Genomic DNA, 114,817 nt, shown 5'->3' with positions numbered 1-114,817 from the left:
GCGTCCGCATCGGCGAACACATAGAGGATCCCGCCACGGGCGCGCACCTCTTCCACGTTGGACTTGAGCTTCTCCAGCAGATCGTTGTTCGGCGCCACGACGATGATGGGCATCTCGGCATCGATCAGCGCCAGCGGGCCATGCTTCAACTCACCGGCGGCATAGGCCTCGGCGTGGATGTAGGAGATCTCCTTGAGTTTGAGCGCCCCTTCCATGGCGATGGGGTACTGGCTGCCACGACCGAGGAACAGGCTATGGTGCTTGTCGGCAAACTCTTCGGCCAGAGTCTCGATCTGCTTGGCCAGGGCCAGGCTCTCCTTGATGCGCACAGGCAGGGCTTGCAGCGCCTTGACCAGTTCGGCCTCGGCGGCGGCGCTCAGGTTGCCACGGCAGTGACCGACTGAGGCCACCAGCATCAGCAGACCAGCCAGCTGGGTGGTGAACGCCTTGGTGGACGCCACCCCGATTTCTGCCCCCGCACGTGTCATGAAGGCCAGGTCGGATTCGCGCACCAGGGAGGAGCCCGGTACGTTGCAGATGGCCAGCGAGCTCATGTAACCGGATTCCTTGGCCAGACGCAGGGCTGCCAGGGTATCGGCGGTTTCTCCGCTCTGGGAAAGAGTCACCAGCAGGCTGTTGGGGCGTACCACCGACTTGCGGTAGCGGAACTCGGAGGCGATCTCCACGTCGCAGGAGACGCCGGCGATCTCTTCAAACCAGTATCGGGCCACCATGCCGGAGTTGTAGGAGGTGCCGCAGGCGACGATCTGGACGTGCTCGACCTTGTCGAAAATGGCGCGGGCGCCGTTGCCGAAGGACTCGACCACCACGTGATCACTGCCCAAGCGGCCTTCCAGGGTGTTGGTGATGGCCTTGGGCTGCTCGTAGATCTCCTTGAGCATGTAGTGTCGGTATTCGCCCTTGTCACCGGCATCGTGGGACAGCTCGGACTCCAGCTCTTCGCGCACCACGGCATGGCCGTCGGTATCGAAGATGTGCACGTCGCGGCGGGTCACTTCGGCCACATCGCCCTCTTCCAGGAAGATGAAGCGGCGGGTCACCGGCAGCAGGGCCATCTGGTCGGAGGCGATGAAGTTCTCGCCGATGCCGCGGCCGATCACCAGAGGGGAGCCGGAACGGGCCACCACCACGCGGCTGTCGTCACGGCTGTCCATCACCACGGTGCCGTAGGCGCCGCGCAGTTGCTTCACCGCGACCTGCATGGCCGCCAGCAGGCTGGGGGCGGATTTCAGCTCGTGGTGCACCAGGTGGGCAATCACTTCGGTGTCGGTGTCGGAGCTGAACACATAGCCCAGCGCCTTGAGCTCTTCACGCAGCTCTTCGTGGTTCTCGATGATACCGTTGTGCACTACCACGATATGCTCGGAGACATGGGGGTGAGCATTGCGCTCGGACGGCTCGCCATGGGTAGCCCAGCGGGTGTGGGCAATGCCGGTACCACCGTGGACGGACTGCTCTTCCAGCGCCTTGGCCAGCTCGGCCACCTTGCCGAGGCGACGCACCCGCTGCAGCGGCTGGTTGGCGCTGAACACGGCGACACCGGCCGAATCGTAGCCACGGTATTCCAGACGGCGCAGGCCCTCTACCAGGATTTCAGCCACATCACGTTGGGCTACGGCCCCGACGATGCCACACATAGACTTCTCCTTGAAACGTAAGACGTTAATTCGGTTGGATAATGGTTTGTTCAGGTCACACGGCCACGGGGGCGCAAATCAGCTGGATCCCCCTGGCCTGGATCTGTTCTCTGGCCGCACTGGCCAGCCCTTCGTCGGTCACCAGGGTATGGATGCCGGACCAGGGCAGTTCGAGATTGGGGATCTTGCGGCCGATCTTCTCCGACTCCACCATGACGATGACCTCTCGCGACACTTCGGCCATGACCCGGGAGAGGCCCACCAGCTCATTGAAGGTGGTGGTACCGCGTTCCGGGTCAATGCCGTCGGCACCGATGAACAGCTGGTCGAAGTCATAGGAGCGCAGCACCTGCTCCGCCACCTGCCCCTGAAAGGATTCGGAGTGGGGATCCCAGGTCCCGCCAGTCATCAGCAGGGTGGGTTCGTTTTCCAGCTCACGCAGGGCACCGGCCACATTGAGGGAGTTGGTCATGACGATGAGGCCGCGCTTGTTGCCCAGCATGGGGATCATGGCGCTGGTGGTGCTGCCGCTGTCGATGATGACGCGGTTGTGATCGCGGATCCGCTCGGCGGCGGCGCGGGCAATGGCCAGCTTTCGATTCGAAACTTGTTCCGGGTTGCTGTCCACCACCATCTCGCTGGGGAGGGGAACGGCACCGCCGTAGCGACGCAGCAACAGGCCACCGGTCTCCAGCACCGCCAGATCTTTGCGGATGGTCACCTCGGAAGTGGCGAAGTGTTTGGCCAGGGCATCGACGCTGACTTCCCCCTGCTCCTGCACCAGACTCACTATGGTGTGACGGCGCTGCTGTGTGTTGCGTTTGGTCATTTATAAGTTTCGATTCGAAAGAATGACGAAATATTAATGCCTTTTCGGGAAAAATCAAACGGCAAATAGGATCCGATTTGGTTCGATGCCAGAATGAGGAGCCGATTTGCGACGAGGACGCCATGCAAAAACGACTCATCTGGCTGGTGGAAGATGAAGCCAGCATTGCCGATACCCTGATCTATGCCCTGCAGACCGATGGTTTCGAGGTGGAGTGGTTCCCCCTCGGTCAGCCGTTGCTGGCGCGACTGGAACAGACGCGACCGGATTTTTTGATCCTGGATGTGGGGCTGCCGGATATCAGCGGTTTCGAACTGTGCAAGCGGGTGCGGGCACTGACCGATATTCCCCTGATGTTTCTCACCGCCCGCAGCGAGGAGATAGACAGGCTGATCGGGCTGGAGATAGGGGCAGACGACTATGTGGCCAAACCCTTCTCGCCCCGTGAGGTGTGCGCCCGGGTGCGGGTCATCCTGCGCCGCAGCCAGCCCGCCCCCTCCCAGCCGATACAGCCACTCGCCCTGGACGAGGAGCGGGCACGAATCTGCTTCCTGGGCCAGCCCCTGACGCTCACCCGCTATGAGTACCTGCTGCTCAAGACCCTGATGCTGGCGCCGGGTCGGGTCTACTCCCGCCAGCAGCTGATGGATCTGGTGTGGCAGGATGCGGAAGAGAGTCTGGATCGCACCGTCGACACCCACATCAAGACCCTGAGAGCCAAGCTGCGGGAGCGGGACCCTGACGCCAACCTGATCCTGACACACCGCGGGCTGGGCTACAGTCTGGAGCTGGCATGAACTCAGGGTGGCCGGGCATCGGCAGGGGGATGAGATGAGAATCGGATTGCAACTGCTGTGCGGCCTGGTGCTGATCTTCGCCCTGGCCGCCTGGTTCGTGCTGGAGATCTTCGTCGAGGAGATCAAGCCCGGGGTACGCAGCGCCACCGAAGATACCCTGGTGGACATGGCGCAGATGCTGGCCCCCTGGCCCTGGACGACATGCAGGAAGGAAAGATGGCGAATGGCCGGCTGGCCAGCGCCTTCGCCCGCCTCAACCAGAGTCCCATCAATGCCCTCATCGATGGCCACCTCAAGCAGCAGGCGGAGTACCGCATCTATGTGACCGACGCAAAAGGCAGGGTGGTCTACGACTCGGACGGGGTGGATCTGGGCAAGGACTATTCCCGCTGGAACGACGTCTACCTGACCCTGCGCGGCGAATATGGCGCCCGCAGCACCCGCAGCGACCCCGACGATCCCGCCAGCTCGGTGATGCACGTGGCCGCCCCGCTGCGGGAAGGGGATGACATCCTCGGCTCCCTCACCGTCGCCAAGCCCAACAGCACCCTGCAGCCCATGATAGAGCGCAGCGAACACCAGTTACTAAGAGGGGCGGCCCTGCTGCTGTTCATCTCGCTGCTCATCGGCGCCTTGCTAGTGTGGTGGCTCAACCGCGCCATCGGCAAGCTGGTGCACTATGCAGATGCAATCAGTCAGGGTCAGCCCGCCAGCCTGCCGCGCCTCTACAGCCCCGAACTGGACAGGCTAGGCCACTCCCTGGAAACCATGCGCCGCCAACTGGACGGCAAGGCCTATATCGAGGCCTATGTCCACAGCCTGACCCACGAGCTCAAAAGCCCGCTGGCGGCCATTCGCGGGGCGGGGGAGATTCTGGCCGAGGCGCCGCCGCCGGACATCGCAAAGCGCTTTATCGGCAACATCAATCTGGAGACGGCCCGCATGCAGCAGCTGATCGAGCGCATGCTGCAACTCGCCCGCCTCGAATCAGGGCAGGGGCTGGACAGACAATCCGTCGAGCCGGCCCGGCTGGGCAGACGGGTGCTCGACGCCCGCCAGATCCAGGCCCAGCGCCGCCAGATCTCCCTGCACGCCGAGCTGGGGGAAGGTCAGAAGCAGAAGTGGGATCCCCTGCTGGTGGAGCAGGCCCTTGGCAACCTGCTGGACAACGCCCTCGATTTCGCCCCCGTCGGCAGTACCCTGGTGCTGAGCGGCGCCATGGAGGAGGGGGGTTATTGCTTCCGGGTGCGGGATCAGGGGCCAGGCATTCCCGACTTTGCGCTGCCCAGGATTTTCGAGCGTTTCTACTCCCTGCCAAGGCCAGACAAGGGAAAAAGCAGCGGCCTCGGGCTCAGTTTTGCCATGGAGGTGGCACGCCAGCATGGCGGCCATCTTGCTCTTGCCAATCAGCCGGACGGGGGGGTGCTGGCCACACTCTGGCTGCCCGGCAACTGAGGACACTTCACACCAAGCACACAGAGCCGGGCTAAGCTGCACCTCCTCGATGACGACCTTCCCCGTCGATGCGCATTCATATTAATCAAGGAGATAGATATGCCCCGTATGCTGTTGTCCGGTCTGCTTGCTGCTGGCCTCTTCTGTGCACTGCCTGCCAGCGCCGCTTCTGGCTGCATGCTGTTTGCGGATGGAACCGGCAAACCCGTCAGCACCCAGGGGGACTGTGCCGCCCAGTTGACCCCGGCCTCCACCTTCAAGATCCCGCTGGCACTGATGGGCTATGACAGCGGCTTCCTGGTGGATGAACAACTGCCGGCCCTGCCGTTCAAGGCCGGTGATCCTGATTTCCTGCCGGAGTGGAAACAGACCACCACCCCGAGCAGCTGGATGAAGAACTCCGTCATCTGGTATTCCCAGCGCCTCACCGAGTGGCTGGGAGAGGCTCGCTTCCAGCACTACGTGGACAGCTTCGACTACGGCAACCGGGATCTCGAAGGCAACCCGGGCAAGCACGACGGTCTGACCCAGGCCTGGCTCAGCGCCAGCCTCGCCATCAGCCCCCAGGAGCAAGCCCGCTTCCTTGGCAAGATGGTGAGCGGCAAGCTGCCGGTCTCCGCCCAGACCCTGCGCCATACCGCCAACCTGATGCGTCAGCCCGACATCGACGGTTGGCAGATCCACGGCAAGACCGGCATGGGTTACCCCAAGCTGCTGGATGGCAGCCTGGACAGGGAGCAGCAGATCGGCTGGTTCGTCGGCTGGGCCAGCAAACAGGGCAAGACGCTCATCTTCGTCCACACCGTCATCCAGAAGCCGGGCAAGCAGTTCGCTTCCCTCAGGGCCAGGGAGGAGGTGTTCGCCGCCCTGCCGGCCCGGTTGAAGACACTCTGATGCCAGCAACACCGGCGCCTGGCGCCGGTTTTTTTATCCCCCTTCACCACCACTTCACACTGCCCCATCCTCCCTTCACGCGACCCCAGCACACTCCCGTTCAACAACAAGGAGACGTGTCATGGTCAAACAGATTTTCACCCACAAGATCGCCCTGCTGCTGTTGCTCTGCCTGCTGATGATGATCCCGGTTCACGCCATCATGGAGCTGAATCGGGAGCGCCAGGCCTATCGCAGTCAGGCCATTCACAGCATCATGGCCAGCCACAGCGGGCCCCAGCGCCTGATGGGGCCCGTACTGGTACAGCCCTATACCCGGGCCGTCACCGTCGAGCAGGATGGCAAACATTTCGTGCGCAAGGAGCAGGTCTATCGCTACCTGCTGCCCCAGAGGCTGGACGTGCGGGCCAGCATGGAGGTGACCCCGCGCAAGCTCGGCATCTATCAGGCCCAGATTTATCACAGTCGCCTCTCACTCTCCGGCCTGATGCCCACCAGCCTGGCTGACAAGGGGCTGGTGGCCGGCAACCCGAACCTGAGCTTCGACCCGGCGGATCCCGCCCTGGTGCCGGGCAAACCCTATCTCAGCCTGATCCTCTCCGATGCCCGGGGCATCAGCCGCGTACCCGAACTGCAATGGGGGGAGCAACGCATCCCGTTTGCCCCTGGTGCCCAGCTGGGGGACGGGCGAGTGGGGATCCATGCCCCGCTCGACGCCTTGCCAGACGAAGATGGCCGCTTTCACATCGAGCTCGATCTGCAAGGCATGAATGCGCTGGAAGTGGTGCCGCTCGGACAGGACAGCCGGTTTCACCTAAGCGGCAACTGGCCCCATCCCAATTTTCTCGGCGACTTTCTGCCCGGTGAACGCACCCTTGCGGATCAAGGGTTCGAGGCAAGCTGGCAGACCAGCTGGTTCGCCACCGACATGGAGAGCCGCTTCAACCGCATGATGAAGGGAGCCGGTACCAAACTGCCGTCATTCAGCGTCAGCCTGGTGCAACCGGTGGATCACTATCAGCTGAACGAGCGGGCCGCCAAATATGCCCTGCTGTTCATCGGCCTCACCTTCATCAGCTTCTTCATGTTCGAGCTGCTCAAGGGGCTGCGGGTACACCCCATCCAGTACGCGCTGGTGGGCATGGGGCTGGCCATCTTCTATCTGGTGCTGCTGGCGCTGACCGAGCATCTCGGCTTTACCTTGGCCTATCTCATTGCCGCCCTGGCCAGTGTGGCCCTCAACGGCTTTTACCTGAGCCATGTGCTGGGCGGCCCAAAACAGGGCATGGGATTCGCCGCCCTGCTGGGGCTGGTCTACGCCATCCTGTTCGGGCTGCTGCAGGCCGAGGAGACAGCCCTGTTGCTCGGCGCCCTGCTGCTGTTCGCCACCCTGGCGCTGGTCATGGGGCTGACTCGCAAGCTCGACTGGTATCAGGTGATGGAGAACAGTCCCTCCGCCACCGCATGGGCGGCCCCCCAGCCATCGACCAGTGACACCAGCCATCAGCCATAAGCAAAAAAACCGGCGCCCTCGGGCGCCGGTTTGCATTTCATTGATCGGGCATCACTTCTTCTTGACCGGACGGGGCCAGTTCGGAATGTGGCGCTGGGGCACCCGGGTGATCACCAGCTCGTTTTCCGCCACATCCTTGGTGATGGTGGAACCCGCCCCCAGGGTCGCCCCCTTGCCGATCCGCACCGGCGCCACCAGCTGGGTATCGGAGCCGACGAAGACATCGTCCTCGATGATGGTCTGGAACTTGTTCACCCCGTCGTAATTGCAGGTGATGGTGCCAGCACCGATGTTCACCTTGGCGCCGACGTCCGCATCCCCCAGATAGGTCAGATGACCGCACTTCGAGCCCACCCCCAGCCGGGCCTTCTTCATCTCGACGAAGTTGCCGACATGGGCATCCTGCTCCAGCACGGCACCCGGGCGCAGGCGGGTAAAGGGCCCGACCGAGCACTGGTCGGCAATTTGCGCACCTTCGATGACAGAGTAGGGTTTCACCTCGGTGTGGTCGCCGATGACGCAATCCTTCAATACGCTGCCGGCACCGATGCGCACGTGATTACCCAGCACCACCTTGCCTTCGATGATGACGTTGACGTCGATCACCACCTCCTCCCCGATTTCCAGGGTGCCGCGCAGATCGAAACGGGCCGGATCGATCAGGGTGGCGCCGGCGATCATCAGCTTCTCGGCCTGCATCTGCTGGTAGCTGCGCTCAAGCGCAGCCAGCTGCACCCGGTTGTTGGCCCCTTCCACTTCCATGGCGCTGTCAGGGTGGACGGCGGCGATGGCACAACCATCCCCATGGGCCATGGCGATGACGTCAGTCAGATAGAACTCGCCCTGGGCATTCTTGTTGTCCAGGCGGGAGAGCCAGCTACGCAGCAGACCACCGTTGGCCACCAACACGCCGGTGTTCACTTCGCGGATGGCAAGTTGCTCGGCGTTGGCATCCTTCTGCTCGACAATGCCGACCACCTGACCATGTTCCCGCACGATGCGGCCATAGCCGGTCGGGTTGTCCAGTACCACGGTCAGCAGCGCCATGCCATCGTCGGCCTTGGCGGCCAGCAAGCGTTGCAGGGTCTCGGGCTGGATCAGCGGGGTATCGCCGTAGAGCACCAGCACGTCGTCTTCGTCATGCCAGAACGGAATGGCCTGGGCGACGGCATGGCCGGTCCCCAGTTGCTGGGCCTGCAGCACCCAGTTCACATCTTCCGCGACGATCCGCTCCTTGAGCAGCTCGGCACCGTGGCCATAGACCAGGTGCAACTGTTCGGCACCAATCTGGCGAGCGGTATCGATCACATGGGAGACCATGGGCTTGTTGGCCACGGGGTGCAGCACCTTGGGGAGAACAGAACGCATACGAGTACCTTTACCCGCAGCCAGGATCACGACATTGAGAGACATAGCTAGCCTTTGAAACAGGTGGAAATGCTGGGCGGAGTCTATCCAACGGGCAAAAAAAAAGCGACCCGAAGGTCGCTTTTTGCATCACCGTGATTAGCGGTAATTCTTTTTGACGATATCGATAACCCGCAGCTGGGCCATCGCTTTGGCCAGCTCGGCAGATGCCTGAGCATAGTCGATATCACCATGGGAGCTGTTGATCCGCTCTTCGGCACGACGCTTGGCTTCCTGGGCTTTCGCCTCATCCAGATCGTCTGCGCGAATGGCGGTATCGGCCAGCACGGTCACGGCTTCGGGTTGTACTTCCAGCATGCCGCCGGAGATGTACAGCACCTCTTCGCTACCATTTTGCTTGATCAAGCGGACCAGGCCCGGCTTGATGGCAGTCAGCAACGGAGCATGACCGTGGCGGAGACCCAGCTCACCTTCGGAGCCTGATACCTGGGCAGATTGCACGCGACCGGAAAACAGTTTTCCTTCGGCGCTCACCACATCCAGGTGAAAGGAGATCATCTCAGCCATGGGCCCTCCTATCGAGGCTTACAGTTTCTTGGACTTCTCGACGACTTCGTCGATGCCGCCAACCATGTAGAACGCCTGCTCCGGCAGATCGTCATACTCGCCCTTCAGGATGCCCTGGAAGCCACGGATGGTTTCCTTCAGCGGCACGTATTTGCCCGGAGAACCGGTAAATACTTCGGCCACGAAAAACGGCTGGGACAGGAAACGCTCGATCTTACGGGCACGGGCTACGGTCAGTTTGTCTTCTTCTGACAGTTCATCCATACCCAGGATGGCGATGATGTCCTTCAGCTCCTTGTAGCGCTGCAGTACGGTCTGAACGCCACGAGCGGTCTCGTAGTGCTCCTTGCCAACCACCAGCGGATCCAGCTGACGGGAGGTGGAGTCCAGCGGGTCAACGGCCGGGTAGATACCCAGTGCCGCGATCTGACGGGACAGTACGACGGTCGCATCCAGGTGGGCGAAGGTGGTCGCCGGAGACGGGTCGGTCAAGTCATCCGCAGGCACGTAAACGGCCTGTACGGAGGTGATGGAACCGGTCTTGGTGGAGGTGATGCGCTCTTGCAGAACACCCATCTCCTCGGCCAGGGTCGGCTGGTAACCTACTGCGGAGGGCATACGGCCCAGCAGTGCGGATACTTCGGTACCGGCCAGGGTGTAACGGTAGATGTTGTCCACGAAGAACAGCACGTCACGACCTTCGTCACGGAACTTCTCGGCCATGGTCAGGCCGGTCAGCGCCACGCGCAGACGGTTTCCGGGCGGCTCGTTCATCTGACCGTAAACCAGAGATACTTTGTCCAGTACGTTGGACTCCATCATCTCGTGGTAGAAGTCGTTACCCTCACGGGTACGCTCACCTACACCGGCGAACACGGAGTAACCGCTGTGCTCGATCGCGATGTTACGGATCAGCTCCATCATGTTGACGGTCTTGCCTACACCGGCGCCGCCGAACAGACCAACCTTACCACCCTTGGCGAACGGACATACCAGGTCGATAACCTTGATGCCGGTCTCCAGCAGCTCGGTGCTGTTGGACTGATCTTCGTAGCTGGGGGCTTCGCGGTGGATGGACCAACGCTCTTCTTCGCCGATCGGACCCTTCTCGTCGATGGGGTCGCCCAGTACGTTCATGATACGGCCCAGGGTCGAGGTACCGACCGGTACCTGGATGGCCTTGCCGCTGTTAACTACTTCCAACCCACGACGCAGACCGTCGGAGGAACCCATGGTGATGCAACGCACGACGCCGCCGCCGATCTGTTGCTGAACTTCCAGTACCAGACCCTGGCCTTGGCCTTCGCTGACAACCTTCAGTGCATCGTACACCTGGGGCACGGCATTCTGCGGGAACTCGATGTCCACCACAGCGCCGATGATTTGGACGATGAAACCGTTACTCATGTCAAATCCTCTAAACCTTTGATAACCCTTGCCTTACACCGCAGCAGCACCGGAAACGATCTCTGTGAGCTCCTGGGTAATACTGGCCTGACGGGCCTTGTTGTATACCAGTTGCAGATCGTTAATCAGGTTGCCGGCGTTGTCAGTCGCGGCTTGCATGGCAACCATTCGGGCTGCCTGTTCACTTGCCAAGTTTTCTACCACACCCTGGTAGACCTGGGATTCGACGTAGCGAATCAGCAGGGTATCCAGCAGTTGCTTGGGATCCGGCTCATAGAGGTAGTCCCAGTGGTGCTTCTTGGCGAGCTTGCTGTCTTCTGTTACGGGCAAAGGCAGCAGTTGATCGACTTTTGGTTGCTGAACCATGGTGTTGACGAACTTGTTGTACACCAGATACAGCCTGTCAATCTCACCGTTGTCGTAAGCCTTCAGCATGACCTTCACTGAACCGATCAGGTCATTGACGCTCGGGTTATCACCCAGTCCGGAGACGTGGGCTTTCACCTTGGCGCCGTGCCGTTCAAAGAAGTTGGAGGCCTTGTTACCGATCAATGCCAGGTCAACCTTGGCACCTTTCGCGCTCCATTGCTTCATATCATTGAGGGCAGCCTTGAACAGATTGATGTTCAGACCACCACACAGGCCACGGTCGGTGGAGACGACGATGTAACCCACTCGCTTCACCTCACGTTCGATGAGGTAGGGGTGCTTGTATTCCAAGTTCCCCTGAGCGATATGGCCGATCACCTTGCGCATGGTTTCAGCGTACGGACGGCTGGCAGACATGCGTTCCTGCGCACGGCGCATCTTGCTCGCTGCCACCATTTCCATAGCGCTGGTGATCTTCTGAGTGTTCTTCACACTCCCGATCTTGTTACGTATCTCTTTTGCGCCGGCCATCTCTTCTCTCCATCAGGTGGCAGCTTGCGCTGCCACACACGCTTACCAGGTCTGGGTTGCCTTGAAGTCATCCAGCAACGCAGTCAGCTTGCCAACGATCGCGTCGTTGTAGTCGGCCTTGGCATTGATTTCAGCCATCAGCTCGGCATGCTGGGTATTGGCGTAAGAGAGCAGAGCGGCTTCGAAGTCGACGATCTTGCTCAGTTCGACATCGGCGAGATAACCCTTCTCGGCGGCGAACAGCACCAGGGACTGCTGGGCCACGCTCATCGGAGAGTACTGCTTCTGCTTCATCAGCTCGGTGACTTTCTGACCGTGATCCAGCTGCTTGCGAGTGGCATCGTCCAGGTCGGAAGAGAACTGGGCAAATGCCGCCAGTTCGCGGTACTGGGCCAGCGCGGTACGGATACCACCTGACAGCTTCTTGACGATCTTGGTCTGAGCAGCACCGCCCACACGGGATACGGAGATACCCGGGTCAACCGCCGGACGAATACCGGAGTTGAACAGCTGGGAGGTCAGGAAGATCTGGCCATCGGTGATGGAGATCACGTTGGTCGGAACGAACGCAGAGACGTCACCGGCCTGGGTTTCGATGATCGGCAGGGCGGTCAGGGAACCGGTCTGGCCTTTCACGGCACCATTGGTGAACTTCTCTACGTACTCGGCGTTGACGCGAGCAGCACGCTCCAGCAGACGGGAGTGCAGATAGAAGACGTCACCCGGGTAAGCTTCACGTCCAGGCGGACGGCGCAGCAGCAGGGAGATCTGGCGATAGGCAACGGCCTGCTTGGACAGGTCATCATAGATGATCAGTGCGTCTTCGCCGCGGTCACGGAAGTACTCGCCCATGGAGCAACCGGCGTAGGGAGCCAGGTACTGCAGAGCAGCCGCTTCGGAGGCAGAAGCCACGACCACGATGGTGTTGGCCAGGGCGCCGTGCTCTTCCAGCTTGCGCACCACGTTGGCGATGGTGGAGGCCTTCTGGCCGATCGCAACGTAGACGCACTTAATGCCGGAATCTTTCTGGTTGATGATGGTGTCGATGGCGATGGCGGTCTTACCAACTTGGCGGTCACCGATGATCAGCTCACGCTGGCCACGACCGATAGGGATCATGGCATCGATGGCTTTCAGACCGGTCTGGACTGGCTGGTCAACAGACTTACGCTCGATAACGCCCGGGGCGATCACTTCGATCGGCGAGAAGCCGTCGTTGTCTACCGGACCCTTACCGTCGATCGGCTGACCCAGGGTGTTGACCACCCGGCCCAACAGACCACGACCGACCGGCACTTCCAGAATGCGGCCGGTACCCTTTACCTTCATCCCTTCGGCCAGATCGGCATAGGGACCCATTACTACGGCACCAACGGAGTCACGCTCCAGGTTCAATGCCAGAGCGAAGCGGTTGCCCGGCAGCTCGATCATCTCACCCTGCATGGCATCGGCCAGACCGTGGATACGAATGATACCGTCGCTTACAGAAACGATGGTACCTTCGTTACGCGCTTCGCTTTTGACATCAAACTGCGCAATGCGCTGCTTGATCAGCTCGGCGATTTCAGTGGAATTCAGTTGCATGCTCTAATACCCCAATCAAGATTGCAGCGCATCGGCCATGCGATCCAGCTTACCGCGGACCGTGCCGTCGATAACGAGATCACCGGCCTTGATGAGCACCCCGGCCATCAAGGACGCATCTGTGCTGCAATTCAGCTTCACTTTGCGCGCGAGACGTTGTTCCAGAGAAGCCTGAATATTGGCTTTCTGCTGGTCGGTCAGTTCGATCGCCGAAATCACGTCAGCCTGAACTTCTTTGTCCAGTTCAGCCTTGAGCGCGACGAATTCGGCAACGACCGCCGGCAGCACACCCAAGCGACCATTCTCGGCCATCACCCGGATCAGGTTCTGACCGTGCTCGTTGAGCTGCTCACCGCAGACACCGACAAACAGCTTTGCCAGTTCTTCGGCAGCAACGGAGCCGTTTACCAGGCTGTGCATGGTCTCGTTTTCTGCCACCTGAGCGGCGAAATCGAGCATCTCCAGCCATTGGTCAACCGCCTTGTGCTCAACGGCAAACTCGAAAGCAGCCTTGGCGTAGGGGCGAGCGATTGTAGTCAGTTCAGACATAGCCCCGTTCCCGTTACAGTTCTGCTACCAGTTTGTCGACGATGTCGCTGTTGGCAGCCTGGTCGATTTGGCGTGCCAGGATCTTCTCTGCACCCGCGATGGCAAGAGCAGCAACCTGCTTGCGCAGTTCTTCTTTGGCACGATGACGTTCAGCTTCGATCTCTGCACGGCCCTGAGCCAGGATTTTCTCCCGCTCAGCTTGGGCTCCGACAGCAGCCTCATCAATGATCTGGGCCTTGCGTTTGTTGGCCTGATCGATGATTTCAGCAGCCTGAAGCTTGGCTTCTTTCAGCTGATCGGTGGCGTTGGCCTTGGCCAGCTCCAGATCTTTCTTGGCACGCTCTGCAGAAGAGAGGCCGTCAGCGATTTCTTTCTGACGGGCTTCGATGGCAGCCATCAGCGGCGGCCATACGTACTTCATGCAAAACACTACGAAGATGAAAAAAGCAACTGCTTGGCCGAGGAGGGTGGCGTTGATATTCACAGCCGATGTCCTCTTTAGTTAGTTAATGGGTTCTGCGTGAGTCGTAATGACTTAGGCAACCGCAAACATCACGTACAGACCCAGACCAACGGCGATCATCGGGATCGCATCCACCAGACCCATCACGATGAAGAACTGGGTACGCAGAACAGGGATCAGGTCAGGTTGACGAGCTGCACCTTCCAGGAACTTGCCACCCAGGATACCGATACCGATGGAGGCGCCGATAGCCGCCAGACCCATCATCATTGCAGCAGCGATGTACAGCAGGTCCATGTTCAAGTTTTCCATGAGGATCTCCATTTATTTAGATGTAATTGATTGTATAAAAAGGATTATTTGAGTTGCATCAACCATGGTCTTCCTGCGCCATCGACAGATAGACGATGGTCAGAACCATGAAGATAAACGCCTGCAAAGTGATGATCAGGATGTGGAAGATTGCCCAAGGCACGGACAGGATCCACTGTGACCACCAGGGTAACAAACCCGCAATCAGGATGAAGATCAGTTCGCCAGCATACATGTTGCCGAACAGTCGCAGACCCAATGAAACAGGCTTGGAAATCAACGTGACGGTTTCAAGGATGAAGTTAACCGGGATGGCAGCAGGGTGATTGAAAGGCTGAAGCGTCAGCTCCTTCACGAACCCGCTGATACCCTTGACCTTGATGCTGTAGTACAGGATCAAGAAGAACACGCCCAAAGCCATGGACATGGTGATGTTAACGTCAGCAGAGGGAACCACACGCAGATAGGGAACACCCATCAACTGTGCAGCGTGAGGGATAAAGTCAACGGGGATCAGGTCCATGAAGTTCATCAGGAAGATCCACACGAACACCGTCAGGGCCAAAGGTGCGATGACCTTGTTGCGACCATGAAAGATGTCCTTGACGTTACCATTCACAAACTCGACCAGCATCTCCACAAAGCACTGCAGCTTACCGGGCACACCGCTGGTGGCCTTGACGGCAACCTTGCGGAACAACCAGATAAACAGGGCGCCTAGCACGACGGAAAATATCATGGAATCGATATTCACCGTCCAGAACCCGGACCCTACCTGCAGGTGGGTCAGGTGGTGGGAGATATATCCCTGAGGAGTCAGGACTTCTCCGGTTGCAGACATGAGTTTTCCTAATAGTGGTTGTTAAGCGTGAATGAAACTATCCACTGTACAACGAGGGCGAGGATATAAGTGGCGAAGAACGAGGCGGTGTCGACCTCAATCCCGGCGCCAAACAGCAGGGCGAAAAGTCCTGTTGTAGTAATGAGCTTAATCCCTGCCCCACCATAAAAGTCCCGCAAAACCAGGCCTACGCTCTCTTTCGTCACCTTGCGGCGCAGAACCCAGAGCGTGAACAGGGCTTGAGGAACCCAGTACATCCCCCCTCCGTAGAGAGAGGATTGTCCGGCGAACTCTCCCGCCTGATAAAACCAGACGGTGGCGATCGCCAGGATCAGGACCAGCTGACAAACGAGCATAGCCAAGGCCAGCGTCAAACCTTCCAAGGCTATTTTCTGCTTCACCAACCTACCCCTGAACATTACAGAACTGTAAAAAATCGGGATCCGAAGACCCCAGGTTCACAGCTCGAAAAGCCGGTCAAATTATACCCGTGAAGACGGCTATTGCAACATGGCAAAAATCCTTAATTTTTGCGGCTTTCCGCGCGAAATTAAGGTTATGTTCATATCGAAAGTAATGGATGTTTTATTACTACAAAAAGCGTAAAAATCACGATTCTGACAGGCCAAAATAGCCCAATACCCGGTCCAAATCTGCCAAGTTATCGTAACTTATTACTAACTTGCCGCTATCTTTCTTGCCCGGCTGAAGTTGCACCTGATTGCCAATTTTTTCAGAAATCTGGCGCTCGAGATAACCAAACTGCGGATCGCGGACGGGTTCAACCCTGGTTTTTGCCGGTTCCAGTGCTTTTTGCACCAGCTTCTCGGTATCTCGCACTGTCAGACCCTTCTGGGCCACCAGTTTGGCCAGCTCTGACTGGGCCTGACCGCTCAGGGCCAGCAGGGCACGGGCATGCCCCATGTCGAGGTCGCCGTGTTCCACAAAGCGCTTCACGTCCTCGTTGAGCTGGTTGAGACGCAGCAGGTTGGTGACCGTGGTGCGGGACTTGCCTACCGCCTCGGCAACCTGCTGGTGAGTCAGTTCGAACTCCGTCAGCAGGCGCTGGAGGGCGACGGCCTCCTCGATGGCGTTGAGATCTTCACGCTGGATGTTCTCGATGAGTGCGATGGCGACGGCCGCCTCGTCGGCGACATCCTTGACCAGGCAGGGCACCACTTCGAGACGGGCCAGCTGGGAGGCGCGCCAGCGGCGTTCACCAGCAATGATTTCGAAACGGTTTTCACCGATGGAGCGAACCACGATGGGCTGGATCACCCCTTGTGCACGGATGGAGTTGGCCAGCTCCTCCAGCGCATCCTGGGACATGTCCTTGCGCGGTTGGTATTTGCCGGACTGCAACCACTCCACCGGCAGCTTGCGCAATTCCCCCTGATTGGTCGGGGCCATGGCCTGTTCGGTGCGCTGGTCGCTCATCACCTGTTTCTGGCGGGCGGCCGTGCTGGTGCTGAGCAGGGCGTCCAGCCCCTTGCCCAGCCCACGTTTCTTCGGCGTCATATGCTCTCTCGATCTGCGGTGAGCGGCTGGGACTCCTGCTCCTGGCGGCGCAGGATCTCGCCAGCCAGGGCCAGATAGGCCTTGGCCCCCACCGATGATTTGTCATAGTGCATGGCTGGCGCGCCAAAGCTCGGCGCCTCCGCCAGTCTTACGTTGCGGGGAATGATGGTGCGATAGACCTTGTCCCCGAAATGCTGTTTCAGCTGATCGGACACATCATTGGCCAGCCGGTTGCGATGATCGAACATGGTGCGCAGCACCCCTTCAATCTTCAGCTCCGGATTGACCACGGCTGCCAGCTTGCTGATGGTGTCCACCAGGGCGGTCAGCCCTTCCAGCGCATAGTATTCGCACTGCATGGGCACCAGCACGGAGTCGGCGGCGGCCATGGCGTTCACCGTCAGCATGTTGAGAGAAGGCGGGCAATCGATGAAGACGTAGTCGTACTTGTCCCTGACCGAGGCCAGGGCGTTGCGCAGGCGGATCTCGCGGGCAAAAAACTCCATCAGGCGGATTTCTGCCGCGGTCACGTCGGCATTGGCGGCAATCAGGTGATAGCCTCCCGAGGTTTCGGGGATGATCACCTCGCCGATGGGGGCATCTTCGATCAGCAGTTCATAGGCGGTGCGCTCGACATCGTACTTGTCGACGCCACTGCCCATGGTGGCATTGCCCTGCGGATCCAGATCGATCACCAGCACCTTGCGCCGGGTAGCGGCCATGGAGGCGGCCAGATTCACACAGGTGGTGGTTTTACCCACTCCACCCTTCTGGTTGGCTATGGCAATGACTTTTCCCACACTGTCCCCTAAATGAATGCGGCGGCCCTATTCGGGCTGGATGGCTTTAAACTCCAGCAGATGGCGTTCGCCTTCCAGTTCCGGCACCACCAGCTTGTGGGTGGCAACCAGACGAATGCTGTCAGGCAACTGTGCCAGCTCCTGCTCGGGGTATTGTCCCTTGAGCGCCAGGAAGCTGCCCTCGGGTGACGGCAGATGATGACACCAGCTCAGCATGTCCTCCAGGGAGGCGAAAGCCCGGCTCAGTACACCATCAAATCCGGTCTCGGGTTGATACTCCTCCACCCGGGATTTGACGGGGGTCACATTGGTCAACCCCAGCTCCAGGATCACCTGGCGGATGAAGTTGATCCGCTTGCCCAGGCTGTCGAGCAGCACGAACTGTTTGTCCGGATTGATGATGGCCAGCGGCAGTCCGGGCAGACCCGGACCCGTTCCCACATCGATGAAGCGTTCACCGTGCAGGTGAGGACTCACCACCAGGCTGTCGAGGATATGCTTGACCAACATGGCGTCCGGATCTCGCACCGAGGTGAGATTGTAAGCCTTGTTCCACTTGTGCAGCAACTCGACCAACTGCACCAACTGGGTCTTCTGGGTTTCGGTGATAACAATTCCGGCCTGCATGAGCAGGCCGTTCAATCTTTGCAGCATGTTGTCCAACGGGGAATTCCTCAGGCGGTTTTACGCAGCAGGCCGTGTTTCTTCAGGTGCACCAGCAAGATGGAGATGGCGGCAGGGGTGATGCCGGAGATGCGGGACGCCTGACCTATGGTCTCTGGCTTGGCATCGTTGAGCTTGGCGATCACCTCGTTGGAGAGACCGTTCACGTCGCGGTAGTTCATGTCCAGCGGCAGCAGGGTGTTTTCGTTGCGCAGCTGTTTCTCCACCTCGTCGTGCTGACGCTCGATGTAACCGGCGTACTTGATCTGGATCTCCACCTGATCCGCGGCAGCCGCATCGGTCAATGCAGGCCCCACACCCTCGATGGCCATCAAGGCATCGTAGGTCACCTCGGGGCGACGCAGCAGCTCTTCCAGGCTCTGCTCCCGGGTCAGGGGAGTGTTGACCAGGGCGTTGACGGCCTCCAGAGACGGATGCTGCGGGTGGATCCAGGTCGAGCGCATGCGCTGACGTTCCTGCTCCACCTGTTCCACCTTGGCATTGAACAGGCTCCAGCGATGATCATCCACCAGACCCAGCTCGCGGCCGATGGCGGTCAGGCGCAGATCCGCATTGTCTTCCCGCAGCAGCAGGCGATATTCGGCACGACTGGTGAACATGCGATAGGGTTCGCGGGTCCCCAGTGTGGAGAGATCGTCCATCATCACGCCCATGTAGGCCTGATCCCGGCGTGGGTGCCAGGCTTCCTTGCCCTGGGCGCGCAAGCCCGCGTTCAGACCGGCCATCAGGCCCTGGGCAGCGGCCTCTTCATAGCCGGTGGTGCCGTTGATCTGGCCGGCGAAGAAGAGGTTCTCGATGCACTTGCTCTCCATGTTGGCCTTGAGATCCCGCGGATCGAAGAAATCGTACTCGATGGCGTAGCCAGGGCGAGTGATATGGGCATTCTCGAAGCCACGGATCGAGCGGACGATCTGCACCTGTACGTCGAACGGCAGGCTGGTGGAGATCCCGTTCGGGTAGAGTTCGTGGGTGGTCAGGCCTTCCGGTTCGACAAAGATCTGGTGCGCCGTCTTGTCGGCAAAGCGGGTGATCTTGTCCTCGATCGACGGGCAGTAGCGCGGGCCTATCCCCTCGATCACCCCGGCGTACATGGGGCTGCGATCCAGGTTGTTGCGGATCACCTCGTGGGTCTGCTCATTGGTATGGGTCACGTAGCAAGGCATCTGGCGGGGATGCTGGCTGGCGTTGCCGATAAAGGAGAAGACCGGGCGAGGATCATCACCATGTTGCTGCTGCATCACGGAAAAATCGACGGTGCGTGCATCGATCCGTGGTGGCGTGCCCGTCTTGAGGCGATCGATGCGCAGCGGCATTTCACGCAGGCGCTGGGCGAGGGCAATCGAGGGAGGATCCCCGGCGCGACCCCCTTTGTAGTTCTCCATGCCGATGTGGATCAGACCATTGAGGAAGGTGCCAACGGTCAGTACGACCGTCTTGCCGCTGATGCGGATCCCGCTCTGGGTAACGACCCCGGCGACGCGATCCCCGTCCATGACCAGATCGTCACAGGCCTGCTGGAAGATCTTCAGGTTCGGGTAGTTCTCCAGGGTCTGACGCACCACAGCCTTGTACAGCAGGCGATCAGCCTGGGCACGAGTAGCCCGCACCGCAGGGCCCTTGGAAGAGTTGAGCGTGCGGAACTGGATCCCGCCGAGATCGATGGCCTGCGCCATGATCCCGCCAAGGGCGTCGACTTCCTTGACCAGGTGTCCCTTGCCGATCCCGCCGATCGCCGGATTGCAGGACATATGCCCCAGCGTATCTATGTTGTGGGTGAGCAACAGGGTATTGAGACCCATACGGGCTGCCGCTGTTGCTGCTTCGGTTCCTGCATGACCGCCACCGACGACGATCACATCAAATTGTTCATGGTATTGCATTGGGGATCACCTTGATCTGCACGCCTGAAGATCTTTGTTTGCCTGGTCTGAAGGGCGGATCATTCTATCTGTTTAGCATCCGGAGGGGAACGTCTACTTCAGGATCAGTATGGATCAGGGATCGGTTAAATAGATCTTAAGGATCTTTAGATCGATCTTTTATTGGATCTTTTATTAGGATCCGCGACTTCTGTTGATAAGGCATTTTTGATCATAAAGATCATTCGGTTAAGGTCGATCGCTGCTTGTGGAAAAGCTTGGATCCAGAGGGGGCGAACGGGGGGATAACATGGGTTTTTATACACAGATACATGGTCGACAAGATCTAATACATGAATAACTATAGGTTTTGCAGAGCTTAGCACCTAAGTTATACACAATTATCCGAGCTCATGTGGGGAGCTCTCGGGAAAAACTTATCCGGATCCACCTGTTAATAACCTGGTGGATAGGGATCTGGGGATAACCAGGGAGATCGGGGGTCGTGACCGGATCTCCCTGGTCCTGATCAGCCGATCAAGGTCATCCAGTCGTGGATCCAGGTTTCTGCGGCATCTTCGGGGATCTCGTGCTGGGTCACGTCTATTTCCAGGAGATCCCCCAGTCGGCTGGCACCGCACCCGGCCAGCAGCCGATCCAGCGTCTTGCCGCCCTGGCAGAAGGTGTCATAGCTGCGATCCCCCAGGGCGATCACTCCGTACTTGAAGGCGGCGAGATCCGGCTGCTGTTCGGCAAGATCCCGGGCAAAGGGCTGCAGATTGTCGGGTACGTCCCCCGCTCCATGGGTGGAAGTGACCACCAGCACGATGGCTTCTGGCTCGGTCAGGATCCTGGCCAGGCTGGCGGGGTTGTGGATCTCCGCCTGGTGGCCCGCCTGTTCAAGCAGGCCGACCACATGATCTGCGACATATTCGGAGGCCCCCAGCATGGAGCCGACGACGAGGTTGAGTTTGGCCATGGAATGGATCCTGATGTCATCGAAAAAGTGAAGAGGGGGGATCTTACCGCCAAAGCATGTGGATAAATATGGATAAAGCTTGGGGATAAGGATCCTGTCCACTTTTTTGCAGCCAAAACCGGTCTCGTGGCCGTCGTGGCGCCTTCTTTCCGCCTGTTGCGACCTCATCGCACCTTTCGTTGTCAAACGACACTTCAAAACATTAATTAACAATGCAGATGCAAATGATTAGCAATTATTGAATCGATTCGATCACGGCACCTGTAGTAGCATGGCGCTGCTTTATTCGCCTGAGGCGCCGGGCTGACCGGTCCAATTGGGCACCCATAATAAGAAATCAAACATAACTTATTGATATTTGAGACACTTATATGATTGCGCAAAAAAATACCCCGAATGCCGTGATGCGAAAGAGAGGCGTACAGCTGCTGCCGCTCTCCTGTCTGCTGGCGTCCCTGCCCGTGTTGGCGGCGGAACAGGCGGATAAAGAGTTGCCCAAGGCGGGCGAAACCATGGTCGTTACCGGGACCGCCATGAAGGTCGAGGTCCCCATGGCAGAGACCCCCCGTGCCGTCTCCGTGGTCAATCGCGAAGAGCTGGACCAGCACGCCGTACTCAAGCTAGACGAGTCCCTGCGCTATCGCTCCGGCGTCCTGTCCCAGTCCTATGGTTCGGACACGGATGCTGACTGGTTCAAGGTGCGCGGCTTCGATGCGGCTTCTTACCTGGATGGCAACCGCCTGTTCAGCACCGGTTACTATGTCTGGACCCCGGAGCCCTTCGGCCTTGAGAGCGTGGAAGTGCTCAAAGGCCCGGCCTCCATTCTGTATGGCGAAGCCCCTCCCGGAGGCGTCATCAACGCCATCAGCAAGCGTCCGACCGCGACCCCGCAGGGACTGGTGAACCTGCAACTGGGCAACCGGGATCTGCGCCAGGTCGGGGTGGATGTCTCCGACACCCTTACCGACAACAGCCGTTATCGTCTGGTGGCCCTCTACAACGAGCGGGACGGCGTGCTGGATGGCACCTACAACGAGCGCGCCTATCTGGCGCCGAGCGTGACCCTGGATATTTCGGATCGCACCACGCTGACGCTGCTTTCCAGCTTCAAGCACGATGAAGGGGTGCCGACCAACGGCTTCTTCCCGGTTTACGGCACCCTGAATACCTCCGGCGGCCAGATCGATCCCTCCACCAACCTGAGCCAGCCGGATTACGATCGCAATCGCAATACCCAGATCTCCGCCGGGTACGAGCTGGCCCACCAGCTCAACCAGACCTGGGAGTTCAAGCAGAACGTTCGCTTCAACTACAACGATCTGCTGCTGCGCCAGACCTATATCTTCCCGACCTATGAAGGCACCACCGCCTACCGCGGCCTGGTCTACCGGGATGGGGATACCAAGAGCGCTACCATGGACAACCAGATGGTGGGCTACTGGAACACCGACAGCACGGAGCAGACCCTGCTGCTGGGGGTGGATCTGCAGCGCCATGTCAATGAAGGCCAGGAAGCCGACAACTATGGCATGGGCGCCATCAACACCATGAACCCGGATTACAGCGGTTTCCCCGGTTTTGATGAATCCACCGCGACCCACCAGAAGAGCACCAAGGGCCAGAGCGGCCTCTATGCCCAGCACCAGATCCGCTGGGATGATCGCTGGCTGCTGACCGCGGGCGGTCGTTTCGATTACGTGGAAACCCACAACATCAGCGAAGCCAAGAGCAAGAACGAGAAACAGTACGACGACAACCTCTCTCTCTCCGGCAGCCTGATGTACCTGGCCGACAACGGTCTCTCCCCTTACTTCGCCTATGCGGAATCCTTCGAAGTGCTGCCGGGGATAGACCCCAACACCGGCAATTCCTACAAGCCGCTGGAAGGCAAGCTCTACGAGACCGGGATCAAGTACGCACCCAGCTTCCTCGATGGCTACATCAACCTGGCGCTGTTCGATCTGGAGCAGACCAACTCCCTGGTCTCTACCGGCTCCGGCCAGCAGACCCAGGCCGGTGAAGTGACCTCCCAGGGGGTCGAGCTGGAAGGGAGCGTGCAGGCCACCGAGGCGTTGCGCCTGACCGCTGCCTATACCTATACCGATGCCAAGACCAACGACACCGGCAACGGCGATCGTCGTGCGAGCCTGATCCCGCGCCACCAGGCCTCCTTCTGGGGCAACTATAAGGTGCAGCAGGGCCCGGTATCCGGTCTTGAGCTGGGTTCCGGCGTGCGCTATGTGGGTTCCAGCGTCGGCATCGGCGCGGTGAATGCGGACTACACCCCCATCTATGGTTCCGCCAAGGTACCGGCACACACTGTATGGGATGCGATGATCGGGTATGACTTTGCCAAGAACTGGCGTGCCCAGATCAACGTCAACAACCTGCTGAACGACACCTATGTGGCGAGCTGCGACTACTACTGCTACTACGGCGAGCCGCGCAGCATAGTCGGCACCGTCAACTACCGCTGGTAAGCGACAGGCCGGGCGGGGGCGAAGGCTCCCGCCCTCCTTCCATTCATCTACAGGCCTGTCATGGAACTCTTGTCACTGGTTTATCGCCAATACCGTTGGCCCTTCATCGCCATTACCCTGCTCAGCCTGCTGAGTGCTGTCAGCGGGATAGGCGTCATTGCCTTCATCAATCAATCACTTATCGAATCAGTCGGGGATCCGCTGCCGATCCTGGGTCAGCTTGTCGGCCTGGTCTTGCTGCTGCTGGTGATCACGCTCGGATCCCAACTGGCCCTGACCACCCTGGGTCACCATTTCGTCTACCGGTTGCGTGGCCGCCTGCTCAAGCAACTGCTGGATACCGACGTCGCCCGTCTGCGTCAAATAGGGCAGGGGCCGCTCCTGGCCTCCCTTTCCAGCGACATCGGTCAGATCACCATCGCCTTCGTGCGCCTGCCGGAACTGGTACAGGGTCTGGTGCTCACCCTGGGCTCCATCATCTACCTTGGCCTGCTCTCTCCCGCCTTGCTCGGTGTTACCGCCCTCTGGGTCACCGTGACCATGGTGGTGGGCTGGCTGCTGGTGAACCGGGTCTATCGCCACCTGGCGCACATGCGCCAGGCCGAAGACAGGCTCTACCAGAACTACCAGTCCATCATCGCCGGGTGCAAGGAGCTGGCGCTCAACCGCGAGCGTGCCCACTTCGTCTACCACCAGCTCTATGAGCAGAATGCCCGGGACTACCGGGAGCAGATCATCCGCGCCGATACCTACCACCTGAGCGCGGTGAACTGGTCGAACATCATGATGCTGGGTGCCATCGGCCTGGTCTTCTTCCTGGCCAACGGGCTGGGCTGGGCCAACACCAATGTGGCCGCCACCTTCGCCCTGACCCTGCTGTTCCTGCGCACTCCCTTGCTACAAGGGATCGGAGCCTTGCCGACCCTGATCGCCGCCCAGGTGGCATTCGACAAGATAGCTGCCCTCAATCTGGCGGAGCCGGACGAGGCGTTCCCGTTGCCGCCTGCGCCTCGCCCCTGGCAGCGCATCGAGCTGGAGCAGGTGAGCTTTCACTACCAGGGGGAGGGCGGTTTCTCCGTGGGCCCCATCAATCTGGTGATCGAGCGGGGGGAGCAGATATTCCTCATCGGTGGCAATGGCTCCGGCAAGTCGACCCTGGCCATGCTGCTGACCGGGCTCTATCAACCGGTCTCTGGCCGGATCCTGCTGGATGGGGAGCCGGTCACCGATCGCAACGGCTATCTGGGGCTCTTCTCCGCCATCTTCACCGACTACCACCTGTTCCAGCATTTGCTGGGGCCCGAGCCGAAAGAGGCGCTGGTCGCCGAGTGGCTTGAGCGGTTGCAGATGGGCAGCAAGCTTACCATCAAGGATGGCTTCATCGCCGATATCGACCTCTCCCAGGGCCAGCGCAAGCGGGTCGCCCTGCTGCTGGCCCTTGCAGAGCAGCGGGAGGTGATGCTGTTCGACGAGTGGGCCGCGGATCAGGATCCCCAGTTCCGCCGCATCTTCTATCAGGTGCTGTTGCCGCGCCTCAAGGAGATGGGCAAGACGGTGATCGCCATCAGCCACGACGATCACTACTTCTCTCTGGCCGATCGCCTGCTGGAGATGCGCCAGGGCCGTCTCACCGAACTGACCGGCGAGCAGCGCGAGCAGGTGAGCCGGGATGCGGTCGCCCATCTGGATGGCAAGGTGCCGGCCTGATGCTGGCACCGATGAGACTGGCAGCAAGCCAGCACAGGAATTGCTTATGTTCGAGATGAAATCCGCCAGCTTCGCGGTCAATGACCGCACGCTGCTGCACCCCACCAGCCTTCGCTTCGAGCAAGGTCGGGTCTATGGCCTCATCGGCCACAACGGGTCGGGCAAATCGACCCTGATCAAGCTGCTGGCGCGCCAGCAACCCCACAGCGGCGGGGAGATCCTGTTCGATGACCAGCCGTTGTCTGCCTGGGGCCACCGGGAGTTTGCCCGTCAGGTGGCCTATCTGCCCCAGCACCTGCCGAGTGCCGAAAACCTGCTCGGCCGCGAACTGGTGGAGATGGGGCGCTACCCCTGGCGCGGACTGCTGGGCCGGATGGGAGCGGAAGATCACCGTCAGGTGGAGCGTGCCATCGCCCTGACCCACACCGAACGCTTTGCCGATCGGCTGGTGGATACCCTCTCCGGCGGTGAGCGGGGGCGAGTCTGGCTCGCCATGCTGCTGGCTCAGGAGAGCCGTTTCATCCTGCTGGACGAGCCGCTGGCCGCCCTGGACGTGGCCCATCAGGTGGAGGTGCTCACGCTCGTCAAGCAGCTCAGCCGCCAGCTCAACCTCGGGGTCATCATCGTCATTCACGACATCAACATGGCCTCCCGTTTCTGCGATCGGCTGGTGGCGCTGCACTCCGGCCGTCTGCTGACCCACGGCGAGCCCGAACAGATCATGACAGGGGAGACCCTGAACGCCATCTATGGCATCCCCATGGAGGTCATTCGCCATCCGGCCCATGACCACGCCATCGCCATCGTCTGACCGGGGACCGCTCTTGAACCGTTTATTGAAGATGGCGCCCTGTCTGCTCAGTCTGCTGCTGCCCCTGGCAGGGGAGGCCGGGCAGCTTGTCACCGCCACCGACGCCACCAGCGCCACGCCTCGCATCGCCACAGTGGACTGGACCATAGCCGAGACCCTGCTGGCTCTGGGGGTCACCCCGATGGCGGTGGGGGATGTGGCCCCCTATCGCGCCTGGGTCGGTGAACCCCAGCTTCCTGCCGGGGTGATCGATATCGGGCTGCGTGCCCAGCCCAACCGGGAACTGTTGGCGGAGCTCAAACCGGATCTTATTCTCATCTCGCCGCTGGCGGCCCCCCTGGCGCCGACTCTCTCCCGCATCGCGCCGGTGCACTCCATCGCCCTGTATGAACCGGGCACCGATCTGTGGCAGCGACTGCGGGAAGCGACCCTGACCATAGCTGCCCTGGTCAACAAAGAGGCGGAGGCCGAACGCCAGCTCGCCGCACTGGAGCAGGATCTGGCACAGATGCAGGCGGCGCAGCCCGCCGATCTGCCCCCCTTGCTGGTGGTGCAGTTCATCGATGAGCGCCATGTGCGGGTGTTTGGCCGTGGCAGCCTGTTCGAGGCAGTGATGCAGCGCCTCGGCCTTCGCAACGCCTGGCAGGGAGAGACCAATGCCTGGGGATTCTCGGTCGCGAGCCTGGAGCAGTTTCTCGGGATGCCGGATGCCAGGCTGGTGGTGGTGGACCCCGTGCCCGTAGGAGTTGGTGAAAAACTTCAGGAGCCTGGATTGTGGCAGCATCTCCCGCTGGTACAGAACAATCCAGTGATCCATCTGCCTGCGACATGGAGTTTTGGTGGCATATTGGCGGCCCGCCGCTTCGCCACCCTGCTGGACGGTGCCTTGCGGGAGCAGGCTGTCCACAGAGCAACCGGGGGATCAAATCAATGAGCTCTTCTCTTTCTTCGCCCCTGCTGCGCCCGGGTCTCTGCCTGTTGGTGCTGACACTGGGGCTGGCTTGCGCCGAGCTGTCGCGTCAACTGCCGGGGGCGCTCTGGTGGCAGGCCCTGTTCTCCCCCGAGCTGGACGATGCTCGCCAGGCGGTGGTCCATTTCAGCTGGCTGCCGCGCCTTGCCATCTGTCTGCTGGCCGGTGCCGCCCTCGGGCTCGCCGGTACCCTGATGCAGCAGGTGCTGCGCAATCCCCTGGCCTCGCCCACCACCCTGGGGGTGGCCTCCGGCGCCCAGCTGGCGCTGATGATGGTGACCCTGCTCGCCCCCTCCTGGCTGCTGATCGGGCGGGAGTGGATCGCCATGGCCGGGGGAAGCCTGGCCATGGGGCTGGTCTTCGCCCTGGCTTGGCGCCGTCAGCTCAATCCCGTGGTCATCGTCTTTGCAGGGCTGGTGATCAACCTCTATCTGGCCGCCATCAGCATGGGATTGCTGCTGTTCTTCCAGGAGGAGCTCAAAGGGTTGCTGGTGTGGGGGAGCGGATCTCTGGCCCAGAACAGCTGGAGCGGCGTCGGCTATCTGCTGCCACGGTTGCTGCTGGCCGCGATGCTGGCGGTGGTGCTGGTGCGCCCGCTGGCAGTGCTGGAGCTGGACGATGCCAGCGCTCGCAGCCTGGGGGTATCCCTCAAACATTTGCGCTTGGCTGGTTTGGGTCTCGCCGTGTTCGTCACCGCCTGCGTGGTGAGCGTGGTGGGGCTGATCGGTTTTATCGGGCTGGCGGCGCCCGCCATGGTGCGGCTGCTGGGGGTCAGAAAACTGGCCCAGCGGCTGCTGTGGGCACCCATCCTCGGCGCCCTGTTGCTGGCGGCCACCGATCTGCTGCTGCAGACCCTGAGCTGGTTCTGGCCTGTGCTGATCCCGACCGGCGCCATGACGGCCCTGTTGGGGGCGCCGCTGCTGCTCTGGCTGATCCCGCGTCTTGGTATCAAGCAGAGTGCGCCTAAGGCAAACTCCTCCCTGCAGTTGGCCCGCCATCCGGCGCCGACCCGCCTTGTCGGCCTGATGGTGTTGGGGCTGGCTGCGGCGGTGATCGCCTCCCTGTTGTTTGGGCAGGGGATGGGCGGCTGGGGTTGGCCGAGCTGGCTGCGGTGGCAGGCCCAACTGGAGTGGCGCTTGCCGCGTACGCTGGCAGCGGGTGCCGCAGGCGTGTTGCTGGCGCTGGCTGGCACCCTGTTGCAGCGAGTCAGCAACAACCCCATGGCGAGCCCCGAGCTGCTGGGGGTGAGCGGTGGCACCTTCATGGGGGTGATTGCGGCGGCCCTGTTGCTGCCCGCCTTGCCGCTGCCCATGATGCTGCTGGGGGGCTGGTGGGCGCCTTCGCCTGCCTGTTGTTGCTGGTACTTATCAACCGGCGCAACGGCTTCCAGCCGGAGCGGATACTGCTGTCTGGCATCGCCATCACGGCGCTGTTCGAGCCGTTGCAGGCCATCGCCCTGGCCAACGGCGACCTGCGGGTGCAGCAACTGCTCTCCTGGATGTCCGGCTCCACCTATTACGTCACCCAGCCGGTGGCCCTTGCCCTGGTGGTGTTGGCGCTGCTGATGCTGGCAGCTTGCCTGCTGGTGAGCCGCTGGCTCGATCTCATGCCCATGGGGCCTGCGGTAGCGACGGCTCTGGGGATCCATCTCGGCCGTGCCCAGCTCACCATCCTGCTGCTGGTGGCCGTGCTCACCGCCAGTGCCACCACATGTACAGGATCTTTAGCTACAACCAATTGAAATAGATAGAAAAAAGGCTTCGTTTGTGATCTGATTTAATCGCAAAAAAAAACCGACACGCCCGAAGCCATGACTATTATCAATGCAACCCAGTACCTCAAGCAACTTCTTAGCTCTTCTGAACTCAACCGGATCGGTAAATTTACCGGTTTTTGTCAGCGACTCCGGGATATCCAGCCTGCGAGACTACTCCCGGCTCTGCTCTCAGGGCTTGGTTGCGACAAGGTGGATGGTATTGCTGGTTTGCATCGCCATTTCAATGCGTTGCAGCTCCATGATACTGACCAAATAGCGTATAAACCCTTTCACAACCAGTTACGCAAGCAGGGTTTTCCCTTGTTCATGCGCGCACTGGTTGAACGAGCCATCGCCTTACGCCTCAAGGAGTGTCTACCGGACGCCCACGGACTGGCAGGCTTTGAGCAGGTACTGCTGCAGGACGGGTCGTCATTCGCGTTACATCCGCAATTGGCAGAACATTTCCCGGGCCGATTCAATAAGCACAGCCCCGCTGCGGTAGAGTGTCATATGACCATGTCCTTGCTGGACCAGTCGCCGATATCGATGAGTATCACGGCGGATACCGAATCGGAGCGCAAGCATCTTCCGGCCGCAAATTCGTTAAATAACAAACTGTTATTGGCGGATGCCGGTTACATCAGCCGCGAGTACTTTGCTGATGTGACCAAAGCCAAAGGAAGCTATCTGGTCAGAGGGAGTCAAAATCTCAATCCCAAAGTACAGGCAGCTTACCGACAGGACGGCAGGGAAATGCCCAAGTTACTCGGAAAAAAGCTCAAGGATATCGATCGGAGAAGCTGCAGAGCCGAGGTTCTGGATCTGGATGTGAGTTCGGGAAAGTATAAATATCGACTCATAAGACGTTGGTTTGCAGAGGAAAAACGGTTCTGTATATGGATGACCAATCTTCCGCGTGAGCGATGGCCAGCCGAGAAGGTGATGGCATTGTATCGTTGCCGTTGGCAGATCGAACTGTTGTTCAAAGAGCTGAAATCACATAACCGGTTGAAGGCGTTCGCGACACGACAAAAAGCGATAGCGGAAGGCTTGATCTGGGCTAGTTTGCTGGCCTTGCTGGTCAAACGTCGGCTGGCGCTGACGCTGATTGGCAGCGCGGAGTTATCGATGTTGAAGATTGCCAAAAACAGCGCGCTTTGGTTAATGCCGATATTGGCGAGCATCATCCATGGTGCGTGGCAGGAAATAACAGAGAAGTTGGAGTGGGCAATGGTGTATTTATCCAAAAACGGCAAAAAGAGTAGGCAGAGAAAATCCAAGCAAAACAACACGTTAGACGGTATTATTAATTCGCTTGCCGCTTAAGGTTCTGTACATGAGTGCCACCATGGTGATAGGCCCGCTCTCCTTTGCCGGTCTGCTGGCGCCGCACCTGGCCAGATTGATGGGGCTGGTGAGGGCGCGCTGGCACCTGCTCGGCGCCGCAGGCTGTGGTGCTTTGCTGATGGTGTCGGCGGACTGGATCGGCCAGCAGATCCTTTTTCCCCAGGAGGTGCCCGTCGGTCTGGTCTCCACCCTGTTAGGGGGCGCTTACTTCATGTGGTGCCTGCGCCGCCTCTAGGTTGGTGGATGAAAAGCGCACAAAAAAGCCCGGGATGAACCCGGGCTTTTCATTGCCTGCTCTGCGGATTTACTTGCCGATGCAGAATGTAAATAATTTATTATCTTCAATATGTTAGTGACTTTTCGGGGGCCACTTGGGGTAAAAGTAACTAAAACAGCATATTGAGAGGCCGCTCACGGGTTTCTGTCATCGTGCAGCGTTCCCACATAGTCCATTCTCGATCGTGCAGCCTTCCCATATGAATCAACGCGATGCCACCACACGCAGTCAAAGCCGCCTTTTAGGTGAGTTTTGAACATATTTTGAACCGACTATAGCATCGTCCGGTGCCTGGAAAGCCGCTTTACTCTTCGAACCGTGCAAGTTTCCCATAGGTAGTTTGGCTAACCGTGCAGTCATCCCACATACCGCCAATTTAATCCCAACCCTTTATCAGCCTGGCTGAGCGGGCTTTTAGGCCCTCTAGAATGGTGCTGCTGATGGTATCGGGGAAGTCTGCTGGCAATTGCTGGGTAACGCGCTCAATAACATCATCAACGGAGTTGGCCAGTTCTGTCAGGATCTCTTCCATAGCAGAACGCTCAAATCCCACAGTTTTTGCCGTTTGGAAGAAATGACGCGGGAATATCTGCTCAATGGAGTACTTCTTTCCCTTGCTGCTTGCTAGGCCCATAGCGAGCTTGGCGTCCCTTCGGTTGAGGCCTCGGCCGCCAAACACTGGATAGACAGATAGGATGTCGTAAAAAGGGGTCAGGCGAAAACGCCCTTCCGGTTCAATAAAGACCGAGAAGTTCTTTGCATGGCCATCGGTGGCTGCCAGCAGCCAGAACAGGACCTGAGATTTCATGAACAGGTAGCGATCCTGTTCTGGTGTCGCAGAGCCCAGCAAGGTTTCCATGATGTCAGTGATCCCTGGTCCTCCATGGCTCTCGTATTTCCGTGCTGACGGAACATTCAATACCTGACAGAAATCTTCTTGGGGAAGGCGCATTATCCAACTGCGATCGGCAGCGTAACGTCTGTCGAAGCGTTCAACAGCCAGTGCTTTGACCTGGCCAACCTGCATCATGAAGCAGTGAGGTACGGGTAGACCAAACTCCTTGGCAATCAGAGTGCAGAGATATTCGTTTTCTACGCTCTGGGAGAGGTCTATCGAGTAGGAGTGGCTTTCAATCTTGCCGATAGGGAGTTTGATAATGTGGGTTGTCGGCGTTGCGTTGAGTGGCAGGTACCAAAGGCCATCGAGATAGAGCAGCGCAGTCTTTTCTTGCACCCCGGCGATAGAGATCCGAAACTCCTCTTGTTCCCTGACCATCCCCAAAGGGATTCCTGATTTGTAGCTGGTCAGGATCTGCTTGAGCTCGTCATCGGAAAGGGCCTTGTAGTCGATTCGCCTGACATCTGGAACATCGTGTCCTTCGGTAACCAGCTGTAATGCCCCTACGCTATCCTGGCCAATGCAACTGAGCAGATCGAAGGGCTGAGTTGATGCCGCTTGATAGCGTGCTACAACCCTGTTCCTCACCTCCGTATTATCTGGCAGCAGGTTGTCGAAGAAGTTATAGGCTTCATCGCCCCGGTAGGCCTGATGGCGCAATGGCATGGAGAGTGAGATCGGACGGCTGCCCGGTTGTGCTAGCCATGACTCATGGTACTGAAACTGATGGGCACCGCTGGTAGTTTTGGTGAATGTGCCTACCCGATAGCCGTTCATGTAGACAGCCAGATTGGCCATTACCACTCCTCCTTCCAGCCCGATGCCGGACTCTCGGATGACTCATTGCGGGGTTTGATATCCACTGACAATTCGAGTGCTGCGAGGATCTTGAACAGGGTTTCCAGCTTGGTGGACTCAGGATTGAGCTCGAAGCTGGAGACTGTGTCTTGCCTAATCCCCACTTTCTCGGCCACTTTGCCTTGAGAGAGCTTTTGAGAAAGCCTGGCATCCTTGATACAGGCGCTCAGCTGCTTGGCGCTGGTTACTTTCATGATTCGACAACCTGGTAGCGTGCCTTCTTCCAATTTACACGCTATGGCAGGTATATCAATATTTACCTGTTATAGGAGGTAAATGTAACTTACACGCTGTAGGCGGTATCTAACATTTATCCCCTATAGCGGGTAAGAGAACAGCAAACGGGGGGAGATGATGTCGAAGTTTCAATCAATATGGGCAGCCAACCAGTCGAGACCTTGCTCTGCAAACATAAACAGTTGGTCGCTATAGCCAGGAGTAATCACACTGAGAATTATCTCGGGGGTCAATATTCAGATAGTCGTGCACCAGCGTATTGCGAAGGCCAATGAGCTTGCTCCAACAGATCAGAGTGTCGGGGCATAGCTCACCACGTAGGACAAGGAACTCGAATGCCTGATAGGCATCCTGTGGGGTATGGCCTGCCAGCGTTTTGGCCCAGTGTTTTGCCACGCCAATACTCGCTTCGATAGAAACCTGCAGGATTCGCTCGGCGGCGCGGTACTCCAGATTGGAAAGGGTGCGCAGCGCCAGAATTGCCCGGATTTCTGACAGCTCGGCCTGGTAGCGCGACAAGCTGGTGCGCAAAGCGCCGATTGAATCGCCCCCAGTTCCCTAGACACCTCACAGCCTTAAAATGAGGCAACTATTGGAGGTGTTATGACCCGTCAGCGTTATCCAGAAACATTCAAAATCGAAGCCGTTAAACAAATCACCGAGCGCGGGCGGCCGGTGGCTGACGTTGCACGTGCCATCGGGGTATCCAGCCACAGCCTGTATGCATGGCTCAAGCAGTACGGTAAGCCTGCTGACCAGCAGATAGAAGAGTCTGCCTTGCAAGCCGAGATCCGCCGCCTGAAAACTGAACTGCGCCAGGTCACCGAGGAGCGCAATATTCTAAAGGAGGCCGCCGCGTACTTTGCCAGCGAGTCAAGGAAAGGTACGCGTTCATAACCTCCCGACTCGACCGGTACAGTGTCGTTACCCTGTGCCAGACCCTGGGGGTTCACCGAAGTGGCTTCTACGCGTGGTTGAAACAGCCCACATCGCCACGACAGCAGGAGGACGAACGACTGACCGGATTGGTCAAGCAATCCTGGCTGGAAAGTGGTGCTGTCTACGGTTATCGCAAGATCCATCGCGACTTTCGTGGCGCAGGGGAAGCCTGCGGCAAGCACCGTGTGGCCAAATTAATGAAGCGGGAGGGACTGCGTTCGCAAACGGGCTATCAACGCCGCAAGGGGCATTATGGAGGCAAGAGCACGCAAGCTGCCCCAAACACGCTGGCACGTCAGTTTAAGGTGCCAGCCCCCAACATCACCTGGGTGACTGACATTACCTACATTCGCACTCAAGAAGGGTGGCTGTACCTGGCGGTGGTGCTCGACCTGTTCTCTCGCCAGATCGTCGGCTGGGCGATGAAGTCACGCATGACGGCAGACTTGGCGGTTGATGCGTTATTGATGGCCGTCTGGCGGCGCAAACCCAAGCAGCCGGTACTGGTGCATTCGGATCAGGGCAGCCAGTTTACCGGTGGTGAATGGCAAGACTTTCTGAAGGCCCACAACCTGAGTTGCAGCATGAGCCGACGGGGTAACTGTCACGACAACGCGGTCGCCGAGAGCTTCTTTCAGTTGCTCAAACGGGAGCGGATCAAGCGCAGGATTTACGCGACAAGAGACGAAGCCCGCAGCGATGTGTTTGATTATATCGAGATGTTTTACAACCCAATCAGGCGTCATGGTTCCAATGATGGGCTGTCGCCGGTAGAGTTTGAAAGGCAGTTTATTTTTCAGCAACAAAGTGTCTAGAAAACCAGGGGCGCTTCACTCGAAGAAGCTGGCCTTGTAGGCATTCGAGAAATCCAGATGGTGTTTACCAGTCTCGTACTCGAAGAGTCGCTTGGCGCGGATGGCTTCGGCTGCTCGCTGGGTTTCTTTGTTGTGGAGCCGCTGTGCTGGGGTACGCGGCTTGTCGTACAGGAAGAGATCCAGGGTCTCTCTGCTGCGTTTGTGCTTGCGGATGCCCGTGGTTGGGTCAAGGTAGGAGCCGGCGTAGTAGGTTAGGCGCAGAGCGCGCTTGCCTTCGGCGTCCGGTGCGCGGTATTCGATGCTGATCTTCATAAGTGTCCCCCAAAAGTACCCCAAGAGGTTACTTCGGGGTACTCTCGGGGTAAATTCTCACGAAACAAGATCAGGCAAGAATAGCCAGAAAAAAACAAAATCCAATATTTACAATTGCTTATGTTCTCACTGGCTGCTTTTTATTGCTGATTTTTCACCACATTACTTCCCGATGCAGAAGCTGGAGAAGATGCGGCCCAGCAGATCGTCGGAGCTGAACTCGCCCGTGATTTCGGACAGGGACTCCTGGGCCAGGCGCAGCTCCTCGGCCACCAGTTCGCCAGCCACATAGACCTCAAGCTGCTCCCTGGCCACCAGCAGCCGCTCGGCGGCGCGCTCCAGGGCGTCCAGGTGGCGGCGGCGGGCCATGAAGCCCCCTTCGGTGTTGCCCTGGAAGCCCATGCAGGCTTTCAGGTGCTCGCGCAGGGCGGGCAGCCCCAGTTCGGTCTTGGCGGAGATGCGATAGACGGCATGGCCCTGCTCCTGGCTCGGTGCCAGATCCTCGCCGGTCAGGTCCGCCTTGTTGCGCACCACGGTGAGGCCGATGTTTTTTGGCAACCGATCAACGAATTCCGGCCAGATGTCGTGGGGGTCGACGGCATCCGTGGTGGTGCCGTCCACCATGAACAGCACCCGGTCGGCCTGTTCGATCTCGGCCCAGGCGCGCTCGATGCCGATCTGTTCCACCTTGTCCTGGGTATCGCGCAGGCCCGCGGTGTCGATGATGTGCAGCGGCATGCCATCCAGATGGATGTGCTCGCGCAGCACGTCGCGGGTGGTACCGGCGATCTCGGTGACGATGGCGGACTCGCGGCCTGCGAGGGCGTTGAGCAGGCTCGATTTGCCGGCGTTTGGACGACCGGCGATCACCACCTTCATCCCCTCTCGCAGCAGGGCACCCTGCTTGGCCTCGCCGCGTACGTCATCCAGCTCGGACATGATGGCGTAGAGGTCACCCGCCACCTTGCCGTCGGAGAGAAAGTCGATCTCTTCATCCGGGAAGTCGATGGCCGCTTCCACATAGATGCGCAGCCGAGTGAGGCTCTCCACCAGCTGTTGAACCTTGCCGGAGAACTGCCCCTGGAGGGAGTGCATGGCGCTGCGGGCGGCCTGCTCGCTGGAGGCTTCGATGAGATCGGCGATGGCCTCGGCCTGGGCCAGATCCAGCTTGTCGTTGAGGAAGGCGCGCTCGCTGAACTCGCCCGGGCGGGCGGGGCGGATGCCGTCGATCTGCAGGATGCGGCGGATCAGCATGTCGAGAATGACGGGGCCACCATGGCCCTGCAGCTCCAGCACGTCTTCGCCAGTGAAGCTGTTGGGGGCCTTGAACAGCAGGGCGATGCCCTGATCCAGCGCCTGGCCCTGCTCGTCCCTGAACGGCAGATATTCGGCATAACGCACCCTGGGGAGCTTGCCGAGCACTATCTCGGCGACCCGCTCGGCGGCAGGGCCGGAGACGCGGACTATGCCGACGCCGCCACGGCCGGGGGCGGTGGCCTGGGCCACGATGGTATCTGTTGTCATCTTGCTTGACTCGCTGGTTGGCTGAATGAGTAAGAGGGTGGGGGACATTGTAATAAAAAAGGCGGCCCGAAGGCCGCCTCTTTTGTCATCAGGAAAGATGGGCTGCGCATCAGTTGCGTGAGTGCAGGCCTTTCTTCTCCAGCTGACGATAGATGATGGTCTGCTGGATGATGGAGATGACGTTGCTCACCAGCCAGTACAGAGTCAGACCTGCCGGGAACCAGAGGAACATGAAGGTGAAGATGATCGGCATGAACTGCATCACCTTCTGCTGCATCGGGTCCGTGATGGTGGTCGGGCTCATCTTCTGCAGATACCACATGGAGGCACCCATGAGGATTGGCAGCACGAAGAAGGGGTCCTTCACCGACAGGTCGGTGATCCACAGGGCGAACGGCGCGTGGCGCAGCTCGACAGACTCCATCAGTGCCCAGTAGAGAGCGATGAAGATGGGCATCTGTACCAGGATGGGCAGGCAGCCGCCCAGCGGGTTGACCTTCTCCTTCTTGTACAGCTCCATCATGCCCTGGGACATCTTCTGGCGATCGTCACCGAAGCGTTCCTTGAGCGCAGCCAGCTTGGGCTGGAGCATGCGCATCTTGGCCATGGAGGTGTACTGGGCCTTGGTCAGCGGGAACATGATGCCGCGCACCAGCAGGGTCAGCATGATGATGGCCAGACCCCAGTTCTGGACGAAACCGTGGAACACGGTCAGCAGCCAGTGCAGCGGTTGGGCGATGAACCAGAGCCAGCCATAGTCGACAGTCAGATCCAGGTGGTTTGCCACCTTGGCCATCTGATCCTGCAGCTTGGGACCGATCCACAGCTTGCCGCTCACTTCGGCCTGCTGGCCGGCAGCGACGTCAACCAGCGGCGCCTTGTAGCCGATGATGGCCTGGTCCTTGCCCGGGATCACGCGGCTGTAGAAGCTGTTGGTGTCGTTGGCATTCGGGGCCCAGGCAGAGACGAAGTAGTGCTGCAGCATGGCGACCCAACCACCCTGGGTGGTCTTGTTCAGGTCGGCATCCTTCATCTCGTCAAAGGTGTACTTCTTGTAGCGGGAGTCTTCGCTGGAGAAGGCACCACCACGGTAGGCACTGGCCACCATGGCATGACCTTCCTGATCCTTCGGCGTGGTCATGGTCTGCTTCAGCTGACCGTAGAACTGTACCTGGACCGGCTCGGCAGACTTGTTGTCGATCTTGTAGTCGACGCCCACGGCGTAATCACCGCGCTTGAGCACGAACTCCTTGGTGAAGACCACACCCTTGCTGTCGGTCCAGGTCATCGGAACGACGACTTGATCCTGACCATCGGCCAGCTGATAGCTGGTCTGGGCGGCTTCATAGGTGGGACGACCCTGGGCCTGGCTGTCCGGACCATCGCGACCGACCAGACCGCTCTGGGCCACATAGAGGTGGGCAGGCTGGCTGGTCAGCAGGGTGAACGGCTGTTCCTTGCCTTCTTCCAGCTTGTGGGCCAGCAGCTCGGCAGAGACGATGTCACCGCCCTGGGTGTCCAGGGTCAATTTGAGCACGTCGGAGGAGACGGTGATCAGCTTGCGCGCGGCGTTACCATTTGCTTGCTCGGAAACCTGAGGAATATCACCGGTCTGACCGGCTTCAGGTACGAAATGTTCGGTTTGGGCCACGGTAGTCGGGGCCGGCTTCGGAGCCTTGTCGGACTCCCACTGTTGCCAGAGCAAGAAGCTCACGAACAGCAAACCGATCAGGAGTAAATTGCGTTGTGATTCCATAGTCTTCAGTTTCTTCGCTTTGGTTGCGGAACCGGGTCATAACCACCCTCGGATAAGGGATGGCATTTTAATAGACGTTTGCTGGCTAACCAAACGCCTTTTATGAAACCGTGAAGTCGGATTGCTTCTATCGCAAATTGGGAACAAGTCGGGGTGAAACGGCAGCGCGGCCCGAGCAGGGGACTAATGATTAGCTGATACAGGCGTATCAGTTTGATTGCTACCCATTGCAACGGCGTGACAGAGTGCGCCATAGCTTTTCCAGTAACTTGAACAGCGCTTCGTTGTCCATCTCCTTCACGCCACCCTTGGCGATAACGACGATGTCGATAGCGGGCAGATTGGCTTGATTGAGGCGAAAACTTTCCCGAACCACTCGTTTTACACGGTTGCGCCAGACGGCACGCTTGAGCGCCTTTTTGGGCACGGCGAGGCCAAGACGGGGGTGTTCGAGGGAGTTGGGGCAAGCAAGAAGCGTAATTTGCGGAGAAGCGGCCCGGACAGGCTCGGCGAAAACGCGTTTGAAGTGTTCGGGAGTTAACAGACGTAACTCCCGAGAGAAGGTGTGCTGGGTAGGCATTAGACTACCAGGCGGGCACGACCCTTGGCACGACGAGCGGCCAGAACTTTGCGGCCGTTGGCAGTAGCCATGCGAGCGCGGAAACCGTGAGAGCGCTTGCGCTTCAGGTTGGACGGTTGAAAAGTACGTTTCATGATTCGATTCCGTATTTCTGTACAGTTTTGATTGTCACACTTAGCCGACGCGCCAGCTATAGCGTGTGACGACTAGCAAAAGAGGCCGAATTCTAAACAGAGTTCAGCTTCTCGTCAATCCGCCGTTCCTTTCCATCTAGCCCCGTTCGTCGACCGAGCGGGATAATCTGGCAGGATCCGAAGGATCAAGGGCCCCGAATTATACTGGCAACCCGGGGTTAAACAAGGATCCCTCAAGAAAAAAGGCGGCCAGGCCGCCAAAGAGAGAGCTATTTAAGTACTTTGCGCAGGAACTCCCGGGTACGGGGATCCTGCGGATCGACCAATATCTGATCCGGCGGGCCCTGCTCCACGATCCGGCCTCCTTCCATGAAGATCACCCGATCGGCGACATCACGGGCAAACTCGATCTCGTGGGTCACCACGACCATGGTCTGGTGCTGGCGGGCGAGCTGCTTCATCAGGCCCAGTACCTCGTCGACCCACTCGGGATCGAGGGCGGAGGTGGGCTCGTCAAACAGGATCACCTTGGAGTGGGCCGCCATGGCCCGGCCAATGCCGACGCGCTGTTGCTGGCCGCCGGAGAGGGAGGCCGGGTAGGCATCCTGTTTCTCGGCGAGGCCGATGTCCTTGAGGATGCCCAGGGCAGTGGCACGAGCCTCCGCCTTCGGCTGCTTCCAGACGGTGATCAGCCCCTCGGCGATGTTGTCCAGCGCCGTCTTGTTGGCGAACAGGGCGTAGTTCTGGAACACGAAAGAGGCACGTTTGCGCAGTTCGATGGCCTGCTGGTCGCTGGCCTTGGCCAGATCCACGGCGAGGTCATCGATGACGAGCCGCCCTGCATCCGGGGTTTCCAGCAGGTTGAGGCAGCGCAGCAGAGTCGACTTGCCGGTACCGGAGGGACCGATGATGACGACAATCTCCCCCTTCTTTACCTCAAGATCGATGCCGTTGAGCACCTGATTTCCGTCATAGGCCTTGGAGAGACCCGTTAGGTTGATCATGACAGGCCTCCTTTAATAAGCACGGTTCAGCCGCACTTCCAGCAGATGCTGCAAGCGGGTGAAGAAGATGACCACCACCCAGTAGATCAGCGCCACCGCCATGAAGCTCTCGAAGAACTTGAAGGAGGAGGCCGCTTCCATCTGGGCCTTGCCCATGATCTCCGCCACTCCCAGGGTAAACGCCAGGGAGGTGCTCTTGATCATGTCGATGAAGTAGTTCATCAGCGACGGTGTCGCGATGCGGGCCGCCTGGGGCAGGATGATCCGCTGCATCGCCTGCAGCCGGCTCATGCCGATGCTGAGGGCGGCTTCCATCTGGCTCTTGTGGATGCCGAGAATGGCTGCCCGGATCGACTCGGCCATGTAGGCGGCAAAGTGCAGGGTCAGGCCGATGATGGCGGCGGTAAAGGCATCCATCCCCACGAAGATGGGGAAGAGCTGCGGCAGCCCGTAATAGAGCAGAAACAGCTGGACGAGCAGCGGTGTACCCCGGAAGAACGAGATATACAGCATCGCCAGCCAGTGAAGTGCGGGAACGCGAAACACCCGTACTATCGCCAGGATCAGCGACAGTACGAGTGCCAATACGAATCCCCACAGGACCATTTCCATCGTGGTGCCCAGGTATTTGAGCAGGATGGGAAACAGCCCTAGCGTGTAATCGAGGTCAAATTCCATCATTTATTTGCTGGTGATGTCCGCTGCGAACCATTTTTCGGAGATTTTGGTCAGGGTGCCGTCTTTGCGCATGGCGGTGAGGGCATCGTCAACCTTCTTCAGCACGGCCTGCTTTTCCGGGGTCTTCAGGAAGGGCAGGGCGTTCTCGATGGTTTCGAACGGTGCACCAGCCTGTTGCAGCGGCAGCTTGGATTCCTTGATCAGCTGGGCGGTGGAGACACGGTCCATCACGAAGGCGTCGATGCGGCCCAGGGCGACATCCTGCTCGAAGGCGGAGTCATAGGTACGGATATCGATCTTCTTGTTGGGGTCGTTCTTGCGCAGCAGCTCTTCGAAGTTGGAGCCCAGGTTGACGGCGACTTTCTTGCCTTCCAGGTCCTTGATGCCGTGGATGGTGTTGTTGCCCTTGCGGACCACGATCTGGGCACCGTCATAGACATAAGGCTGGGAGAAGGCGTACTTGGCCTTGCGCTCGTCGGTGATGGTGATCTGGTTGGAGATGGTGTCGACGCGGCCGGTTTCCAGCATGCCGAACAGACCGGAGAAGCTGGCGGTCACGAACTCGACCTTGTAGCCGGTGCGCTCACCGATCTGGTTCCACATGTCCACCTCGAAGCCCTGCAGCTTGTCCTGCTTGACGAAGGTGAACGGGAAATATTTGCCGGACATGCCGACCTTGATGGTTTCCTGGGCGATGGCCTGGCCGGACAGGCTGGCCAGCAGAATGGCGGCGCCGGAAATCAGCTTGATGGTGGTTTTCATGGGGATTCCTCTCTCTGTAGTGCTGTATTTTTAGTTGTAATCACGGGTTGGCGCTGATGTTATTGGAATAAAATATAAAAAATAAATGATATTTGGTTATATAAAATAACTATGGTCGCAGCGCGCCATTCTGTCCACATTGACGATATCCGGCTGTGGGTAACTTTGGGGATGAAATGGGATCCTGGGGCGTTGGATCCTTGAAAGTCAAGGATCTTATTTGCTGGATCCGTGCGGCAGCAACTGGAGATCCGGCCACTAAAAACGTAGAATAGCCGGTCTTTACTTAATCAATTGACGGGAGTCTAGAGTGACTGCTTCGCTATGGCAGCAGTGCCTTAACCGGCTGCAAGATGAGTTGCCCTCGGCAGAATTCAGCATGTGGATCCGGCCGCTTCAAGCGGAGTTGAGTGACAATACTCTGACCCTGTATGCACCGAACCGCTTTGTTCTGGACTGGGTACGCGACAAGTACCTGCTCCGGGTCAACGGCATCATCAACGAGCTGTGCGGAGCCGACGCTCCCACCCTGCGTTTTGATATCGGCAATCGCCCTCATCCCGTCGCGGTCGCCAGGGCGCCGGCCCGTGGTGTCGATCCTGTGAATAACTCTCCCAAGAGCTGGGAAAACAAGGCCGAAAACAAGCCCGAGCCAAACCACAAGAGCAACACCAACGTGAACTATACCTTCGAGAATTTCGTCGAGGGTAAGTCCAACCAGCTGGCCCGTGCGGCCGCCCGTCAGGTGGCCGACAATCCGGGTGGTGCCTACAACCCGCTGTTCCTCTATGGCGGCACCGGCCTGGGCAAGACCCACCTGTTGCACGCCGTTGGCAATGCCATCAAGGATCGCAAGAAAGACGCCAAAGTCATCTACATGCACTCCGAACGGTTCGTGCAGGACATGGTGAAGGCGCTGCAGAATAACGCCATTGAAGAGTTCAAGCGTTATTACCGTAGCGTCGATGCCCTGCTCATCGATGACATCCAGTTCTTCGCCAACAAGGAGCGCTCCCAGGAGGAGTTCTTCCACACCTTCAATGCCCTGCTTGAAGGGAACCAGCAGATCATTCTGACCTCGGACCGCTATCCGAAAGAGATCAACGGGGTGGAAGATCGTCTCAAGTCCCGCTTCGGCTGGGGACTCACGGTGGCGATCGAGCCGCCCGAGCTGGAGACCCGGGTTGCCATCCTGATGCGCAAGGCGGACGAGAACCAGATCCATCTGCCGGACGAAGTGGCCTTCTTCATCGCCAAGCGGCTTCGCTCCAACGTCCGTGAACTGGAAGGCGCCCTCAACCGGGTGATCGCCAATGCCAACTTCACCGGCCGCGCCATCAACATCGACTTCGTGCGCGAGGCGCTGCGCGATCTCCTGGCCCTGCAGGAGAAGCTGGTCACCATCGACAACATCCAGAAGACGGTGGCGGAGTATTACAAGATCAAGCTGGCGGATCTGCTCTCCAAGCGTCGCTCCCGCTCCGTTGCCCGCCCGCGCCAGCTGGCGATGGCGCTGGCCAAGGAGCTGACCAACCACAGTTTGCCTGAGATAGGGGATGCCTTTGGTGGCCGTGACCACACCACGGTTCTTCATGCCTGCCGCAAGATCGAGCAGCTGAAGGAAGAGAGTCACGACATCAAGGAAGACTATTCCAACCTGATCCGTACCCTTTCTTCCTGATAACGGAACGGAGTGCACAGATGCAGATTGCATGTTCCAGCCTGATCCGAATCCTTTCCTCCCAATAACAACGGAGAGCACAGATGCAGCTCGAAATTAGCCGTGAGGCCCTGTTACGTCCCCTGCAACTGGTGTCCGGTGCCCTGGGTGGCCGGCCGACCCTGCCCATCCTCGGCAACGTCCTGCTCGATGTCAGCAATGGCCTGCTGTCGCTGACCGGGACCGATCTCGAGGTGGAGATGATCGGACAGGTCTATCTCAACAGCGACAGCCAGGATGGCCGCACCACTGTGCCGGCGCGCAAGCTGCTGGACATCTGTCGCGGTCTGCCGGAGGGGGCGGAGATCCGCCTCAGCACCGAGGGAGAGCGCCTCATCATCCGTTCCGGTCGCTCCCGCTTCAACCTGTCGACCCTGCCGGCGACCGAATACCCGAACATCGAGGATTGGGAATCCGTGCTCGAGTTCGACATCAGCCAGCTGGAGCTGAAAAAACTCATCGACGCGACCCAGTTCTCCATGGCGAGCCAGGACGTGCGCTACTACCTGAACGGCATGCTGTTCGAGAGCGAAGGACACGGCCTGCGTACCGTGGCGACGGACGGTCACCGGCTGGCCACCTGCCGCCGCGAGGTGGTGGGGGAATCGTTGCCCGATCATCAGGTCATCCTGCCGCGCAAAGGGGTGCTGGAGCTGGTGCGCCTGCTGGAAGCAGAAGACAAGCCGGTACGGCTGCAAGTGGGCCGTAGCAACCTGCGCGCCGCCCTGGATGGCTTCATCTTCACCTCCAAGCTGGTGGATGGCCGTTTCCCGGACTGGCGCCGCGTCATCCCGAGAGGGAGCGATAAGGCCCTGATCGCCGGTCGCGAGGATCTGCGCCAGGCCTTTGCTCGTGCCGCCATCCTCTCCAACGAGAAATTCCGTGGGGTGCGTCTCAATCTGCAGGAAAACCTGCTGCGCATCACCGCCAACAACCCGGAACAGGAAGAAGCCGAAGAGCTGCTTGACGTACAATACGCCGCTGGCGAGATGGAGATCGGCTTCAACGTCTCCTATGTGCTGGACGTGTTGAATACGTTAAAATGTGACCAAATCCGGATCAGCCTGAGCGATTCCATCAGCAGCGCCATTATTGAGGATTTTGAGAACCAAGATGCCCAGTACGTGGTGATGCCGATGCGGATCTAGTCGTGTCCCTGGTCAAACTCCAGCTCAGCGACTTTCGCAATATTCAGCACGCCAGTCTCGCGCTGTCTCCCGGCCTCAATATCCTGGTCGGGAGTAACGGCAGCGGCAAGACCAGCGTGCTGGAAGCCATTCATTACCTTGGTCTCGGCCGCTCGTTTCGTACCCATTTGACCGGGCGGGTCATCCGCCAGGGCGAGCGGGCCTTTACCCTGTTTGCCCAGTGCGAGCTGGAGGGGCGTCAGGTGCCCATCGGGCTTGCCAAGGACAAGGGGGGCGAAACCCAGCTCAAGATCGCCGGTGCCCAGGCCCAGCGCCTGGCCGATCTGGCGGAGCTGTTGCCGGTACAGTTGATCCACCCCGATGGTTTCAGCCTGCTGACCGGTGGGCCCCAGGCTCGCCGGGCCTGGCTCGACTGGGGTGTTTTCCATCAGGAGCCGACCTTCTTCTCCCTCTGGGGGCGGGTGCGTCGGCTGCTGAAGCAGCGCAATGCCTTGCTGCGCCAGAGCACCCAGTATCGTCAACTGGCGTTCTGGGATCAGGAGCTAGTGCGACTGGGTGGCGAGCTGGCGGGTTTTCGCGCCAGTTATTGTCAGGCCATTACACCCCTGATCAAGGAGATGACGGCAGATTTTCTGCCGGAGTTCGATATCAGTCTTGGATTCTATCGAGGCTGGGAAAAAGACACTCCCCTCGATGCATTGCTGGAGGCGGGGTTCGAACGGGATCGTTCGCTGGGGTACACTGGGGTCGGTCCGCAGAAGGCGGACGTGCGGCTCAAGGCGAACGGCGTCCCCGCGCAGGATATTTTGTCCAGGGGTCAGCTGAAGTTGCTGGTCTGTGCCATGCGACTGGCCCAAGGGCTCTATTTGAATCAACATAGCAGCCGCGGCTGTATTTTTTTAATTGATGATTTTGCCTCTGAACTGGATGTCGACAAACGTCGTCTGCTGGCCGCAAGGCTGAAGCAGTGCGCGTCCCAGGTGTTCATCACCGCCATCGATACCGGTCAGCTCGCAGACATGATGGATGCGAGTGACTGCAAGCTGTTCCACGTGGAACAAGGCAAGATCTCCGAAACGTTAGAGAAGGCAGAGAGTAAGCTATGAGTGAAAATACTTACGACTCCTCGAATATCAAGGTGCTCAAGGGCCTGGATGCGGTCCGCAAGCGCCCGGGGATGTATATCGGCGATACGGACGATGGATCGGGCCTGCATCACATGGTGTTCGAGGTCGTCGACAACTCCATCGACGAGGCTCTGGCTGGCTACTGCTCCGATATCCAGGTCAAGATCCATTCCGACGGCTCCGTCTCCGTGCGCGACAACGGTCGCGGCATTCCGGTGGACATCCACCCGGAAGAGGGCCGCTCCGCCGCCGAAGTCATCATGACCGTGCTGCACGCCGGTGGCAAATTCGATGACAACTCCTACAAGGTGTCCGGCGGTCTGCACGGTGTGGGCGTCTCCGTGGTGAACGCGCTTTCCGACAAGCTGCTGCTGACCATCCGCCGCAACGGTCATGTCTACGAGCAGACCTATCACCTGGGCGAGCCGCAGGCCCCCCTCAAGCAGATTGGTGACAGCACCGGCACCGGGACCGAAGTTCGCTTCTGGCCGAGCCCGACCATCTTCAGCGACACCCTGTTCCACTACGAGATCCTGGCCAAGCGTCTGCGCGAGCTCTCCTTCCTCAACTCCGGCGTCTCCATCCGTCTGATGGACGAGCGTGACGGCCGCGAGGCGCACTTCTGCTACGAAGGGGGCATCAAGGCCTTCGTCGAGTACCTGAACCAGAACAAGACCCCGATCCACCCCAAGGTGTTCCACTTCACCACCGAGCAGGACGGCATCGGTGTCGAAGTCGCCATGCAGTGGAACGACGCCTATCAGGAAGGGGTCTACTGCTTCACCAACAACATTCCGCAGCGGGATGGTGGCACCCACCTGGTGGGCTTCCGTACCGCGTTGACCCGGACGCTGAACAACTACATGGACAAGGAGGACTACAGCAAGAAGGCCAAGTCCGCCGCCAGTGGTGACGACGTCCGTGAAGGTCTGATTGCCGTTATCTCCGTCAAGGTGCCTGACCCTAAGTTCTCCTCCCAGACCAAGGACAAGCTGGTCTCGTCCGAGGTGAAGACCGCCGTGGAACAGGCGATGGGCGAGAAGCTGGCGGACTTCCTGCTGGAAAACCCGGGCGACGCCAAGATCGTGGTCAACAAGATCATCGATGCGGCCCGTGCCCGCGAAGCGGCCCGCAAGGCCCGCGAACTGACCCGCCGCAAGGGCGCGCTGGATATCGCCGGTCTGCCCGGCAAGCTGGCGGACTGTCAGGAGAAAGACCCGGCGCTCTCCGAACTCTACATCGTGGAAGGGGACTCTGCTGGCGGTTCCGCCAAGCAGGGTCGCAACCGGAAGAACCAGGCCATCCTGCCCCTCAAGGGCAAGATCCTGAACGTGGAGAAGGCCCGTTTCGACAAGATGATCTCCTCCCAGGAGGTGGGCACCCTGATCACCGCTCTGGGCTGTGGCATCGGTCGCGACGAGTACAACCCGGACAAGCTGCGCTATCACAACATCATCATCATGACGGATGCGGACGTCGATGGTGCGCACATCCGTACCCTGCTGCTGACCTTCTTCTATCGTCAGATGCCGGAAATCATCGAGCGTGGCTATGTCTTCATCGCCCAGCCGCCGCTCTACAAGGTGAAGAAGGGCAAGCAGGAGCAGTACCTGAAAGACGAAGACGCATTGTTGCAGTACCAGACCGCCATGGCGCTGGACGGTGCGACCCTGCACGTCAACGAATCTGCCCCGGCCATCGGTGGCGAGGCGCTGGAGCGTCTGGTCAACCAGCATCGCGCCGTGACTCACCTCATCACCCGCATGTCCCGTCGCGCCCCGGAAGCCGTGCTGACCCAGCTGATCTATCAGCCTGAGTTGAACGAAACCCTGCTGGCCAGCGAGAGCGATCTGCAGACCTGGTGCCAGAGCATGGAAGCCGTGCTCAACGAGAGCAACCATGGCATCCAGTACCAGATGCAGGTACGCCGCGACGAGGAGCGCAGCCTGTTCGTGCCCCACGCCGTGGTACGCCAGCACGGGGTTGATCGCGAATACCCGCTCAGCTACGACTTCCTGCAATCCTCCGAGTACCGTCAGCTGGTCTCCCTGGGCAAGGAGATCGCCAACCTGATCGAGGAAGGCGGTTACATCAAGCGTGGCGAGAAGGTGAAGCCGGTCGCCAGCTTCGTTGAAGCGGTCGAGTGGCTGATGGGCGAAGGCAAGCGTGGCATCTACATCCAGCGCTATAAAGGGCTGGGCGAGATGAACCCGGAGCAGCTGTGGGAAACCACCATGGATCCGGAAGCCCGTCGCATGCTGCGTGTCACCATCGACGATGCGGTCGGCGCCGACCAGCTCTTCTCCACCCTGATGGGTGACGCCGTAGAGCCCCGTCGCGACTTTATCGAGACCAACGCCCTGCGGGTTGCCAACCTCGACGTCTAATTAGACGGTCCGACAACCATCAAAAGCCGCTCCTCGTGAGCGGCTTTTTGTTTTCTGGATGGAAGGGAGAGGGCGCGTTCCACGTGAAACATGAGGGACCTAGACTCTGTCACCGCGAAAGGTGCGGCGCCACTCCCGCGGCGACACCCCGAAGCGGGCGCGAAAGTGCTTGCGCAATATGGTGGCAGACCCGAGCCCCACCAGTTCGGCGATGCGTTCCACGGTGTGGGCGCTGGACTCCAGCAGCGTCTGGCTGCGGCGCAGGCGCTCCGCCATCAGCCACTCCCCGAGGGAGAGACCGGTGGCGAGCTGGAAGCGGCGGCTAAAGGTGCGTCGGCTCATCATGCAATGTTCCGCCAGGCTGTCCAGGGTGTGGGGCGCGGCCAGGTGCAGGCGCAGGTGATCGAACAGCTGGTTGATCCTGGCATCCCGGGTGGAGGCGGGTACCGGCTGCTCGATGAACTGGGCCTGGCCACCCTCCCGGTGGGGAGGCACCACCAGCCGCCTGGCCAGCTTGTTGGCAATCTGGCTGCCGAGATGCTGGCGAACCAGATAGAGGCAGCAGTCCAGGCTGGCGGCGGTGCCAGCCGAGGTGATGAGCCCGTCGTCGTCGACGTAGAGGGCATTGGTATCGAGCCGCACCCGGGGGAAGCGCTGGACGAACTCCTGTTCAAATTCCCAGTGGGTGGCGGCACCGCGCCCGTCCAGCAGGCCGGCATAGGCCAGCACATAGGTGCCGAGACAGAGCCCCACGATCTGGGCTCCCCTGATCCGGGCGGCAACCAGGGCATCGAGCAGGGGTTGGGCGGGGCGCTCGGCCGGATCGCGCCAGAAGGGGATGATGATGATATCCGCCTCCAGCAGACCCTCCAGGCCATAGTCGGCCTCCATGCGAAAGCCCTGGGAGGAGGCGGGTTGCCGCGTGTCATCCCCGGCGCAGAGTCTCAGCTCGAACAACGACTGGCCCGGCATCATCTTGTCGCCAAAGATGAGGCAGGGCACCGAGCAGTGAAAGGGGCTGAAGCGATCGAAGGTGATGACGGCGACGATGAGAGGACGGGGCATGGTGGCAGACTCCTTTGCACTCGGATCCCCATCATACGGGGCAGCAACAGAAAGCCGAAGGGCCATGTGGTGCCTGGCCTCTCGCTCAGAGCAGCATGGTGTCGCCATCCTCGGGCACCCTTACCCGGGCGGCCATCCCCTGGCTGTCCAGGTAGTCGCGCAGCTCCCGCCGTGACAGCAGGGCATGATTGACCGCCTCCATGTGGCTGGCGATCAGGGTGGCCTGCGGGGCGGCCTGATAGACGGCGGCCACATCCTCCTTGCCCATGATGATGGCGCCCAGACCCGTCACCTGGGCATCACCGCAGTTGAGGACAACGACCTCGGGTTGGTGCCGGTGCAGCGCTTGTTCAACCTGGGCATTCCAGACGGTGTCGCCGGCCAGATAGAGGGTCTTTTCGGCGGGATGGGAGAAGACCACTCCGCTGACCTCGCCAAGGCGATCCCCCAGCAGGGCCATGATGGTATCGCTGCCGTGCCGGCCTTCCGTCTGTTGCAGGCGGATGCCGGCGAACTCGCCGACCTCGCCCAGCAGGCGCACATCCTCGAAGCCGCATCCCCTCATGGTGTCGGCATCTTTCTGATGCTGCACGAACAGGGGAAGGTGCCTGGGGATCTTCGCTTTCGCGACATCGTCCCAGTGATCCAGATGGTCATGGGTGACAATCACCGCATCCACCTCCAGCAGGGTCGCCATGGGCAGCGGCAGCTCGACCAAGGGGTTGCGAAGATGGCTGTTGGCCATGCCTTCGAAGCCGGGGTAGCTCCCCTTGGGGGCCAGCATGGGGTCGATGAGGAAGCGGGTTCCTGCGTAGTGGATGAGCAGGGTGGCGTTGCGAACCTGGGTAATCTTCATGACGTGCTCCGGTTTCTCGTTGGGGACACGGCCAGTATGGAGGGATGAGGGACGGATCATGAGTGGCCCGCAGGCCTATTATCGATCTAATCGGGCCATTTTTGATGGCCTGCATTTCTTTTGTTTTTACCCCTTGAAAGCCAAATGCTGGCCCCTATATAGATAACAAGGCCGGAACGCTCGACAGAGGTTTCGACCAGGCGCCCGTCCATCAGGAGGGCAAACAATCCGTTATCGCTCACAAGAGGGTAATACTATGCGTTCTATCGACTTTTCTCCGCTCTATCGTTCTGCCATCGGTTTCGATCGTCTGGCCACTCTCATCGAATCTGCCGCCAGCAATGGCAATGCCGGCTATCCCCCCTACAACATCGAGCAGCTGGGTGACAGCGACTACCGCATCAGCATGGCGGTGGCGGGCTTTACCCAGGAAGAGCTGGAGCTGAGCTTCCAGGAAAATCTGCTGACGGTGAAGGGCAGCAAGCAGGCCGACACCGAGCGCAACTACCTCTACCAAGGCATTGCTGAACGCGGCTTCGAGCGTCGCTTCCAGCTGGCCGACTACGTGCGGGTGAAGGGGGCCGACCTGAAGAACGGTCTGCTGCACATCGACCTGGTGCGCGAAGTGCCCGAGGCGATGAAGCCCCGCAAGATCGAGATCAACGGCTGACAGCCTGACCTCGTTGCATTGCTGATGTTTCCCGGGTGCCGATGGCGGGCCCGTGGAGAGTAAACCCTGTTGCTTTATAGAAGGATAGGATCATGCGTAACCTCGATTTTTCTCATCTCTATTCCAATGCCGTCGGCTTCGAGCGGATGGCCCGCGAGCTGGAAGGCCTGTTCGATCAGAAGACCTCGGCCTACCCCCCGTACAACATCGAAAAGCGGGATCACGACAGCTACCTCATCACGGTTGCCGTGGCCGGTTTCGATCGCAATGAGCTGGAGCTGGAGACCGAAAATGGCACCCTCAAGGTGAAGGGGCGCAAGGTCGCCACCATGGGCGAGCGCCAATTCCTCCATCAGGGGATCGCCGAGCGGGACTTCGAGCTCGCCTTCAAGCTGAGCCAGCACGTGGAAGTGCAGGGGGCCAGGTTGGAGCACGGTCTGCTGACCATAGAGCTGGCCCGGGAGCTGCCGGAAGCGCTCAAGCCCCGCGCCATCCCCATCGGCAAACCCGATCAGCTGGCACTGCCCGGTTAAACAACATCGCTGACCACCTGATAGAAAAGAGGCCTGCATCTGCAGGCCTCTTTTTTTCATGCCGAAGGGGAAATCAACCGGCGTAGAGGGCGTTGATCTCGTCGGCCAGGATGGCGATGCCACGACGCACCAGATCTTCGCTCTGGGCATAGTTGAGGCGGATGCACTCCTGGCTGTGGCGCCACTCGGGGTCGTCGATGCCGGGGAAGAAGTAGTGGCCGGGCACGATCAGCAGGTTCTTCGCCTTCAGTCGCTCATACAGCTCCTGGCAGTGGATCGGCAGGTCTTCGAACCAGAGCCAGAGGAAGAGGGCTCCCTCCGGCTTGTGGATGTGGAAGCGCGGATCCGGAATGGCCTCGCGCAGCAGCTGGACCGCGAAGGTGGCTTTCTGCTGGTAGAAGGGTTTCACCACCTGTTCGCTCAGGGTGATGATGTCACCGCTCTCGATCATCGAAATGGTGATGGCCGGACCCAGGCTGCCCGGCGCCAGATTGATGATGCCGCTCAGGTTGGTGATGGCCCGGATGATCTTCTCGTCGGCAATGACGATGCCGCAACGGGTGCCCGGCAGGCCGAGCTTGGAGAGGCTCATGCAGCGGATGGTATTGGCGTTCCAGAACGGCTTGGCGTCGCTGAAGATGATGCCGGGGAAGGGCACGCCGTAGGCATTGTCGATGAGCAGCGGGATCCCTTTGTCACGGGCGATCTGATCGAGGTGCTCGATCTCCTCGTCGGTGAGCACGTTGCCGGTGGGGTTGGTCGGCCGGGAGACACAGATCACCCCGATGTCGTCGCCCACCTGCAGGCTCTCGAAATCCACGTGGTATTTGAACTGGCCGTCGGGCAGCTTCTCGATGGTGGGTTTGTAGGCGACGAAATGATCGTCCGAGAGGGCCGAGTCGGCATAGCCGATGTATTCGGGGGCCAGGGGGAACAGCACCTTCTTCTTGCGACCGTCGGCGAACTCGCCGGCCAGCAGATTGAACAGATAGAAGAAGGCGTTCTGGCTGCCGTTGGTCAGGGCGATGTTGCGGGCGGAGATTTCCCAGCCCAGCTCCTTGCTGAGCAGGGCGGCCAGCGCCTTGGTGAACCTGTCTTTGCCCTGGGGGCCATCGTAGTTGGCCATGGCCTTGATCAGTTCGCCGTTGTCGAGCAGGGTGTTGGCCTCGGCCTGAAAGCGTTCCAGCATGGCGGGGATGGGGGCCGGATTGCCGCCTCCCAGCATGATGGCGTCGGGATTCAGCAGCCCTTGATTGAGGTCGTCCATGAGTTGGGTAATACCGGCGTGGCGAGTGAACTTCTCGCCGAACAAGGAGAATTCCATTCGGTGGCAAATCCAGAGTCAGTTAAGGGGGGAGCTAGCACCATAGCTCACTTCAAAAGCGGGTGTCGATCAAAAAAACGGGGCGTTTCACGTGGAACAGGGTTGCCATGATGGAGGTGGTAAAAAAAACCATTTATAGGTTTTAAAATAACCAACATTCGATTCAGGAAGAGGGGTGGTAGCATCAAAAAATTATTTATGTCAATAAAATCATGCTGTTATAAATCTGGCACAACTATTGGAATAGTTATGTGGTCATCTCAACCACACCGGAGCACGCCAGATGAAGATCCTGATCGCTACCCTGATTGCCAGCAGCCTGAGCCTGAATGCCATGGCCGCCGAGAACCCCAGACCCGAGCTGGACAGCGCCGCCCTGCAGCAGGAGATGCTGGCCTTGCAGCAGCAGGCCTCCCATGACGTGGTGGCAGAGGCCATCCACAACCTCAAGCCGCTGGCCCTGGAGACCCTGGTGGTGGAGGCGAGCTCGGCCGATGCGACTCATCCCGAGAGTTGAGGTAGCGCAAGGGGGTCTGCCCCGTGTGCTGCCTGAAGAAGGCGATGAAGGCGCTGTCGCTGGCGAACTCCAGGGCAGCGGCCACCCGGCTGATGGGCTCGGCTTCGGCCAGCAGTTCCATGGCCCGCAGCAGTCGCCACTGCTGGCGCCAGGCCTGGTAGCTCATGCCGGTCTCCCGCATGAAGATGCGGCCTATGGTCTTGTCACTGGCACCCACCCGCTCGGCCAGCCGGTTGAGCCGATCGGGCAGGGTGTCACCCCGCTTTATCTCCTGCAGCCAGCCGGTCAGACGCCCGTCTGACGGCAGCGGCAACTGCCAGGATTCTCGCGGCGCTTGCGCCAGCTCTTCTTTCAATAATGCCAGTGTGCAGGTTTGCTCTGCTTCCGGCTTGTCCCAGGGCCAGAGCGCCATCCGCTCGATGATCTCCCGCAGCAGCGGGTTGACCGCCAGCACCGCCATCTCGTTTGGCAACTCGGGCTCCGGCTGGAAGTAGAGGGAGCGATAGGCCACAACTCCGCGCATCAACACCCGGTGGGGCAGACCCGCTGGCAACCAGGCCGCTCGCGTCGGCGGCAGCAGGCAGACCTGATCGTCCAGCTCTATGGTCATGCAGCCTGCCTGGGCGAACAGCAGCTGGTGGCGCTGGTGCTGATGGCGGCCGGAGTCGTGCCAGCCGAGGGCGGTGGCAATACCGATGGCGCTGCCGTCGTGCTGGTCCGGATCAAAGGGGTGATCGGGAAGAATAAAGGCCATGTGTCCGATTCTTGCTGTTTATAGTCCGCCTTATTGTAATCGGACAAGTTATCCCTCTCTAGAATGGCGACCTCTTGTGAAGGAGGTGTGTCATGAACAACAGGTTGCCACCGCGCTGGCTGGTGGTCGGATTGATGATGTTTCCCCAGATAGTGGAGACCATCTACAGCCCGGTGCTGACCCATATCGCCACTGAGTTTCGGGTGAGCGAGGGGCAGGCGTCCCAGACCCTGTCGGTCTATTTTCTGGCGTTTGCGGCGGGCGTGGTCTGCTGGGGCAGGTTGTGCGATCTCATCGGGCGGCGTCCCGCCATGCTGGCGGGGCTGCTGACCTATGGCGCCGGCACCCTGCTGGCGTTGCTGGCCACTCAATTTGAAACCCTGCTGCTGGCCCGGGTCATCGCGGCCTTCGGCGCCGCCGTGGGTTCCGTGGTGACCCAGACCATGCTGCGCGACAGCTATCAGGGCAGCGATCTGGCGCGGGTCTTTTCGGTGATGGGCATCGCGCTCTCCCTGAGCCCGGTGCTGGGGCTGGTGAGCGGTGGCCTGCTGGCTGATGGCTTGGGTTATCTCGGGGTATTCGGCGCCCTGCTGGTATTGGCAGTTGGATTGCTGCTGGTCACTTGCTGGCAACTGCCGGAAACCCGCCCGGCCATCACCCAGAGGGTCGCACTCTGGCCGCTGGCCTGCCGGATGGTGCGTGATACCGTCTTGTGGCGCAGCGCCGCCCTGGTCGCCTTGTTCAACACCATGCTGTTCGGCTACTACAGCCTGGCGCCGTTTCTGTTTGCCGGTCTGGGGCTGAGCGCGGGCGAGTTTGGTTACTCCGGCATCGTGCTGGCGCTGGCAACCCTGGTGGGCAGCCTGCTCAACAAGCGTCTGTTGGGGCGTGGCTGGACGCCTGCCTCGCTGATCCGGCTCGCCGCCGTGCTGGCGTCGGGTTCGAGTTGGCTGGTGTGGGCCAGTCAGGCATCGCTCTGGTTTCTGCTGCCCATGACGGGAGTGGTGATCGCGTTCGGGCTGGCTATCCCCAATGTGCTGAGCCAGGCACTGCTGGCCTATCGGGAGGTGGCGGGCAGTGCCGGGGCCCTGTTCGGGCTCGGTTACTACCTGCTGCTCAGCCTGGGGTTGGCGGTTGCAGCCAGCTTGCAGGATCTCGGACTGCTGCTCGGGGGATGCGGTCTGCTGGCACTGTGCTGCGGTTGGCGTCGTTCCACGTGAAACATCAGCTGCCGATAAAACGGTAGCCGATGCCGGCTTCAGTTTCGATCAGGGTGGGTTGCTGGGGGTTATCTCCCAGCTTCTTGCGCAGGCTGGCGATGACGATGCGCAGGTAGTGGGTATCTTCCTTGTGGCTAGGTCCCCAGATGTCGATGAGCAGCTGGGTCTGTTGCACCAGCTTGCCGGGGTGGCACACCAGCGCCTGCAACAGGGCGAACTCCTTGCGGGAGAGGGGGATCTCCTCGCCCTGCAGGGTCACCTTGTGGCTGCTGCTGTCCAGGGTCAGGCCACACTGGGGGAAGTGTCGACACTCGCCGCTGGTGGCACCGACTCGCTGGCGCAGCAGCACCCGGATACGGGCCATCATCTCCCCGACGCCGAACGGCTTGCTCATGTAGTCGTTGGCCCCCGCATCCAGCAGCCGCACCTTCTCCTGCTCCGAGTCCCGCGCCGAGAGCACCAGCACGGGATTGGCGTGATGCTCGCGGATGGCGTGCAGGATTTGGATGCCATCACCGTCCGGCAGGCCCAGATCCAGGATCACCAGGTCGGGGTTGAGGTGGCGATACTGCGCCATCCCCTCGGTGACGCCGACCGCCTCGCTCACCTGATGTCCTTCGGCGATCAGGCTGATCCGCAAAAAACGGCGGATGGCCGCCTCGTCGTCGATGACCAGTATGTGAGCCATTCAGCCTCCCGTTTGCTGATTGAAAAGGGCGGCGACCATCAGGCCGCCGGTGCGTTGAGGGCCAGCGGCAGGGAGATGCGCATGCAGGTGCCGTTGCCGTTGGGGCCGGTGAATGCCCAGATGCGGCCGCCGTGGACCTCTATCATAGCGCGGGAAATGGCGAGGCCAAGCCCGGTGCCGCGGCTGCCGCAGTCACCGACCGGCTGGGTGTAGAACAGATTGAAGATCTTGTCCCGATCCGACTCGGCGATGCCGACCCCGATATCGATGATGTCGATGATGAGGTCGGGGTCCGCCAGCATCACCTTGAACTCGATGGGGGTGCCGGCCGGTGAGTAGCGGGAGGCGTTGTCGAGGATGTTGACCAGCACCTGCTCGATCAGGGCGCCGTGCACATAGAGCCGGGGGATCTGCTGATCGAAGTGCACCAGCAGCTTGTGCTGGCGCCAGGAGGAGTCGAGCCGGCGGCGGGCGCTTTCCACCAGGTCCGCCAGGTCGACCCAATCCCGTTTCAGCTGGAAATCCGGTGAACCGATGCGGGTCATGTCCAGCAGGTTCTGCACATAGCCGTGCAGGCGGCGCGCCTCGTCCTGCACCGAGTGCAGCAGTTCGATGCGGTCCTCCGCACTTATCCGGTCCCCGTATTCCAGCAGGGTGCTGCCAGCCCCCATGATGGTGGCCAGCGGCGTCTTCAGGTCGTGGGAGACCGAGGAGAGCAGGGCCGCGCGCATCCGGTCGGTCTCCGCCTGCAACTGGCTGTCCGCCAGCCGCTCGTTGAGATCGATCCGCGCCAGGGCGGCGCGGATATCGGTGAGCAGGGCCTGTAGCTGGTGCTCGGCGGCGGAGGTGAGCGGGCTGGCCAGCCGGATGCCCAGCACCAGGTCATCGCCGAGGTGATGATACTGGGCCTCGGCGGCGTTGAGGGTGGCGGTATGGGCACCGGCACTCTGTTTCTGGGCCAGGCACCAGTCAATGGCGGCCTTGTCTGTCTGGCCCGGCCCGGTCTGGGTGTCACCGGCCCGGTACTGGTAATCCCCATCGAGCGCGAACACGGGCTGCCCAAGGGCGAGGGCGATGGCCTGGGTTCCCTGTCTCAGCACGTCCACCGGGCTGCTGGCGGTGGCCAGTCCCTGGCTCAGGGAGAGCAGGGCGTTACCGAGCTGCTGGGTCTCGCGCAGGCTGACCAGCTGCTGACGCTGGCGGGAGGCGAGGCGCCCGGCCGCGATGCCGACGATGAGCAGCACGAACAGGGTGAGCAGGTCGCTGTGGCTGGCCACGCTCAGGGAGAAGTAGGGGAAGGTGAACAGCAGATTGTGGCCGACGAAGCCCAGCACGGCGGCCAGGATGGCGGGGACCAGGCTGGTGGTGAGCGCGGTGGCCAGCACCCCCAGCACGAACAGCATGGGCAGGGAGGCGGGGGGCAGCCAGTGGGAGAGGGCCCAGACCACGGCCGAGGTCCCCCCCATGATGGCCACCGCGAGCAGGCTCTGGCGAAGCTCACCCGGGCCTGCCGTAGGTAGGGTCAGGCCGGGCTTGCGCTTCTCGGTATCCACCAGCGTGATCTCGAATCCCTGCGCCTGTTTGAGCAGGTGCTGTACCAGGGATCGACGCCAGGGCGGGTTGCGGGATTTGCCGAGCAGCAATTGGGAGACCTGCTGCTGTTCGGCGGTTTCCAGCAGGGCATCGGCCACGGCCGGGCTGGAGAGGGTCAGCACCCTGGCCCCCAGTTGGGAGGCGAGGGCCAGCGCCTGCTCCAGCTCGGGGGAGCGTTGCCCCTTGCTGTCGATGTGCACCACCAGCCAGGGCAGTTGCCTGCGCTGGGCGAAGCGGTGGCCGTAACGCACCAGGGCGGCGCCGTGCTCATCCCCGATGCAGACCATCAGTTTGCCCCGCAGCGGCAAGGTGGTCTTGCCGGCGGCCTGCCACTGCAACTGCAGATCCCCCTCCACGTGGCTGGCGGCGGTCTGCATTGCCAGCTCCCGCAGGGCGGTCAGGTTGTTGAGGGAGAAGAAGGACTGCAGGGCGGCCTTGGCCTGGTGGGGCACATAGACCTTGCCCTCCTTGAGGCGGCCGAGCAGCTCCTTGGGGGGGAGGTCGATCAGTACTAGGCTGTCGGCCTCCAGCAGCACCTGATCCGGCAGGGTCTCCTTGACCCTGACCCCGGTCAGCTGCCACACCAGATCGTTGAGGCTCTCCAGGTGCTGCACGTTGAGGGTGGTGTAGACATCGATGCCGGCACCGAGCAACTCCTCCACATCCTGCCAGCGCTTCTCGTGGCGGCTGCCGGGGGCGTTGCTGTGGGCCAGCTCGTCCACCACGGCGATGGCGGGTTTTCGCGCCAGCAGACCGTCCAGATCCATCTCCTCCAGTCGCTGCTGGCGGTGCAGGTGCAGCTTGCGCGGCTGGATGGCGAGCTTGTCGAGCAGGGCCAGGGTCTCTTGGCGACCGTGGGTCTCCACCACCCCGATCAGGATGTCGACCCCCTCCCTGGCCTGCTCCCGCACCGCCTGCAGCATGGCGTAGGTCTTGCCGACGCCGGGGGCCGCGCCGAGAAACACCTTCAGCTTGCCCCTGTGCTCCTGCTCCAGGCTCGCCAGCAGGGCGTCCGCCCTCACTTCATCACGCATCCCCGTGCTCCCGTTGCATCGGCCGAACCGCGGCCGTGACCTCATTGCTCATGCTTGTCCCCGTTGTCGAAAGGGAGCCTTCCCGAACGGCAAGGAGCGCCCTCAGGCGCCCTTTTGATGATCGAGTTGCAGGTTCAACTGGAGAATGTTGACCACCTGCGGGCCAAGGATACCAGCTTGTGCCGCCGACTTGACCTGCTCCGTCAGCCGAACGGGATCCAGCCCCCGTTGCCCGGCGACCCTATCCACCTGGGCCAGCGCTGCATCGAGGGGCAGATGGGGATCGAGGCCGGAGGCGGAGCGGGTCAGCAGGGCGGGGACCCTGGCTTCCGGCTGCGCCCTGGCCGCCGCTGCGGCAAACTCGGCCCGTAGCGGCGAGCTCATCCCCAGGTTGCTTCCGCCGCCACCTATGGTGGCGAAATCGCTGGCGGAGGGGCGGGAGTGGAAGTAGTCGGCCCGCTCGAATTTCTGGGCCAGCAGGGCGCTGCCGACCACCTGCTGTTTGGCGTTGGTGAGCAGGCTGCCGTTGGCCTGCCAGGGGAAGAGCAGCTGGGCCAGCCCGGTGACGGCCAGTGGATATGCCACCCCCAGCAGCAGGGTCAGGGTCAGCAGGGTTCTGATTGCTATCATGATTTTTTGCTCCAAATGCGTTGGGTGGATGCGGGTCTGCCCCGCATCCGGTAATGCCGTTACACCAGCCCCAGGCCGGTGATGACCAGGTCGATCAGCTTGATACCTATGAAGGGCACTATCAGGCCGCCGACGCCGTAGATCAGCAGGTTGCGGCGCAGCAGGCTGGCGGCCGAGCCCTGCAGGCTGACCCCGCGCAGGGCCAGCGGCACCAGCGCGACGATGATCAGGGCGTTGAAGATGATGGCCGACAGGATGGCGCTCTCGGGGCTGCCCAGCTGCATCAGGTTCAGCGCCCCCAGCTGTGGATAGGCGGCGATGAACAGGGCCGGCAGGATGGCGAAGTACTTGGCCACGTCGTTGGCGATGGAGAAGGTGGTCAGGGCGCCACGGGTCACCAGCAGCTGCTTGCCCACCAGCACCACGTCCAGCAGCTTGGTGGGGTTGGAGTCGAGATCCACCAGGTTGCCCGCCTCCTTGGCGGCCTGGGTCCCCTCGTTCATGGCCAGGCCCACGTCGGCCTGGGCCAGGGCTGGTGCGTCGTTGGCGCCGTCCCCGCACATGGCCACCAGCCGGCCGTCGGCCTGCTCCTGACGGATGTAGGCCAGTTTCTTCTCCGGCGTCGCCTCGGCGATGAAGTCGTCCACCCCGGCTTCGGCGGCGATGGCGGCGGCGGTCAGCGGGTTGTCACCGGTGATCATCACGGTGCGGATCCCCATGTGGCGCAGGATCTGGAAGCGGGCCTTGATACCCGGCTTGATGATGTCCTTGAGGAACACCACCCCCAGCAGCTTCTCATGGGTACAGACCAGCAGCGGGGTACCCCCCTGGCGGGCGATGTTGTCCACCGATTTGAGGATGAGCTCGGGCACCGCCTTGCGATCGAGGGAGAGGTAGTGCAGCACGGCGTCCACCGCCCCCTTGCGATAGTGATGGCCATTGCGATCCAGCCCGCTCAGCCGGGTCTCGGCGCTGAAAGGGATGATGATGTCGCTCTCCAGCTGGCTCGGTCTGGTGTGGCTCTTGCTCGCCAGGGTCAGGATGGATTTGCCCTCCGGGGTATTGTCACCGAGCGAGGCCAGCATGGCGGCCTGGGCCAGCAGGGAGGGATCCACGCCGGGGGCCGGGATCAGCTCGTCCGCCATCCGGTTGCCGAAGGTGATGGTGCCGGTCTTGTCCAGCAGCAGGGTACGCACGTCGCCGGCGGCTTCCACCGCGCGGCCCGACTTGGCGATCACGTTGAGCTTCACCAGCCGGTCCATGCCGGCGATACCGATGGCGGAGAGCAGACCGCCGATGGTGGTCGGGATCAGGGTGATGAACAGCGCCAGCAGATAGAGCCGGGGCACCTGGGTGCCGTTGTAGTCGAGGAACCAGGGCAGGGTGGCCACCACCAGCAGGAAGATCAGGGTCAGCCCCACCAGCAGGGCGTCCAGCGCCATCTCGTTGGGGGTCTTCTGCCGCTTGGCCCCTTCCACCAGGGCAATCATGCGATCCAGGGTACTTTCGCCCGGGTTGTTGGTGATACGCACCCAGATCTGGTCGGAAACGACAGTGGTGTTGCCGGTCACGCCGCTGCGGTCGGTGCCGGACTCGCGGATGACGGGGGCGGATTCGCCGGTGATGGCCGCCTCGTTAACCGAGGCGATGCCGGCGACCACTTCGCCGTCGGCGGGGATCATTTCGCCGCTGCGCACCAGCACCAGATCGCCCTTGAGCAGGCTGGTGGCCGGTACCCACTCGCCCTTGTCATCCTGCGGGCTGGTGACCCGGCGTGCCTTGAGTTGGCTCATGCCGGCCTTCAGGCTGTCGGCCCGTGCCTTGCCGCGCCCCTCGGCCAGGGTCTCGGCGAAGTTGGCAAACCAGAGGGTGAGCCAGAGCCAGGCGGTCAGCTGCCAGGCCAGCGAAGGGGCGACGCCGGAGAGCGGCTGCCCCAGCAGCGACTCCAGGGTCGCCATCACGGCCGCCAGCCAGAGGGTGAACAGGATGGGGCTGCCAAACAGCGCCCTGGGGTTGAAGCGATAGAGGGCTTCCACCATGGCCTGCAGGATCTGTGATTTCTGTTTCTTGCCCTTCACCTGAATGGTGTCGGTGCTCATTGAAGCGGATTTGCTCATTGGAAAGCTCCCTGCATCGAATAGTTGGTCACGCAGATCAGTCGGAGGTGCAGCATCAGAAGGCTCCTCCCAGCAGGCTCAGGTGTTCCGCCACCGGGCCCAGCGCCAGCACCGGCAGGAAGGAGAGACCCCCCATCAGCAGCACGGTGACGATCAGCAGAGTGATGAAGAGCGGGCCGCTGACGGGGAAGTCCCCTTCGCTCGTCTCCTGACGCGGGGCGCGGGCCAACTGGCCGGCGATGGCCAGCACCGGAATGATGTAGCCGAAGCGGCCGAGCAGCATGGCCAGCCCGATGGCGATGCACTGCCAGCTGTCGGCGGCGGCAAAGCCGGCGAAGGCGGAGCCGTTGTTGCCGGCGGCCGAGGCGTAGGCATAGATCAGCCGTGACAGGCCGTGTGGGCCATCGTGTCCGATGACGGTGGCGGAGTCCGGCATCAGCAGGGTAATGCCGCCGATCACCAATACCCCGACCGGCATCACCAGCATGCTGGCGACCACCCACTTCATCTCGGTGATGCCGAGCCGTTTGCCCAGATAGGTGGGGGTGCGCCCCACCATCAGGCCGCACAGGAACACGGTCAGCAGCACGAACAGCATCATGCCGTAGATGCCGGCACCGACGCCGCCGAACACCACTTCACCCAGCAGCATGTTGATCATGCCGACCATGCCGCCGAGGGGGGTGAAGCTGTCGTGCATGGCGTTGACCGAGCCGTTGGAGGCGGCGGTGGTGGCCACTTCCCAGATGCTGGACAGCACGGGGCCGAAGCGACTCTCCTTGCCTTCCCAGTTGCCGGCTTCGCTGGTGAGGTGTGCGAGGGCGGGATCCGGCTTCAGCTCCTGGCCGATGGCGAGGCAGAGCCCCAGCACCAGCATGATGGTCATGGCGATGAGGATGGCGCGGCTGTGGGCCAGATCCTTCACGTAACGACCCAGGGTACAGACCATGGCGGCGGCCAGGGTCAGCAGGGCGACCATCTCCAGCCAGTTGGAGAGGGCTGTGGGGTTCTCGAACGGATGGGCTGAGTTGATGCCGAAGAAGCCGCCGCCGTTGGAGCCGAGCTGCTTGATGGCGATCTGGGAGGCGGCCGGGCCGAGCGGCAGCAGCTGCTCCTGGCCTTCCAGAGCGTGGAACGGCAGGTAGGCCGACAGGCTCTGGGGCACCCCCTGCCAGACCAGCAGCAGCGCCAGGATCAGCGCCATCGGCAGCAGCACGTAGAGGCAGAAACGCACCAGATCCTGCCAGAAGTTGCCGAGGTGGGTGGTCTGCTGGCGGGCGATGCCGCGAAACAGGGCGATGGCGACGGCGGCGCCGGTGGCGGCGGAGACGAAGTTCTGGGTGGTGAGCCCCACCATCTGGCTGAAGTAGGAGAGGCTGGCTTCGCCGGAGTAGGCCTGCCAGTTGGTGTTGGTCATGAAGCTGACCGCGGTGTTGAAGGCGAGTTGCCAGTTCAGCCCGGGCAGTTGCTGCGGGTTGAGGGGCAGCAGCCCCTGCGCCATCAGGATCAGGAACAGCAGGCCGAAACCGGCGCCGTTGAAAGCCAGCAGGCTGAGGGCGTAGGACTTCCAGTCCTGCTCGCGCCCGTCCGTGCCGCAGCAGGCCAGGGTGGCGCGCTCAAACGGGGCCAGCCAGCGACTCTTGCCTTCAAACACCCGATACAGGTAGTTGCCAAGCAGAGGCGCCGGCAGCAGCACCAGCAGCACGAACGCGACGGGATAGATGATCTCTTGCCACATATCCGGTTCCTCACTCATGAGTGCGCGCGAGGGCGCGCAGCAGATAGCCCGCGAGGGCGAGGACCAGCAGCAGATATAGCCAATTCATAACGACTCCGTTGAGGTAATTAGCGTCAGGGATCGATGCATATCCGTGTCGATCCCATGGGTCTCATTGACGCTCAAAGGGTATGTAAAACGGGCGTAAAGGCGCCATAAAGCCCAATTTGGCTGGCGTAAAATCGGCGTAAAGAAGGCAGGTTTTGTTGGCTGGTGGACAGGCAAGGCACAAAAAACCCAGCCTGAGCCGGGTTTTGGTAGCAAGTGGTGGAAGCTGACCCGATGGTGATGAGGTCAGCTTCAACCCCGCTTATCGCATGGTCACAAACTCTTCCGCGCTGGTCGGATGGATGGCAACGCAGTTGTCGAAGTCCGCCTTGGTGGCACCCATCTTCATGGCGACGCCGAAGCCTTGCAGGATCTCGTCCATGGCGAAGCCGATGCCGTGCAGGCCGACCACCTTCTCTTCCGGCCCGACGCAGACCAGTTTCATCCGGGTGGGCTGGCGATGCTGGGTCAGGGCCGAATACATGGCGGTGAACTGGCTGCGGTAGACCTTCACCTGATCTTCACCGTATTCGGCGACGGCTTCCGGCTCGGTCAGGCCGATGGTGCCGATGGGCGGGTGGCTGAACACCACGGTCGGCACCAGATCGTAGTTGAGGTGCTCGCCCGGCTTGTTGTTGAACAGCCGCTCCGAGAGGCGGCGGCCTGCCGCGACAGCCACCGGGGTGAGCTGGATGCGGCCGGTGTTGTCACCGACGGCATAAAGGTTGGCGACGTCGGTGCTCTGGAACTTGTCGGTGGGGATGAAGCCCTTCTCGTCCAGGGTGATGCCGGTGGCAGCCAGATTGAGGTTGTCGGTGGCGGGCACGCGACCGATGGCCCAGATGAGGCAGTCCACGGTGAGGTGGCGACCATCTTCCAGTTGCAGGGTCAGGCTGTCGTCGGCGTTCTTGATGACGGCCTTGGGAATGGCGTGGGTGTGCAGCTTGGGCCCTTCCTGCGCCATGATCTCCACCAGGGTCTCGTGGATCATGGGGTCGAAGTTGCGCAGCGGCGCATGTTTGCGCACCACCAGATGGGTCTCGGAGCCAAGTGCCTGCATCACGCCAGCGATCTCCACGGCGATATAGCCGGCACCCACCACGGCAACCCGTTTGGGCTGGCTTTGCAGGTCGAAGAAACCGTCGGAGTCGATACCCAGTTCGGCGCCCGGAATGGTCGGGACCTCGGGGCGGCCGCCGGTGGCAATCAGGATGTGATCGGCGCTGTAGTGCTCGCCGTTCACCTCGACGGTATGGCTGTCGACGAAGCGGGCGAAGCCCTTGATGACAGTGATCTGGTTCTTGCCCAGCACGTTCTGGTAGGACTGGTGAATGCGCCCGATATAGGCCTGACGGGATTCGACCAGCTTGGCCCAGCTGAAGTGGTTGAGCGTGGTGTCGAAGCCGTAGTCGGCGCCATATTTCAGGGCATCGGCGATCTGGCCTGCATACCACATGGCCTTCTTCGGTACGCAGCCGACGTTGACGCAGGTGCCACCCAGCTCTTTGGCTTCGATCAGGGCGACTTTCTTGCCGTACATGGCTGCCCGGTTGGCCGAGGCGATGCCGCCGCTGCCGCCACCGATGGCGATGTAGTCAAAATGCTGTGCCATTGCGAGGTTCTCCGCTCGTTAAGAATGCAGTCACAGCATGATGGGGACAAAGCGGCCGGCCCACAAGAGCCGGTGCTCAGTTCTGCTGGATGGGCAGACGAATGTGGAACTGGGCGCCCTGGCCCGGTTCGCTGGCGCAGTGGATGCGGCCGCGCAGCAGCTGGACCACCAGGTTGTAGATGATATGGGTGCCGAGCCCGCTGCCACCCTGGCCCCGCTTGGAGGTGACGAAAGGATCGAAGATGCGCGGCAATATCTCCGGGGGGATGCCGCGGCCGTTGTCACTGTAGTCGATGACCAGCTCGTCTCCCTGCTGCGCCACCTGTATGGTGATCTTTCTGGGCCTGTCCCAGCCATCGAAACCGTGATGGATGGAGTTGAGGATCAGGTTGGAATAGATCTGGGTGAAGCTGCCCGGGAAGGAGTAGATGCTCAGCTTGGGATCGCACTGGATGTCCACCTCGCACTGGGCCTTCTTGAGCTTGTAGCCGAGGGAGACCACCACCTGATGCAGGTTGTCGGCGAGGCTGAAGTTGTAGCGGGCCTCGGAGGACTGATCGACCGCTACCTGCTTGAAGCTGGCGATGAGCTCTGAGGCGCGTCTCAGGTTGCCTTGCAGCAGTTGCATCGACTCGTCGAGATTCTGGGTGAATTCGTTGAGGTAGGTGCGGGAGAGCTGCTTGGCCTCGATATGCTGCTTGAAGTCGGCCACCCGCTCCTGCAGGTAGGAGGAGGCGGTGACGCTGATGCCGATGGGGGTGTTGATCTCGTGGGCCACGCCGGCAACAAGGGAACCGAGGGAGGCCATCTTTTCCGACTCCACCAGGGTCTGCTGGGCCTGTTTGAGATCGTCATAGGCCTTGCCCAGCTGGTCGTTGGCATCGCTCAGGCTGCGGGTGCGTTCCGCCACCTTGCCTTCCAGCTGCTCGTTGAACAGGGTGATCTCCCGCTCCACCTTCTTGAGGGGGGTGATGTCATAGCCAAAGCCAATCAGGTACTTGAGGTTGGGCCCCTCGTAGAAGGGAGCGAAGGTCCACTGCAGTACCAGCTCGTTGCCCTGCTGGTCGTGCATGGTGATCTCCCTGTCCTCCAGGGCGCCCTGATCGGCCAGGGTGGCGGCCAGCTCGTCACGCTGCTCCTTGCTGACGAAGAGATCCAGCCAGTTGTGCTGCAACAGCTCCTGGTGGTGATAGCCGGTGAGCAGGATGGCTGCCGGGTTGATGCTGGCGATGTTGAGATCCGGCTCCATGCAGCAGATGACCATGTTGGCGGAGTTGATCAGGGTGGCGGAGAAGTCCCGCTCCTGCTGGAGCTGATCGGCGGCCTGATGGCGGGCCGTGAACTCGTCGTTCAGCCGGGTGCGCATCTGGTTGAGGGTGGCGGCCAGGGTATCGAATTCGTCAGGGGACTTGCGGGGCAGGGGGCGACCCTCCAGGGTCAGCTCCACCGCGAGGCGATCCAGGCTCAGTTTCTGGGCATAGCTGACGATGCGGTTGATATGACGGATCACCAGATAGTAAATGATGACCAGGATGCAGAACGAGACGACCAGGGTCTTGATGGTCTGGCTGACCAGGATCAGCACGGATTTCTCGATGAGGCGCTGGTAGACCTGCTCCAGGGAGGCGGCGACGAACAACTTGCCAACCACTTCCCCCTGGTAGCTCAGGGTGAACTCGCGGGAGATGTCGTATTGGGGCTGCTCCACCCCCTGGGTGAGCAGGGGCACTTCCGAATTGCCCAGCATCTCCTTGACCATGACGAACTGCATGTTGGGCAGGTTCATGATGCCCTCGATCTGCACCTTCACCTGCTCTTCATCCAGATTCCAGAGACTGGCCGAGATGGGTTGCAGGAAGGAGGCCTCGATCTGGCCGATGCTGGCCTCGATGACGGTCACATCCTTGTTGTAGTCCCAGGCGAGCTGAAGCACGGTGATGAGCAGTGCCAGCACCGTACTGCAGATCAGAATGTAGGAAAGCAGACGATAAGAGAGTCCGTTAAGGCCGACGGCCTTGGAGAAGATTCCTGACATGGCGTCCTTGCGGTCTGGATTGAGTGCGGTTTAGTTTAACTGCTTCATGGACTTATGTCGTGTGTCATCCAATGGATAAAAACAAGGCCCCTTTCGGGGCCTTGTTTGTGTGGGCTGGGATCAGTGACCGCCCTTGGCTTTTGCCGGGATGGATTCGTCGAATTCCGGCAGCGGCTTGTGCTCGGATGCCAGGAAGGTGTAGATGACCGGCAGCACGAACAGGGTGAACAGGGTGCCGATGGCCAGACCCGCCACGATGACGATGCCGATGCTGAAGCGCTGTGCCGCCCCCGCACCCGAGGCATAGAGCAGCGGGATAAGGCCTGCGATCATCGCCGCCGTGGTCATCAGGATGGGGCGCAGACGGACCTTGGCAGCCTGCATCACGGCTTGCATCCGGTTCAGACCATGCAGCAGCTGCTCCTCCTTCGCCACCTCGCAGATCAGAATACCGTGCTTGGTAATCAGACCGACGAGGGTGATGAGACCGACCTGGGAGTAGATGTTCATGGTGGCCATGCCCCACGCCAGAGCGATCAGTGCGCCACTGATGGCCAGCGGCACCGACACCATGATGACCAGCGGGTCACGCACGGATTCGAACTGGATCGCCAGCACCAGGAAGATGATGGCCAGGGCCAGGGCGAAGGTGGCGTAGAGCGCATTCCCTTCGGTCACGAACTGGCGGGCTTCCCCCATGAAGTCGTAACGATAGCCTTGGGGCAGCTTCTCTTCCGCGGTCGCCTTGAACCAGTTGATCGCATCCCCCATGGCCACGCCAGGTGCCGGCACGGCGCCGATGGTGGCGGAGTTCAGCTGGTTGAAGTGGGGCAGGGCACGGGGCTCTCCCTTCACTTCAATCTTGATCAGGCTGCCCAGCGGGATCGACTTGCCGTCGGCGGCACGCACGTAGTAGCCCTTGATGGACTCGGGGTTGAGACGGAACTTGCGCTCCACCTGCGGGATCACCTCGTAGGAGCGGCCATCCAGGTCGATACGGTTGACGTAACCGTCCGCCATCATGGTGCCCATGGTGATGCCGATGTCCTGCATGGTGATGCCGTAGGCACCCGCCTTGTCCTTGTCGATGCTGATCTTCATGGTGGCCGAGTCGTAGTTCAGATCGAGATCCGAATAGACGAACTGGCCGTTGGCCTGGGTTGCCGCCAGCATCTCACCCGCGATCAGGAACAGGCTCTCGAAGCTGTTCGGGGTGGTGATGACGAACTGGATGGGCAGACCGCTCGAGGCCCCCGGCAGTTCCGGGAACTGGAAGGTGGTGATGGCCATCCCGGGGATGTCCTTCACCAGACCGGCAACCCGATCCAGCACCTCTTTCTGGCTCGCTTCACGCTGGCTCCAGGGCACCATGGAGGCGATACCGAACGCCTGATTGGAGTTGAACACCCCTGAGAAGACCTGGGAGTAAGCGATCTCCGGCTGGTCGTCCAGGACTTTGTTCACATCCGCCATGGTGTTTTCGATGTAGTCCAGGTTGGCGTTGGAAGGAGCCGTCCCCAGCACCGCCATGACGCCTTTGTCCTCGGACGGGGCCAGCTCGCTCGGAATGAACTTGAACAGCAGCGGCAGGCTGGCGAACACGATGATGGCAAACAGGATGACCACGATGCGCTTTTGCATCACGGCATGGAGCATGGCGTCGTAGCGGGCCGTCATCCGGTCCAGCAGATCGTGTACGGTACGCTCGAACTTGCCGGGCTCCTCGTTGGCCCTGAGCATCTTGGCGCACATCATGGGCGACAGGGTCAGGGCGATGATGCCCGAGACGAACACGGCGCCCGCCAGGGTCAGCGCGAACTCCTTGAACAGGGAGCCGGTGATGCCCCCCATCAGGGCGATGGGCGCATACACCGCCGCCAGGGTGACCGTCATGGCGATGACGGGCACGGCGATCTCCCGGGTACCTATGATGGCGGCCCGGAACGGCTCTTCCCCTTCCTTGATGTGACGGTCGACGTTCTCCAGCACCACGATGGCGTCATCCACCACCAGACCGATGGCCAGCACCATCGCCAGCAGGGTCATGAGGTTTATGGAGAAGCCGAACATGTCCATCATCATCACCACGCCGATGAGGCTCAGGGGAATGGTGATGATGGGGATGATGACCGCCCGGAACGAACCGAGGAACAGGGTGATCACCACCAGTACGATGGCGGCCGCCTCCAGTATGGTCTTGATGACCTCGTGGATGGATTCGTTGATGGCGATGGTGGAGTCATACAGGACGTTCACCTGCATGGTGCTCGGCATGTTGCGCTTCAGGCTCGGCAGCAGCTCCAGCACATCGTGGGCGATGTTGATGGGGTTGGCTGTCGGGGCTGCGTTGATGGCCAGAACCACGGCCTCGCGGCCGTTGGCGCTGGCGCGATAGATGTCGTGGCTCTTCTCCAGGGAGACCTTGGCGATGTCGGAGAGACGGATCACCTTGCTGTCGCGGGTGGCGACCACCAGACGCTTGAGCTCTTCGATGTTGCCGACCTGGGTCTCGGCGTTGCCGTTGAACAGGGTGAAATAGCCGGTGGCCTGGCCGGTCGCGGACTGATAGTTGTTGCTGTTGAGCACCGTCATCACGTCGCTTGAGGTCAGGTCAAAGGCGGCCATCTTGGCCGGATCCAGCCACACCCGCAGGGCGAATTCGACCCCGCCATACAGATCCACCTTGGAGACCCCGCCCACGGTAAACAGCTGGGGCTTGATGACCCGCTCCAGGTAGTCGGTGATCTGGCTGGAGTTGAGCTCCGGGCTGGTGAAGCCCATGTAGAGCACCGCCGTGGTGGAGCCGGTGGAGGAGGTGACCGAAGGGTCTTCCGCCTCTTTGGGCAACTGGGAACGCACCGAGTTGACCTTGGCCAGGATGTCGGACAGCGCGGCGTTCGGATCGGTGTTGAGCTTCATGTACGCCGTCACCGTGGAACTGCCCAGCTGGCTCGAGGAGGTCATGAAGTCGATGTTGTCGGCCTGGGCGACCGCCTGCTCCAGGGGCTGGGTGATGAAGCCTTGGATCAGATCCGCACTGGCGCCATAGTAGCTGGTGTTGACCGTGATGACGGTATTGATCACCTCGGGGTATTCACGCACCTGCATCTTGAAGATGGCCTGGAAGCCCAGCAGGGCTATCAGGAAGCTGAGCGAGATCGCCAGCACAGGCCGTTTTATGAATATGTCAGTAAATCGCATCGCAGCTCTCCGCGCTTACAGCATCGGGGTTTGTGCCGGAACGGCAAGGGCATCGTTCTCGACCACGTGCACCTTGGTATCGTTGCTCAGGCGAACCTGACCCGACAGCACGATTTGATCGCCAGCCTTGATGCCGGACAGCACATGGACATCGTTGCCGCGACGCTCACCTGCCTTGACCACCACCTGCTTGGCGCGTTTCACGCCGTCAGCCTCGTGAATGACGTAGACGTTCTCGCCATAGAGGGTGAAGGAGATGGCGGACTGCGGGATCACTATCTGGTCTTTCACCGTGGGCAGTATGATGCTGGCGCGGGCGAACATGCCGGAACGGAGCTGGCCGTCGTTGTTCGGAATGTCTGCCTGCACCTGGATCAGGCCGCTCTGATAGTTGACCGCGGGCTCGATGGCTGTGATTTGGCCGTCAAACTGGGTCTGGGGATAGGCATCCACGTTGATCTTGATGGTTTGTCCCAAGGTGATTTTGGAGATGTCGGTCTGGGGCACGGTGAAGCGCAGGCGCATCACGCTGGTGTCTTCCAGGCGCACGATCTCGGTACCGGGCTCCAGATACTGGCCGAGGAAGACGTTGCGCAGGCCCACGGCGCCGCTGAAGGGGGCACGCACCTCACGACGGGCGATGGTGGCCTTCAGACTGTCTATGTCCGCCTCGAGGGAGCGGTAGCTTGCCTCGGCATCATCCAGCTGGTCCCGGGAGATGGAGTTCTTCTGATAGAGGTTCTTGTAGCGCTCGAACTTGGCCCTGGCTGCCGGCAGCCTGGCCTGGGAAGAGTTCAGATTGGCTTTTTCCACACTGGAGTCCAGGCTCAGCAGCAGTTGATCCGCTTTGACATGTGCCCCGGATTCGAACCGGATGCTGTCGATGGTGCCTGACAGCTCGCTGGAGAGGGTGACCCCCTGGTTCGGCTCGATGAAGCCGATGGCTTCAATGGTGGGGACCCAGTCCTGCGCCTTGGTGACCATGGCGGTGACCGGGAACTCGGGCTCGGGCCGATTGGCCATGAACTCTGCAATCTTCTTCTGCTTGAACATATTGAAGCCGATGACACTGCCAAACAGGGCGAGTGCTATCAGCAACATGATGGCCATCCACTTTTTCATGAACAGGCTCCTGTGATGGAAACATTAGGGTTTAAAATGGCATTCCAGCTGGCCCGGATGACCGTCTCCAGCTGTTCCTGCGTCAATTCGAAATCGTGAACCCGGCGCTGCTGTGCCAGGTTGGCCACGCAATCCAGACTCAATGCTTGCAACACCAGAATGGGGAGATCGATGAAGAGTCCCTGTTGGCGTCCTTGCTCAAAGAAGCGCTCAAGTGGCGCCCACGTCGCCATTATGACCGGATCCCGCTCCAATTCAGCCCCCAATGGAGAACTTTCGTACTGCAATTTGCACTTGAGTGCATTGGGGTAGCTGGTGAAGATGGCATCGATGTTGAGCCAGAGGCGTCGATACTGCTTATAGGACACCTCTTCTATCTGCACACCTTCCATGACCAGGGGATGACACTTGAGGATAGTGTGCTGATAGAGCTGGCGGATCAGGTCATCCTTGTCGCTGAAATAGCGATAGATGGTGCCTGCCGCCACCTTGGCTTTCTTGGCGACCACGGCAATGGAAAGGCCGTAGAAGCCCTGCTCGCCGAGGATCTCGTGAGCTGCTTCGAAAATGCGTTCTTTCTTATCCATGGTTATCAGAGGTCAACGACTGAATGAACGTTCATTCATTCTAGGTGGGCGCAAAGGCAAGTCAAGCATTGCCCATCATCTCTGACCCTATGGGGTGAGGGATTCAAAAAGTAGTGGGGAATTGCTGGATCCAGCCTGAACAAAACAAAAATAGTTGAAAAGGGTCGGAAGTGATTGAAAAACAGGCACTTGATTCTTTGTGTCAAAAAAAGAGTAGACAAGGTCGGCATCATCATCAATAATGCGCCCCGTTCGACAGCGTAGCGCCCGTAGCTCAGCTGGATAGAGCGCTGCCCTCCGGAGGCAGAGGTCACAGGTTCGAATCCTGTCGGGCGCACCATCAAAAGTGCGCCGGTTAAACGGGCGTGTTGAAGAACGAAAACAGCTGTGGTGGCTGTAGCTCAGTTGGTAGAGTCCCGGATTGTGATTCCGGTTGTCGTGGGTTCGAGCCCCATCAGCCACCCCATTTTACAGCTTGTCAGGTACGCGAAGGTGGCGGAATTGGTAGACGCGCTAGCTTCAGGTGTTAGTGCCCCCCGGGTGTGAGGGTTCGAGTCCCTCTCTTCGCACCATACTTGCTGTATGACGAGGATGACCAGATGGTCATCTTTGTGTTTTTAGAATACCCCTCGGTGATTAGCGCAGCCCGGTAGCGCATCTGGTTTGGGACCAGAGGGTCAAAGGTTCGAATCCTTTATCACCGACCACATTTGAAAACCCCGCTCAGGCGGGGTTTTTGCTTTTTGGCGTTTCTCTTCCGCTTTTTCCTGTCACGTCTTTTTACACTTCTTCAGGCGCCTGTTCGCCACGAGTTCGGTATGCTGGGCCCGGAGCCGCGAGACAGGGGACGCTCGGGCACGGACCAGATACAAGGCCTATGCATCACCATATCACTTCTCTTCAACTCTCCGTGCTGGCCATGGCCGCACTGCTGCTGGGTGGTTGCGCCCTGCAGCCGAAACCGGAAGATCTTCTGATGGGCGCCGCCCCCAAGCCAAAGGCCGAACTCGAGGCCACCTTGGTAACCAGTGGTGGCTTCTGCGTGACCCTGAGCGAGCAGGGCCGTCTGCTGACCCAGCCCTGCGATCAGCAACCGAACCAGTCATTCAGCTGGGATGTCGGCGCCCTGCAACTGGCCGGGGATTGCCTGGTCGCCAGAGGGGAAGATGGTCTGGGGATGGAGGTGTGCCGGGAGGAGAGCCATCAATGGCAGTGGCAGGGGGATCGTCTGTTTAATCGGCAGGTGTCGCTGTGCCTGGATGTGGCGGGTCGCCGTCATAAGCCGGCCGTCCCCCTGCGCCTCGCCGAATGCTATGGCGGCGCCAACCAGAGCTTTGAGTGGACGCCATCCGGCACGCTGTTGAACCGTCTGATGCACCCGGCACTGGCGTGGTGACAAGAGAGCGAGAAACAAAAAGGGTGGCCACATGGGCCACCCTTTTTCGATCCGCGATGGGGATGCCTAATCAGCGGGTCTGGGAGGCGAACAGTTTCTCCAGATAGACGGCAACGCCATCTTCATCGGAAGTGAGGGTCTGTTCGTGCTCTGGCAGGGCCAGTTTGAGGCGATCGTGGGCGTTGCCCATGACCACACCACGGCCCACCATGCTCAGCATCTCGAAGTCGTTCATGCCATCGCCGAAGGCCACGGCCTGTGACATCTCCAGGCCGTGCTGCTCCAGCACGGCGCGCACGGCATTACCCTTGTGCACACCGGCATGCATCACCTCGAGGCAGTCAGGCAGGGAGAAGGTGACGTTGAGTCGATCACCATATTGCTGGTTGAGGTGCGCCTCTATCTTCAGCAGCTTGTCGTGGTCGCCGATGTAGAACACCTTGTTGACCCTGTCCATCGGGTGGCTGGCGAGATCCGCCAGACGGTAGCTGAAGCCGGAGTCGTGATGGAACTTCAGCAACCAGGGCAGCTCCTCTTCCACCAGCCACTCGTCGCCGTAGTAGACGTTGATGTGGATGGACGGGTCGCGTTCCATGGCGATCAGCTCGGCCGCCACCGTGCTCGGTAGCGCCTGGTTGTAGACCAGTTGATCCTGCTTGTCGTGAACCACGGCGCCGTTGGAGGTAATGAGGTAGATATCCAGCCCCAGCGCATCGCGGATGCTGCGCACATCCACATGGTGACGGCCGGTGGCGACCACGAACTTGACGCCCTGGTCGACCAGGCGGTGCAGGGTATCCCGGGTGCGGGAGGAGATCTGGTGCTGCCCGTTGAGCAGGGTACCATCGAGATCGGACACAACTACCTTGAACATCATTACCTCGACTTCAATTGAACGCCGAGGGAGTGTACCCCAGCGTCTGCCGTCACCCCATTTATTTAGGGATCCAAAAAATAACCAGCCCCTTCTGGTTGCGTCAGTAGCGCGCGAAGAAGGCCAGGGTTGCATTGAGCGCGGCCTGGCGCTGGGGATCCGCCTCGATGAAGAGCTCGTGCCAGGCCCCTTCGATACGCAGCGGCTTGCTCCCTTCACATTGGGCCTTGGCGCAGAAGGCCTCCTGGGCGGCGTTGTCCACCACGCTGTCCTCGCCGGCCTGCAGCAGCAGCAGCGGCGTCTTGATGGCGCGGGCGTCGGCCACGACCGCGTCCGATCCTGTGATGGCCTGATGGATCCAGTGGGCGGTGGCGCCCCCCAGCCTGACCTGGGGATGCTGTTCGTAGATCTGGCGGAAGGCCTGATAACGCGCCGTGCTGTGGGTCAGCTCGTTGTCGGCAAAGCCGTGATCCTCATAGGGTCCCTGACCCGGGCCGTAGGGGGGCTCGCCCACCCAGCCGCCGACCGTGCCGATGGTGGCCGCCAACCCCTTGGCCAGCCACTTGGGCAGGCCGCCGAGGTTGATGCCCATCATGGGGGAGGAGAGCACCGCCGCCTGGATGTCGTTCGGCCAGCGTTCCAGATAACGGGCCGAGATGGCCCCCCCCATGGAGTGGGCCAGCAGGAACAGCTTGGCGGGTTGGTCCTGGGCGATCACTTCGTCATGAAACTGTTTGAGATCGGCGACATAGTCGTCGAACTGGTCGACATACCCCTTCTCTTTGTCGACCAGCATGCGGTCTGACATTCCCTGGCCGCGATGATCGATGAGGTAGAGGCTGTAACCCTGACGCCAGAGATCCCAGGCCAGCTCCTGATACTTGAGGTAGCTCTCGACCCGGCCGTTGACGATGAGGATGGCGCGATCGATCTTGGGCTGGCGCAGGGCGGCATAGCGGAGGGTGACCCCGTCCTTGCCCTTGAACTCCCCCTCGACGGCATGCTGGCGCCAGAAGTCGGGCAGGGTCTGCTGATAGAGGGCGGGGACGTCGGCTTCAGTGGTCAGCTGGTAAGGATTGCTCACGGCAAGGGCTCCGGCAGAAAACAGGGTCAGGGCCAGCAGGGGCAGGTGGTTAAGCTTCATCAGTGTACTCTTCCGAAGGATCATCCGATTGTTGGGCGGCCCATCCTTTGCGGGTCAGCTGCATCTGCTGCCACCAGCGTTCGTCCGCCAGGATCTCGCCGGTCGGGCCGAGCTGGGGGTAGGGCATCTCTTTCTCCTTGCAGAGCTGGGCATAGACGGGATAGCCCCCCTCGAACAAGATTGTGTTCTGTTCTTCGGGTGTGAGTGGGCAGCCGCGCTGATAACAGCCGGCCAGTTCGCGCTGGCGCTGGGCCTCGTAAAGGATGGCGGCGGCAGCCACCGAGACGTTGAGGGACTGCACCATGCCTACCATGGGGATGACGATATGGTGATCGGCCAGGGCCAGCGCCTCTTCGCCGATGCCGTGCTTCTCCTGGCCCACCAGGATGGCGGTGGGTCTGGTGTAGTCGATGGCGCGAAAGTCCACGGAGCTGTCGGAGAGGTGGGTCGCCAGGATCTGCATGCCGGAGGCCTTGAGTTCGGTCACCGCGCTGCCGATGTCCGGGTGCAGCTTCACGTCCACCCAGTTCTGGCTGCCGCGGGCGGTGCCCTTGCGCTTGTGGATCCAGCTCTTGGGCCAGACCGCGTGCACCCGGTGGATGCCGATGGCATCGGCAGTGCGCACGATGGCGGCCAGGTTGTGAGGTTTATGAACCTCTTCCATGCAGACGGTCAGGTCGAGCTGGCGCTGGGCCAGCATGTCGGAAATGCGTTTGAAGCGTTCAGGAGTCATGTCGGTTTCTATGTCGTGAGGCCGGTGCATGCAACAAGGCTGGTGGCTTGCGGCATGGGGCCCTGGGTATCTCTTGAAAAGCAGCAGGCGGCTTGCGCCGCCTGTGTTCAGTTTTTCTGTCGGCTCACCCTGAGCACGTTGGGCATGACCCGGATCTTGCGCATGATGTTGGCGAGGTGGATCCGGCTCTTGGTGGTGATGAGCAGGGTGACCACATAGACCCGGCCATCTTTCTCCTCAGTGCTGATGGCGTGGATGTTGGCGCCGGTGGCGGCAATCACGTTGGCCAGCTCCGCCAGGGCGCCCTGGTGATTGACGATCTCGATGCTGATGCCGGTGCGGAATTCCTGCTCCTGCTCCTTGTCCACCTCCCACTGCACCGGCAGGTATTTGTCCGGTTCGCGGCTGTAGCCCTTGATGTTGCGGCAGGACTCCTGGTGGATCACCAGTCCCTTGCCCGGGCTGATGTGGGCAATGATGGCGTCCCCCGGGATGGGGCGGCAGCAGTTGGCGAAGGTGACCAGCATGCCGTCGGCCCCCTTGATCGGCATCTTCTTGCTGGTGGATTTGGGCTGCTCTTCCGGCGGCAGTTCATCTCCCAGCATGCGGCGTGCCACCATGACGCTCATGGCGTTGCCAAGGCCCACGTCGGCCAGCAGCCCCTGCAGGTTCTCGTGTTTGGTATCGGCCAGCACCTGCTTGACGCGGGCTTCCGGGATGTCTTCGATGTTCTTGGCGCCGAGGGCATGGTTGAGCAGGCGGCGGCCCAGCACCACGGACTCTTCGGTGCGCAGGTTCTTGAGGAACTGACGTATCTTGGAGCGCGCCTTGGTGGTCACCACGAAGTTGAGCCAGGCCGCGTTCGGGCGGGCGCCGGGGGCCGTGATGATCTCCACCGTCTGACCGGAGTGCAGCGGGCTGCTCAGCGGATAGGGGTGGCGGTCGACCCGGGAACCGACGCAGGCATGACCGATGTCTGTGTGCACCGTGTAGGCGAAGTCCACCGGGGTGGCGCCGGCGGGCAGCTCCATGATGCGGCCCTCCGGTGTGAAGACGTAGATCTCGTCGGGGAAGAGGTCGGTCTTGACTCCCTCGATGAACTCGAAGGAGCTGCCGGCGCTCTGTTGCAGCTCCAGCAGGCTCTGCATCCAGCGCTGGGCGCGGATCTGGGCCGTGGTGCCCGAGCTGTCCCCATCCTGCTTGTAGGCCCAGTGGGCGGCGACGCCCTTGTCGGCCATCTGGTCCATGAACTCGGTGCGGATCTGCACCTCCACCGGTACCCCGTGGGGGCCCACCAGGGAGGTGTGCAGGGACTGGTAGCCGTTGGTCTTGGGGATGGCGATGTAGTCCTTGAAGCGACCGGGGCGCGGCTTGTAGAGGCTGTGCATCTGCCCAAGCACTCGGTAGCAGGTGTCTATGTCTTTCACTCTCACTCTGAAAGCATAGATATCCATCACTTCGTGGAATTGCAGTTCTTTCTTCTCCATCTTGTTGTAGATGGAGAATAGGTTCTTCTCGCGTCCGCTCACCTGGGCATCGATACCGGCTTCCCGCAGACGCCCCTCAATCTCGCTCTGGATGGAGTCGATGATCTCGCGCCGGTTGCCACGGGCGCGGCGCACCGATTCCCGCAGTACCCGGGAGCGCATGGGGTAGAGCGCCTCGAAGCCGAGCTCTTCCAGCTCGTTCTTCATGGTGTGAATACCGAGGCGGTTGGCGATGGGGGCGAAAATCTCGAGGGTTTCCCGGGCGATGCGGCGGCGCTTGTCCGGTCGCAAGGAGCCGAGGGTACGCATGTTGTGAGTGCGGTCGGCCAGCTTGATCAGGATGACCCGGATGTCCTGGGTCATGGCCATCATCATCTTGCGGAAGTTCTCGACCTGCGCTTCCTTGCGATCGCGGAATTTGAGCTTGTCGAGCTTGGAGACACCGGAGACCAGCTCGGCGACGGCGTTGCCAAACTGCTCGGCCAGGTCGTCCTTGGTGACAGGGGTATCTTCGATGACGTCGTGCAGCACGGCAGCCATCAGGGTCTCGTGATCGAGGCGCATGTCGCCTAGGATGCGGGCCACGGCAACGGGATGAGTGATGTAGGGTTCACCACTGGAACGCATCTGTCCCTGGTGAGCATCACGGGCTACCACATAGGCTTGCCTGAGCTTCTCAACCTGCTCGGGTGGCAGGTAGGAACTGGCTATTTCTTTAAGATTTTCAAATAAATACAAGACAGTCCCCGCAGCGGTTAAACGGCAATCCGTGAAATTGAGGGTATGCCCTCGAGTTTGCGAGGTTTTCGAGCGGTTGTAAATGGGGAGAACAGCCGGCACCCGGGCGGGCGCCGACTATGGGAAGCGACTGACTTAGCCGCGACCTTCTGCGATGGCAGCAACGGCAGCCAGCTCGGCGGCTTCCTGCTCTTGCTGCTCGTAGCGGTCCTGAGTATCCATCACCTGGTTGTTGACCAGACCCAGTTCGATCTCGCGCAGGGCGATCACGGTCGGCTTGTCGTTCTCTTCGTCGACCAGGGGATCCTTGCCTTGTACCGCGATTTGACGAGCGCGGCGCGCGGCGACCAGCACCAGGTCAAAACGGTTACCTACCTGTTTTACAGCATCTTCTACAGTAACGCGGGCCATGCGGGACTCCAGTGTTTGGGCTTTCTGTGATTGAAAAAGCGGTGTTTAAAAATGACGCAAAAGTTTACTTGTTTTTGGCTTACTCTGCCAGTAGCTGTTTCAGCAAGTTTTGCTGGGCCTGCTGTTGCTGACGCATTTCCAGGCGCTGGCACTCTATGATGGCCCTGAGCTGGAACAGTGCCTGATCAAAGTCTTCATTGATGATGACATAGTCATACTCGTCGTAGTGCACCATTTCGGCAATGGCTTTCTCCATCCGGCCCTTGATCACCTCGGCGCTGTCCTGGCCGCGGCCGATCAGGCGGCGCTCCAGCTCCTCGCGGCTGGGGGGCAGGATGAAGATGGACTTGGTCGGCATCAGTTCGCGGATCTGGCGGGCACCCTGCCAGTCGATGTCGAGGAAGACGTCGATGCCCTGCGCCAGACAGGCCTCGATGGCGGCGCGGGAAGTGCCGTAGTAGTTGCCGAAGACTTCTGCCCACTCCAGAAAGTCACCGCGCTCGATCAGCGCCTTGAACTCTTCCACTTTGACGAAGTGGTAGTGCACCCCGTGCTCTTCACCGGGACGGGTGGCGCGGGTGGTGTGGGAGACCGAGAGTTGCATCTTGCCGGCGGCGTTGTGCTGGGTCAGCAAGGCATTGAGCAGACTGGACTTACCGGCCCCGCTCGGGGAAGAGATGATATAGAGAGTGCCTTGTTGCGCCATGTCTGTACCTTTAAGCGATGATCCGCGCTTTGGTTGTAGCAGAGGCCGCCGTCTTGTGCCCGATAAGGGAGACGGTTGCTCGCAATGCGCGGAGGAATCAGAGTCAGGAGGATGTAAAGGCGGCGAATGTTAGCAGATGGGGGCGGATAAAAAAACGGCCGGAATCATATTCCAGCCGATCAAAATATCCGTAGCTTGCTGTGCGGGCGTTACCCGCATAGAGGGCCATTCTGCCCACGGAGCCGGGGCCGGGCCATCAGATTATCCCTGCGCCAGGGCTCGGAATTTCCGAGTTGCCCTGGGTCGGTAGAAGATGCTTGTCGGTACAGAGGCGGTCGAAGGCGGCGATGACCCGCTCGCGGCTTATCTTGGCCATGGCGTCCGGATCCTTGAGGCGGGTGCGCCAGCCGAGCTCGGCCAGCGGCTTGCCGGTCTCCTGCTCAATCAGTTCCTGATAGACGCTGACCAGATAATCCCGGCACAGATAGGGGCCGGTACGGGCGGGGTTGTGGTGGGCGTAGAGGCCGATCACGGGTGTTCCCACCAGGGTGGCCATGTGGGCAGGGCCGGTATCCGGGGCCAGCACCAGGCTCGCCTCGCCAATCAGCGCCAGCAATTGCTTGAGGCTGGTCTGCCCCACCAAATCTGCCGGCTTGCTCTGGCTGAGGCGCTGGATCTCGGCGGCGAGATCCCGCTCCAGCTTGGCCGGTCCGCCGCACAGATAGACCTGAAAGCCCTTGTCTGCGGCGTGATCCGCCAGCGCGGCATAGCCGGCGGCAGTCCAATTCTTGAATGCCTTGCTGGCAGCGGCGCAGATGAGCAGGGTCGGCTTGCCGCCAATTTTCTCCTTCGCCCAGGCCTGGTGCTCGGCGCTGATGGGCAGTTGCCAGTCCGGGGTCAGATCCTTTATCCCGAGCTCTTTGGCGAAGGCGAGAAAGCCGTCCAGGACGTGGGGGGAGGCGGGTGAGGGGACCCGATGGTTGGTGAACAGCCACTGACCGTCGCTGGCGCGCTCCCGATCAAACCCGAGTTTGACCTTGGCCTTGATGCCGAGGGTGGCGATGCTGGCGCGCATGGCGGCCTGCAGGTGAAGCAGGGCATCGAACCTGCGCCCCTTGAGGGTCTGCCAGAGATCGCGATAGCCGCGCCACCCCTTGCTCTTGTCGAAGGGAATGACCTCGACCCCCGGCAGATCGGCGAACAGGGTCGCCTCAATCTTGCCGGTGATCCAGGTGATGCGGGTCTGGGGCCACTCCCGCTGGATGACGCGCACCAGCGCCAGCGCGTGGCAGCAATCTCCGATGGCGGAGAGCCGCAGGATGCAGATGGAGGAGGGCGGCGTTTGGAACAGCGGCATGATGTGGCGCAACGATGGCAAAATGGATGGATGGCATTATGCAAACTCCCCTGTGGATTGTAAAATTGCGCCGGTTGCCCGACCGGCACGGCTTTCTGAATGGAGGCCCTGCACCCACTATCGACCGGAATTCTCATCATGCTGACACACACCACCCACAACCAGGTCTGCTGGTATGCCGACGGAGTCTTCCGCGATCCTTCCCCTGCCTTGTTCGATCCTGTCTGGTGGCAGACCCATCGCCAGGTGGTGGGCTCTTCCATCGGCCGCGGGGTGACCTGGTTCGTGAAGGATGAGTCCCGTCACTTGGTGCTGCGTCACTACTACCGTGGCGGCATGGTGGGCAAGCTGGTGCGTGACCGGTTCTGGTTTGAAGGGGTGGAGAGCAGCCGGGCCATGGCTGAATATCGTCTGCTGGCGACCCTGAGTGAACAGGGGCTGCCGGTGCCGCGCCCCTTTGCGGCCCGCATGGTCAAGCAGGGGCCCTTCTATCGGGCCGACATCCTGATCGAGCGCATTCGCGGCGCCAAGGATCTGGTGGCCCTGCTCAAGCAGGGGCCGATCGCCGGTGAGGTGTGGCACAAGATAGGCAAAACGGTGCGCCAGTTGCACGATGCAGGGGTCTATCATGCGGATCTCAACAGCCACAACCTGCTGCTCGACAAGGAGGGCAAGGTGTGGGTGATCGACTTCGACAAAGGAGCCATCCGCTCCCCCGGCAACTGGCAGCAGGCCAACCTGGAGCGGTTGCTGCGCTCCTTCAACAAGGAGTCGCAACTGCACACCAGCTTCCACTTCGTGCCGGAAAACTGGCAGGCCCTGATGGCAGGCTATCAGGGCAAGGTGGCGTGACGTCGAGCTTCACTTCGTATCTGGAGGCTGGCAAGCCCTGATGGCGGACCACCGGGGGCGAGAGGTGCGAGGCCAGCGATGCTGGCGCGGTTGCTCGGCGCCAGCACCAATGTTACTTATTGAGTGTGATTGCTTGGACAGATATTCAGATCCGGTTTCGAGGCGCGTGATGGAAAGGTATGAGACTCCCGGGGTTGAGGTCACCACTCCCCTTGAGGTGACGCTGATGGCACAGGCCATGGCGATGTTGGAGGCCGGGATCTGGACCTGGTCGGCCGGGCAGGGTCTGAGGCGGGACCCTTCCTGTCTGCAACTGCTGGGTCTGGAGGGGGGCGAGCTGGGAGATCTCGGCTGGCTGGATCGGGTACATCCGGATGATGCTCCCCGTCTGGCAGAGGCCCTGGAGGCCTGTCAGCAAGGGCGCAGCAACGGGCTTCGACTCGAGTACCGCATCCTGCACCATCAGGGCCATTACATCCGGCTGGAGGAGCGGGTCCGTCGCGACGAAGGGGGTCAACTGCTGGGGGTGGTTCGCCATCTGGATGCCGCCATGGCGCCCCTGGAGGATCGCCATGACACGGATCCCCTCACCGGCCTCGAGAGCCGCAGCCACTTCGAGCTGTTGCTGGATGAACGGCTGGCCAGCGAGAGCGGCAGTTTCTGTCTGCTGCAGTTCAGCGTGGATCACCGCAGCAAGATCCTGCAGTTGTTCGGGGAGGCGGCCTGCGACGCCATGCTGGCCAAGCTGGCCCGCATCGTGCGCCGCGAGCTGCGCCGGGAAGATCCTTTCGCTCGTTGGGACGAAGACGGCTTCATCCTGATGCTCTCCCAGACCGATCGGTTGAGCGGCCTGGAGATTGCCGAGCGGCTGCGTCTTGAGATCGCCGACGCCAGCCTGCTGCCCCAGCGCCCGGTGACCGTGAGCATCGGCCTGGTGCAGAGCCAGAGTGCCGAGCAGCTCGATCACCTGCTGGCCCGGTTGGCCTCCTGCCACGGTCAGGCGAAGCGGGAACACAACGCCGTGGTCGGCTGACGGCCAGTCACTGTCCGCGTACCCATTGACGCCGATGGACCCATCAGCGTCAATGGTTTTCAGTCAGCGCTCACTGACCTGCTGACGCTGGCAGACCCAGAGAGAAGCCAGCATCAGCAGGGCGCCCAGACCGAGCCTGAGCAGGTCGGTATCCTTTCCCCAGAGCACCAGATTGACCAGCAGACCCGCGGGGATCAAGGCGTTGTTCATGATGGCCAGCACGCCGCTGCTGACCAGGGTCGCCCCCTTGTTCCACAGGAAGTAGCCGAGCCCGGATGCCCCGACCCCCAGCCAGAAGAGGATGCCCCATTGCAGGGAGCTGGCGGGATATTGAGGTTTGCCCAGCAGCCACCAGGCGGGCAGGGCGATCACCAGGGCGCCCAGATAGAAGCAGCCGAACATCGCCAGCTGGGGCGGCTGCTCAGCCTCCCGGGCCAGCAGCACCTTGTAGCCTACCTGGCCCAGAGCGAAGCAGACGTTGGCGCCCTGCACCACCAGGAATCCCAGTACATAGTTTTCGGTCAGGCCGTCGAAACGGATGACGGCCGCCCCCAGCACCGCCAGCAGGGCCCCCCACAGATAGACAGGCTTGAAGCGCCCTTCCAGCAGGTCGTGGATCAGGGTGACATAGATGGGGGTGAAGATGGTGAACACCAGCACTTCCGGTACCGTCAAGAGCAGGAAGGAGTGGTAGTAGAAGAGATACATGATGCCGAGCTGGATGGCACCGAGGGCCATCAGCTTGGCCACCAGATCGGGGCGCAGCCAGCGACGGCGCAGGAAGGGCAGAAACACCAGGCTGGCGAGCACGATGCGGGTCAGTACCGAGAAGTAGGCATCCACCTGACCGGCAAGGTAGACCCCGATCAGGCTGAAGGAGAAGGACCAGAGCAGGGTAACCCCTATCAAGTAGTTCATGTGATTGAATTGTCGTCAGTTGTCAATTTGGAGGGCGCTATGATGGCCGAGTTGGAAGGCGCGATCCAGCGTTTATGGGAAGGGTTGTCACAGATCGGAGCATTTGCCTTCGAGGCGAGCAACGGGGCCGGATCCGCCACCGACTGGTGCGGTCGCGGGGAGGGGGCCGTGGTGGTGACCGATCACCATGGGGGGTGGCTGTATGCCGAGACGGGTCGCTACACCACGCCCCATGGCCGGGAGCTGACCATGCACAACCGCTTCTGGTGGCAGCGCACCGCACGGGGGATCATGCTCTCCCACCTGCGCTACGAGCAGCCGGTGATGTTGTTCGAGCTGTTGCCCCGGGGGGACGGGCACTGGGTCACGGCCGAGCCTCACCTGTGCGGGCAGGATCACTACAGCGCCGAGCTGACCGAAACCGGCGGGGGCTTCCTGCTCGCCTGGCAGATAACGGGGCCGCGCAAGAACGAGCGGTTGAGTTATCGCTACGGACCAGAGGCGCAGAGATAAAAAAACCGGCGCAGGGCGCCGGTAGAGGGGACAAATCGGAGGTTTTGTTAAAACGGTCCCAAAAACAGGAGAGATACACTCTCGTCACACACGCAGAGAGGGTCTTCAGGCATTCAGTGCATAGTTCAGCATGGCTTGCAGCTTGCTGTCGAAGAACCAGGGCAGCAGCACCATCAGCAGACCCAGCACCCCGGCCAGCCGGTGGCGATACTGCCAGCCGGCTATCAGTACCAGACCGCCGCAGAGGGTGGTCAGGATGCCTGACATAGGGCTGCCTCCCGCTGTTGGCGGCGCTGCTGTGCCCACTGGTTGAGGGCGACCGAACCCAGGATCAGGGCCAGCGCCACGCCCGTGGTGGACTGGATCTGCTCGCCGAGGAACAGGGCTCCCAGCATGACGCCGAACAGCGGCACCAGGTAGTTGCTGAAGGAGGCGAAGGTCGGGCCCGCTTTCTGGATCAGCGCCATGTAGAGGAAGTAGACCAGGCCGGTACAGAAGATCCCCAGCATGGCGACGGCGCCCATGGCCTGCTGGCTCGGCAGGGTGAGGGTGCTCAGGTCGGCCACGAAGGGCGCGGCCAGCAGCAGCTGGATGGCTGAGGAGATCAGGATGTTGCGGGCCACGACCACAGGATGGTCCTTGGCAAAGCGCTTGATCATCAGCAGGCCGATGGCGAAGCAGCTGGCACCGAACAGGATGGCCATGGCACCGAGCAGGCCGGCATTCATGCCGCTGGTCAGCTTGGGCCAGAACAGCACCAGCACGCCGATGAAGCCGATGATCACGGAGACGAGGCCGCCCTTGGTGATTCTTTCACCAGAAATAAACAAAGGAGCCGCCAGAATGGTCACAAAGGGGATACAACCCATGACCACGGCCGCGATGGCGCTGTCCACGTACTGTTGTCCCCAGGCCACCATGATGAAGGGGATGGTGGCGTCGAGCAGGGCGATCAGCATATAGGTTCGCCAGGGCGTGTGTTCACTCTTGAGGCGCATGAACAGGCAGAGCAGACCCAGGGTCAGGCTGCCGCACAGGGCGCGTCCGGCGGCCACCATGATGGGGGGCAGTTCAGCCACGGCCTGGTGCATGAAAATGAACTGGGAGCCCCACAACAGGCCGATCGCCAGCAACAACAGATAGCTACGCATTTGAATCTCCGATGTAATTCGCCTGCGCATTCTATGCAATCTGCTACTATGCCAAAAATGAATTGTCGTCATTCAACTATGGCCAATATCGATGGAACTGCCCCTCTCCCGCCTCGACCTCAACCTGCTCACCGTGTTCGACATGCTGATGCAGGAGCGCAACGTCACTCGCGCCGCCGAACTGCTACACCTCTCCCAGTCCACCGTCAGCCATGCGCTGGGGCGCTTGCGCCAGGCGCTGGATGATCCCCTTTTCGTGATGAGTCGGCGCGAGATGATGCCGACCGAGCGGGCCAAGGCACTGGCCAGCCCGGTACGTCAGGCGCTGGCCATGCTGGAGCAGGGGCTGCGGCAGGCGAAGGGGTTCGATCCCGCCAGTGCCCAGCGAGTGTTTCGCATCGCCACCCCGGGCTCGGTGGAGCACGGCCTGGTGCCGGTGCTGGTGGAGTGGATGGTGCAGCAGGCTCCCCACTGCCGACTGGAAGTGTGCGAGCTGGCGGACAGCGACTACGAGCGGGAGCTGGAGAAGGGGGAACTGGATCTGGTGATCGGGTTTGCCGGTGCCAACCACCTCTCGCCCCGGTTGTGGCGCGAGGAGTGGTTCAGCAATCCGCTGGTCTGTTTGTCGCCCCTCGGCAGCGCCCTGCCCGACATGCTGGGGCCGGGAGAACTGGTCAGCCGCCCCCATATCCACACCTCCAGCTGGGGCCACAGCCAGGCCATGGTGGATCTCTGGCTGGCCCGTTTCGGGGTGGAGCGGGAGCTGGGGGTCAGGCTGCCGAGCTTTATGGCGGTACCGCCGCTGATGGCGACCGGCCGCTACCTGGTGGTGGTGCCCGAGATGATCGGGCGCCACTTCTGTCGCCACTATCCGTTGCGACTGCACCAGCTGGAACCCGCCATCCCCATCGTCTATCTGATGGCGGGCCACCCGCTCAGTGCCCATGACGAGGCGATCGGCTGGTTCAAGGGGCTGTTGCACCGGCTGGCGAGGGAGCGCTACGGCGCGGATGCGCTCGGCTATCCCGCGCCGCAGGGGGCAGATCACGCCAATCCGGAGAAGTAGTCCAGCCCCATCGCCCCCTTCACCTCGGCCAGCACCTCGTCGGTGAGGGCCCGGGCCTGCTCGGTGCCCTGCTGCAACAGGCGCAGCAGCTGACGCTTGTCGGCGATGGCCGCCTCGCGCCGCTCCCGCATCGGGGCAAGCAGGGCCTGCAGGCAGTCGTTGAGTACCTGCTTGCAGCGCATGTCCCCCAGACCGCCGCGCTGGTAGTGGGCTTTCATCTCGGCCACCAGGGCCTTGTCAGGGTGGAAGGCATCCAGATAGGCGAACACCGTATTGCCCTCCACCTGACCCGGATCGCTCACCTTGAGGTGATTGGGGTCGGTATACATGGCGAACACCGCCTGCCTGATCTCGTCGCTCGACATGCCGAGTTCGATGGTGTTGCCAAGGGACTTTGACATCTTGGCCTTGCCGTCGATGCCGGGCAGGCGGCCGGTGTCGCTCAGGATGGGCTGGCACTCGGTCAGCACCTCTTTGCCCACCAGGGTGTTGAAGCGGCGCACTATCTCGTTGGTCTGCTCCAGCATGGGCAGCTGATCCTCGCCCACCGGCACGTGAGTGGCACGAAAGGCGGTGATGTCGGCGGCCTGGCTGACCGGATAGACGAGGAAGCCGGCGGGCAGGCTGCGCTCGAACCCTTTCTGCTGGATTTCGGCCTTGACGGTGGGGTTGCGCTCCAGCCGTGCGACGCTGACCAGGTTGAGGTAGTAGGTCGTGAGTTCGGCGAGGGCGGGCAGGGCGCTCTGCAGGCAGAAGGTGGTCTTGGCCGGGTCGAGGCCGGCGGCCAGGTAGTCGGCCATTACCTCCAGCACGTGATCGGTCACCTTGGCCGGGTTGTGGCCGTTGTCGGTCAGCGCCTGCAGATCGGCGATCATGACGAACTGGCGGTAATGGTGCTGGGCGGCCACGCGCTGGCGCAGGGAGCCGACGTAATGGCCGATGTGCAGTTTGCCGGTGGGGCGGTCACCGGTCAGGATCACGGGGTTGTGCATGTCACTCTCTCCAGTTGGGTGAGCCGGGAGGCGACAAAGGGATGAAAACAATGACCGCCTCTCGGCGGTCACGGTGTTTTCTTTTGGAAATTTTACATAGAAAAGCAGTGCCGCCTGTTTAGAAGCAGCACCACCAGTAGTTGTGATTGAATGAGGTCATATTCATGGCAAATCACACTACGCCTGTTCGATCACTTCTGCAAGGGCACGACCAGCATGTCGCAGGGCACGGTATTCATCAGCTGGCGTGCGCTCGAGGTGAGCAGGCTCCAGAAGCTCTGGCGATGGCCGCACACCAGCAGGTCGATCTGGTAGTCCTTGACCGCCTGGTTGACCCGCTCGCTCAGATCGCCGCAGATCACCAGCTTCTTCTCGATGGGGTAGTCCACCGAGGCGAGGAAGGCTTCCAGCTTCTCCTTCGCTTCGGCGATCACCTGGTCCTGCACGTTGTCGATGTCGATGTCGATCATCTCGGTGTAGAGATCCTTGAGGTCCACATCCACATGGATCACCGACAGCTTGGCGCCGTTGGAGCGGGCCCGGTCGACCGCCTTCTCGATCACCTTGCGGTTGTCTTCCGACAGGTCGATCGCGGCCAGTACGTGTTTGTAATAGGTTCCATTCATGGGAGTTCTCCTCACTGATCCTGGGTCCACTATACCAATGTCTGCTGAAACTAAAACGGCATCGTCGCCACAGTTTCAGGATTTGCCTGACCCCGAACCGGAAGGCGTAGAGGTGCAGGTGGCCGGGGAGTGCATATTTTGAACAGGAGTTTGACACCGGTCACAGGCGTGCTATTGCCCCCGGGAAGGTGGGGGAATAGGATGTGCCCGTGCTTCGCAATGAACACAAAACAACAAAAAGCATCTGAATACCGCTTTGGGGAGCCTCGCGCTCCCTTTTGTTTTTCTGCCCTCTTCCAGCCCATATCCCGTCCGACATCAAGGTAATCCCGCCCTCCTTGGTTATGCTGTAGCCAGTTCCCTTGGCAAAACGGCCAGGGCTCCTCACCTGCAACCGGGTGACGCTGTCATGGCCGTTTCTCATGTCCCACCGATGCACCGGAGAGTCCTTCATGATCATTCATCCCCAGATCCAGGGTTGTGTTGCCCGCAATTGCCACCCCATGGGTTGTCGCGCCGCCGTGCTGCAACAGATCGAACAGGTGCGGGCGGCGGGGCCGTTCAACGGGCCGAAACGGGTGCTGGTGCTGGGGGCATCGTCCGGTTTCGGGCTGGCGTCCCGGGTCGCGCTCACCTTCGGCGCCGGGGCCGATACCCTGGGCGTCTCGTTCGAGCGGGGTCCCTCCGACAAGGGGCTCGGCAGTGCTGGCTGGTACAACAACATCTGGTTTCGTCAGGCGGCGGAGCAAGCCGGTCGCATCGCCGTCAACCTGATCGGGGATGCCTTCTCCGACACCATGCGCCAGCAGGCCATCGACGTCATCCGCCAGCAGCTCGGGCAGGTGGATCTGGTGGTCTATTCGCTGGCGAGCGGAGTCAGGGTGATGCCGGATGGCACACAGGTACGCTCGGTGCTCAAGACCACAGGCCAGCCGCTGCAAGGCTGGGGGCTGGATCTGGAGCACGATGCGCTGGTGCAGCAGTCGCTGGTGCCAGCCACCCCGGAGGAGATCCGCGACACCGTCACCGTGATGGGGGGAGAGGACTGGCAGCGCTGGATGCAGGCATTGCAGCAGGCGGATTGCCTGGCCCCCGGCGCCCGGACCGTTGCCTACTCCTATATCGGCCCCGAGTCCACCTACCCCCTCTATCGGGACGGCACCATCGGCTATGCCAAGGAGCACCTGCACGCCACCGCCGAGACCATCAACCTGCAACTTGCCGGGATTGGCGGTCATGCCTGGGTGTCGGTCTGCAAGGCGCTGGTGACCAAGGCGAGCGTGTTTATTCCGGTGCTGCCTGTCTATCTGGGCCTGTTGATGGGGGTGATGAAGGAGCGTGGTGTCCACGAGGGCTGCATCGAGCAGATGCAGCGGCTGTTTGCCGACAAGATGTACGGGCCCAGAGGGGTCGTCGCCGATGGCAACCGGCTGATCCGGATGGATGACCACGAGCTTGAGCCAGCGGTGCAGGCCGCCGTCTCGGCACTCTGGCCCAAGGTGACGCCGGAGAACTTCCGCACCCTGGGGGATTTTGCCGGGTTGCGCCAGGAGTTCATGCAGCTCAACGGCTTCGAGCTGCCGGGGGTGGATTACGGTGCGCCGGTGAACGTGGCGTCACTCACTGAGCTGACGCCCTGACACCCGCACGAGGGGCATCAGGCGACGTTGCAGGCCAGTTCAGGGGAAAGGTGGGGAGACTGGGCCAGCACGGTCTGGTTGCGCCCCTGGCGCTTCGCCTGATACATGGCCATGTCGGCCCGATGAATGAGCTGGCTCAGGCTGTCATCCTGCGTCGAGCGTTCCGCCACCCCGATGCTGATGGTCATGTGGGGGGCGGCCAGGTAGGCGATCCGGCTTCTCAGCTGCTCCGCCAGCCGCCAGCAGGTGGCCCCGTCCTGGGTCATGGCCACCAGAAATTCTTCCCCGCCCCAGCGCCCGATCAATTGCTGGTCCGGTGCCCAGCTCTTGAGCTCCCTGGCCAACTGCCGGATAGCCTGATCCCCCGCCTGGTGACCATGCTTGTCGTTGATCTGCTTGAAGTGATCGATGTCGATGATGAGCAGGGTCAGGGGCGTTTCGTGCAGCCACTGTTGACCCAGTCTCTCCAGCAGGGCGCGCCGGTTTGGCAGCCCGGTCAGCTGATCGAAGGTGGCGAGCTTGTAGAGGTGGCGCGAGCTGCGGTGGAGCCTGCGGGTGGTGAGCCCGAGCAGGATCAAGGCGACGGCCAGCAGCACCAGCAGCAGCAATTGGTAGTAGCGGGCACTCTGCTGGTAGAGCAGTTGCTGGCGCTTGCTCTCGTTTTCCTGCTGCAACGCGCGATTGCTGGCCTCGCTGCGAGCCAGATCCATCTCGACCTGGAAGGCGGCTGCGTGCTGGCTCAGGGTCTGGTTGAAGTGCTGCTTGTAGTACTGCATGTAGCGGGTCATGGCCCCATAGGCCTCGGGGTAGCGGCCCAGATCGGCCAGCAACCTGGCCTGCATCGCCCGACCATCCATGGAGAGAGGGGCGGTGTGCTCCATCAGCAGTTGCAGGGCCAGCTGCTTCTCGCCACGACCCAGCAGGGTTCTTGCCCGGATCTCGGTCAGACGGGAGGCCGCCTGCGGGCTATCCAGCCTGTCATAGATGGCTTGTGCCTCCTCCAAGCTGCGCCAGGCTGAGTGCCAGTCCGCCCGTGCGTTGAACACCATGGCCTGGTAGCCGAGGACGATGGCGCGATAGTGGGGTGACAGGCTCGGCGTGGCCAGCAGGGTATCGAGCAACTGGCTGGCTCTGGCAGGCTGGCCCATGTCGATGTAGAGCCTGGCCATGTTGGCCCGGATGATGGCCTGGCTGTTGGGCTCGTTGAGCTGCACCATCTGGCCGAGGGCATCCTGATAATAGGTCTCGGCCTCACGGTAGAGATTGAGGTCCGCATAGAGGTTGCCGAGGGTCATCAGCAGACGGCCGCACTGCAAGGTGGAGAGGATGGAACCCGGCTCTTTCTGCTTGAGGTGATAGGCGGTCTTGAGCTCGAGGATCGCCTCTTTCATCTGCTGGGTACGGTAGAGGGCGAGCCCGTTGAGGGCATGCCACTCCGAGACCTGCCTGGGGTGATGCCGGACCGCTGGCCAGAGCTGGGTGAGCAGCTCGAGCGCCTGATCCGGCGTATCGGCATCCAGGGTCAGGGCAATCTGCTGCAACCGGAAGTCGAGCAGGCGAAGGGTCTCCTGCTGGGCATTGGCCAGACCGCGGGCGCGGGCATTGTCGCGCTGTGCCTGTGGATAGCGGCCAAGGGCTGCCTGGGCCAGGGACCTGGCGTAGAACAGTTCCATATCCTGCTGGGGACTGGCGTCGAGGCGCTGCAGATAGCCGACGGGATCGCGCGCCGCCTGCAATTCAGCCTCTTTCAGCAAGGAGGGAGCTGCCTGCAACTGGGTCATCCAGAGCAGCGCCAGTGCCATTATGAATCTCATTGAATCCTTTCCCCGACCAATGGCGCCATCATAATGGCTGATGTCACCTACACCATGTTTCTTTGCTTCTCTATAACCGTATGGGGGAGAGGATGAGGTGAAAAGTCGTCGCAACTGCGGGGTGCGTCGGTTGTCTCTGGTTGCGTCAGGATGCAACAGTGGCGACAATCGTGGGCAAATCACAGTGGAGAATCATCATGTTGGCCAAAGCCATGATCGAGAAGTTGAACGAGCAGATTAATCTTGAATTCTATTCCTCCAACCTCTACCTGCAGATGAGCGCCTGGTGCGAGGACAAGGGCTTCGAGGGGGCCGCCACCTTCCTGCGCCAGCATGCGGTCGAGGAGCGCCAGCACATGGAGCGCCTGTTCACCTACGTGAGCGAGACCGGTGCCATGCCGGTGCTGGGGGCCATCGAAGCGCCTCCCCATGAATTCAAGTCCCTGGGTGACATCTTCCGCACCACCCTGGAGCACGAGTATCACATCACCAAGTGCATCAACGGTCTGGCCCATGTCGCCTTCACCACCCAGGATTATTCCACCTTCAACTTCCTGCAGTGGTACGTGGCCGAGCAGCACGAAGAGGAGAAGCTGTTCAAGAGCATCGTCGACCGTCTGAGCCTGGTGGGCGAGGATGGCAAGGGCCTCTATTTCATCGACAAGGAGCTGGCCGAGCTGGCCAAGGGCGCACCGGCCAGCATCATGGACGGCAACGCCTGATAGTCGTGGACACTTAGTGTTCAGTCAGTACAATGACGGCCCCTTGTAAAGGGGCCGTTTTCTATTTGCAGGTGTCCTTGTACCGCTGTGCTGGTGTCTGCCGGGTACAATGACGGTCCTTTAAGGTAAAGGGGCCGTTTTTCTTTTGATGGGTGAGTGACGATGAAACAGGTGGATGTGGTGGTGATCGGTGCCGGGGCGGCCGGATTGATGTGTGCGGCCCAGGCTGGCTACCGGGGTCGCTCCGTGCTGGTGCTCGACAACGCCAAGAAGCCGGGCCGCAAGATCCTCATCAGCGGCGGCGGTCGCTGCAACTTCACCAATCATCAGGTGGGTCCCCATGCCTTCCTTTCGGCCAACCCCCACTTCTGCAAATCGGCGCTGGCGCGCTATACCCAGCAGGATTTCATCGATCTGGTGGACAGGCATGGCCTGAACTACCACGAGAAGACGCTGGGCCAGCTCTTCTGCGACGACAGCGCCAAGGATATCGTCGACATCCTGCTGACCGAGTGCGACTGGGCTGGCGTGACCCTGCAGTTCCAGACCGAGATCCTCACCGTCAGCAAGACAGATGAAGGCTTCGTGCTCGACACCAGCAAGGGGGAGATCGCCTGCTCGTCGCTGGTGGTCGCCACCGGCGGCCTCTCCATGCCGAAACTCGGTGCTACCCCTTATGGCTTCAAGCTGGCGGAGCAGTTCGGCCTCACCGTGCTGCCGACTCGCGCCGGGCTGGTGCCCTTTACCCTGCATCAGGCCGACAAGGAGGCCTTCGCCGATCTGGCGGGGGTCAGCCTGCCGGTGGCGGTGACCGCCGAGGATGGCACCCGCTTCAAGGAGGCCATGCTGTTCACCCATCGCGGCCTCTCCGGCCCCGCCATCCTGCAGATCTCCTCTTTTTGGCTGGCGGGGGAGAAGATTCACATCAACCTGCTGCCGGATCTCGACATTCCAGAGACCCTCAAGACCTGGGTCCAGGCCCATCCTGCCCAGGAGCTGAAAACCGTGCTGGGGCGCGAGCTGCCCAAGCGCTTCGTCGACAAGCTGGTGGAGCTGGGATGGCTGGTGAGCAAGCCGATGCGCCAGTACAACGAACGGGAGCTGGAGGCGGTGGCCACCCTGCTGGGGGATTGGCAGATCCTGCCCAACGGCACCGAAGGGTATCGCACCGCCGAAGTGACCTTAGGGGGAGTGGATACCAACGCGCTCTCCTCCAAGACCATGGAGGCGCGCACCGTGCCCGGCCTCTACTTCATCGGCGAAGTGGTCGATGTGACCGGCTGGCTCGGTGGTTACAATTTCCAGTGGGCCTGGTCGTCGGGCTGGGTGGCAGGCCAGTACTGCTGAGGGATGCCGCATCCTTGCTGTGAATGGTCCCGTCAGCGGCCTCTCGGGTGACAACTTCCAGTGGGCCCGGTCGTCGGGCTGGGGGAGAGGCCGTACTGCTGACAAAGAGGCTCAGCGGATGAGTCCGAGCGGATCGGGCCGTGTCAGGCGGCCCGAGTGATGGAACCAGACGCGGCCTGCTCAGGCCGCGTTTTTTATGGTCGGTCGCTGGCTGCCGCTTGGCCTCTAGCCTCTCCTGATATTGGGCAGGAAGGCGGTCAGCAGGCCGATAAGGGGCAGATAGGCGCAGACCTGATAGACGGTTTCGATGCTGGTGGCATCGGCCAATTTGCCCAGCAGGGCGGCCCCTATCCCTCCCATGCCGAAGGCGAAGCCGAAGAAGAGGCCGGAAATGGTGCCGACCTTGCCGGGTACCAGATCCTGGGCGTAGACCAGGATGGCGGAGAAGGCCGACGCCAGGATGAGGCCGATGACGATCGACAGCACCGAGGTCCAGAACAGGTCGACGTGGGGCAGCAGCAGGGTGAAGGGAGCGACGCCGAGGATGGAGATCCAGATCACCCGCTTGCGCCCGATGCGATCGCCGAGTGGCCCGCCGAGCACTGTCCCAGCCGCGACGGCAAACAGGAAGGCGAACAGATAGAGCTGGGCGCTCTCCAGCGACAGGTGGAACTTGTCCATCAGGTAAAAGGTGTAATAGCTGCTCAGGCTGGCCATGTAGAAGAACTTGGAGAACATCAGCAGACCGAGGATAGCCAGTGACCAGCCAATCTGGCGGCGGCTCAGGCCGGTGCCAGCATGGGCCCTCATCCGCCGATGGAAGCTGGCAGCATGGTGGCTGGACCAGCGGCCGACGAAGCTGAGCACGATGACCCCGATGAGTGCGAACAACGAGAACCAGGCCGCACTGCCCTGTCCCTTCGGCACGATGATGAGCGCCGCGAGCAGGGGGCCGATGGCCGATCCCAGATTGCCGCCGATCTGGAACAGAGACTGGGCCAGACCGGGCTGGTTGCCGGCCGCCATGCGGGCGACCCGAGAGGATTCCGGGTGGAAGACGGAGGAGCCCATGCCGATCAGCATGGCCGACAACAGCACGGCGCCAAAGCTGCCTGCCTGCGACAGGTAGAGCAGCCCCACCAGCGTGAAGCCCATGCCCAGAGGCAGGGAGTAGGGTATGGGTCTGCGGTCGGTATAGAGGCCGATCAGGGGTTGCAGCAGCGAGGCCGTGAACTGGTAGGTGAGGGTGATGAGACCTATCTGGGTGAACGACAGATCGAGCCCCAGCTTCAGGAGGGGATAGATGGCCAGCAGTACCGACTGCATCATGTCGTTCAACAGGTGCGAGAAGCTGATGGCGGCGATCACCGGATAAGCGGTGGTAGTCGGGTTGTCCACCGCGGGCGGGGCGGTGATCGGGGTGTCGGTACTCAAGGTCTTGTCCATGGCTGGGGGATCACTCCCTCTACCATGCCCTATCCCGGCGTATCTGGACATAACCAAAGTGGGCGAACTCCCGGATTGCGTTCGCGTGGCGCGCAGGCCGTTCATGCTGACGGCGTGTGGATGGCTGGTCAGATCTTGTGCTTGGCGCGGGGCGGATTAGTATAGAAGGCCTGCCGCCGTTATCCGGCCCATCGCCCGCCATGGAGGGAACATGTTCGAAAGCCTGGGTGTCATCAACGTCTGGACCTATCTGGTCGGTCTCTTCTTCATCATCATCGCCCCGGGCCCGAACTCCCTCTATGTGCTGCGAACCGGTGCCGTGCGCGGCATAGGCCCGGGTTATCGCGCCGCCCTCGGCGTCTTCGTCGGCGATGCCATCCTCATTTTCTGCGCCTATCTGGGGATCGCGTCCCTCATTCGCACCACCCCATTGCTCTTTACCCTGGTGCGCTATCTGGGCGCCATCTACCTACTTTATCTGGGGGTGAAGATCCTGCACGCGAACTTCATCGCCAAAAAGGCGGGACCGGCGTCCGATATGGATCCCGGTGAGCGCTATTTTACCAAGGCCCTCACCCTGAGCCTCACCAATCCCAAAGCGATCCTGTTCTACGTCTCTTTCTTCGTGCAGTTCATCGACTTCAGCTATGCCCACACCTGGATCTCCTACCTGGTGCTGGCTGGCATGCTGGAAGCGATGAGCTTCGTCTACCTGACCCTTCTGATCTTCGGCGGTACCCTGATGGCCCGCTTTTTCCGTCAGCGCCAGACGGCGGCCCGTCTCGGCAACGGCCTTATCGGCCTCTTCTTCATGGGGTTTGCGGCCAGGCTGGCGACGCTCTCCTCCTGACCCTGGGGATTGCTGACCGTCCGGTGTCGGGCACCTAGTCTGGCCAGCAATCCTTGCCCACGGGGATGAAGCGGGACTGGTAGACGATGAGCTTCTGGTTGCCCGGCTGATTGATCCCGGGATTGTGGTAGGTCTCCCCGGGCAGCAGGTACTTGCTGTCCGCCTCGCTGTCCGCCTGCTGGCAGCCCCGTTTCACCATGAACTCGAAATAGGTGTTGCCGGTATTGGTGATGGCGCTCTGTGCCGGGTCCAACTGGTATGCAAAACGTGACTGACGCGGGCGCACCACCAGGATGGACTGCAGGGCCAGTTTCACCTCGACGGTTCCCCGGTGCTGCGTCTGGCTGCCTTCATCCACCTGGGCTGCCGGTGACTCGGTGAAGGTGATGCGGTAGTAACGCTCATGGTCATCGGCGGGCCCCTTGTAGTAGAACTTGACGTTCTGGGCATGTCTGGCGTGCAGGGTGAAGCGCCTGGGGGCAAACAGCAGCTCACCGGGGACGGTGGGCAGTGTTCTGCCTCTGGCCGTGGGGTCGCTGATTTTTTCCATTTGTATGTCGTACAGCTTGGGTGAAGCACTGTTGTTGGTCAGGGTTCTGGTAATGAACTCCTGCTCTGGCGCCATGGCAAGAGTCATGGCGCCGATGTCGAGGGCGGCGGCCTGTGAGGCCAGCAAGCCGCCCAGCAAGGGCCAAAGTAGACGATGCATGTTGTACTCCATGGTCAGCGCCAGGTCCCCTTGATGATGATGGTGCCGCTTTGTTCCACCTCGCCTTCCCACATCTCGTCGCCCATGGTGCGCTGCACCATGGGATCGGTCAGGTCGAATTCCAGCGCCAGCTTGTAAAACCGGGTGATGCCCTGGCCGTTGACGGGATCATTCCACTCCTGTGGTGGTTGATTGTCCTGTATTCCGAGGGTGCGAATATCCACCGGTGTGCGATCGCAGCGAATGGCGTGCCGTGAACCCGCTCCATGAGCCACCGAATCGAATACCAGCCTGGTAGGGATGGGGACGGCCTGTTCAGGTGCGAAGGAGCCTGCCGGATAGAAAGTGCAATATCCCCGATAAGGCGACCCCCTGTCCTGTGAAATAGAAATTTCCAGCATATCGGCACTGATGGGGCCGCTATCAGAGATATTGTATGAGAAGCTCAGAATGTCTTTTCCGACCTGCCCCTCCCTGTAAGGATTGCTGACGCCCTCCGAAGACAAGATGGATACGCTGAAGTCCCGTGGTTTTATATGAATTTCGGTTGTGCCGCTGAATTCATAGTATCCACTCTCGGGAGCATATCCATTCTTCATATTGAAGTTGATCAGACTGCGAGTCAGTTGATCTTGCAGTCCCAGCCTTACAACTTGTTTGAAGAAATTGCTGGACAAGAAAAGATAAACAGATGGCTGTCCTCTTAAATAGCTGATGTTGTAGCGAGAGCCTTTGCTTGCCCAATTTTTCAAATCTGCGCTCATTTGCAGATCCGCAGAACCAATGGCGCTATTCAGCGAGCTGTTTTTGACATTGGTATACATGTAGGGCTCGGTGTAGTTCTGACTGCCATCTTCATTGAAGTTGTAATCAAGAAAACGACACAAAATCCCATCTCGGGTACCCAGCCTGTAATTCTCACAGCCTTGTGAACCGGGCAAGACATAAGGAACACCATTGCTGTCCACAATGACTTCACTTATTGCATTGGTTTGTACGAAACGAAGATGGCCGGCCTTCTTGTGCTGCATGTTTCTGACGTACCAGTTTCCGCTGTTCTGATTGATACAGCGTTCACCGGCTGCCGCGTCATATTTTAGCGTGGTCCTGCACAGGTTCATCTCCCTGTTCAAAACAGCTCCGACAGGCATGGTTCGAAGATAATCAAAGAAACTTGCACTCAATTTGCCATGTCCCCACCCGGCAGATGCCCCAATGAGACCGAAGAAGCCCAAATCATCAACGACGGCCGGCTTGTTGACCGCCTCAGCGGTATCGGGGTCACAACGGGTATAAGACATGATGCAGCGTTGGTTGACATAAGGACGGCGAATAGGGCCGTTTTCCCACATATCGACGTTCCAGTTGTTGATATCGGTGTTGTATCCGTTATCAACGTACGCCAGGCTCACCTGACCATTTCCTTTGAGCGAGGTCCAGGCATTTGCGCCGGTCAGACGCGGATCCAGGCCATCAGTCGGCGCAACAAACAGGTTGTTGTCTTCCTGATTTTCAATTAACAGAAAATGGCGCAGCGCGGCATTCGGCCAGACGGTTTTGGATACAGCCGCACTGCCTTGCTGTGCCCAGCCGGCGCCAAGTGCAATGACCAGCAGCAATCTGTGTGTGATGTTCATGTTCAATACTCTCTCACCATGGCGTAGGTGGGCAGTCCTTGGCAGGTCACGATGCCGACCCAGGCCGCGCCCGTGTGTTGTGCAAGATCCAGGTCGGCTTCACAGAAGTCGCTTCCCCGGCGGAAAGTCAGCATGGGGTTGGCCTTGTCCACGTCCAGGGTGAACTCGCCGACCTCGTTGGTCACCGTGGTGCCGATGTGGTTGTCAATGCGGGCGTTAGCAAGCAGCGAGCCATCTTCTGCCCTGAGTACGCCAAACACGGTGACCATCTCCTTGATGCTGCTGCCGGCATCCAGAGTGGCGACGTTGCCGGGGAACAGGGTGTAGCGCTGCTTGCCGGTGTTGATGTCATAGCTGTCCTTGCCCGTCTTGCTGTTGAGCAGTTCCACTTCGTATTCCTGATAAGGCGGGAGCGCCAGGAAGGTCTGTTCCCCTTGCAGGGGGTAGTCCTGTCCATTCACCTTGGCGAGCATCTGTCCTTCCCGGTGGATGCCGGTATTGATGATGAGGCCTGAACCAGAGGTGCTCCGGCTGGATGCGATCACGTCGTTCTCCGTGGTGATCAGGGCACCCCGTGCAATCAGGTTGCCATTCACGTCGCCGCCATGACCGCGACCCAGCGTCATGGTGCCGCCGATGACCCTGTTCTCGAACCCCAGGGTGCCGGAAGGCGCCATATTGTGTGTGTCGCTGCCGTGCATCATGCGGGAGGCATTCAGCGCGGCCAGATTGATGGCTCCCTCCATGCGCTTCTGATAGTTGAGGTTGGCCGTGGTCTGGCCCTGCTCGTTGCTGCTCATGCCGAAGCTGAACAGATTGTCGAACGGGATGGAGTAGTCCAGGGTGATGCTCTTGTTGCTGAATCCATTGAGTGTGCCACTGTCGCTCTGCAGGCTGGCGCGCATGGAGAGGTTGCCGTATCGGCCCGCATAGAGGTGCTGGTAGTAATCCGCATAACTGCGATCGCTGTTCATCTGACGGTCGTGCGTGGTGTTGAAGGTCAGCTGGCCCATGCCGCTGACCCAGCCACCCAGATTGATCGTGATGCCGGCAGAGTAGAGCTCGGTTGCACTCACTCCCAGGGCATCGCCTGCATACAGTTTTTCCTGGCTGACCCACAGGGAGGCATTGTCATGGGCTTGCAAGGAAAGGCTGGACGCCAGCCGCCAGGAGTGATCGGTGGACAGCATGCTTTGTAACTGGGTGCCGAGGCGATCCGTGACCTGCCAGCTTGCGCGTGCCTCGCCGACGGCCGCATCCCTGAAAGCATAGGTGGTCGTCGCCAGATCAAGGGTATCCAGCGAGCGTGCCAGCGACAGACCGAGCAGGGGGGAATCGCCGCTGTGCTGGCTGTTCTCCATCATGCCTCCCCACCATTGCCATCCCCACTCCCGGGTAAAGCCCTGATTGCCGCCCAGCTTGGTGACTCGCTGGGTGGTCGTGCTGGTCAGGCGGCCGTCGACATAGACTTCGACCGTGACGTTGTAGACCCCGTTGGGGAACGCGGAGGTGTCGATGTGCTGGTTGCCGATCGCCAGGTTTTGCAGGCCTATCAGGCGTTCATCCCGATAGACCCTGGCCTCGCCGTTGGCGGGCATGAAGACTTGCACCGGAGTGGTCGATTCGTTGGTGGTCTGTTTTCGAGATTGCGCCTGGTTGCCATAGGATGCGCCGTAGAGGCGACCCGTGGTCAGGCCCGTCACCACCCCCAGGGTCTGCAGGTCCCATGTCGAGACCATGCCTGCTGCGATGCGGCGATCATCGAGATCCCGTTCGTACATGGCGCGGTAGATGTCGCCGCTCTGCTCCGGCTCACCCAGGTTGTAAAGGGATGCATCCACGGCGACATGGTGCGCGCCCAGCCCTACGGTACTCTCCAGCTGCAGGAAATTGGAGTCCTGGTGCCCGCTCTGGGGGGTATTGATGAAGGAGTAACCCAGGTTGTAGCGCTGTACGCCCGTCAGGGTGTCCACCGTCGGGGTCAGTGCGACACGGTTGTCAGATTGCCTCGCCTGGCCAAAGGCATCCCGTGACACCCGGATGGTGAGCAGCATGGCGACGAGGTCCAGCTGCATGCTGGCATCGGCATCGATCTGCAAGGCGCCATCGGCAGAAAAGGTGCGTCTTTGCTTGCTGGAGAGCAGAGTGGTAAGGGCATCGTTCAGCACGCCTTGCTGCTGGCCGGCACTGAAATCAAGGTGCAACAAGTGCAGCTTGCCGTCTTGCAGCAGCAGGGTGGCATTGCCGATGGTGTCGTCGGTCAGGGTGTCGATCCTGTTGTCCTCATCCGTGTATCGCAGGCGTACCGGTACCGCCAGCCCCTCTTCCAGCGCCTTGGCAAAACTGGCAGGAATGATGACGTTGGCAATTTTGAGAGGGGCAGCAGTGCTGGCCGAGGCTGACATCGCAATCAGCCAGGAGAGCGGCAACAGCCAGGCTTTTTTCAACATATCGAGCACCATGGTTCCGGGTGTGGAGATCGAGAGCCGTCACCCTGCAAGAGGGTGGGGCGGCACCGTGATAGGGGGTTACTTGATGACGACGAATTCCTGACCCAGCCAGAGTCCCAGGTGGCTCTTTGGATCACGCATATTGACCTGCTTGAACCGGCGTTGCTTGCCCGGCAGGTCGTAGTAGGTTTCCTTGCACAGCTCCTCGCCTTTCAGGCAGGGGCCATACGCTACCGTGCGATAGGAGGCATTGCCCTGGTTGGTGAGCGTGTCGTCCTTCAGGTCATAGGCGAACCGGTGCTGGCGTGGTGTTACCACCAGAATGGTGCCTATCTGTGCTGACGTGGTGGCAACAGCCTGACGGCGTTCGTTGCGCTGATCGTCGACGGAGAGCGCCGTGTCCAGCCAGCGGATGCGGTAGTAACGCTCCTTGTCATCCTGCGGACCCTTGTAAAAGAACCTGACGTTGTTTTTGGCATTGGCGGGCAGCATCAGCCGACTGGGTGACAACATCAGCTCGCCGCTGACTTCCATGGGGATCTCCTGCCCTCCCTCTTCCGGTGAGGTGATGCGTGTCACGCTGATCGTGACCAATCTGGCCTGGTCACTGCCATTTTCAATCTGTTTGGCGACCTCCTGGCTGCCTGCATCAATGAAGGTGGTGACGGCGCCGACATTGATCGCCTGGCTGATACCGGGAATGAGCAGCAGCCATATCGCTGCAATTTTCAGGTTCATGATGTGCCCCTAAGAGAACAAAGGGCCCCGCAGGGCCCTCAATGGTAAGCGGTGGATGAGTTAGCTCCAGTTCGCTACGAACTCGACGTTGACTTCACCGCTCCACAGGCCGTCCGGCAGGGCGTCAAAGGTGGTGGGGGTGCCGCTGGCAGTGGCACTTTCAATGTTGAAAGTGAAGGAACCCTGCGCTGTGACGCGTTCGGCATCGTTCTTGAAGCCGTTGGCAAGAGGAGAAAGATTCCCCCCCGTGATGCCGGCAGCGGTGTCGATCAGGGTGGTGTAGGCGGTTGTGCTGACCGGTGCGCCGCCCCACAGCACGCCCACATCGACGGTGGAGTCGCCACCCAGGTGATTCAGGGTGCCGTTCAGCTTCTTCGCCTTCAGGGTGAAGTCGGTCGCGCTGGCATCACCCTTGATGGCGACATCGAACAGGCCGTTGACGGTGTTGAACCCCTTGATCCCTTCGGCATATTGGAAGGAGAGGCTGGAGAGCGGGGTGACCACCAGCTCGGAAGTGGTGTCTTTCTTGGCAGTGGCCTGCCAGGTCGCGACGGCAGACGCTTCTACGGCGGCTTGAGCGGTGGCGGCAAAGCCCAGGGTAGCCACGGACAGAGCAATCAGAGTCTTCTTCATTACGATATTTCCTACATATCTTCTGGATGGTATTGACCACCCGGTTGGTTCATTGCCCGTCAGGGGCATGCCTTGCCACGTTGGCGACGATTCGACCGGTCGTGGCAGCCGGACCTGGAATATGTTTCTCCTCGGACCAGCTTGTTTTTTCGTCGACTAAGATAACGATCGGATCTGTTTTGATCGACCGAATGGTGCGTAGGAAAAATCTCAAAGGATGATGGGGCGCAAACTTTATAAAATAATTGATTTCCCTTTCCTTTCAGTGGGTTGTTGTGTCTCATGTATTTGATTTATATGTTTTTTAGGTCTTTTATTGCGGGAGGAAGAGCACAGGGAAAACCGGGAAGGAGGGGACATCAACGAGGGAGGGGACCCGGCCACCACCAGGCTCCATACGAGGCAAATAAAATGCAATATATTGATAAATATATAAAAAATAAATGAAGCTATAATGGTGATTAACTTGAGAATGCCATTTTTATATTTATTTAACATATTGAAAACAAGATCAAGCTGTATGGTGTCGTTGCTTGATTTGTAGTTAATATGCTCGTCGGACAGGGCTGAATAACGGATCTATATATGGCGAAGGTATTGATAGTTGATGATCATCCAGCAATAAGAATGGCCGTGAACATGTTGTTGAAACAGGAAGAACATCATGTGTTAGGCGAGGTTGATAATGGTGTTGATGCTATCGCCATGGCCAGGAACACCCATCCAGATATTGTCATTCTTGATATTGGAATACCTCAGCTTGATGGCATCGAAGTGATAAAGAGAATCAAGATGCTGGATATTGGCGCCAAGATTCTGGTGCTGTCTGCACAGTCCACCCACCATATTATGGTGCGGTGCCTGCAAGCTGGTGCCGAGGGGTTCTTGTCCAAGCTGGATGATTTGTATTTGCTGAAGGATGCGATCGCAAAAATAGAGAAGCGGCAACTCTATTACCCCCGTGACGTCATCGCCGGCGCCAGGCATGCCCATACGGTCGATCGGGAAGATCTGCTGTCGACCCTCTCTTCCCGCGAGATGAGCGTGCTGCTGCAGATTTGTCAGGGTCATGCCAACAAGCAGATTGCCCAAAGCATGCTGTTGAGCGAGAAAACCGTCAGTACCTACAAGACCCGGTTGATGAAGAAACTCAACATCACCAACATCGTTGATCTGATCAGTCTGGCCAGACGGCAGAAACTGCTGTGAACAGGGCGAAATTGCTGTTGCTTCTGCTGGCGCTGGTCTGGGTGTGGCCGCTGGCGGCCCAGGAACCGGAAGAGCCCCTGCTGCAAGTCTATTCGCGGGATGGCGGGGAATACCTCGATGCCAGCCCCTTGCCGCTGCATGGGGAGGAGTGGCGCTGGTTGCAGGAGCGCGAGCGGCTGATCCTGGGGGTGCCCAGACCTGACAACCCGCCTATGGACATCACCCTGAGGGCGAATGCTTATGAAGGGGTGACGGCCGACATCGTCGGCATGTTGACCCATCTGCTGCACATCGAGATCCTAGTGAAGGGATATCCCTCCAGGGCGGCTGCCATTGAAGCGCTCCAGCGGGGGGAGATCGATCTGCTGAGTACCTCCAATTCCTATGAGCGGGAACAGCATCTTCTGCTGACTGACAAATATATTGCTGACGACCCAGCCATCTATAAAAACATTCAGGTCAAAGAGCGAGAAATAAGAACAATAGCCGTGCCGGAGTATTATTTGCCGTTCATGGACATCATGCGCTATCTGTCGGACTACAAAATTAAAATATACCCGTCCCGCTATAGTGCATTGTCCGCGGTGGCATATGGTCAGGTTGATGCCGTCATGGTGGACATGATCTCCGGCAATTTCATCGTCAACAAGTTCTATCAGAGCAGCATTCAATTATTGAAGCCGCTCTATATCGATACCGCCGGTTTTGCCTTTGCCCTCAATCCCAAGGAGCGGCGACTCAAGAGGATCATGGATATCGCGCTGGGGGAGATCCTCGAGGGCAAGCGGGCGGAAGTGGCCAAGCGCTGGAATGGGGGGGGCCTCTCCATCGGTGCCAGCAGAATCGACCTGAGCCGCGAGCAATGGGAATGGCTGAGCAAACGGGAGAAGATCCGGATTGCGGTGAACAGCGGCATCCCGCCCCTCAGTTTCTATGACGTCACCGGTACCATGCACGGCGTGGTCGCCGATCTGCTGCAGGTCATGCGAGCCAAGCTGGGGGTGGAGCTCGAGGTGGTGCCTGCCAAGACGCCGGAGCAGATGACCCAGTTGCTGGATAGCGGCCAGGTGGATGCGGGGGTGTTGAGCCCTTCTGCCGAGCGCAGGAACCGCTATCTGTTCAGCCGGGCCTTTGTCCTCGATCCCCTCTCCTATGTGGTGGGGCTGCGCCACCGGGAGGTCCCCCCTGCATCGCTGCTCAAGACCGGCACCGTGGCCATGGTCAGAGGCTTTATCTCGACCCAGGCCATCGAGGCGGAATACGGCAAGCTGACGTCGCGGCAGTTCGATACGATTGAAGATGCCATGCGCTGTGTGGCGATGGATGTGTGCGATGTGACCATACTGCCGCTGCGGGTGGCCAAGTACTACGTGAACAGCAAATTCCCCGACAGCCTGATCATTACGGGGGAGCTGTTCGATTCCATCCCCATCGGTGCCGCGTTGGCGGTCACCCCCGCGCATCCCGTACTGCGGGACATTCTGGACAAGGTGATTGCCATCATTCCGCCGGATGAGCTGGAAGGGCTCTCCAACCGCTGGCGGGTCAATGTCAAACAGGAGAGTGTCTCCTGGCAGGAGTTGATTCAGGAGTTCGGGGTCTTTATCGCCTTGATCCTGCTGCTGACCCTCTGGGTTGGCCTGTGGGGGCTGTCCCTGCGCAAGCAGATCCGCGAGCGGCGACTGGTGGAGGGGGCGCTGAGCACCCAGCTCAAGTTCATCGCCGATCTGGTGGACGGGACACCTCACCCCATCTATGCGCGGGATTTGAACGGGATCCTGGTACTGTGCAACAGCAGCTATGCCAGCTTCCTTGGCGAGTCCAAGGTCAGCCTGCTCGGCACGGGCCTGGACGACGCGCGAACGCGCTGGCCTTTTCTTGCTCCCCTGCACGGGGATCTGGTGCTTTCCTGTGACAGCCGCCGTGCCCAGGAGGGGGATCACCGTCTGGTCCTGCCGACGGGCGGGGTCGACGTCTATCACTGGGTTCAGCCTTACTACGATCTGGACGGCAATGTGCAGGGGGGCGTGGGAGGCTGGATCGACGTCAGCGAACGGGTACGCCTGCTCGATGAGCTGGCGGTGGCCAGCCAGGAGGCCCAGGAGGCAAACCGTGCCAAGAGCACCTTCCTCGCGACCATGAGCCACGAGATCCGTACCCCCATGAATGCCATCATCGGCTTGCTGGAACTGGCGCTCAAGCGGGGTCGGCTGCACGAGGAGGATCAGGCCTCCCTCGCCATTGCCCATGGCTCGGCCAGCGATCTGCTGAGCCTCATCGGCGACATCCTGGATATTTCCAAGATCGAGTCTGGCCGGTTCGAACTTGCCCCCGAACCCCATGACATCGTGACCCTGACAGCATCGGTCGTTACCGTCTTTACCGCGCTGGCGAGGCAGAAAAATCTGCGGCTGGATCTCGTCACGGGCAATCCTTCCTGGGTGCAGATCGATGGTCTTTGTTACAAGCAGATCGTCTCCAACCTGATCAGCAACGCCATCAAGTACACCGAGCGTGGGTCGGTCACGGTGACGCTGGCCTCCCGGGTCAGCGATGGCTGGTGTACCGTGCAGCTCACCATTCTGGATACCGGAATCGGCATTGATCAGGCCGAGCAGGCCAGGCTGTTCGAGCCCTTCAGCCAGGCCAGCCAACCCGAGAAAATCCAGCAGTCGGGTACTGGGCTGGGTCTGATGATCTCCCGCTCCCTGTGCGAGACGATGGGCGGCTCCCTGCAACTGGAGAGTGCGCCCGGGCAGGGGACCCGGGTCAGTATCGAGATCAAGCTGCCGGTGGCCGATGCCGTGGCGATGCCCGCCACGCCTGCACAGGAGCCGGCGGTGGAGCCGGTGCGGCGACTGAAGATCATGGTCGTGGACGATCATCCAGCCAACCGGTTGCTGGTCAGCCAGCAACTGGCTTATCTGGGTCATGACGCCACGGCCGTCGAGTCGGGAGAAGAGGCGCTGCGGCTGCTGATCGGAGCCAGGGTGGATGTCATCATGACCGACTTCAACATGCCCGGCATGAACGGCTTCGAGCTGGTTCGCCAATGCCGGGAGCTGGAGCGGCTGCACGGCTGGCGACGCACCGTGATCCTCGGGCTGACGGCCGATGCGCGGCAGGAGCAGATCAATGAAGGGCAGGCGGCAGGGATGGATGACTGTCTGTTCAAGCCCGTCGGACTGGAGGCGCTCGATCACTGCCTGCGTCGGCACATGCAGCGGGAAGAGCAGAGTGACATGGTCGTCTGCATGGAGGAGATCCGGCGGTATCTGGGGCCGCTGACCGCACACCAGTCGACCCTGATGGTGCCTCTGCTGGCCGAGTTCGTGCGGGCCAGTGACGACGATATCGCGGGATTGCAACGGGCCGCGGAGGAGGGGCATGTCGGCCAGTTCATCGACCGCATACATCGCCTGAAAGGGGGCGCCAGGATCATGGGCACTCTGAAACTGGTGGCGACCTGCAGCGAAATAGAATCCTGGGAGCTCGATCAGGCCAGGCTGCCCGAGGCGCTGGCCCGTTTGCAGCAAGAGTACGAGGTCGTTCGGCTGGCGGCGACCCAACTGCAGGTGATGGAAGGGGAGGAATGAAGGCATGGGAACATGCCTTCGGCTCCTGTGGTCAGCCCAGCCAGTACACCATCAACTCATAGGCGGCTTCGCCCACCTGGTCCGGTCTGGCTGACGGGGCCTGATAGCTGAGGTAATAGCGGGTCGCCTGCGCCAAGGGGAGGGCGCGGCTTGCTTCGAGGGGTTGTCCGTTGAGCGCCAGCGTGATCCGGAGATCATCCTGCTGTGGCAGGGAGCCGTAGAGTGCGCGGGCTTGCAAACGATAGGTGGTGTTGAAATCCGGGTGGCTCAGGTCTGCTGCCAGGATCTGGACGGGAGCCTGTGCCGGATCCGAATTGATGGCCTGGAGGCCTGGGTGGGTAAGCGCTACTTCCATGTTGGTCTCTTTGCTGGCGGTGGCCTGCCAGTTCAGCTGGCTCACCTGCGTATTGGCGTGAACGGCGGCACTGCTGCAACCGATCATCACTGCCAGCACCATGCTTTTTTGAAACATAGTTATCTCCTTTGTCGGACTGGGCCCTCCTTGGCGAGGGCCTCCTCTTATCGGCGCTTTCCCCGAAAGCTGAACCGCTCTCCCCGGATTCGCCCATGAGTCGGCGGCAGATAAGGGGTATGATCCGCCCCCTGGCGCCATGCCATTGACGGAGGAGAGCCATGCTCGAAAATCAGATGATGTTGTTGGCGGTGTTTGAGCGGGCGGCGCTGATGCTGATGACGCTCTTTCTTCTCACCCGCACCCGGCCGTTTCAGCGATTGTTCCAGAAGCGTGACCACACCCCGGCCGAGCTGGTGCTGGTGGCGGCCATCTTCTGTCTGTTCGCGGTGTTCAGTACCTACACCGGCATTCCGGTGGAGGGGGCCCTCATCAATGTGCGGATCATCGCCATCATCTCGGGCGGCATCCTGTTCGGCCCCTGGGTCGGCATTCCGGCCGGGGTCATCTCGGGGCTGCACCGCTATCTCATCGACATGGATGGCCACACCTCCATTCCCTGTCTCATCGCCAGCATCATCGCCGGCCTGCTGGCCACCTGGCTGCACCTGCGCTGTCGCAAGTCGCGGCTCTGGCTCTATGGCATCCTGGCGGGGATGGCCTGCGAGGGGCTGACCATGCTGCTTATCTGGCAACTGACCGAGCCCCATGCGGTAGGTGTGGAGATAGTCAGTCATATTGCCTACCCGATGATCGCCGGTGCGCTCTGTATCGGGCTCATCATCAAGCTGGTGCAGGATCTGGATGACGAGAAGGAGCTGATTGCCGCCAAGCAGGCCAAGCTGGCGCTCGACATCGCCAACAAGACGTTGCCGTTTTTCCAGAACATTGATCGCCACTCCCTGAGCCAGGTGTGCGGCATCATTCGCAGCGAGATCAGCGCCGATGCGGTGGCCATCACCGATACCCGCGACGTGCTGGCCTATGTGGGGGTGGGCAAGGATTACTACGAGCTGGACGAGCATCACGCCATCAGCGACATGACCCACAGAGCGGTGCTGCTGGACCAGATCATCATCAACAACGATCTGCGCCAGTATCACCTCTCCGATTTTCACTCGGTCATCATTATTCCGCTGCGGGAAAACGGCGCCGTCAGCGGCACCCTCAAGATCTATTATCGCCGCACCCACAGCATCACCAGCTCCCTCAAGGAGATGGCGGTGGGCCTCTCCCAGCTCATCTCCACCCAGATGGAGGTGTCGCGTATCGAGCAGCTCAAGGAGATGACCCGCAAGGCGGAGTTCACCGCGCTGCAGAGCAAGATCAACCCCCACTTCCTGTTCAACGCCCTCAATGCCATCTCGTCGCTGATCCGCATCCGTCCCCAGCAGGCACGCCAGCTCATTGCCAATCTGGCGGATTACCTGCGCTACAACCTCAACAAGGGGGACACCCTCATCGACATCCAGGAGGAGCTGCAGCAGGTGCGCGACTACGTGGCCATCGAGCAGGCCCGCTTCGGCGACAAGCTGGAGGTGGTGTTCGAGGTGGACGACGTGCATATCCAGGTGCCGAGCCTGCTGTTGCAGCCGTTGGTGGAAAACGCCATCCTGCACGGCATCCAGCCCCGCAGTGCGCCGGGTCGGGTCACCATCGAGGTGAAGCAGCTGGCGGGCGGCATCCGGGTCGCGGTGCGCGACACAGGCTACGGCATCAGCCAGGCGGTGATCGACGGGGTCGCCGCCGGTCGGGTGGAGAGCCGCAGCATCGGTCTGATGAACGTGCATCAGCGGGTCAAGCTGCTCTATGGCGACGGCCTGCACCTCAAGCGGCTGGAGCCGGGGACCGAAGTCTGTTTCTATCTGCCTGATCAGGAGGCAATGCCATGCTGAAAGCGATCATTGTGGAAGATGAGTATCTGGCCCGCGAGGAGCTGGCCTTTCTGGTGGGGCAGCACAGCAACATCGAGATAGTGGCGAGCTTCGAGGACGGGCTGGAGGCGTTCAAGTATCTGCAGGATCACGAGGTGGACGTGGTGTTTCTGGATATCCAGATCCCCGCCATCGACGGCCTGCTGCTGGCCAAGAACCTGCACAAGTCCAGCCATCCGCCCCACATCGTCTTCGTCACCGCCTACAAGGAGTTTGCGGTGGAGGCGTTCGAGCTGGAGGCATTCGACTACATCCTCAAGCCCTACAACGAGCCGCGCCTCATCAATTTGCTGCAAAAGCTCGAACTGGCGGGCAAGTCCCAGCCCCAGGGTGCGGAGTCCGGGACGCCACAGAACCGCACCGTCAATCTGGTGAAGGGGGAGCGCATCATCGTCACCCCCTGCGAGCAGATCTACTACGCGGAAGCCGACGAGAAGCTGACCCATGTCTACACCCGTACCGATCGCTACGTGATGACCATGACCCTCAGCGAGTTCGTCAGTCGGTTGCCTGCCGAGGGGTTCTTCCGCTGCCACCGCTCCTACTGCGTCAACATCAACAAGATCCGCGAGATAGTGCCCTGGTTCAACAGCACCTATCTCATTCGGCTCCATGACCTGCCGTTCGAGGTGCCGGTCAGTCGCAGCAACATCAAGGCGTTCCGTCAGCTGATGCGGCTCTGATTGTTATTCATTCCCGCCGATCTGCATTTCATGCCGTAATCGGTCGGCGGGAGCGGCGTCTTGCCTATAGTGGCCCCAGTTTCCTTAAGGCCATTCCTCGAGACGCATCATGACCATCGATCTGAATCGCACCCGTTACCTCACCCTGTTGGGGACCATCATCACCCAGTTCGCGCTGGGATCCGTGTACACCTGGAGCCTGTTCAACGCCCAGCTCTCCGACAAGCTGGACGAGCCGGTCAGCCAGGTCGCCTTCGCTTTCGGCCTGCTCAGCCTCTCCCTGGCGGTGGCCTCCTCCCTGGCGGGCAAGCTGCAGGAGCGGTTCGGGGTGCGCAACGTCACCCTGGGCGCCGGCGTGCTGCTCGGCATCGGCTTCTTCCTCACCGCTCATGCCAGCAACCTGGCGATGCTCTACCTCTGCGCCGGCATCCTGGTCGGTTTTGCCGACGGTACCGGTTACCTGATGACCCTCTCCAACTGCGTGAAGTGGTTCCCGGAGCGCAAGGGGCTCATCTCCGCCTGCTCCATCGGTGCTTATGGCCTCGGCAGCCTGGGTTTCAAGTACATCAACCTGCTGCTGCTCTCCAGCAATGGCCTTGAGACCACCTTCCAGCTGTGGGGGCTGATCGCCATGTCCATGGTGCTGGTGGGTGGCATGCTGATGAAGGATGCGCCCCAGCAGGCCGCCGCCGTGCAGCAGAGCGAGAGCCGCGACTTCACCCTGGCCGAGGCGATGCGCAAGCCCCAATACTGGATGCTGGCGCTGATGTTCCTCACCGCCTGCATGAGCGGTCTCTACGTCATCGGCGTAGCCAAGGACATCGGCGAGAAGATGGTGGGCTTGCCGGCCGTGGTCGCCGCCAACGCCGTCGCCATCATCGCCATGGCCAACCTGGGCGGCCGGCTGGTGCTGGGCATCCTCTCCGACAAGATGTCCCGTATCCGGGTCATCACCATCGCCCAGTTGATTACCCTGGCGGGCATGGCGCTGCTGCTGTTCGTGCCGCTCAATGCCAACCTCTTCTTCGTGGCAGTGGCCTGCGTGGCGTTCAGCTTCGGCGGCACCATCACCGTCTACCCCTCGCTGGTGAGCGACTTCTTCGGCCTCAACAACCTGACCAAGAACTACGGCGTCATCTATCTGGGCTTTGGTCTGGGCAGCATCATCGGCTCCATCGTGGCCTCCCTGTTTGGCGGCTTCATGGCGACTTTCAACCTCATTCTGGTGTTGCTGGTGGTGGCCCTGGTGCTCTCCCTCACCATCCGCCTGCCGGCTCCCGTTGCGGCTGTCGACAGGGCCTGACCCCTCTCGCTTCTCAAGTCATAAAAAAAGACCCGGGCCTTGGCCCGGGTCTTTGCATGTCAAGGGGTGGACTCAGCGCGGAGGCAGACCCAGCAGGGCGCGCAGCTGGTGCGCGGTGGCCTCGACCGCCGCCCAGTCGCGGCCAGTGACGGTGACGTGGCCCATCTTGCGGCCGGGGCGGGCTTCGCCCTTGCCATAGAGGTGAAGGTGCACCCCGGGCAGGGCCAGGGCGCCGGCCCAGTCCGGCGTGCCGTCTTGCCACAGATCCCCGAGCAGGTTGAGCAGGATGGCGGGCTGAACCTCAGCCTGTGCCGGCAGCGGCAGATCGCACAGGGCGCGCACCTGCAACTCGAACTGGCTGCAACCGGCGTTGTCGATGCTGGGATGACCCGAATTGTGGGGCCGGGGGGCCATCTCGTTGACCAGCAGTTCACCGCCGACCAGGAAGAACTCCACCGTCAGCACACCCACATAGTCGAGGGCGGCGATGATGTGCTCGGCGATGCGCTGGGCTTCGCGCTCCAGGGCGGGCACATTGGCCGGGGAGCGGGTCTGATCCAGGATGCCGCCGCTGTGCCAGTTCTGCACCAGAGGCAGGGCACTGATAGCACCGCTCGGACTGCGGGCCAGGGTGAGGGCAAACTCCCCCTCCAGTGGCAGGCGTTTTTCCAGCACGCAAGGGACACCGCTGGCGGCCAGGGCCGCTGGCAATTCGCCCGCATTGTGGATAGTCCACTGCCCCTTGCCATCGTAGCCCTCGCGGGCGGTCTTGAGGATGGCGGGGAAGAGGTCGCTTGGCAGGGCGGGCAGCGGCTCGCCGGGCAGCAGGGTCAGGTTCGGGGCAACCGGTACGCCGGCGCGGGTCAGGAAGGCTTTCTCTTCCCGGCGATCCTGACAGACACGTACTGCGCTCGCGGCCGGGCGCACCGGCTTGTACTGCTCCAGCAGGGCCAGGGAGGCTGCGGGCACGTTTTCGAACTCGCAGGTGATAGCGTCGCAGCGGCTGGCCAGATCGCGCAGGGCATCGGTATCGTCATAGGCGGCCACGATCTGCTCGTCGGCGGCTGCACCGGCGATGCTGATGGGGTCCGGGTCCAGCACGATCACCTTGTAGCCGAGACGGTGGGCAGACATCACGAAGTAGCGGCCGAGCTGGCCGCCACCGAGCATACCCAAAGTGGCGGGGGGCAGTATCATGCCGGCTCCTCCAGGGTGAGCGCCAGCACCCGGTCGCGCTCCTTGGCGCGGAAGCCATCGAGCTGCTGGTGATAACGGGGAGCGTCGCCATCCTGGGCGACAGAGAGCAGGGACACGGCGAACAGACCGGCATTGGCGGCACCCGCCTCGCCGATGGCGAAGGTGGCGACCGGCACGCCCTTGGGCATCTGTACGATGGAGAGCAAGGAATCCATCCCCTTGAGCTGGCGGGTGGGGATGGGCACGCCCAGCACCGGGATCGTGGTCTTGGCGGCCAGCATGCCCGGCAGGTGGGCTGCGCCGCCGGCGCCGGCGATGATGGCGCGCAGACCGCGATCGCGCGCACTGGCGGCATATTCAAACAGGAGATCCGGGGTGCGATGGGCGGATACGACGCGCGCTTCATAGGGCACGCCGTGCTCCTTGAGGATGCGGGCGGCGGCCTGCATCACGGGCCAGTCAGAGTCGGAGCCCATTACCAGGCCGATCATAGGGGGGGTCGTCATTACGGCTTCCTCGGATGTCAAACGTTTGCCGCATGTTACCAAAAAGCCGTGGGATCTGGCTCAACATTTCTTGTGTTTGACCCGCTCGAATGACGGTCAACGAGCCTCAAGGTACGAGAGGGGGCGAGGATCTGCGCCACTTGGCACCGACTTTGGGTAAAAACGACATTAGAAATCCAGATGGCTATACATCCAAGACGGCTCTGCCTATAATCCCCCGCTTTGGCGCATCATGCTTAAAAGGGAATCCGGTGAGAATCCGGAGCTGGCGCGCAGCGGTAAGGGGGAACGAAGCGACATCAGGGCACTGCCGTCAGGTGGGAAGCCGTCGCCGTAGGCCATCAGCCCCCAAGCCCGAAGACCTGCCAAAGTTCGTATTTCGGGCCGAGAGAAACCGGCCACGAAGTAGATGCTTACGCGAACTTAAGGATCTCTCATGTCCAAGACATTATTGGCGGCTGCCCTGTTGCCAACGGCGGCCTTTGCCCAACAACTGACCATCCCCGTCAATCCCACCATGGTGGTGACCGCTACCCGTGTCGCCCAGCCTGCCTCCAGTGTGCTGGCTCCCGTCAACGTGGTGACCCGTGACGAGATCGATCGCCTGCAAGCCCAGACCGTGACCGACGTGGTCAAGACCCTGCCCGGCGTGGAAGTGGTCAGCAACGGCGGCCGCGGCCAGCTCAGCTCGCTGCGGGTACGTGGTGGCACCTCTTCCCAGACCCTGGTGCTGGTGGATGGGGTGCGCAGCGCCTCTCTGACCGCCGGGATGACCGAGCTCAACAACCTGCCCCTCAACCAGGTGGAGCGGATCGAATATATCCGCGGTGCACGCGCCACCATTTATGGATCCGATGCCATCGGTGGGGTCATCAATATCATCACTCGCCCGGATCAGGGGACCAATCAACACAAGTTCAACTTGGGTGCGGGCTCCCACAAGCAGCGTCAGGCCGCCTTCAGCAGCGCCAGCCAGGTGGGTGATGCGGGTCAGATCAAGGTCGCTGGTGGTTTCGATGACGAGACCGGCTACAACGTGCATCCCATCGTCGGGGTGAACGATGGCGACAAGCATGGCCACCGGGGTTACAACGCCATGGTGGATTATCAGCAGGCGCTGGCCAGCAACTGGGATCTGTTCGGTACGACCCGTTGGTTCCGCAACATTGCCCAGTACGACAGATCCTCTGCCGCTTCCGCCTGGGGCCCGGCGTTTCATCAACGCAACGAGACCTGGACCGAGAACCAGAGCTACCAGCTCGGCTCCCGCTATCATGACGAGCGCTACCTGAGCGAACTGCGCGGCGCCTTCTCCAAACAGGATGCCTACGACTACCCGGATACCAGCGGCCGCGATCAGTCCGCTGATCGACTCTATACCCGTCAATACACCCTGAACTGGGTCAACAGCGTCAAACTGGACGAGAGCTGGACCCTGGGGGGCGGCGCCGACTGGCAGCGCGACATGCTGGACGATAGTTCCCGCTCCTCTGGCGTCGCCTTCCCGAGTGACGCCGATGAGCGTGACAACACCGGGCTCTATGCCCTGGCCCAGTTTGACAACCAGGTCTGGCAGGCCGAGCTGAGCGGTCGCAGCGATGACAACGAGCAGTTCGGACGTCACAACACCTGGCAAACCGGCGCTGGCTGGCGCTTCGTTGAGGATTATCGCCTCAGTACCCGCTACGGCACCGGTTTCCGTGCCCCCTCCTTCAACGATCTCTACTACCCAGGGTCCGGCAATCCTGATCTGAAGCCGGAAGAGTCGAAAAGCCACGAGTTGATGCTGGACGGACAGACCGCTGGTGTGGAGTGGCGCTTGACCGGTTATCGCAACGACTTCGAGCAGATGATCCAGTGGGCACCGGACAGCCAGGGCATGTGGACGCCGCAAAACGTCGGCAAGGCGCGGATTGAAGGGGTTGAGCTGGAAGGGGAGTTCGAGACCGGCTGGCTGAGCCATCGCGTTTCCGCCGAATACAAGGATCCCAAGGACAAGGTCACCGACAAGCAGTTGCAGCTGATCTCCCGCAAGGGTGCCAAGTGGGTGAGCCAGGCGCAGTGGCAGCAGTTCGATGGCTCCCTGAGCTGGATCTACCAGGGTGAGCGTTATGGTGACGCGGCCAATACCACCCAGCTGGGCGGCTACAGCGTGTGGAACCTGGCGGTGGGCTATCAGGTTGCACCGTCCTGGAAGGTCTCCGGCAAGATCAGCAACCTGCTGGACAAGGAATACCAGACCTCGGTGGGTTACCCGGCTGACGAGCGTGCCTACTATGTGACGGTGGACTACGCACTCTGATCCCCTTGTCTGGATCTGAAAAATCAGGGGCCCTGCCATTGGCAGGGCCTTTTCTATTGGCGCCGGGCGGGAGTATGATCGCGGCCTCGCATTCAAGGGGGAGCTCAGGTGGCCAATATTCTCGTGTTCGACTCCGGTATGGGCGGTCTGACTGTCTATGGGGAGATCCGTCGCGCTCTGCCGGAGCACAACTATTTCTACAGTTTCGACAATGCCCACTTTCCCTATGGCGAGCTGAGTGAGGCTGCCCTCATCGAGGCTTGTACCGGACTGGTCAGCCACATGGTGGCCGAGCACGCCATCGATCTGGTGGTGATCGCCTGCAATACCGCCAGCACCATTGCCCTGCCATCCCTGCGTACCGCACTCAGCATTCCCGTGGTCGGCGTGGTCCCCGCGATCAAGCCTGCCGCCGCCCTGACCCGTAACGGCTACATCGGTCTGCTGGCAACGCCCGGCACCGTCAGCCGTGACTATACCCATGAACTCATCGCCCAGTTCGCCCCGGGCAAGCATGTGCTGCTGAAGGGGGCCACCGAACTGGTTATCGAAGCCGAGCGCAAGCTGGCGGGGTTGCCGGTCAATATGGCCCTGCTCAGAGAGGTGCTCGCAGACTGGATGGAAGGGGAGGAGAGGCCGGATACCCTGGTGCTGGGATGTACCCACTTCCCCTTGCTCAACGAAGAGATCAAACAGCTGATGCCGGAATGCCAACTGGTCGATTCGGGTCTTGCCGTGGCAAGGCGGGTGGCGCATCTGCTGGCGACACTGCCGGTCCAGGCGCCTTGCGAGGGGACGGGGCGTGCCTACTGCACGCGACTGGATGCAGGGGCCCAGAAACTGACAGCCCCCTTGCAAGCTTGGGGGCTGTCGTCACTCGAAGAAGTGGTGTACTGAATATCAGGCGTCGACGTCGTTGACGTCCTTCTCATCCCGGTCCCGCTTGTCATTTGCTTCACGCACTTTCAGGGTGCGCTGCTGATACTCCTTGTCATTGAGCGCGGCGATGGCCTTGGCCGCATCGGCGACAGGCATCTCCACAAACCCGAAGCCCCTGCGTTTGCCGGTGGCCTTGTCCTTCATCAGACGAACTGACAGTACC

Annotated in this window: 99 protein-coding genes, 4 tRNA genes, 3 pseudogenes and 1 riboswitch (2 of these 107 cut by a window edge); of the genes and pseudogenes, 40 read left to right on the top strand and 66 right to left on the bottom strand. The window is 60.8% G+C overall.

The features are described 5' to 3' along the window. Together glmS and C2U47_RS10260 are read right to left on the bottom strand one after the other, a co-directional pair. On the bottom strand, window positions 1-1,658 hold the 5' portion of the coding sequence (glmS, locus tag C2U47_RS10265; RefSeq protein ID WP_042016118.1) for a glutamine--fructose-6-phosphate transaminase (isomerizing). Its footprint begins 175 nt before the window's first position; 1,658 of the gene's 1,833 nt are visible here — the first part of the coding sequence; the start codon lies at window positions 1,656-1,658; its stop codon lies beyond the left edge, outside the window. Between the two features lie 55 nt (window positions 1,659-1,713). Beyond that, window positions 1,714-2,487: a DeoR/GlpR family DNA-binding transcription regulator gene (locus C2U47_RS10260; RefSeq protein WP_049637205.1), complete on the bottom strand. Its 774-nt coding sequence runs from the start codon at window positions 2,485-2,487 to the stop codon at window positions 1,714-1,716. A gap of 122 nt (window positions 2,488-2,609) precedes the next feature. Between C2U47_RS10260 and blrA the strand changes: the two genes are divergently transcribed. The 4 genes and pseudogenes from blrA (at window position 2,610) to creD (ending at window position 7,146) form a co-directional block, all read left to right on the top strand. After that, complete coding sequence (gene blrA / locus C2U47_RS10255) at window positions 2,610-3,284, top strand: beta-lactam response regulator transcription factor BlrA (RefSeq protein WP_010672254.1); 675 nt, start codon at window positions 2,610-2,612, stop codon at window positions 3,282-3,284. Window positions 3,285-3,318: 34 nt separating this feature from the next. Next, a pseudogene (gene blrB, locus C2U47_RS10250) lies at window positions 3,319-4,739 on the top strand (beta-lactam sensor histidine kinase BlrB). Window positions 4,740-4,838: 99 nt separating this feature from the next. Then, complete coding sequence (locus tag C2U47_RS10245) at window positions 4,839-5,633, top strand: class D beta-lactamase OXA-780 (protein ID WP_049637206.1); 795 nt, start codon at window positions 4,839-4,841, stop codon at window positions 5,631-5,633. A gap of 121 nt (window positions 5,634-5,754) precedes the next feature. Continuing rightward, entirely contained in the window at window positions 5,755-7,146 is a 1,392-nt protein-coding gene (gene creD / locus C2U47_RS10240; RefSeq protein ID WP_049637207.1) for a cell envelope integrity protein CreD, read from the top strand. 51 nt (window positions 7,147-7,197) lie between these two features. Here the strand turns inward: creD and glmU are convergent, their stop codons facing one another. The 15 genes from glmU to mioC form a co-directional block, all read right to left on the bottom strand. Then, window positions 7,198-8,559 (bottom strand): bifunctional UDP-N-acetylglucosamine diphosphorylase/glucosamine-1-phosphate N-acetyltransferase GlmU, encoded by a 1,362-nt coding sequence (gene glmU, locus C2U47_RS10235; protein WP_049637208.1) that lies wholly within the window; start codon window positions 8,557-8,559, stop codon window positions 7,198-7,200. A gap of 93 nt (window positions 8,560-8,652) precedes the next feature. Next, window positions 8,653-9,081 carry a F0F1 ATP synthase subunit epsilon gene (locus C2U47_RS10230; RefSeq protein WP_010672259.1) on the bottom strand — a complete coding sequence of 143 codons (429 nt, stop codon included), beginning with the start codon at window positions 9,079-9,081 and terminating at the stop codon, window positions 8,653-8,655. Window positions 9,082-9,099: 18 nt separating this feature from the next. Next, window positions 9,100-10,488, bottom strand: a complete 1,389-nt coding sequence (atpD, locus tag C2U47_RS10225; protein ID WP_010672260.1) for a F0F1 ATP synthase subunit beta — start codon at window positions 10,486-10,488, stop codon at window positions 9,100-9,102. A 33-nt stretch (window positions 10,489-10,521) separates the two neighbouring features. Then, window positions 10,522-11,388, bottom strand: a complete 867-nt coding sequence (gene atpG / locus C2U47_RS10220; RefSeq protein ID WP_010672261.1) for a F0F1 ATP synthase subunit gamma — start codon at window positions 11,386-11,388, stop codon at window positions 10,522-10,524. Window positions 11,389-11,430: 42 nt separating this feature from the next. Beyond that, on the bottom strand, window positions 11,431-12,972 hold the full coding sequence (gene atpA / locus C2U47_RS10215) for a F0F1 ATP synthase subunit alpha (RefSeq protein ID WP_010672262.1): 1,542 nt from the start codon (window positions 12,970-12,972) through the stop codon (window positions 11,431-11,433). A 15-nt stretch (window positions 12,973-12,987) separates the two neighbouring features. Further along, on the bottom strand, window positions 12,988-13,521 hold the full coding sequence (gene atpH / locus C2U47_RS10210; RefSeq protein WP_010672263.1) for a F0F1 ATP synthase subunit delta: 534 nt from the start codon (window positions 13,519-13,521) through the stop codon (window positions 12,988-12,990). A gap of 13 nt (window positions 13,522-13,534) precedes the next feature. After that, window positions 13,535-14,005 carry a F0F1 ATP synthase subunit B gene (gene atpF, locus C2U47_RS10205; protein WP_010672264.1) on the bottom strand — a complete coding sequence of 157 codons (471 nt, stop codon included), beginning with the start codon at window positions 14,003-14,005 and terminating at the stop codon, window positions 13,535-13,537. Window positions 14,006-14,056: 51 nt separating this feature from the next. After that, window positions 14,057-14,296, bottom strand: coding sequence for a F0F1 ATP synthase subunit C (gene atpE, locus C2U47_RS10200; RefSeq protein ID WP_010672265.1), 240 nt, complete (start codon window positions 14,294-14,296; stop codon window positions 14,057-14,059). 58 nt (window positions 14,297-14,354) lie between these two features. Then, the gene (gene atpB / locus C2U47_RS10195) at window positions 14,355-15,137 is read right to left on the bottom strand and encodes a F0F1 ATP synthase subunit A (protein ID WP_010672266.1); all 783 of its coding nucleotides are present in this window, start codon (window positions 15,135-15,137) and stop codon (window positions 14,355-14,357) included. An 8-nt stretch (window positions 15,138-15,145) separates the two neighbouring features. After that, window positions 15,146-15,556, bottom strand: coding sequence for an ATP synthase subunit I (locus C2U47_RS10190; protein WP_010672267.1), 411 nt, complete (start codon window positions 15,554-15,556; stop codon window positions 15,146-15,148). A gap of 190 nt (window positions 15,557-15,746) precedes the next feature. Then, complete coding sequence (locus tag C2U47_RS10185; RefSeq protein ID WP_010672268.1) at window positions 15,747-16,655, bottom strand: ParB/RepB/Spo0J family partition protein; 909 nt, start codon at window positions 16,653-16,655, stop codon at window positions 15,747-15,749. Continuing rightward, window positions 16,652-17,455, bottom strand: a complete 804-nt coding sequence (locus C2U47_RS10180) for a ParA family protein (protein ID WP_029313362.1) — start codon at window positions 17,453-17,455, stop codon at window positions 16,652-16,654. The genes C2U47_RS10185 and C2U47_RS10180 overlap by 4 nt, the downstream gene beginning before the upstream one ends. A gap of 27 nt (window positions 17,456-17,482) precedes the next feature. Further along, window positions 17,483-18,109: a 16S rRNA (guanine(527)-N(7))-methyltransferase RsmG gene (rsmG, locus tag C2U47_RS10175; RefSeq protein ID WP_010672270.1), complete on the bottom strand. Its 627-nt coding sequence runs from the start codon at window positions 18,107-18,109 to the stop codon at window positions 17,483-17,485. Window positions 18,110-18,129: 20 nt separating this feature from the next. Beyond that, entirely contained in the window at window positions 18,130-20,019 is a 1,890-nt protein-coding gene (gene mnmG / locus C2U47_RS10170) for a tRNA uridine-5-carboxymethylaminomethyl(34) synthesis enzyme MnmG (RefSeq protein WP_010672271.1), read from the bottom strand. A gap of 508 nt (window positions 20,020-20,527) precedes the next feature. Further along, complete coding sequence (gene mioC, locus C2U47_RS10165; RefSeq protein WP_039040628.1) at window positions 20,528-20,977, bottom strand: FMN-binding protein MioC; 450 nt, start codon at window positions 20,975-20,977, stop codon at window positions 20,528-20,530. Window positions 20,978-21,348: 371 nt separating this feature from the next. On the opposite strand from mioC, the gene C2U47_RS10160 reads away from it, so the two are divergent. The 7 genes and pseudogenes from C2U47_RS10160 to C2U47_RS10130 all read left to right on the top strand — a co-directional run. Further along, window positions 21,349-23,457, top strand: coding sequence for a TonB-dependent siderophore receptor (locus C2U47_RS10160; protein ID WP_049637209.1), 2,109 nt, complete (start codon window positions 21,349-21,351; stop codon window positions 23,455-23,457). A 60-nt stretch (window positions 23,458-23,517) separates the two neighbouring features. Then, the gene (locus C2U47_RS10155; RefSeq protein ID WP_049637210.1) at window positions 23,518-25,164 is read left to right on the top strand and encodes a multidrug ABC transporter permease/ATP-binding protein; all 1,647 of its coding nucleotides are present in this window, start codon (window positions 23,518-23,520) and stop codon (window positions 25,162-25,164) included. Window positions 25,165-25,210: 46 nt separating this feature from the next. Continuing rightward, window positions 25,211-25,975 carry an ATP-binding cassette domain-containing protein gene (locus tag C2U47_RS10150; RefSeq protein ID WP_049637211.1) on the top strand — a complete coding sequence of 255 codons (765 nt, stop codon included), beginning with the start codon at window positions 25,211-25,213 and terminating at the stop codon, window positions 25,973-25,975. Between the two features lie 31 nt (window positions 25,976-26,006). Further along, window positions 26,007-26,909: an ABC transporter substrate-binding protein gene (locus C2U47_RS10145; protein WP_049637230.1), complete on the top strand. Its 903-nt coding sequence runs from the start codon at window positions 26,007-26,009 to the stop codon at window positions 26,907-26,909. Then, window positions 26,906-28,674: pseudogene (gene fhuB, locus C2U47_RS10140) on the top strand (Fe(3+)-hydroxamate ABC transporter permease FhuB); the annotation flags it as partial. The gene C2U47_RS10145 and the pseudogene fhuB, both read left to right, overlap by 4 nt. An 81-nt stretch (window positions 28,675-28,755) precedes the next feature. Then, a complete protein-coding gene (locus tag C2U47_RS10135; protein WP_011191341.1) occupies window positions 28,756-30,030 on the top strand; it encodes an IS4-like element ISApu2 family transposase in 1,275 nt (424 codons plus the stop codon). Window position 30,031: 1 nt separating this feature from the next. Beyond that, window positions 30,032-30,286 (top strand): annotated as a pseudogene (locus C2U47_RS10130) (iron chelate uptake ABC transporter family permease subunit); the annotation flags it as partial. A 418-nt stretch (window positions 30,287-30,704) separates the two neighbouring features. Here the strand turns inward: C2U47_RS10130 and C2U47_RS10125 are convergent. The 3 genes from C2U47_RS10125 to hepT form a co-directional block, all read right to left on the bottom strand. Continuing rightward, on the bottom strand, window positions 30,705-32,024 hold the full coding sequence (locus C2U47_RS10125) for a type II toxin-antitoxin system HipA family toxin (protein ID WP_049637213.1): 1,320 nt from the start codon (window positions 32,022-32,024) through the stop codon (window positions 30,705-30,707). Then, window positions 32,024-32,278 carry a helix-turn-helix domain-containing protein gene (locus tag C2U47_RS10120; protein ID WP_017410478.1) on the bottom strand — a complete coding sequence of 85 codons (255 nt, stop codon included), beginning with the start codon at window positions 32,276-32,278 and terminating at the stop codon, window positions 32,024-32,026. The genes C2U47_RS10125 and C2U47_RS10120 overlap by 1 nt, the downstream gene beginning before the upstream one ends. Window positions 32,279-32,510: 232 nt before the next feature. Then, the gene (hepT, locus tag C2U47_RS10115) at window positions 32,511-32,852 is read right to left on the bottom strand and encodes a type VII toxin-antitoxin system HepT family RNase toxin (protein WP_197725296.1); all 342 of its coding nucleotides are present in this window, start codon (window positions 32,850-32,852) and stop codon (window positions 32,511-32,513) included. A 72-nt stretch (window positions 32,853-32,924) separates the two neighbouring features. Here hepT and C2U47_RS10110 point away from each other — a divergent pair. Further along, window positions 32,925-34,075, top strand: a protein-coding gene (locus C2U47_RS10110; RefSeq protein WP_102948979.1) for an IS3 family transposase whose coding sequence is annotated in 2 segments (ribosomal slippage) — window positions 32,925-33,162 and window positions 33,162-34,075 — 1,152 coding nt in all. Because the reading frame shifts where the segments join, the coding sequence is not laid out codon by codon here. Window positions 34,076-34,090: 15 nt separating this feature from the next. Here C2U47_RS10110 and C2U47_RS10105 read toward each other — a convergent pair. From C2U47_RS10105 to C2U47_RS10065, 9 genes are all read right to left on the bottom strand, one after another. After that, window positions 34,091-34,387 (bottom strand): hypothetical protein, encoded by a 297-nt coding sequence (locus C2U47_RS10105; RefSeq protein ID WP_049637215.1) that lies wholly within the window; start codon window positions 34,385-34,387, stop codon window positions 34,091-34,093. Window positions 34,388-34,549: 162 nt separating this feature from the next. Next, window positions 34,550-35,911 (bottom strand): tRNA uridine-5-carboxymethylaminomethyl(34) synthesis GTPase MnmE, encoded by a 1,362-nt coding sequence (mnmE, locus tag C2U47_RS10100; protein ID WP_010672278.1) that lies wholly within the window; start codon window positions 35,909-35,911, stop codon window positions 34,550-34,552. A gap of 109 nt (window positions 35,912-36,020) precedes the next feature. Next, on the bottom strand, window positions 36,021-37,667 hold the full coding sequence (yidC, locus tag C2U47_RS10095) for a membrane protein insertase YidC (protein WP_041214180.1): 1,647 nt from the start codon (window positions 37,665-37,667) through the stop codon (window positions 36,021-36,023). A gap of 5 nt (window positions 37,668-37,672) precedes the next feature. Then, window positions 37,673-37,921 carry a membrane protein insertion efficiency factor YidD gene (gene yidD, locus C2U47_RS10090; protein WP_010672280.1) on the bottom strand — a complete coding sequence of 83 codons (249 nt, stop codon included), beginning with the start codon at window positions 37,919-37,921 and terminating at the stop codon, window positions 37,673-37,675. Then, on the bottom strand, window positions 37,888-38,247 hold the full coding sequence (gene rnpA / locus C2U47_RS10085; RefSeq protein ID WP_010672281.1) for a ribonuclease P protein component: 360 nt from the start codon (window positions 38,245-38,247) through the stop codon (window positions 37,888-37,890). Before rnpA ends, yidD begins: the two co-directional genes overlap by 34 nt. After that, entirely contained in the window at window positions 38,247-38,381 is a 135-nt protein-coding gene (gene rpmH, locus C2U47_RS10080; protein WP_005307156.1) for a 50S ribosomal protein L34, read from the bottom strand. The genes rnpA and rpmH overlap by 1 nt, the downstream gene beginning before the upstream one ends. A 269-nt stretch (window positions 38,382-38,650) precedes the next feature. Next, window positions 38,651-39,385 (bottom strand): amino acid ABC transporter ATP-binding protein, encoded by a 735-nt coding sequence (locus tag C2U47_RS10075; RefSeq protein ID WP_010672282.1) that lies wholly within the window; start codon window positions 39,383-39,385, stop codon window positions 38,651-38,653. Between the two features lie 12 nt (window positions 39,386-39,397). Further along, window positions 39,398-40,066, bottom strand: coding sequence for an amino acid ABC transporter permease (locus C2U47_RS10070; RefSeq protein WP_080988742.1), 669 nt, complete (start codon window positions 40,064-40,066; stop codon window positions 39,398-39,400). Next, window positions 40,067-40,825, bottom strand: a complete 759-nt coding sequence (locus tag C2U47_RS10065) for an amino acid ABC transporter substrate-binding protein (protein ID WP_010672284.1) — start codon at window positions 40,823-40,825, stop codon at window positions 40,067-40,069. It abuts the gene before it with no gap. 310 nt (window positions 40,826-41,135) lie between these two features. On the opposite strand from C2U47_RS10065, the gene dnaA reads away from it, so the two are divergent. From dnaA to gyrB, 4 genes are all read left to right on the top strand, one after another. Next, window positions 41,136-42,506 carry a chromosomal replication initiator protein DnaA gene (dnaA, locus tag C2U47_RS10060; RefSeq protein WP_039040645.1) on the top strand — a complete coding sequence of 457 codons (1,371 nt, stop codon included), beginning with the start codon at window positions 41,136-41,138 and terminating at the stop codon, window positions 42,504-42,506. Window positions 42,507-42,589: 83 nt separating this feature from the next. Continuing rightward, window positions 42,590-43,693: a DNA polymerase III subunit beta gene (gene dnaN, locus C2U47_RS10055; RefSeq protein ID WP_039040646.1), complete on the top strand. Its 1,104-nt coding sequence runs from the start codon at window positions 42,590-42,592 to the stop codon at window positions 43,691-43,693. Window positions 43,694-43,695: 2 nt separating this feature from the next. Continuing rightward, entirely contained in the window at window positions 43,696-44,799 is a 1,104-nt protein-coding gene (gene recF, locus C2U47_RS10050; protein WP_010672287.1) for a DNA replication/repair protein RecF, read from the top strand. Further along, window positions 44,796-47,207, top strand: a complete 2,412-nt coding sequence (gene gyrB, locus C2U47_RS10045; protein WP_042879717.1) for a DNA topoisomerase (ATP-hydrolyzing) subunit B — start codon at window positions 44,796-44,798, stop codon at window positions 47,205-47,207. The genes recF and gyrB overlap by 4 nt, the downstream gene beginning before the upstream one ends. 99 nt (window positions 47,208-47,306) lie before the next feature. Here gyrB and C2U47_RS10040 read toward each other — a convergent pair whose 3' ends face one another. Both C2U47_RS10040 and C2U47_RS10035 read right to left on the bottom strand, forming a co-directional pair. Then, complete coding sequence (locus C2U47_RS10040) at window positions 47,307-48,272, bottom strand: GlxA family transcriptional regulator (RefSeq protein WP_049637224.1); 966 nt, start codon at window positions 48,270-48,272, stop codon at window positions 47,307-47,309. 85 nt (window positions 48,273-48,357) lie between these two features. Further along, window positions 48,358-49,128, bottom strand: coding sequence for an MBL fold metallo-hydrolase (locus C2U47_RS10035; protein ID WP_049637225.1), 771 nt, complete (start codon window positions 49,126-49,128; stop codon window positions 48,358-48,360). Between the two features lie 256 nt (window positions 49,129-49,384). On the opposite strand from C2U47_RS10035, the gene C2U47_RS10030 reads away from it, so the two are divergent. Both C2U47_RS10030 and C2U47_RS10025 read left to right on the top strand, forming a co-directional pair. Further along, entirely contained in the window at window positions 49,385-49,798 is a 414-nt protein-coding gene (locus C2U47_RS10030; protein ID WP_010672291.1) for an Hsp20 family protein, read from the top strand. Window positions 49,799-49,890: 92 nt separating this feature from the next. Further along, window positions 49,891-50,331: an Hsp20 family protein gene (locus C2U47_RS10025; RefSeq protein ID WP_010672292.1), complete on the top strand. Its 441-nt coding sequence runs from the start codon at window positions 49,891-49,893 to the stop codon at window positions 50,329-50,331. A 73-nt stretch (window positions 50,332-50,404) separates the two neighbouring features. Here C2U47_RS10025 and C2U47_RS10020 read toward each other — a convergent pair whose 3' ends face one another. Continuing rightward, window positions 50,405-51,655, bottom strand: coding sequence for a valine--pyruvate transaminase (locus C2U47_RS10020; protein WP_103261625.1), 1,251 nt, complete (start codon window positions 51,653-51,655; stop codon window positions 50,405-50,407). A 283-nt stretch (window positions 51,656-51,938) separates the two neighbouring features. Here C2U47_RS10020 and C2U47_RS10015 point away from each other — a divergent pair, with 283 nt between their 5' ends. Then, window positions 51,939-52,172, top strand: a complete 234-nt coding sequence (locus C2U47_RS10015; RefSeq protein WP_041214189.1) for a hypothetical protein — start codon at window positions 51,939-51,941, stop codon at window positions 52,170-52,172. Here C2U47_RS10015 and C2U47_RS10010 read toward each other — a convergent pair. Continuing rightward, on the bottom strand, window positions 52,102-52,926 hold the full coding sequence (locus C2U47_RS10010) for an AraC family transcriptional regulator (protein ID WP_049637227.1): 825 nt from the start codon (window positions 52,924-52,926) through the stop codon (window positions 52,102-52,104). The two genes, C2U47_RS10015 and C2U47_RS10010, sit on opposite strands and share 71 nt — an antisense overlap. Window positions 52,927-53,018: 92 nt before the next feature. Here C2U47_RS10010 and C2U47_RS10005 point away from each other — a divergent pair, with 92 nt between their 5' ends. Beyond that, window positions 53,019-54,146 (top strand): multidrug effflux MFS transporter, encoded by a 1,128-nt coding sequence (locus tag C2U47_RS10005; protein ID WP_102948981.1) that lies wholly within the window; start codon window positions 53,019-53,021, stop codon window positions 54,144-54,146. 4 nt (window positions 54,147-54,150) lie between these two features. Here the strand turns inward: C2U47_RS10005 and C2U47_RS10000 are convergent, their stop codons facing one another. The 10 genes from C2U47_RS10000 to C2U47_RS09950 all read right to left on the bottom strand — a co-directional run bounded on the left by C2U47_RS10000 (window position 54,151) and on the right by C2U47_RS09950 (window position 70,590). Further along, window positions 54,151-54,834, bottom strand: a complete 684-nt coding sequence (locus tag C2U47_RS10000; protein WP_042879730.1) for a response regulator — start codon at window positions 54,832-54,834, stop codon at window positions 54,151-54,153. 38 nt (window positions 54,835-54,872) lie between these two features. After that, a complete protein-coding gene (locus C2U47_RS09995) occupies window positions 54,873-57,461 on the bottom strand; it encodes a sensor histidine kinase (protein WP_102948982.1) in 2,589 nt (862 codons plus the stop codon). Window positions 57,462-57,563: 102 nt separating this feature from the next. Further along, on the bottom strand, window positions 57,564-58,091 hold the full coding sequence (locus C2U47_RS09990) for a potassium-transporting ATPase subunit C (protein WP_049636913.1): 528 nt from the start codon (window positions 58,089-58,091) through the stop codon (window positions 57,564-57,566). Window positions 58,092-58,150: 59 nt separating this feature from the next. Further along, the gene (gene kdpB, locus C2U47_RS09985) at window positions 58,151-60,208 is read right to left on the bottom strand and encodes a potassium-transporting ATPase subunit KdpB (protein WP_049636912.1); all 2,058 of its coding nucleotides are present in this window, start codon (window positions 60,206-60,208) and stop codon (window positions 58,151-58,153) included. Between the two features lie 55 nt (window positions 60,209-60,263). Next, window positions 60,264-61,946: a potassium-transporting ATPase subunit KdpA gene (gene kdpA / locus C2U47_RS09980; RefSeq protein ID WP_103261624.1), complete on the bottom strand. Its 1,683-nt coding sequence runs from the start codon at window positions 61,944-61,946 to the stop codon at window positions 60,264-60,266. A gap of 349 nt (window positions 61,947-62,295) precedes the next feature. Then, entirely contained in the window at window positions 62,296-63,645 is a 1,350-nt protein-coding gene (gene gorA / locus C2U47_RS09970; protein ID WP_045522651.1) for a glutathione-disulfide reductase, read from the bottom strand. Window positions 63,646-63,721: 76 nt separating this feature from the next. Next, window positions 63,722-65,680: an ATP-binding protein gene (locus C2U47_RS09965; protein WP_010672308.1), complete on the bottom strand. Its 1,959-nt coding sequence runs from the start codon at window positions 65,678-65,680 to the stop codon at window positions 63,722-63,724. Between the two features lie 120 nt (window positions 65,681-65,800). Beyond that, the gene (locus C2U47_RS09960) at window positions 65,801-68,881 is read right to left on the bottom strand and encodes a multidrug efflux RND transporter permease subunit (protein ID WP_103261623.1); all 3,081 of its coding nucleotides are present in this window, start codon (window positions 68,879-68,881) and stop codon (window positions 65,801-65,803) included. A gap of 15 nt (window positions 68,882-68,896) precedes the next feature. Beyond that, the gene (locus C2U47_RS09955) at window positions 68,897-70,003 is read right to left on the bottom strand and encodes an efflux RND transporter periplasmic adaptor subunit (RefSeq protein ID WP_041212081.1); all 1,107 of its coding nucleotides are present in this window, start codon (window positions 70,001-70,003) and stop codon (window positions 68,897-68,899) included. Next, on the bottom strand, window positions 70,000-70,590 hold the full coding sequence (locus C2U47_RS09950) for a TetR/AcrR family transcriptional regulator (protein ID WP_010672311.1): 591 nt from the start codon (window positions 70,588-70,590) through the stop codon (window positions 70,000-70,002). Before C2U47_RS09950 ends, C2U47_RS09955 begins: the two co-directional genes overlap by 4 nt. Before the next feature lie 263 nt (window positions 70,591-70,853). On the opposite strand from C2U47_RS09950, the gene C2U47_RS09945 reads away from it, so the two are divergent. From C2U47_RS09945 to C2U47_RS09925, 5 genes are all read left to right on the top strand, one after another. Beyond that, window positions 70,854-70,930 (top strand) — tRNA-Arg (locus tag C2U47_RS09945). 50 nt (window positions 70,931-70,980) lie between these two features. Then, window positions 70,981-71,056, top strand: a tRNA-His gene (locus C2U47_RS09940). A gap of 20 nt (window positions 71,057-71,076) precedes the next feature. Then, window positions 71,077-71,162: transfer RNA gene (locus tag C2U47_RS09935), tRNA-Leu, on the top strand. Window positions 71,163-71,220: 58 nt separating this feature from the next. Continuing rightward, window positions 71,221-71,297 (top strand) — tRNA-Pro (locus C2U47_RS09930). A gap of 170 nt (window positions 71,298-71,467) precedes the next feature. Beyond that, window positions 71,468-71,986 (top strand): ricin-type beta-trefoil lectin domain protein, encoded by a 519-nt coding sequence (locus C2U47_RS09925; RefSeq protein WP_043153707.1) that lies wholly within the window; start codon window positions 71,468-71,470, stop codon window positions 71,984-71,986. 70 nt (window positions 71,987-72,056) lie between these two features. Here the strand turns inward: C2U47_RS09925 and C2U47_RS09920 are convergent, their stop codons facing one another. The 7 genes from C2U47_RS09920 to C2U47_RS09885 all read right to left on the bottom strand — a co-directional run bounded on the left by C2U47_RS09920 (window position 72,057) and on the right by C2U47_RS09885 (window position 79,436). After that, a complete protein-coding gene (locus C2U47_RS09920; RefSeq protein ID WP_102949268.1) occupies window positions 72,057-72,860 on the bottom strand; it encodes a Cof-type HAD-IIB family hydrolase in 804 nt (267 codons plus the stop codon). A gap of 103 nt (window positions 72,861-72,963) precedes the next feature. Then, window positions 72,964-74,004 carry an alpha/beta fold hydrolase gene (locus tag C2U47_RS09915; protein WP_102948987.1) on the bottom strand — a complete coding sequence of 347 codons (1,041 nt, stop codon included), beginning with the start codon at window positions 74,002-74,004 and terminating at the stop codon, window positions 72,964-72,966. Beyond that, the gene (gene trmH, locus C2U47_RS09910; RefSeq protein WP_180911303.1) at window positions 73,994-74,737 is read right to left on the bottom strand and encodes a tRNA (guanosine(18)-2'-O)-methyltransferase TrmH; all 744 of its coding nucleotides are present in this window, start codon (window positions 74,735-74,737) and stop codon (window positions 73,994-73,996) included. Before trmH ends, C2U47_RS09915 begins: the two co-directional genes overlap by 11 nt. Window positions 74,738-74,844: 107 nt before the next feature. Further along, entirely contained in the window at window positions 74,845-76,962 is a 2,118-nt protein-coding gene (spoT, locus tag C2U47_RS09905) for a bifunctional GTP diphosphokinase/guanosine-3',5'-bis pyrophosphate 3'-pyrophosphohydrolase (RefSeq protein WP_039040667.1), read from the bottom strand. A gap of 135 nt (window positions 76,963-77,097) precedes the next feature. Further along, window positions 77,098-77,373, bottom strand: coding sequence for a DNA-directed RNA polymerase subunit omega (rpoZ, locus tag C2U47_RS09900; RefSeq protein WP_005307060.1), 276 nt, complete (start codon window positions 77,371-77,373; stop codon window positions 77,098-77,100). Window positions 77,374-77,452: 79 nt separating this feature from the next. Continuing rightward, a complete protein-coding gene (gene gmk, locus C2U47_RS09895) occupies window positions 77,453-78,079 on the bottom strand; it encodes a guanylate kinase (RefSeq protein ID WP_045522661.1) in 627 nt (208 codons plus the stop codon). Between the two features lie 256 nt (window positions 78,080-78,335). Continuing rightward, on the bottom strand, window positions 78,336-79,436 hold the full coding sequence (locus C2U47_RS09885; RefSeq protein WP_102949269.1) for a glycosyltransferase family 9 protein: 1,101 nt from the start codon (window positions 79,434-79,436) through the stop codon (window positions 78,336-78,338). A 138-nt stretch (window positions 79,437-79,574) separates the two neighbouring features. Between C2U47_RS09885 and C2U47_RS09880 the strand changes: the two genes are divergently transcribed. Next, the gene (locus tag C2U47_RS09880; RefSeq protein WP_010672321.1) at window positions 79,575-80,288 is read left to right on the top strand and encodes a 3-deoxy-D-manno-octulosonic acid kinase; all 714 of its coding nucleotides are present in this window, start codon (window positions 79,575-79,577) and stop codon (window positions 80,286-80,288) included. Window positions 80,289-80,457: 169 nt separating this feature from the next. Continuing rightward, a complete protein-coding gene (locus tag C2U47_RS09875; RefSeq protein ID WP_039040669.1) occupies window positions 80,458-81,321 on the top strand; it encodes a GGDEF domain-containing protein in 864 nt (287 codons plus the stop codon). A 63-nt stretch (window positions 81,322-81,384) separates the two neighbouring features. Here C2U47_RS09875 and C2U47_RS09870 read toward each other — a convergent pair whose 3' ends face one another. Then, complete coding sequence (locus C2U47_RS09870) at window positions 81,385-82,239, bottom strand: carboxylate/amino acid/amine transporter (protein WP_102948989.1); 855 nt, start codon at window positions 82,237-82,239, stop codon at window positions 81,385-81,387. A 42-nt stretch (window positions 82,240-82,281) separates the two neighbouring features. Between C2U47_RS09870 and C2U47_RS09865 the strand changes: the two genes are divergently transcribed. After that, entirely contained in the window at window positions 82,282-82,752 is a 471-nt protein-coding gene (locus tag C2U47_RS09865) for a DUF6314 family protein (protein ID WP_102949270.1), read from the top strand. 105 nt (window positions 82,753-82,857) lie between these two features. On the opposite strand, the gene C2U47_RS09860 is transcribed toward C2U47_RS09865, so the two are convergent. Together C2U47_RS09860 and C2U47_RS09855 are read right to left on the bottom strand one after the other, a co-directional pair. Continuing rightward, window positions 82,858-83,019 carry a hypothetical protein gene (locus C2U47_RS09860; protein WP_010672325.1) on the bottom strand — a complete coding sequence of 54 codons (162 nt, stop codon included), beginning with the start codon at window positions 83,017-83,019 and terminating at the stop codon, window positions 82,858-82,860. Next, window positions 83,004-83,903: a DMT family transporter gene (locus C2U47_RS09855; RefSeq protein ID WP_045522666.1), complete on the bottom strand. Its 900-nt coding sequence runs from the start codon at window positions 83,901-83,903 to the stop codon at window positions 83,004-83,006. Before C2U47_RS09855 ends, C2U47_RS09860 begins: the two co-directional genes overlap by 16 nt. Before the next feature lie 91 nt (window positions 83,904-83,994). Here C2U47_RS09855 and C2U47_RS09850 point away from each other — a divergent pair, with 91 nt between their 5' ends. After that, window positions 83,995-84,969 (top strand): LysR family transcriptional regulator, encoded by a 975-nt coding sequence (locus tag C2U47_RS09850; protein WP_103261622.1) that lies wholly within the window; start codon window positions 83,995-83,997, stop codon window positions 84,967-84,969. On the opposite strand, the gene trpS is transcribed toward C2U47_RS09850, so the two are convergent. Both trpS and C2U47_RS09840 read right to left on the bottom strand, forming a co-directional pair. Then, window positions 84,948-85,961: a tryptophan--tRNA ligase gene (gene trpS, locus C2U47_RS09845; RefSeq protein ID WP_049637079.1), complete on the bottom strand. Its 1,014-nt coding sequence runs from the start codon at window positions 85,959-85,961 to the stop codon at window positions 84,948-84,950. The two genes, C2U47_RS09850 and trpS, sit on opposite strands and share 22 nt — an antisense overlap. Window positions 85,962-86,152: 191 nt before the next feature. Beyond that, the gene (locus C2U47_RS09840) at window positions 86,153-86,587 is read right to left on the bottom strand and encodes a universal stress protein (RefSeq protein WP_010672329.1); all 435 of its coding nucleotides are present in this window, start codon (window positions 86,585-86,587) and stop codon (window positions 86,153-86,155) included. Window positions 86,588-87,039: 452 nt separating this feature from the next. Here C2U47_RS09840 and fabV point away from each other — a divergent pair, with 452 nt between their 5' ends. Beyond that, window positions 87,040-88,227, top strand: a complete 1,188-nt coding sequence (gene fabV / locus C2U47_RS09830) for an enoyl-ACP reductase FabV (protein ID WP_049637077.1) — start codon at window positions 87,040-87,042, stop codon at window positions 88,225-88,227. Window positions 88,228-88,244: 17 nt separating this feature from the next. Here fabV and C2U47_RS09825 read toward each other — a convergent pair whose 3' ends face one another. Next, complete coding sequence (locus tag C2U47_RS09825) at window positions 88,245-90,029, bottom strand: GGDEF domain-containing protein (RefSeq protein WP_049637076.1); 1,785 nt, start codon at window positions 90,027-90,029, stop codon at window positions 88,245-88,247. A 209-nt stretch (window positions 90,030-90,238) separates the two neighbouring features. On the opposite strand from C2U47_RS09825, the gene ftnA reads away from it, so the two are divergent. Both ftnA and C2U47_RS09815 read left to right on the top strand, forming a co-directional pair. Then, window positions 90,239-90,763, top strand: coding sequence for a non-heme ferritin (gene ftnA, locus C2U47_RS09820; protein WP_010672333.1), 525 nt, complete (start codon window positions 90,239-90,241; stop codon window positions 90,761-90,763). A 162-nt stretch (window positions 90,764-90,925) separates the two neighbouring features. Beyond that, window positions 90,926-92,110 carry an NAD(P)/FAD-dependent oxidoreductase gene (locus C2U47_RS09815; protein ID WP_049637075.1) on the top strand — a complete coding sequence of 395 codons (1,185 nt, stop codon included), beginning with the start codon at window positions 90,926-90,928 and terminating at the stop codon, window positions 92,108-92,110. A gap of 225 nt (window positions 92,111-92,335) precedes the next feature. Here the strand turns inward: C2U47_RS09815 and C2U47_RS09810 are convergent, their stop codons facing one another. After that, entirely contained in the window at window positions 92,336-93,556 is a 1,221-nt protein-coding gene (locus C2U47_RS09810) for an MFS transporter (RefSeq protein WP_043153738.1), read from the bottom strand. A gap of 211 nt (window positions 93,557-93,767) precedes the next feature. Between C2U47_RS09810 and leuE the strand changes: the two genes are divergently transcribed. Next, window positions 93,768-94,406, top strand: a complete 639-nt coding sequence (leuE, locus tag C2U47_RS09805; RefSeq protein ID WP_043153740.1) for a leucine efflux protein LeuE — start codon at window positions 93,768-93,770, stop codon at window positions 94,404-94,406. A 34-nt stretch (window positions 94,407-94,440) separates the two neighbouring features. Here the strand turns inward: leuE and C2U47_RS09800 are convergent, their stop codons facing one another. From C2U47_RS09800 to ecpA, 5 genes are all read right to left on the bottom strand, one after another. After that, a complete protein-coding gene (locus C2U47_RS09800; RefSeq protein WP_043153787.1) occupies window positions 94,441-95,115 on the bottom strand; it encodes a fimbria/pilus periplasmic chaperone in 675 nt (224 codons plus the stop codon). A 14-nt stretch (window positions 95,116-95,129) separates the two neighbouring features. Continuing rightward, a complete protein-coding gene (locus tag C2U47_RS09795) occupies window positions 95,130-96,752 on the bottom strand; it encodes a hypothetical protein (RefSeq protein WP_043153743.1) in 1,623 nt (540 codons plus the stop codon). 2 nt (window positions 96,753-96,754) lie between these two features. Beyond that, a complete protein-coding gene (locus C2U47_RS09790) occupies window positions 96,755-99,202 on the bottom strand; it encodes a fimbrial biogenesis outer membrane usher protein (protein WP_233735883.1) in 2,448 nt (815 codons plus the stop codon). Window positions 99,203-99,280: 78 nt separating this feature from the next. Next, on the bottom strand, window positions 99,281-99,940 hold the full coding sequence (locus C2U47_RS09785) for a fimbria/pilus periplasmic chaperone (protein ID WP_045522689.1): 660 nt from the start codon (window positions 99,938-99,940) through the stop codon (window positions 99,281-99,283). 60 nt (window positions 99,941-100,000) lie between these two features. After that, window positions 100,001-100,573: a common pilus major fimbrillin subunit EcpA gene (gene ecpA / locus C2U47_RS09780; protein ID WP_010672341.1), complete on the bottom strand. Its 573-nt coding sequence runs from the start codon at window positions 100,571-100,573 to the stop codon at window positions 100,001-100,003. A 585-nt stretch (window positions 100,574-101,158) separates the two neighbouring features. On the opposite strand from ecpA, the gene C2U47_RS09775 reads away from it, so the two are divergent. Further along, window positions 101,159-101,782, top strand: a complete 624-nt coding sequence (locus C2U47_RS09775; RefSeq protein WP_045522690.1) for a response regulator transcription factor — start codon at window positions 101,159-101,161, stop codon at window positions 101,780-101,782. Next, window positions 101,779-105,378 carry an ATP-binding protein gene (locus C2U47_RS09770; protein WP_223930646.1) on the top strand — a complete coding sequence of 1,200 codons (3,600 nt, stop codon included), beginning with the start codon at window positions 101,779-101,781 and terminating at the stop codon, window positions 105,376-105,378. The genes C2U47_RS09775 and C2U47_RS09770 overlap by 4 nt, the downstream gene beginning before the upstream one ends. Window positions 105,379-105,409: 31 nt before the next feature. Here C2U47_RS09770 and C2U47_RS09765 read toward each other — a convergent pair whose 3' ends face one another. Beyond that, window positions 105,410-105,850 (bottom strand): hypothetical protein, encoded by a 441-nt coding sequence (locus C2U47_RS09765; protein WP_045522692.1) that lies wholly within the window; start codon window positions 105,848-105,850, stop codon window positions 105,410-105,412. A gap of 161 nt (window positions 105,851-106,011) precedes the next feature. On the opposite strand from C2U47_RS09765, the gene C2U47_RS09760 reads away from it, so the two are divergent. The 3 genes from C2U47_RS09760 to C2U47_RS09750 all read left to right on the top strand — a co-directional run bounded on the left by C2U47_RS09760 (window position 106,012) and on the right by C2U47_RS09750 (window position 109,710). Next, on the top strand, window positions 106,012-107,685 hold the full coding sequence (locus C2U47_RS09760; protein ID WP_039040684.1) for a sensor histidine kinase: 1,674 nt from the start codon (window positions 106,012-106,014) through the stop codon (window positions 107,683-107,685). Next, window positions 107,679-108,407: a LytR/AlgR family response regulator transcription factor gene (locus C2U47_RS09755; protein WP_039040685.1), complete on the top strand. Its 729-nt coding sequence runs from the start codon at window positions 107,679-107,681 to the stop codon at window positions 108,405-108,407. Before C2U47_RS09760 ends, C2U47_RS09755 begins: the two co-directional genes overlap by 7 nt. 109 nt (window positions 108,408-108,516) lie before the next feature. Further along, the gene (locus C2U47_RS09750; RefSeq protein WP_045522696.1) at window positions 108,517-109,710 is read left to right on the top strand and encodes an L-lactate MFS transporter; all 1,194 of its coding nucleotides are present in this window, start codon (window positions 108,517-108,519) and stop codon (window positions 109,708-109,710) included. Window positions 109,711-109,782: 72 nt separating this feature from the next. Here C2U47_RS09750 and C2U47_RS09745 read toward each other — a convergent pair whose 3' ends face one another. Together C2U47_RS09745 and purE are read right to left on the bottom strand one after the other, a co-directional pair. Then, window positions 109,783-110,907, bottom strand: a complete 1,125-nt coding sequence (locus C2U47_RS09745; protein ID WP_049636933.1) for a 5-(carboxyamino)imidazole ribonucleotide synthase — start codon at window positions 110,905-110,907, stop codon at window positions 109,783-109,785. Then, complete coding sequence (gene purE / locus C2U47_RS09740; RefSeq protein ID WP_029313402.1) at window positions 110,904-111,413, bottom strand: 5-(carboxyamino)imidazole ribonucleotide mutase; 510 nt, start codon at window positions 111,411-111,413, stop codon at window positions 110,904-110,906. Before purE ends, C2U47_RS09745 begins: the two co-directional genes overlap by 4 nt. Before the next feature lie 206 nt (window positions 111,414-111,619). Further along, a riboswitch (cobalamin riboswitch) is annotated at window positions 111,620-111,797 on the top strand. 52 nt (window positions 111,798-111,849) lie between these two features. Here purE and C2U47_RS09735 point away from each other — a divergent pair. After that, window positions 111,850-113,715 carry a TonB-dependent receptor domain-containing protein gene (locus C2U47_RS09735; RefSeq protein WP_049636934.1) on the top strand — a complete coding sequence of 622 codons (1,866 nt, stop codon included), beginning with the start codon at window positions 111,850-111,852 and terminating at the stop codon, window positions 113,713-113,715. Window positions 113,716-113,823: 108 nt separating this feature from the next. Then, window positions 113,824-114,612, top strand: coding sequence for a glutamate racemase (gene murI, locus C2U47_RS09730; RefSeq protein ID WP_049636935.1), 789 nt, complete (start codon window positions 113,824-113,826; stop codon window positions 114,610-114,612). A gap of 3 nt (window positions 114,613-114,615) precedes the next feature. Here the strand turns inward: murI and C2U47_RS09725 are convergent, their stop codons facing one another. Further along, window positions 114,616-114,817, bottom strand: the 3' portion of a protein-coding gene (locus C2U47_RS09725; RefSeq protein WP_041212101.1) for an RNA recognition motif domain-containing protein. It continues 290 nt past the right edge of the window; only the last 202 of its 492 coding nucleotides appear in the window; its start codon lies beyond the right edge, outside the window; it ends in the stop codon at window positions 114,616-114,618.

Source organism: Aeromonas sp. ASNIH7 (assembly GCF_002903485.1).
Lineage (GTDB): Bacteria > Pseudomonadota > Gammaproteobacteria > Enterobacterales > Aeromonadaceae > Aeromonas > Aeromonas caviae.
The sequence above is the reverse complement of the archived record's forward strand: the minus strand, read 5'-3'. Positions and strand labels throughout refer to the sequence as shown.

Bases quoted from the DNA above. Each gene is read 5' to 3' on its own strand.
- C2U47_RS10260 (WP_049637205.1), bottom strand. From the start codon at position 2,487: ATGACCAAACGCAACACACAGCAGCGCCGTCACACCATAGTGAGTCTG.
- blrA (WP_010672254.1), top strand. From the start codon at position 2,610: ATGCAAAAACGACTCATCTGGCTGGTGGAAGATGAAGCCAGCATTGCC.
- C2U47_RS10245 (WP_049637206.1), top strand. From the start codon at position 4,839: ATGCCCCGTATGCTGTTGTCCGGTCTGCTTGCTGCTGGCCTCTTCTGT.
- creD (WP_049637207.1), top strand. From the start codon at position 5,755: ATGGTCAAACAGATTTTCACCCACAAGATCGCCCTGCTGCTGTTGCTC.
- glmU (WP_049637208.1), bottom strand. From the start codon at position 8,559: ATGTCTCTCAATGTCGTGATCCTGGCTGCGGGTAAAGGTACTCGTATG.
- C2U47_RS10230 (WP_010672259.1), bottom strand. From the start codon at position 9,081: ATGGCTGAGATGATCTCCTTTCACCTGGATGTGGTGAGCGCCGAAGGA.
- atpD (WP_010672260.1), bottom strand. From the start codon at position 10,488: ATGAGTAACGGTTTCATCGTCCAAATCATCGGCGCTGTGGTGGACATC.
- atpG (WP_010672261.1), bottom strand. From the start codon at position 11,388: ATGGCCGGCGCAAAAGAGATACGTAACAAGATCGGGAGTGTGAAGAAC.
- atpA (WP_010672262.1), bottom strand. From the start codon at position 12,972: ATGCAACTGAATTCCACTGAAATCGCCGAGCTGATCAAGCAGCGCATT.
- atpH (WP_010672263.1), bottom strand. From the start codon at position 13,521: ATGTCTGAACTGACTACAATCGCTCGCCCCTACGCCAAGGCTGCTTTC.
- atpE (WP_010672265.1), bottom strand. From the start codon at position 14,296: ATGGAAAACTTGAACATGGACCTGCTGTACATCGCTGCTGCAATGATG.
- atpB (WP_010672266.1), bottom strand. From the start codon at position 15,137: ATGTCTGCAACCGGAGAAGTCCTGACTCCTCAGGGATATATCTCCCAC.
- C2U47_RS10190 (WP_010672267.1), bottom strand. From the start codon at position 15,556: ATGTTCAGGGGTAGGTTGGTGAAGCAGAAAATAGCCTTGGAAGGTTTG.
- C2U47_RS10185 (WP_010672268.1), bottom strand. From the start codon at position 16,655: ATGACGCCGAAGAAACGTGGGCTGGGCAAGGGGCTGGACGCCCTGCTC.
- rsmG (WP_010672270.1), bottom strand. From the start codon at position 18,109: ATGCTGCAAAGATTGAACGGCCTGCTCATGCAGGCCGGAATTGTTATC.
- mnmG (WP_010672271.1), bottom strand. From the start codon at position 20,019: ATGCAATACCATGAACAATTTGATGTGATCGTCGTCGGTGGCGGTCAT.
- mioC (WP_039040628.1), bottom strand. From the start codon at position 20,977: ATGGCCAAACTCAACCTCGTCGTCGGCTCCATGCTGGGGGCCTCCGAA.
- C2U47_RS10160 (WP_049637209.1), top strand. From the start codon at position 21,349: ATGATTGCGCAAAAAAATACCCCGAATGCCGTGATGCGAAAGAGAGGC.
- C2U47_RS10155 (WP_049637210.1), top strand. From the start codon at position 23,518: ATGGAACTCTTGTCACTGGTTTATCGCCAATACCGTTGGCCCTTCATC.
- C2U47_RS10150 (WP_049637211.1), top strand. From the start codon at position 25,211: ATGTTCGAGATGAAATCCGCCAGCTTCGCGGTCAATGACCGCACGCTG.
- C2U47_RS10145 (WP_049637230.1), top strand. From the start codon at position 26,007: ATGGCGCCCTGTCTGCTCAGTCTGCTGCTGCCCCTGGCAGGGGAGGCC.
- C2U47_RS10135 (WP_011191341.1), top strand. From the start codon at position 28,756: ATGACTATTATCAATGCAACCCAGTACCTCAAGCAACTTCTTAGCTCT.
- C2U47_RS10125 (WP_049637213.1), bottom strand. From the start codon at position 32,024: ATGGCCAATCTGGCTGTCTACATGAACGGCTATCGGGTAGGCACATTC.
- C2U47_RS10120 (WP_017410478.1), bottom strand. From the start codon at position 32,278: ATGAAAGTAACCAGCGCCAAGCAGCTGAGCGCCTGTATCAAGGATGCC.
- C2U47_RS10105 (WP_049637215.1), bottom strand. From the start codon at position 34,387: ATGAAGATCAGCATCGAATACCGCGCACCGGACGCCGAAGGCAAGCGC.
- mnmE (WP_010672278.1), bottom strand. From the start codon at position 35,911: ATGACAACAGATACCATCGTGGCCCAGGCCACCGCCCCCGGCCGTGGC.
- yidC (WP_041214180.1), bottom strand. From the start codon at position 37,667: ATGGAATCACAACGCAATTTACTCCTGATCGGTTTGCTGTTCGTGAGC.
- yidD (WP_010672280.1), bottom strand. From the start codon at position 37,921: ATGGCGCACTCTGTCACGCCGTTGCAATGGGTAGCAATCAAACTGATA.
- rnpA (WP_010672281.1), bottom strand. From the start codon at position 38,247: ATGCCTACCCAGCACACCTTCTCTCGGGAGTTACGTCTGTTAACTCCC.
- rpmH (WP_005307156.1), bottom strand. From the start codon at position 38,381: ATGAAACGTACTTTTCAACCGTCCAACCTGAAGCGCAAGCGCTCTCAC.
- C2U47_RS10075 (WP_010672282.1), bottom strand. From the start codon at position 39,385: ATGATCAACCTAACGGGTCTCTCCAAGGCCTATGACGGAAATCAGGTG.
- C2U47_RS10070 (WP_080988742.1), bottom strand. From the start codon at position 40,066: ATGATGGAATTTGACCTCGATTACACGCTAGGGCTGTTTCCCATCCTG.
- C2U47_RS10065 (WP_010672284.1), bottom strand. From the start codon at position 40,825: ATGAAAACCACCATCAAGCTGATTTCCGGCGCCGCCATTCTGCTGGCC.
- dnaN (WP_039040646.1), top strand. From the start codon at position 42,590: ATGCAGCTCGAAATTAGCCGTGAGGCCCTGTTACGTCCCCTGCAACTG.
- gyrB (WP_042879717.1), top strand. From the start codon at position 44,796: ATGAGTGAAAATACTTACGACTCCTCGAATATCAAGGTGCTCAAGGGC.
- C2U47_RS10040 (WP_049637224.1), bottom strand. From the start codon at position 48,272: ATGCCCCGTCCTCTCATCGTCGCCGTCATCACCTTCGATCGCTTCAGC.
- C2U47_RS10035 (WP_049637225.1), bottom strand. From the start codon at position 49,128: ATGAAGATTACCCAGGTTCGCAACGCCACCCTGCTCATCCACTACGCA.
- C2U47_RS10030 (WP_010672291.1), top strand. From the start codon at position 49,385: ATGCGTTCTATCGACTTTTCTCCGCTCTATCGTTCTGCCATCGGTTTC.
- C2U47_RS10025 (WP_010672292.1), top strand. From the start codon at position 49,891: ATGCGTAACCTCGATTTTTCTCATCTCTATTCCAATGCCGTCGGCTTC.
- C2U47_RS10020 (WP_103261625.1), bottom strand. From the start codon at position 51,655: ATGGAATTCTCCTTGTTCGGCGAGAAGTTCACTCGCCACGCCGGTATT.
- C2U47_RS10015 (WP_041214189.1), top strand. From the start codon at position 51,939: ATGAAGATCCTGATCGCTACCCTGATTGCCAGCAGCCTGAGCCTGAAT.
- C2U47_RS10010 (WP_049637227.1), bottom strand. From the start codon at position 52,926: ATGGCCTTTATTCTTCCCGATCACCCCTTTGATCCGGACCAGCACGAC.
- C2U47_RS10005 (WP_102948981.1), top strand. From the start codon at position 53,019: ATGAACAACAGGTTGCCACCGCGCTGGCTGGTGGTCGGATTGATGATG.
- C2U47_RS10000 (WP_042879730.1), bottom strand. From the start codon at position 54,834: ATGGCTCACATACTGGTCATCGACGACGAGGCGGCCATCCGCCGTTTT.
- C2U47_RS09995 (WP_102948982.1), bottom strand. From the start codon at position 57,461: ATGCGTGATGAAGTGAGGGCGGACGCCCTGCTGGCGAGCCTGGAGCAG.
- C2U47_RS09990 (WP_049636913.1), bottom strand. From the start codon at position 58,091: ATGATAGCAATCAGAACCCTGCTGACCCTGACCCTGCTGCTGGGGGTG.
- kdpB (WP_049636912.1), bottom strand. From the start codon at position 60,208: ATGAGCAAATCCGCTTCAATGAGCACCGACACCATTCAGGTGAAGGGC.
- kdpA (WP_103261624.1), bottom strand. From the start codon at position 61,946: ATGTGGCAAGAGATCATCTATCCCGTCGCGTTCGTGCTGCTGGTGCTG.
- gorA (WP_045522651.1), bottom strand. From the start codon at position 63,645: ATGGCACAGCATTTTGACTACATCGCCATCGGTGGCGGCAGCGGCGGC.
- C2U47_RS09965 (WP_010672308.1), bottom strand. From the start codon at position 65,680: ATGTCAGGAATCTTCTCCAAGGCCGTCGGCCTTAACGGACTCTCTTAT.
- C2U47_RS09960 (WP_103261623.1), bottom strand. From the start codon at position 68,881: ATGCGATTTACTGACATATTCATAAAACGGCCTGTGCTGGCGATCTCG.
- C2U47_RS09955 (WP_041212081.1), bottom strand. From the start codon at position 70,003: ATGAAAAAGTGGATGGCCATCATGTTGCTGATAGCACTCGCCCTGTTT.
- C2U47_RS09950 (WP_010672311.1), bottom strand. From the start codon at position 70,590: ATGGATAAGAAAGAACGCATTTTCGAAGCAGCTCACGAGATCCTCGGC.
- C2U47_RS09925 (WP_043153707.1), top strand. From the start codon at position 71,468: ATGCATCACCATATCACTTCTCTTCAACTCTCCGTGCTGGCCATGGCC.
- C2U47_RS09920 (WP_102949268.1), bottom strand. From the start codon at position 72,860: ATGTTCAAGGTAGTTGTGTCCGATCTCGATGGTACCCTGCTCAACGGG.
- C2U47_RS09915 (WP_102948987.1), bottom strand. From the start codon at position 74,004: ATGAAGCTTAACCACCTGCCCCTGCTGGCCCTGACCCTGTTTTCTGCC.
- trmH (WP_180911303.1), bottom strand. From the start codon at position 74,737: ATGACTCCTGAACGCTTCAAACGCATTTCCGACATGCTGGCCCAGCGC.
- rpoZ (WP_005307060.1), bottom strand. From the start codon at position 77,373: ATGGCCCGCGTTACTGTAGAAGATGCTGTAAAACAGGTAGGTAACCGT.
- gmk (WP_045522661.1), bottom strand. From the start codon at position 78,079: ATGGCGCAACAAGGCACTCTCTATATCATCTCTTCCCCGAGCGGGGCC.
- C2U47_RS09885 (WP_102949269.1), bottom strand. From the start codon at position 79,436: ATGCCGCTGTTCCAAACGCCGCCCTCCTCCATCTGCATCCTGCGGCTC.
- C2U47_RS09880 (WP_010672321.1), top strand. From the start codon at position 79,575: ATGCTGACACACACCACCCACAACCAGGTCTGCTGGTATGCCGACGGA.
- C2U47_RS09875 (WP_039040669.1), top strand. From the start codon at position 80,458: ATGGAAAGGTATGAGACTCCCGGGGTTGAGGTCACCACTCCCCTTGAG.
- C2U47_RS09870 (WP_102948989.1), bottom strand. From the start codon at position 82,239: ATGAACTACTTGATAGGGGTTACCCTGCTCTGGTCCTTCTCCTTCAGC.
- C2U47_RS09865 (WP_102949270.1), top strand. From the start codon at position 82,282: ATGGCCGAGTTGGAAGGCGCGATCCAGCGTTTATGGGAAGGGTTGTCA.
- C2U47_RS09860 (WP_010672325.1), bottom strand. From the start codon at position 83,019: ATGTCAGGCATCCTGACCACCCTCTGCGGCGGTCTGGTACTGATAGCC.
- C2U47_RS09855 (WP_045522666.1), bottom strand. From the start codon at position 83,903: ATGCGTAGCTATCTGTTGTTGCTGGCGATCGGCCTGTTGTGGGGCTCC.
- C2U47_RS09850 (WP_103261622.1), top strand. From the start codon at position 83,995: ATGGAACTGCCCCTCTCCCGCCTCGACCTCAACCTGCTCACCGTGTTC.
- trpS (WP_049637079.1), bottom strand. From the start codon at position 85,961: ATGCACAACCCCGTGATCCTGACCGGTGACCGCCCCACCGGCAAACTG.
- C2U47_RS09840 (WP_010672329.1), bottom strand. From the start codon at position 86,587: ATGAATGGAACCTATTACAAACACGTACTGGCCGCGATCGACCTGTCG.
- fabV (WP_049637077.1), top strand. From the start codon at position 87,040: ATGATCATTCATCCCCAGATCCAGGGTTGTGTTGCCCGCAATTGCCAC.
- C2U47_RS09825 (WP_049637076.1), bottom strand. From the start codon at position 90,029: ATGGCACTGGCGCTGCTCTGGATGACCCAGTTGCAGGCAGCTCCCTCC.
- ftnA (WP_010672333.1), top strand. From the start codon at position 90,239: ATGTTGGCCAAAGCCATGATCGAGAAGTTGAACGAGCAGATTAATCTT.
- C2U47_RS09815 (WP_049637075.1), top strand. From the start codon at position 90,926: ATGAAACAGGTGGATGTGGTGGTGATCGGTGCCGGGGCGGCCGGATTG.
- C2U47_RS09810 (WP_043153738.1), bottom strand. From the start codon at position 93,556: ATGGACAAGACCTTGAGTACCGACACCCCGATCACCGCCCCGCCCGCG.
- leuE (WP_043153740.1), top strand. From the start codon at position 93,768: ATGTTCGAAAGCCTGGGTGTCATCAACGTCTGGACCTATCTGGTCGGT.
- C2U47_RS09800 (WP_043153787.1), bottom strand. From the start codon at position 95,115: ATGCATCGTCTACTTTGGCCCTTGCTGGGCGGCTTGCTGGCCTCACAG.
- C2U47_RS09795 (WP_043153743.1), bottom strand. From the start codon at position 96,752: ATGAACATCACACACAGATTGCTGCTGGTCATTGCACTTGGCGCCGGC.
- C2U47_RS09790 (WP_233735883.1), bottom strand. From the start codon at position 99,202: ATGTTGAAAAAAGCCTGGCTGTTGCCGCTCTCCTGGCTGATTGCGATG.
- C2U47_RS09785 (WP_045522689.1), bottom strand. From the start codon at position 99,940: ATGAACCTGAAAATTGCAGCGATATGGCTGCTGCTCATTCCCGGTATC.
- ecpA (WP_010672341.1), bottom strand. From the start codon at position 100,573: ATGAAGAAGACTCTGATTGCTCTGTCCGTGGCTACCCTGGGCTTTGCC.
- C2U47_RS09775 (WP_045522690.1), top strand. From the start codon at position 101,159: ATGGCGAAGGTATTGATAGTTGATGATCATCCAGCAATAAGAATGGCC.
- C2U47_RS09765 (WP_045522692.1), bottom strand. From the start codon at position 105,850: ATGTTTCAAAAAAGCATGGTGCTGGCAGTGATGATCGGTTGCAGCAGT.
- C2U47_RS09760 (WP_039040684.1), top strand. From the start codon at position 106,012: ATGCTCGAAAATCAGATGATGTTGTTGGCGGTGTTTGAGCGGGCGGCG.
- C2U47_RS09755 (WP_039040685.1), top strand. From the start codon at position 107,679: ATGCTGAAAGCGATCATTGTGGAAGATGAGTATCTGGCCCGCGAGGAG.
- C2U47_RS09750 (WP_045522696.1), top strand. From the start codon at position 108,517: ATGACCATCGATCTGAATCGCACCCGTTACCTCACCCTGTTGGGGACC.
- C2U47_RS09745 (WP_049636933.1), bottom strand. From the start codon at position 110,907: ATGATACTGCCCCCCGCCACTTTGGGTATGCTCGGTGGCGGCCAGCTC.
- purE (WP_029313402.1), bottom strand. From the start codon at position 111,413: ATGACGACCCCCCCTATGATCGGCCTGGTAATGGGCTCCGACTCTGAC.
- C2U47_RS09735 (WP_049636934.1), top strand. From the start codon at position 111,850: ATGTCCAAGACATTATTGGCGGCTGCCCTGTTGCCAACGGCGGCCTTT.